This is a genomic window from Stutzerimonas sp. Brlt_14 (genome assembly GCF_051948915.1).
Lineage (GTDB): Bacteria > Pseudomonadota > Gammaproteobacteria > Pseudomonadales > Pseudomonadaceae > Stutzerimonas > Stutzerimonas stutzeri.
Genome location: NZ_JAYJLM010000002.1, coordinates 459,139 through 573,583, shown reverse-complemented (window position 1 = coordinate 573,583; position 114,445 = coordinate 459,139). Strand labels below are relative to the sequence as shown.

The following is a 114,445-nucleotide window of genomic DNA, read 5'->3' as shown; positions in this document are numbered from 1 at the left end:
CGGCGGTCGTCGCCCTGGTTGCCGGTCAGGGCGCGCAGATACCGCCCGGGGTTGCTCAACGCCATCCACTGCATGGCGTCGCGCAGCGTTCGCGCCTGCTGGACTTCCGGCTTCTCGCCCAGGGCGAAGAGGCCGGTGCCGACATGCTCAGGCAAGACCACGACGGTGCGCTCGCTGAGCAATCCTTCATCCGCCGCCTGTTGCAGGTAGGTACGGAACTTCAGCTGCAGCCGCTCGCGGCTCTGGTAGTCGGCCGGTTGCAGTCGCGTCTCGATGCCCAGCAGATTGCCCGCGCCGCCGGCTTGACCGCGGCTTTCGATGGGCAGTGTGCGCAGGTCGGATAGCAGCGGGCCGCTGCGGCGGTCGTGGGTCCAGTCGAAATAGACCGCGAGCGAGACGCCGGCCAGGACCGCCAGCAGTGCGAGATTCAGGTAGGTGCGCATGAAAAGAAGGCCGTGATGAACGCCGTCAGACTAGGTAATGCGGCGTGGCTTGCCAAGCGTTTTGCGCTGAATGATCAGAAAGTTGTCATTTATGATCATTGAGCGTGAGGTTTGGGCTGTTTATCGTCGCTGCATATCCGACCGCAGCCCCAAGAGGCTCGGCACCGACAATGATGAGGACACACCGATGACCGCCTTCCCGCATCTGCTGGCTCCGCTCGATCTGGGCTTCACCACGCTGCGCAACCGCACCCTGATGGGCTCCATGCACACCGGTCTGGAGGAGATGCCCAACGGCTTCGAGCGGATGGCGGCGTTCTTCGCCGAGCGCGCCCGCGGTGGCGTCGGCCTTATCGTCACCGGTGGCGTGGGGCCCAATGAGGAGGGCTCGGTGCGCGCCGGTGCCGCCAAGCTGTCAACGCCGGAAGAGGCCGAAGAGCACAAGATCGTCACCCAGGCCGTGCACGAGGCCGGCGGCAAGATCTGCATGCAGATTCTGCACGCCGGTCGCTATGCCTACAGCCCGCAGCTGGTCGCACCCAGTGCGATCCAGGCGCCGATCAACCCGTTCACCCCGCGGGAGCTGGACGAAGAGGGCATCGAGAAGCAGATTCGCGATTTCGTCAACTGCGCGACCCTGGCCCAGCGCGCCGGCTACGACGGCGTAGAGATCATGGGTTCGGAAGGCTACTTCATCAACCAGTTCCTGGTCGCTCACACCAACCACCGTACCGACCGCTGGGGCGGCAGCTACGAGAACCGCATGCGTCTGCCGGTGGAGATCGTGCGCCGGGTGCGTGAGGCGGTCGGCCCGAACTTCATCATCATCTATCGCCTGTCCATGCTCGACCTGATCGAGGGCGGCAGCATCTGGGAAGAGGTGGTGCAGCTGGCAAAGGCCATCGAGCAGGCCGGCGCCACGCTGATCAACACCGGCATCGGCTGGCACGAGGCGCGGATTCCGACCATCGCCACCAAGGTGCCGCGCGCGGCGTTCACCAAGGTCACCGCCAAGCTGCGCGGCGAGGTGAACGTTCCGCTGATCACCACCAACCGCATCAACACGCCGGAAGTGGCCGAACAGGTGCTGGCGGAGGGTGATGCCGACATGGTGTCCATGGCACGTCCGTTCCTCGCCGATCCGGAGTTCGTCAACAAGGCGGCCGCTGGGCACAGCGAGCGGATCAATACCTGCATCGGCTGCAACCAGGCCTGCCTGGACCATACCTTCAGCGGCAAGCTGACCACCTGCCTGGTCAACCCGCGTGCCTGCTATGAAACAGAGCTCAACTACATTCCCACCACCGCGGTGAAGAAGATCGCGGTGGTCGGCGCCGGTCCGGCTGGCCTCGCCGCAGCGACCGTTGCAGCGGAGCGGGGACATCAGGTGACGCTGTTCGACGCTGCAAGCGAAATCGGTGGGCAGTTCAATGTCGCCAAGCGCGTGCCAGGCAAGGAAGAGTTTTACGAGACCCTGCGCTATTTCCAGAATCGGCTGGAGGAAACCGGGGTCGAGGTGCGCCTGAATACCCGCGCCACGGCAGAGGCGCTGCTGGCAGGCGGTTTCGACGAGATCATCCTAGCCACGGGCATCGTGCCGCGCACCCCGGAGATTCCCGGAATCGACCATCCGAAGGTGATCGGATATCTCGACGCGATTCTCGAACGCAAGCCGGTCGGCCAGCGCGTGGCGGTGATCGGTGCCGGTGGCATCGGCTTCGACGTGTCGGAGTACATCACCCACGATGGACAATCCACCAGCCTGGACCGCGAGGCGTTCTGGAAGGAGTGGGGCATCGATCTCGGTCTTTCCGTGCGCGGCGGCATCGCGGGCATCCAGCCGGCGCCGCATGCACCCAAGCGCCAGGTCTATCTGCTGCAGCGCAAGAAATCCAAGGTCGGCAACGGGCTGGGCAAGACCACCGGCTGGATTCATCGTACGGGACTGAAGAACAAGCACGTCCAGATGCTCAATTCGGTCGAGTATCTGCAGATCGACGACGCCGGGCTGCATATCCGTGTCGGCGAGGGCGAGCCGCAGGTGCTGCCGGTGGATACGGTCATTCTCTGCGCCGGTCAGGAGCCACTGCGTGAGCTTCAGCAGACGCTGGAGGCGGCGGGCGCCCGGGTCCACCTGATCGGCGGTGCCGATGTGGCGGCTGAACTCGATGCCAAGCGCGCCATCAATCAGGGCTGCCGTCTGGCCGCGGCGCTCTGATTCCATTCAGGCTTAACCCACGGAGCACGCGTATGGACATCAAGACAATGCTGCAGCCGCAAGCCGCCGAATGCCTGCAGGCCTGGCACGCGATGATTGCCCAGCGCGATCTGAGCGGCTTGCCGGAACTGCTGCACCCCCAGGCGGTGTTCCGCTCGCCGATGGCTCACAAGCCTTATGAAGGAGCCCGTGCGGTCAACCTGATCCTCAATACCGTGCTGCGGGTGTTCGAAGGCTTCCGCTATCACCGCGAGCTGGCCAGCGCCGAAGGCCGCGATGTCGTGCTCGAGTTCAGTGCCAGGGTGGGTGATCGCGAACTGAAGGGCATCGATCTGATTCGTTTCGACGAAACGGGCCGGATCATCGAGTTCGAGGTGATGGTTCGCCCCATGAGCGGCTTGCAGGCGCTTGGCGACGAGATGAAGCGCCGCCTCGCCGCCTATGGCGGTAGCTGAATTAGCTAAGCTCATCGCAAATCCGCCGGACGGCCCTGGCGGGTCGCGCGATGCGCGGGCTCGCTGCCAACCGAGTCACATTGCACGCTTGATCAATTCCCCTAAACTCGAGCCCCAAAGAGACGCGATCGTGGATGAGCGTTTCAGTATTCGGGCTCGCGGTGACGGGCGATAAGGGAAGTCGAGCATGCAGAACAAACCGCAGATGGTCGAGGCCGTGCTGTTCTACAACGAAGGCACCATCTGCAAGGAAATGCTGTATCCGGAGTTCGAAGCGGTGCTGGACGGGGTGGTTGCGTTGCCCGAGTTCGCTGACCGCCAGATGCATGCCGTCTACGTGATGATCAACCCGCGGCTGCAGGTGCGTGCCGCCGTCTTTTTCTGCCTCGACTTCAATGAAGATGGTTCCGCCGATGACGGCTGGAACATTCCGCTGCGCCAGCTGGCCGAGCGCACCGGCCGCGGGCCGGACATGGGTGCCGGCCCCATTCGCCTGGCCTGTCGCAGCCAGTGCCCCGTCTCCTGGCACCAGATGCATATGTGGGATCCCAAGGTCAGCGCCGAGCGCAACGATCTGGCAGTGCTGCGCGACAACATCAAGCGCAACCAGCTTGGCCTGCTGGTGGAGGACGAGGGCGCGCCTGTCGTGCCTGCCGAACGCCTGCAGATGGTGGCCGAAGACGCCTGGTACGCGGCCGAGGCTGGCAAGGAGGCCACTACCCAGCGATCCGAAAGTCACGAGCGGGAGCAGCGCCAGAAAGCCGCGTTGCTTATCAAGCAGCAGCGTCAGCGCATCGCCAATCTCGAACGTTTGCGGGAAGAGGACGCGCTCAAGAGCGCTGCTGCGGCGGACAAGGAACGCAAGCTTCTGCAGGAAGAGATCCGCTCGCTGCAGCAGCAGCTGCAGCAACAGACCGAACTCAATGCCAGCCTGCATGCGCAGATGACTGCGCAGGCGGAAAGCTTCCAGAAAGCCCGCGAGGAGATGAGCAAGCAGTTGCGGACGCTGGAAGTTAGCGGTCGTGTCGAGATCGGCGCGGCGCGAGAGCAGTTCGAGCATGAGGCCCAGGCGCGCATCGCCGCAGCAGTGGCCGAGTACAAGGAGCAGGTGGCGATCCGCGACGTCGAACTGGCCTATCGTAATGAGCTGGACGCGCAGCAGGAAGAGGAGATCCAGCGGCTGAAGAACGAATGCGAGACGCTGCGGCAGAGCGGTGACCGGGTGCTGGAGGACCTGTCGCGCCAGGGCGTGGTGTTCATGGCCTACCATCCGGGCGCCGGGCATCTGACCATCGCGCTGCAGGACCTTGCTCGCTACCGAGCCAACCCCCTCGCTTATGCCGCTGCCAAGTGCTTCGTCTCCGAGGAACAGTACCGGCAATGGCTCGAGCACTACCAGAAACCCGCCTGTATCGCGACCTTGGCCAGTGGTGAGCGTTGCGCCATGCCGCTGGACAAGGTCGATGCACCGAGTCGTTTCGTGATCGGCGAATCCAACTGCTGTGCCCGGCATCGCAAGGAAGACCGGCAGCGTACCGGTAGCTGAGCCGTTTGTTGATTTCCGAACATTGCGTCGCCTCCGATGCCTCGCTGATTCTGCAACGTCTGCATCTGGACTGGTTGCAGCAGGCCGCTGTCGACGTGGTGGTGTTGCGGCTCGACCTGGTGGACCCGGAGCTGTCCGGAAACAAGTGGTTCAAACTCGTTAACCATCTGGACGCAGCCCGCCGTGCCGGCGCGCCGGGGCTGATCAGCCTTGGTGGTCCGCATTCCAACCATCTGCACGCTCTGGCCGCGGCCGGTCACCGTTTCGGTTTCGCGACGGTCGGCCTGCTGCGCGGACACGAGCAGGACACGCCGACGGTGGCCGATCTGCAAGCCTGGGGCATGCAGATCCACTGGCTGGGCTACGGTGGCTTCCGGGCACGCAACCTGCCCGGTTTCTGGCAGCCATGGCAGCAACGCCATCGCGGTTACTACTGCATTCCCGAGGGCGGAGGCGGGCTGCCTGGCGCCCTGGGTTGCGCCGAACTCGTGCCAAGGCTGCCGTCGGCACTGGCTGCGGTCGGCTGGGACGATTACGACGCTGTCTGGCTTGCCGCCGGAACCGGAACGACCCTGGCCGGACTGGTCATCGGCGAGGCCGGGCGGCATCCGGTAATCGGCGCGCTGGCCGGCCCGCCATCGCATGCTGTCGATGACCATGTGGCGGCGCTGCTCGCGCAGGCGGGCGTTGCCAATGAGGGCTACGAGCTGCTGGATGCCAGCCGCGGCGGTTTCGCCCGGTTCGACAAGGAGCTGGCGAATTTCATGTACACGGCCGAGCGTGACGGCGGGGTGCCGCTTGATCCGATCTATACCGCAAAGACCATGATGGCATTGCGCCTTTATGTCGAGCGCGGTTATGTTGCCGCCGGCACACGCGTGCTTTTCGTCCACACCGGTGGATTGCAGGGGCGCCGTGCTGCTGAGAGTCAGCTGCACAAGCTGATCCATGGCTAGAGGTTGGATTTTCCAGGATGAACAAACCGCTGCACCCTGATCAGCTGCGTGATCTGATCCCGTTGAACGCGCTGTCGCCACGTCAGCTCTGGGAGCTGCGTGCGCGCACCGTGCCGCTTGTGCTCACCGCAGGCGAGGTGCTTGAGCTGGACGAACGGCACGCGACGACACGCTACTACCTGATGGCCGGGAAGCTGCTCGTCAGCGATGTCGAGGGGTAACAGGGGCTGCTCGCGGCGGGGACTCCGGCGGCGCTGCATAGCCTGCTGTCAGAACGGACGCGGGAGGTGCGGGCACTGGAGGATTGCCATCTGCTGAGCGTGGATGCCGTGGAACTCGATCGCCTGCTTTCCTGGCGCCAAGCGCTGCAGGATGTGCTGCTGCAGCTGACCATGGACGGCGAAGAAACGGAGTGGCTGGAACGTCTGCTCGAAAATCCCCTGTTCGCCCAGGTTCCTCCGCAGAACATACGCAGCATGCTGCACCGGCTCGTGTCGGTCGAGGCACCGGCCGGGCAGACGCTATTGCGTGAAGGCGAGGCGGGGGACTGCTGCTATTTCCTCAAGAGTGGTCGCGCGCAGGTGCTCAAGGCCGAGGGCAGTGGCGAACAGCTCTTGGCGGAGCTCGAAACCGGCGCCTGTTTCGGCGAGGAAGCGCTGCTGGAAGATCGTCCGCGCAACGCCAGCGTGGCAATGATCGAGGACGGCAGCGTGCTGCGCCTGGGCCGGGCCGACTTTTTCGAATTGCTCAAGGCGCCGGTGGTGAGCGAGGTCGATCTGGACGAAGTGGCCGATCTGCTCGGCTGCGGCGCTCAGTGGCTGGACGTTCGGCTCGCCGATGACTACGAGCGCGGCCATGCCATGCAGGCGCTGCACATGCCGCTGCACCTGCTGCGGCTGAAAACGCGACTGCTGAATCCCCGCCGCACCTACCTGTGCTATTGCGAAAGTGGCAAGCGCAGCGCGAGTGCGGTCTTCCTGCTGACCCAGCTCGGTTTCACTGCCTATGCGCTGCGGGGCGGGCTCGATGCGCTCGGCAGCGATGATCGCGCGGCGCTGCTGTGGGAGTGCGGCACCGGCTATCTGGCTCGGTCCGATGGACGCATAGAACGCAGCCTCTGAGCGGGTTGGCTCAGGCCGCGCTTCTGCGCAATGCGGCATGGCGGCGGATTTCCCGGCGCGCACTACGTGCCAGCCGCACGCTCAGCAGCAGCGCCGCGCAGCTGAGACCAGCGATCAGGCCCTGCCACAGGCCGCTCGGCCCGCTCGCCGGGCCAAGCTTATCGGTCAGCCCCAGCAGGTAACCCACCGGCAATCCGATGCCCCAGTAGGCGAACAGCGTGTAGACCATGGTCATGCGGGTGTCCTGATAACCGCGCAGCGCGCCCGCCGCGGTGACCTGAACCACGTCCGAGAACTGGAACAGCGCGGCATAGAAGAACAGGCTGGCGGCGACCGCGATCACCGCTGGATCAGGCGTATAGATCCGTGCGATCTGCTCGCTGAACAGCAGCATGACGCTCGCCGAGAAACAGGCATAGACCAGCGCTGCGGCGATCCCGACGCCGGCTACGAAACGGGCATCGCGCGGTGCGCTGCGGCCCAGCTCCTGACCGATGCGCACGGTCACGGCCATCCCCAGGGACAGCGGGATCATGAAGATCAGCGAGGTGAAGTTCAGGGCGATCTGATGCCCGGCCACCACCGTCGCACCGAGCGCACCGATCAGCAGCGCGATCACGGAGAAAATGCTCGCTTCGGCAAACACGGCGATGCCGATGGGCACGCCGACCGACAGCAGGCGACGAAGCAGCGGCCAGCGCGGGCCCTCGAAGTGGGAGAACAGCTGGCTTGCCTGATAGGCCGGCGCACGCTTCACCCAGATGGCCATGGAGGTCAGCATGAACAGCATCACCAGTGCCGTGGATACGCCGCAACCCACACCACCCAGCGCCGGCATACCGAGCTTGCCGTAGATGAACACGTAGTTCAGCGGGATGTTCAGCAGCAGGCCGAGAATGCCGATGACCATGCTCGGCCGTGGGTGACCCAATCCGTCGCTGAAGCAACGCAGTACCTGATACAGCGCCATGGCCGGGAAGCCGCAGGCGACGGCGCGCAGGTATGCCATGGTTGGATCGATCAGGGCGGGTTCGACCTTCATCAGATGCAGCACCGGCTTCGCGTTCCACATCAGCAGTGCACTGCCGATGCCGATGCCAACGCCCATCCACAGGGCCTGGCGCACCAGCGGGCCGATTTCGGCGTGATGCCCGGCGCCGAAGCGCTGGGCGACGTTGGGTGTGGTGGCCAGGGTAATGCCGCTGACCAGCAGGTAGACCGGCACCCAGATCGAGTTGCCCAGCGCGACGGCAGCCAGGTCGTGCGGACTGACGCGGCCGGCCATCACGGTATCGACAAAGCCCATGGCAGTGCTGGCCAGCTGAGCGATCATCATGGGCAGGGCGAGGGCGAAGAGGGTGCGCAGTTCAAGGCGGACCCGTCTGAGTCGAAGCTCAGTGGGCATTGCGAGGCGTTCCAGTTGTATACAAGAAACGCGCTAGTCTACGCCGGGTCGCTGCACGCAGGAAGGCGGCAAAGCGTCGGCGGCCCGTCTAGAATGTGCTTCCCCCAACCGGAGCCACACCATGCACATCCTTGCCGACGAAAACATCCCGCTGGTCGATGAGTTCTTTGCCGGTCTCGGCGAGATCCGTCGCATGCCCGGGCGTCGCATCAATCGGGCGGCGCTGGAGGGCGTGGATGTGCTGCTCGTGCGCTCGGTGACGCGGGTCGATCGCGAATTGCTGCAAGGCACCGCGGTGCGCTTCGTCGGCACCTGCACCATCGGCACCGACCATCTGGACCTCGACTATTTCGAACAGTCCGGCATCGATTGGGCCAGCGCGCCTGGCTGCAACGCGCGGGGGGTGGTCGATTACGTATTGGGTTGCCTGTTGGCCTTAGCCGAAGTCAGGGGCGAAGCCCTGGCGCGACGCCGCTTCGGCGTGGTGGGTGCCGGCGAGGTAGGCGGGCGCCTGGTCGAAGTGCTGCGAGGCCTCGGCTGGGATGTGCGCGTTTGCGACCCGCCGCGCCAGACTCGCGAGGCAGGCGGTTTCGTGACGCTGGATGAAGTGATTGCCGAGTGCGATGTCATCAGTCTGCACACCCCGTTGAGCATGAGCGGCGACTGCCCGACCTTCCATCTGTTCGACCGTCAGCGCCTGAGTGGGCTGCGACCGGGGGCCTGGCTGATCAACGCCAGCAGAGGAGCGGTGGTGGATAACGCGGCGTTGCGCGATCTGCTACTGCAGCGCCCGGATCTCGAGGCGGTGCTGGATGTCTGGGAAGGCGAGCCACAGGTGGACGTCGAACTGGCTGATCTGTGTCGCATCGCCACGCCACACATCGCCGGCTACAGCCTGGACGGCAAGTTGCGTGGCACGGCGCAGATCCATGCGGCCTACTGCGCCGCTCGCGGCCTTGAGCCGACCGTCGAGCTGGCGCAGTTGATGCCTGGCCCTGCGCTTGCCGGGCTCACCTTCGCCGCATCGGCAGAGCCGGCCGAGATGCTGGCAACGCTGTGCAGGGCGGTCTACGACCCGCGTCGCGACGACGCGGATTTCCGCCGCAGTCTCCAGGGCGACGATGCGCAGCGCCGGGCCGCCTTCGATCTGCTGCGCAAGGCCTACCCGGCGCGACGTGAGATCGACGGTCTCGCCGTAAGGATAGAGGGGGACAATCCGGCGTTGACGGCGGTGGTGAGCGCGCTCGGGGCCCGCTTGCTGCGCTAGCCTCGGATCGGACTCAGCTCGGATGCAATTTCCATCCTGCTCCGCTAGCATTACCCGTCCTCTGCCTAGTTCCCCGCGATGGTGTTATGAGTTATCAGGTTCTTGCACGTAAATGGCGTCCGCGCTCGTTCCGCGAAATGGTCGGCCAGACGCATGTGCTCAAGGCCCTGATCAACGCGCTGGACAATCAGCGCCTGCACCATGCCTATCTGTTCACCGGTACCCGCGGCGTCGGCAAGACGACGATCGCGCGGATCATCGCCAAGTGCCTGAACTGCGAGACCGGCGTCAGTTCCACACCCTGCGGGCAGTGTTCGGTCTGCCGGGAGATCGATGAGGGGCGCTTCGTCGACCTGATCGAGGTGGACGCTGCAAGCCGCACCAAGGTCGAGGACACGCGCGAACTGCTGGACAACGTGCAGTACGCGCCGAGTCGTGGACGCTACAAGGTCTACCTGATCGACGAAGTACACATGCTCTCGTCGCACTCTTTCAACGCGCTGCTCAAGACCCTCGAAGAGCCGCCGCCCCACGTCAAGTTCCTGCTCGCGACCACCGATCCGCAGAAGTTGCCAGTGACCATCCTGTCGCGCTGCCTGCAGTTCTCGCTGAAAAACATGCCGCCGGAGCGAGTCGTTGAGCACCTGACCCATGTGCTTGGCGTCGAGAACGTTCCTTTCGAGGAAGATGCGCTGTGGCTGCTCGGTCGCGCCGCGGACGGTTCGATGCGCGATGCCATGAGCCTGACCGACCAGGCGATCGCCTTCGGTGAGGGCAAGGTGCTGGCCGCCGATGTGCGGGCGATGCTCGGCACGCTCGATCACGGTCAGGTCTATGGCGTACTGCAGGCGCTGCTCGAGGGCGACGCCCGGGCACTGCTCGAAGCCGTTCGTCATCTCGCCGAGCAGGGGCCGGATTGGGCCGGCGTACTCGCGGAAATGCTCAATGTGTTGCATCGCGTCGCCATCGCCCAGGCGCTACCGGAAGCGGTGGACAATGGCCAGGGCGATCGCGATCGGGTGCTGGCGCTGGCGCAGGCGCTGCCAGCCGAAGACGTGCAGTTCTACTATCAGATGGGCCTGATCGGGCGGCGCGATCTGCCATTGGCACCCGATCCGCGCAGTGGCTTCGAAATGGTTCTGCTGCGTATGTTGGCGTTCCGCCCGGCGGATACGGGTGACGCGCCACGAACATCGCTAAAGAATTTGGGGATCAGCCCGGCCACAGCTGATTCCAAGCCTGCAGCGGTGGCCGGTACCGCTGCCCCCGGCGTGTCGCCTGTTCCAGCCCCCGCTCCGGTTGGTCCTGCCGCCGCTGTGGCGCCGCCAGCGGCTCCGGTGGTGATAGCCAGTCCGGCTGAGTCGGCGGCCACAGTGGCCCCCGAACTGCCTGCCGTGGCGACGTCGCCGGCAGCGCCTGCGCAAGAGCAGGCCGTGCCGGTGATCGATGTACCCTGGAACGAACCGCCCGAGGTCCCGCCGGTTGCCGTCGAGGCCAATGCAATACTGCCCGAGCCGGCACTGGACGGGCCACCCGATCATGTGGCTGCCGTGGTTCAGGTCGAAGAGCCTGACGATGACGAGCCGCCGCTGACCGACGAAGACTATTTCGAGGTCGAAAATCAGGCCGAGGCTTACTTCGAGGAGCTGCAGCAGGACGAGGCGGACCAGCAGGAGGTCGAGCCGCTCCCGGCAGTTGAGCCTGCCACCGGGCTGGCTGCCGAATGGCTGGAGCTCTATCTCAAGCTCGGCCTGTCCGGCCTGACCGGCAGCATCGCGGCCAACTGCACGTTGATTTCGGTGGAAGGCGATCGCTGGCTGATGCACCTCGACCCGGCCCAGAGTGCCCTGTTCAACCCGACGCAGCAGCGCCGGTTGAACGATGCGTTGAATCAGTACCACGGGCGTACGTTGCAGCTCGATATCGTGCTGCAGAAGCCCGAGCAGGAAACGCCGGCGCAGGCCGCGCAGCGTCGTCGCGCCGAGCGACAGCGCGCCGCTGAACAATCGATTCATGCGGACCCGCTGGTCCAGCAGTTGATGCAGCAGTTCGCCGCGGTGATCCGCGAAGGCACCATCGAACCCGTAGAACACTCAGAACCCTGATCGAATTGAGGTGATACCCATGATGAAAGGTGGCATGGCCGGCCTGATGAAGCAGGCGCAGCAGATGCAGGAAAAGATGCAGAAGATGCAGGAAGAGCTGGCGAACGCCGAAGTCACTGGCCAATCCGGTGCCGGCCTGGTCAGCGTGGTGATGAACGGCCGTCATGACGTCAAGCGCGTCAGCCTCGATGACAGCCTGATGCAGGAAGACAAGGAAATCCTCGAAGACCTGATCGCTGCGGCCGTCAACGATGCGGTACGCAAGATCGAGCAGAACAGCCAGGAAAAGATGGCCGGCATGACCGCTGGCATGCAGCTCCCGCCGGGCTTCAAGATGCCGTTCTGATCCAGCGCGCAGTTCCAGCCGGGCCGCCCCTCTTGCTGTGGGGCGGCCGGTTTTTTCAGTGATTCCATTTCGAGACGTACATGAGCTTCAGCCCGCTGATTCGGCAACTCATCGATGCCCTGCGCATTCTTCCTGGCGTAGGACAGAAGACCGCGCAACGCATGGCGCTGCAGCTGCTCGAGCGTGACCGCAGCGGTGGCCTGCGCCTGGCGCAGGCGTTGACCCGGGCGATGGAAGGTGTCGGCTACTGCAGGCAGTGCCGTACGCTGACCGAAGACGAACTCTGCCCGCAGTGCGCTGATCCGCGGCGCGATGATTCCCTGCTATGCGTGGTGCAGAGCCCGGTCGACGTGTTTGCGGTCGAGCAGACCGGCTTTCGTGGGCGTTACTTCGTGCTCAAGGGACATCTGTCTCCGCTCGATGGCCTGGGGCCGGAGGCCATCGGCATTCCCGAGCTGCTGGGTCGGGTGGCGGATGGCGCATTCAGCGAAGTCATCCTGGCAACAAACCCCACTGTCGAAGGGGAAGCCACCGCGCACTACATCGCACAGATGCTCATTCCCAAAGGCCTGACCATCAGCCGAATTGCCCATGGTGTTCCACTGGGCGGCGAGCTGGACCTGGTCGATGGCGGCACACTGGCTCACGCCCTCGCAGGGCGCAAGCCGATCAGCCTATAACTCGACGCCTTTAGCTTATTGCTACTTGCTAGTGCCGTTCTGCAGATAGTTCGGGTAAAGTTCTAAGCCATAAACGTTAGATAACCAAAACGAATATAGTGCTTTGTTTTGGTTATATACGCTGGCTATCCGAATCGAGGTCGAAATGAAAGCGAAGCTCTGGCTGGTTCCTGCTCTTGTGCTCCTGAGTGCGTTCGCGCAGGCGCAGGAAAAGTTCAAGGTAGGTTACATCCGGGTGATGGACGATGCCCAGGCCATGGTCGCCCACGAGGCAGGGCTGTATAAGAAGCACGGCCTGGACGTCGAACTGATCGAGTTCAGCTCGGGCACCGATCTGATCAAGGCCATCGTCGGCGGCCAGCTGGATACCGGTGTGCTGGGCTTTACCAATGCGGTGGCCTGGGCGTCCAAGGGGGCCGATCTGAAGGTGGTGGGTGGTGCGCAGCAAGGTTATCACTCGATCCTGGTGCGTGAAGATACCGACATCCACGACGTGGCAGGCCTCAAGGACCGCACACTGGCTTCGCAGCGCGAAGGCAGCACGGCCGATGCGGTGCTGCGTGGCGTGACCTTGAAGAATGCCGGCCTCAAGCCGAGCGATGTCAACATCATGGGCGTCAGTCCGGCAGTTGCGGTGCAGTCGCTGGTATCCGGGCGAGTGGATGCCGCCTTCCTGTTCGAGCCCTACGACCGCATCGCTCAGCTGGTGGCGCCGGTTCGCCAGGTCTACGAGATCGGCGAAGTGTGGCCGTTCCCGTGCATGGTGGTGATCACCTCCGGCGACACCCTGGCCAAGCGCAAGGATGCCGTCTGGAAATCCCTGGATGCTCAGCGCGATGCCATCGAACTGCTGGACAAGCAGCCGGCCGAAGCGGCGAAGCTGATCGCCGGCTACTTCATCGCCGAGCCAACCTTGAAAACCCTCAAGCGCGGCGAACTGGCCCGCGAGGTGGTCATCGAGGAAGCCATTGGCACCCAGACCTTCAGTGCCAAGCTTGGCGACGACGATCTGGCCCGTATTCAGGAGCTTGCCGACATTCTGCAGGAGCAGGGCTCGCTGAAGACTCGCGATGGCAAGCCGTTCGATACCCGAGCCATTCTCGATCTGAGCTGGCAGGAAGCACGGGAACTCTGATCGGCGCTGTGCCTTTCGGCAACACAAAGGCCCGACCCTGAGTCGGGCCATTCATTTTGCCCGCATCGCCGGGCCGTTTCGTTTCTGGATTTGCGGATTTTTATGCAGCTCAGGTTTGAAGATGTAGACAAGCGCTTCGGGCAGCTCGAAGTCATCAAGGGGTTCAGCGGCGAGTTCGCCCAGGGCGAGCTGGTCGCCCTGGTCGGGCCTTCGGGCTGCGGCAAGTCGACCTTGTTGCACCTGGTGGCGGGGCTGGAGAAGCCCAGCGCTGGCCGCGTGCTTGCCGATGGCAAGCCGATCACCGAGCCGAGCCCGCGACGTACCTTGGTGTTTCAGGAGCATGCGCTGTATCCCTGGCTGAGCCTGCAAGGCAATGTCGCCATGGCGCTCGAGCTGCAAGGCGTCGCCAAAAGCGAGGCCTTCGAGCAGGCGCGTGTCTGGCTCGAGCGTGTCGGGCTCAACGGCTTCGAGCATTACTATCCCCACCAGGTTTCTGGCGGTATGCGTCAGCGCACCGCCCTGGCCCGAGCCTTTATCGCCAAACCCGAGGTGCTGCTGCTGGATGAACCGTTCGGCGCCCTCGATGCTCTGACCCGCATGGCACTGCAGGACGTGCTGCGCGAGCTGATCGAGGAGCATCAGCCGACCGTGCTGCTGGTCACCCATGATGTGGACGAGGCGCTCTATCTCGCCGATCACGTACTGGTGTTCAGCCCGCGGCCGACTCGAGTGCTCAAGACCTTCAACTTCACCCATTGTGAGAAAAGCCACGACCTGTCGGCGTTTGCTGCCGAGCGTAAGGAGATTCTCAGCCTGCTGGGTATCAAGACGGAGGTAGCGCACCCATGAGTCAGGCTCGTCGTCTAACCGGCCCGAAGAAATACCTGGCCGTCGTTCTGGCCATCCTGTTCATTCTGCTGATCTGGCAGGCGGCGGCCTGGAGTCTGCCGGCATTCCTCATGCCGGGTATCCCGACCGTGGTCGAGCGCCTGATCACCACCATCCAGCAACCCGAGTTCCGCGACGGCCTGTATGGCAGCATGAGCCGCCTGGGCAGTGGCTACGGCTTCGCCTTGCTGTTCGGCATCGGTTTCGGCCTTGTCGGCGGCGTGTTGTTCTTCTTCCGCGAGATCCTGCGCTCGGCCATCGTTATCCTGCAGTCGATTCCGTCGATTGCCTGGGTGCCGCTGTTCCTGATCGTGATGGGGTTCGGCAATCTGCCGATCATCGTCGTGGTGGCGCTGGCAGCGTTCTTCCCGATGGCGCTTTCGGTGATGAACGCCACCGAGAGTGTGCAGCCGGTGCATGTCTCTGCCGCACGGGTGATGGGCGCTTCGCGTTGGCAGCTGCTGCGGCGTGTCTATCTGCCGGCGGTGATGCCCGAGCTGATCACCGGCGCCCAGCTGGCCTTCGGCAACGCCTGGCGTGCACTGATCTCTGCCGAGATGCTGATCGGCTTCGGCCAGGGGCTGGGGCGCTCGCTGGCTTACTCCGGGGAGATCGCCGATATGGTGGGAGTCATGATGAACATTCTGGTGATCGCCATTCTTGCCACCCTGATCGATCAGGTGGTGCTGGAGAAGTTCAAGCAGCGGATGCTGCGCTATCAGTACGTCTGAGGTTTGGCCGGTGCCTGTCTCTTCGCACATCGTTCTCTGGCTCGCCTTGTTCACGCCGGCAGTGGGGCTGGCCGAGTCGCTGCGGATGGAGTTGCCCGAGCATCGCGTGCTGTCGAGCAGCGAGACCGAAAGTTTCGAGGCGGCGCTGGCCGAGCAGCTTGGCGTCGAACTCGGGCGCTCGGTGCAGTTCGGGGTGTCGGACGGGCAGGTCGGCGTGCGCGTGGAGGCCAGCCAGCAACGTGGCGTGACCACTTACTATCGCGCTGTCCCCGCGGCTCTTGTCCCCACCGAGGCAGGGCCCGCCGCCTGGGCTGATCTTCGCGAGCAATCCGTCTGCGTCAGTACCGCAAGCCCCTATGCGCCAGTGCTGCGCGAGCGTTTTGGGGCATCGCCGCGAGAGTATGCCAGCTCGGCGCATGCGCTTATCGGTCTCAAGCTGGGCGAGTGCCAGGCCGTTGTCGAGGATGAAGCCTTGCTGACCGAACTGGCTACGTTGCCGGAGTGGCGCCGCTACAAGCGCCTGCTGCCGCCGCTGGCGGATGCCGAGCGGCAGCTTCGCCTGACCGCGGATCAGGCGGGGTTACAGCAGGAAATCGACGCACTCGTCGCGCAATGGAGTGTGGACGGGCGCCTGGCAAAGCTGACGCAGCAGTGGATCGACGAAGTCGCCTTTCAGGCCTATGTGTTGGCCGACACCCTGGATTGCCACTGACTGCTTGATTGCTTTCGAGCTGCGCGAGTGCGAAGGGCTCGTCAGCGTTCTGTATCAACGATCTGCGGCAACATCCGCCGCAACCCCGCGAGTTGGAGCGGGGCACGGATGTGCCCGCGCAGCGTGCCGTCGGGGCCCACCAGGGCCAGATTGCCGCTATGGCTGACGCTGTAGTCCCCCTGCGTCTCGCTTGCTGGAACGAATGGCAGGCCCAGTGCCCTGGACAGCCGCTGCAGCTGCTCCATATCGCCGGTGAGGCCGTTGAACCCGCCGCGGTAGTAGTCCAGGTACGTCTTCAGCTGCTGAGGCGTGTCACGCGCAGGATCGGCAGTGATCAATACCAGCTGCAGCTGGTCGCGGGTTTCCTTCGGGAGCTGGCTGAACAGCCGGCGCATGTCGCTCAGCGTGGTCGGGCAGATATCCGGGCAGGCGGTGAAGCCGAAGAACAGAATATGCCAGCGTCCCTGTAACGATCGCGTGTCGAACCGCTGGCCATCCTGGTCGACCAGTTCCAGAGGCGGTATCGCGCGCTCCCGGGGCAACAGGAGGATATTGGCCTGATCCAGCAGGACGTCGCGATCCAGCGCCAATGCGGGTGTGGTCCAGGCCAGCACAAGAATCAGCAGGCAGCGCCAGAGTCTCGTTGGCACGGCGTCTCCTCCAGATCGAGCAATCGCGATGGGTTGGTCAGCGGTCGCTCAGCTCGAAGGCGGTCAGCGTGAAGGTTGGGATGCCGATGTCCTGCAGTTTCTGCGACCCGCCGAGTTCGGGCAGGTCGATGATCGCGGCGGCTTCATGGATGCTGGCGCGCATGCGTCGTACCAGTTGGGCGGCGGCGAGGAGGGTGCCACCGGTGGCGATCAGGTCATCGAACAGCAGTACCGAGTCGCCTTCACACAGGCTGTCGGCATGGATTTCCAGGTGCGCTTCGCCATACTCGGTGCAATAGGCCTGCGAAAGCACGTCGGCGGGCAATTTGCCCTGCTTGCGGAACAGCACCAGCGGCTTGTTCAGCTCGTACGCGAGGATCGAGCCGACCAGAAAGCCGCGGGCGTCGAGCGCCCCGATATGGGTGAAATCCGCCTCCACATAACGCTGGATAAAGCTGTCGGCCACCATGCGCAGCGCCTTTGGCGATTGGAACAATGGCGTGATATCGCGAAATATCACGCCGGGCTGCGGAAAGTCCGGAACCGGGCGGATCAAGGTCTTGATGCTGAATTCGTCGAAGATCATCGGGCTACTGCTCCAAACTCGGTGACTCAGACGTCCATGGCGCCGCCGGCGAGGGCGCACAGTCCGATGGAATCCAGGATGCGCACTTCCTTGCCCTCGGCTTCGAGCAGACCGTTCTGCTGGAAGCGGGTAAACACGCGGGATACGGTCTCGACTGCCAGCCCTAGGTAGTTGCCGATCTCGTTGCGCGACATGGGCAGGCGGAACTGATTGGCGGAAAAGCCCCGTGCGCTGAAACGAGCCGACAGGTTGATCAGGAAGGTGGCGATGCGCTCGTCGGCAGTCTTCTTGGACAGCAACAGCATCATCTGCTGATCGTCGCGGATTTCGCGGCTCATGATGCGCATCAGTTGGCGGCGCAGTTGCGGCAGCAGCACGCTCAGCTCGTCGAGACGCTCGAAGGGGATTTCGCAGACCGACGTGGTTTCCAGTGCCTGGGCCGTGACTGGGTAGCTTTCGGTGTCCATGCCGGAAAGGCCAACCAGCTCGCTGGGCAGGTGGAAGCCGGTGATCTGTTCTTCACCGCCATCGGTCACGCTGAATGTTCGAAGCGCACCGGAACGCACGGCGAAGACCGAACTGAAGGTATCGCCCTGGCGGAACAGTGTCTCGCCTTTCTTCAGCGGGCGGCCGCGCTTGACGATATCGTCCAGCGCGTCCATGTCCTGCATGTTCAACGACAGGGGCAGGCAGAGCCCGGAAAGGCTGCAATCCTTGCAATGAGCTTGCCGCTGCGCACGGACCTTGATCGATTCGGACATAGAGGGCTTCCTGGAAACCGGTTTATAGCGCGCAAGGTTAACTCAGTACGAACGCTATGGCCAATTGGCGCAAGGGTCGCAGGTCGGAAGATTGGACGATGGTCTGAGCCGTTAGATGACGCGCGAGAAGCCCTGGTTGCCGTGCTCGGGCAGGTAGTGATCGAAGAGCATGCAGATCGAACGCACCAGCAGGCGTCCGGCCGGCTGAACGATGAGATGGCTCTCGCTGATCTCGATCAGTCCGTCTGCGGCCATCTGTTCCAGCATCGGCCAGGGCTCGGCGAAGTAATGGCGGAATTCGATGGCATGATCGTGTTCGATTCGGGCGAAGCTGAGCTCGAAATCACAGATGAGCGCCTGGATGACGTCGCGGCGGATCAGATCGTCCTGATTGCAGCGCAGCCCCCTGGCGGTGGCGAGCTGACCCTGGTCCAGCTGATGCTGGTACTCCGCGATGTCGCTGTGGTTCTGACAGTACAGGTCGCCGATCTGACTGATGGCCGACATGCCAAGGCCGACCAGATCGCAGTGGCCGTGGGTCGTGTAACCCTGAAAATTGCGTTGCAGGCTGCCGTCTTCCTGAGCCATGGCCAGTTCGTCGTCGGGTAGCGCGAAGTGATCCATGCCGATGTATCGATAGCCGGCATCGGTGAGCAGGTGGATGCTCTGCTCCAGCATTGCCAGTTTCTCTGCAGGCGCCGGCAGATCACTGGCGTTGATCCGTCGCTGCGGTGCGAACCGCTCGGGCAGATGAGCGTAGTTGAACAGTGACAGGCGATCGGGTTGCAGATCGATGATGGCCTCAACCGTCTTGGCGAAGCGTGCCGGGGTCTGCAGCGGCAGACCGTAGATCAGATCGATGTTCAGCGAGCGATACTGCAGTGTACGTGCCGCTTCGATGATGGTGCGGGTCTGCTCCAGTGTCTGCATGCGATTGATGGCGCGCTGAACATCCGGGTCGAGATCCTGCACGCCGATGCTGATGCGATTGAAACCAAGCTCGCGCAACAGGCCGATGGTCGGCCAGTCCGCTTCCCTCGGGTCGACCTCGATACTGAAGTCTCCATGGTCGTCGTCCTGCAGATTAAAATGCTGGCGCAGATTTTTCATCAGGCGGCGCAGCTCGTCATGGCTTAGGAAGGTCGGCGTGCCGCCACCGAAGTGCAGTTGCTCGACCAGCTGGTCCTTGCCCAGGTGGCAGGAGATCAGCTCGATTTCCTTTTCCAGGCGCTCCAGATAAGGCTGCGCCCGGCCGCGGTCCTTGGTGATGATCTTGTTGCAGCCGCAGTAGTAGCAGACGTTGGCGCAGAAGGGCAGATGGACGTACAAAGACAACGGGCGTGACGCCTGGCGGCTGCTGCGCAGGGCGTGGAGCAGATCGAACGAACCGACCTTGTCATTGAACTGGGCCGCGGTCGGGTACGACGTGTAGCGCGGGCCGGCCTGATCGTAACGACGGATCAGGTCGGAATCCCAGCGAATGGAGTCGAGCATGTGGCGTTCCCGGTCATGACGGCGGTCGCTGGATTCTAGGTGCAGGGCCTCGCGACGGACTTGACCTGTATCAAAGTTGATCAGACCCTAGTGCGTTGGGTCCGATCGCTCCCGACATGCGGAAGGATCGCCGTGATTCGTGGTCAGATGGTCACCTTCCTCCGTTTCGAACCAGTAGATCCTAAATGTCGCTAGAGGAGAGTTTCATGCACAGTCGTCAGCAGGAAATCGCAGCCGCGCTCCATGTCTGCGCACCTTTCACCGGGCCGGAGTCCGTACAGACGGAAATCGACCGTCGGATACGCTTCATCCAGTCCTGCCTGCGCGAGTCCGGCATGAAGACACTGGTGTTGGGTATCAGCGGCGGGGTCGACTCGACGACTGCTGGCCTCTTGGCGCAGCGGGCCGTCGAGGGGATGCGCGCCGCTGGCGAGGGAGACCACTACCGTTTCATCGCCGTGCGTCTGCCGTATCAGGTCCAGCATGACGAGCATGAAGCTCAGCTGGCGGTGGATACCATCAAGCCCGATGAATGCCACACGGTGAACATCGGCACCGCGGTACTCGGTCTGGCGGCCGCTACCGAAGCACTCGAGCCGCTGAGCCCTGAACAGCGTGATTTCGTGCTGGGTAACACCAAGGCGCGGATGCGCATGGTTGCTCAATACACCATCGCCAATGCCCGTCAGGGGCTGGTGATCGGAACGGACCATGCGGCGGAGGCGGTGATGGGTTTCTTCACCAAGTTCGGTGACGGTGCGTGCGACCTGACGCCGCTGGCCGGTCTGGTCAAGGATCAGGTTCGGCAGATCGCCGCCGCGCTGGGAGCGCCGGAGCAACTGGTACACAAGGTGCCGACCGCTGACCTCGAAGAGCTGTCACCGGGCAAGCCCGATGAGGCGGCGCACGGCGTCAGCTATCGCAACATCGACGACTTCCTGCAGGGCAAGCCGGTACCGGACGAGGCCGCCCAAATCATCATCGATACCTATGACAAGACCGCACACAAGCGTCAGCTACCGAAGGAGCCTTGAGTTCCGCGCCCAGACTAGTGCGAATGCTCGCCGTGGACTGCTGCATTGCCGTGGCCCATGAGCCATTGCTGATGAGGACCCGGCAGGGTCCACAGGCCGAACAGGATCACCATCAGGCCACCGGCGATGCGTACGCCGCGTTTGCGCAGCAGTCCCGTCAGGCGCTCGGCGGCCAGGCCCGTGGCAAGCAGAACCGGCCATGTGCCGATGCCGAAGGCCAGCATCAGCAGAGCACTGTCCCACGCATCGCCCTGGCTGGCCGACCAGAGCAGGGTGCTATACACCAGACCACATGGCAGCCAGCCCCAGAGCGCCCCGAGAACGAGCGCGCGGGGCAGGCTGGTTACCGGCATCAGCCGGCTGGCGACGGGCTGGATATGGCGCCAGAGACCACGCCCTAGCGCTTCCACGCGGGTCAGGCCGCTCCACCAGCCAGCGAGATAAAGCCCCATGCTGATCAACAGCAACGCGGCAACGACACGCAGTGCCGTCGCCGCCGGGCTATTCGCAATCGCCCAGCCTGCCAGGCCGATCAGAAATCCAGCAACGGCATAGCTGGCCACCCGCCCCAGGTTGTAAGCGAGCAGCAGGCGCAGGCGCTTTGCGCGCTGTTCCGGCGGAATGGCCATGGTCAGCGCGCCCATCAGTCCGCCGCACATCCCCAGGCAATGTCCGCCGCCCAGCAGGCCAAGTACCCAGGCGGAAAGCAGAAGCGGAGCCAGTTCAGTCACCTTTGCGCTGCTCCGGCTGCTGTTTGGCGTCATCCTGTGTGTCCGCGGGACGCTGGGGCTCTTCGTCATCGAACAGAATGCTGTGCGCCGGCCCGTCTAGGTCGTCGAACTGACCGCTGTCCACTGCCCAGAAGAACACCCAGATCGCAACGGCCACCAGGACCACGGCAACAGGGATCAGGATATACAGAGCGGCCATCAGGACCTCCAGAGGCCGAAATCAGCGTTTCGGCTGCGATTAATGGCGTGTCGCCTTGCGCATAGGCGCCAGTGGGGCGGTCCGCTGGCGGATCAGCCGCGGCCCGCTGGATCCGGCTGGCGCGTGAGCCGCAGGGCGTTGAGTACCACCAGCAGCGAGCTGATCGACATCCCGAGCGCCGCCCATAGAGGAGTGACCCAGCCCACTGCAGCGAACGGCAGAATCAGGCCATTGTACAGACTTGCCCAGGCAAGGTTTTCGATGATGATGCGTCGGCTGCGCCGGGCGATATCGAAGGCCTGCGCGAGGCTGCCGAGACGATTGGACAGCAACACGGCATCGGCGCTGGTCTTCGCCAGATCCGTTGCCGAGCCCATGGCGACGCTGATGTCGGCCGCGGCCAGCACCGGGACATCGTTGACGCCATCGCCGAGCATCAGCACGCGATGCCCTTCGGCCTGCAATGCCTGCAGCCTGGCGAGCTTCGCCGCCGGAGTCATGCCACCTTCAGCCTGGTCAATGCCCAGGTCGCTGGCGATCTGCGCCACCATCGGCGAGCTGTCTCCGGAAAGCAGCAGTGTCCGCCAGCCGCGTCGGCGGCAGGCTTCCAGCAGAGCCGGGGCGTCGTCGCGTAGCCGGTCGTCGAGTACCAGCCAGGCCAGCGGGCCTTGCTCGTCGCCCAACAGAAGCCACTGGCCGTGTTCGCCAGGAATGGCCGGCGCGGAACCGGCGAAGCCTTCGGCCACGAAGCCCGGCTGGCCGATGCGCAGGTTGCGGCCTTGAACGCTGCCCTGCAGGCCGAGGCCTGGTACCGTCTCGACGGATTCGGCAGCCAGCGGCGCGCGGCCGAAGGCGCGGGCGATCGGATGCTCGGAGCGGTTCTCCAGCGCCGCGGCCAGCGCGAGACAGCTATCGGCATCGAGCTCACCGAGCGGGTGCACGGCGCTGAGCGTGAGGCGCCCTTCGGTGAGGGTCCCGGTCTTGTCGAAAACAACGGTGTCGATCTGGTTTAGGCCTTCCAGGACATGTCCGCGGGTCAACAGCAGGCCGAGCTTATGCAGGGTGCCGGTGGCCGCCGTCAGCGCAGTGGGGGTCGCCAGCGAAAGGGCGCAGGGGCAGGTCGCGACCAGCAGCGCGAGGACGATCCAGAAGGCGCGTTGCGGGTCGATCTGCCACCAGACCAGGCCGACGATGCTGGCCACCACCAGCACCACCAGCAGAAACCATTGGGCGACTCGGTCAGCCAGTTCGGCGAGCTTGGGTTTGTCGCCCTGGGCGCGTTCCAGCAGGCGGACAATGGCGGACAGCCGGGTGTCGTCGCCCAGTGCCTGGACCTCCACGGTCAGCGGGCCTTCGACATTGAGGGTGCCGGCGGTAACCGAATCGCCGGCACCGCGTGGAAGAGGCAGATATTCCCCCGTTAGAACCGACTCGTCGACGCTGGATTGCCCGCTGAGAATCACGCCGTCAGCCGGGATCAATCCGCCGGGCTGCACCAGTACTTGGTCGCCGAGCTGCAGTTCGCTGAGCAGAATGCGGTGACTGTGACCGTCGGCATCCAGCTTCAGGCAGGACGCCGGCAGCAGGTTGACCAGTTGCGCGGTGGCGGCCGCCGTGCGCTCGCGTGCCCTGCGCTCCAGGTATCGCCCGGCCAGCAGGAAGAGGGCGAACATGCCCACCGCATCGAAATAAAGCTCGCCCTGGCCGGTGATGGTCGACCATATGCCGGCGACATAGGCGCCGCCGATGGCCAGCGATACCGACACGTCCATGGTCAGGTGGCGGGTACGCAGATCCCGTAACGCACCCTTGAAGAAATCGGTACAGCAGTAGAAGACGATGGGCGTGGTCAGCAGCAGCGCGGTCCAGCGGAGGGTGACGAAGAAGCTCTCCGACAGGTCCAGGTTGAACTCCGGCCAGGTCGCCATGGTTGCCATCATGACCTGCATCCAGAGCAGGCCGGTGACACCCAGTTGGCGCAACGAGCGCCGGTTCTCGCTCGCCAGGCGTTCGGCCGCCTGGTCGGCCTGATACGGGTGGGCCGCGTAGCCGATGCGGCGCAGCTCGCCCAACAGCTCGCTGAGCGGTAACTGCGCATCGCTCCAGCGCACGTTCAGGCGATGATTGGACAGGTTGAGGTTGGCCTCGGCCACGCCCTTCAGGTTGCGCAGATGGCGTTCGATCAGCCAGCCGCAGGCCGCGCAGCTGATGCCTTCGATCATCAGGGACGTGCTTGCCAGCTCGCCCTGGTGCTGAACGAAAGGTTGCTGTACGTCCTTGCGGTCGTACAACGCCATTTCCTCGCTGAGCTCCTGTGGGAGCGCCTGGGGATTGATCGCCGTGTCGCTGCGGTGCAGGTAGTAGCTTTCCAGGCCGCCCTTGACGATGGCTTCGGCCACCGCCTGACAGCCCGGGCAACATAAGGCCCGCGTCTCACCCAGCACGCGGGCCTGAAAGGGGCTGCCGGGAGGAACCGGCAGCCCGCAGTGGTAGCAGGGGAGGGGCTTTGCCATCAGCGGCTCAAGGCTTCAGTTCGAGCGCGCGGCCGGCTTCAACCGTCTTTTCACCATACAGGCGCCAGTCCTGGTCGCCTTCTCGGCCGAGGAGCTCGATGAAGCGTCGGCCGGTGATCGACTCCTGCATCTGTCCCTGATAGATGCCGTCGCCCTGCGGTTGCAGGACCACGCGGCGGTCACGCTCCGGCTGGGTCGGGGAGAGCAGATTCAGCACCAGTTGCCGAGGCCGGCTCGCACCGCTCAGCTGCACCTCGGCCAGACCACGCTCGTCATTGAGGACGATACGGGCCTGCATCTCCAGACGCTCCGCCAGCTTTTCTCGCTCGAGGGACTGGTTGATCCCTTTGCCGGCATCGTAGTAGTTGTCCGCCACCAGCGTATCGGCGTTGCGGATGGCAATCGTCAGCAACGACACCCCCAACACCACCGAACTCAGCAGAATCGCGATGACAAACCAGGCCCAGAACTGGGTGTACCAACGTGTTTGTTCGTTATCGGAGCGCATGCATTACCTTTCTAGCGGATGCTTGGGCCGATGAAACGGCTGTCGGCATCGTCGTTGATCGATTCGTCGTCTACCGAACGGACATGGAAGACGATCTCATTGGTGCTCGAGGGCAGCTTCTCCGGTGCGATGGACAGTTCCACCGGCACGGTCACCAGCTCACCCGCTTCGGCCCGTATCTCGCTGCGGCCCTCATAGACCAGGCCGTCGAGACCCGAGGCCTCGATCACGAAGGTCTGCTCGCGCTGAGCCTTGTTCATGACCTTGAGGGTGTACACGTTCTCGATATTGCCTTGCTCGTTCTCGCGATAGAGCACGCGATCCTTGAGCACGTCCAGTTTGACCAGCGGGCGATCATACACGGCATAGGTGAACAGCCCCATCATCGCCAGCAGCGCGACGGCGTAACCGATCAGGCGCGGACGCAGCAGATGGGTCTTCTGGCCGGACAGGTTGTGTTCGGTGGTGTAGCTGATCAGCCCGCGTGGGTAGTTCATCTTGTCCATGATCGCGTCGCACGCATCGATACAGGCCGCGCAGCCGATACATTCGATCTGCAGGCCGTCGCGGATGTCGATACCGGTCGGGCAGACCTGCACGCACATGGTGCAGTCGATGCAATCACCCAGGCCCATGGCCTTGTAATCGGCGTCCTTCTTGCGCGGGCCGCGCTTCTCGCCGCGGCGCGGATCGTAGGAAACGATCAGCGTGTCCTTGTCGAACATCACGCTCTGGAAGCGTGCGTACGGGCACATGTAGATGCAGACCTGCTCGCGCAGATAGCCGGCGTTGCCGTAGGTGGCGAGCGTGAAGAAAGCCACCCAGAACAAGGCCCAGCCGCCAACCTGCAAGGTGAGCAGGTCAGGTACCAGTTCGCGAATGGGGGTGAAGTACCCGACAAAGGTGACCCCCGTCGCGAAGGAGACAAACAGCCAGATGCTGTGCTTGCCCAGCTTGCGGACGAACTTGCTGCCGCTCATGGGAGCCTTGTCCAGCTTCATGCGCTGGTTGCGATCACCCTCGGTGACCTTTTCGGCCCACATGAAAACCCAGGTGAACACGCTTTGTGGGCAGGTGTAGCCGCACCATACGCGGCCGGCGAACACAGTGATGAAGAACAGGCCGAAGGCGCAGATGATCAGCAGCCACGACAACAGCATGAAGTCCTGAGGCCAGAAGGTAGCCCCGAAGACATGGAATTTGCGCTCCGGAAGATCCCACCAGACAGCCTGTCGGCCGTTCCAGTTGATCCATGCTGTGCCGAAATAAAGGATGAAGAGAACCGCTCCGCCGACGCGGCGGACATTGCGAAACAGGCCGGAGAAGGCTCGGGTGTAGATTTTTTCACGCGCGGCATAGAGGTCAGCGGACGCTCCTGCCTTGGACGGAGGGGTTACATCACAAACGGGGATCTGCTCAGTCATCGAGTGCGTACCACGGCGGAAGGTGGGTGTCCCGGCCGATACGTGCCAACCGGGATCATTTTTCTGTCCAGCTGCGAATGGTACGCCCGGAGCGTTGAGGTCGGGTGTGACAGGTCGTCACTCCCGACCCCGGTCGATCACTGCTCCGGTTGCTGCGACAGGCTGTAGACGTAGGCTGCCAGCAGGTGAACCTTGTCATGGCCAAGGATCGCTTCCTGGGCAGGCATGCGGCCATTGCGACCGTAGCGCAGGGTCTGTTGGATCTGAGCGAAGCTCGAACCATACAGCCAGACGTTGTCGGTCAGGTTCGGCGCGCCCATGGCTGTAACGCCCTTGGCTTCCGGTCCATGGCAGACTACACAGTTGGCGGCGAAGATTTTTTGACCCTGCTCAATGTCGACGCTGATACCCTCTGGGGTATCACGGCCGGACAGGCTGCGAACGTAGCCAGCCACGTTGCGAATGCCTTCTTCTCCGATCACGTCCTTCCACGCCGGCATTGCAGCCTGACGGCCATGCAGGATGGTGGTCTTGATCGTCTCGGGCTCGCCGCCCCACAGCCAATCATCGTCGGTCAGGTTGGGGAAGCCATAGGCGCCCTTGGCGTCGGAGCCGTGGCAGACGGAGCAGTTGGAGGCGAACAGACGGCCACCCATCTTCAGCGCCTGCGGGTCCTTGGCCACTTCCTCTACCGGCATGGCGGCGTATTTGGCGTACAGCGGGCCGTACTGCTCGTCGGCCTTGTCCATCTCGCGCTGCCATTCCTTGACCTGAGTCCAGCCGTCCTCATAGCCCGGCAGCAGGCCTTTCCAGTTGCCCAGGCCGGGGTAGAGCGCCAGGTAGCCGAGCGCGAACACCACGGTGCCGACGAACAGCATGAACCACCAGCGCGGCAGCGGGTTGTCGTACTCCTCGATGCCGTCATAGGAGTGGCCAACGGTTTCTTCGGTGCTGTCAGGGCGTTGGCCCTTGCGAGTTGCCAGTAGCAGCCAGACCAGCGCGGCAATGGTGCCGAGGCTCAGCAGGGTGACGTACCAACTCCAAAACGAGGTCATTTATTTCTTACTCCTGGAAGCTTCTTCATCACGCTTCTTGGCGTCGGTCTCGTCGTCCGCGAAGGGCAGATTGGCGGCTTCGTCGAAGCTTTGCTTGCGTTTGCTGCTGTAGGCCCAGAGCACCACGCCAATAAAGGCGACGAATACCAGAATTGTGCCCAGGCCACGAAGAGTCCCGATTTCCATCATGCGTTACCGTTTGTTGGTGAGTGCGGTGCCGAGTACTTGCAGATAGGCCACCATGGCGTCCATCTCGGTCTTGCCACGAACGGCATCCCGGGCGCCGGCGATGTCTTCGTCGGTGTAGGGCACGCCGAGGGTGCGCAGCGCCGACATCTTCTTGGCGGTGTCCTTGCCATCGAGGGTCTTCTCGACCAGCCACGGGTAGGACGGCATCTTCGACTCGGGCACGACGTTGCGCGGGTTGTACAGGTGCGCACGGTGCCAATCATCGGAGTAACGGCCGCCGACACGGGCCAGGTCCGGACCGGTACGCTTGGAGCCCCACAGGAACGGATGGTCGTAGACGCTTTCGCCGGCGACGGAGTAGTGGCCGTAGCGCTCGGTTTCGGCGCGGAACGGGCGCACCATCTGCGAGTGGCAGCCCACGCAGCCTTCGCGGATGTACAGGTCACGGCCTTCGAGCTGCAGCGCGGTGTAGGGCTTCATGCCCTCGACCGGCTCGTTGACGGCGTCCTGGAAGAACAGCGGGACGATCTGGGTCAGACCGCCGATGCTCACCGCCAGGATCATGAACAGGGTCAGCAGACCGATGTTCTTTTCAAGTATTTCGTGGTTCTTCATCTATCCGTTTCCTCAAGCGATCTGCGCGGCAGCGTCGTACTGGGCTGCTTTGGCGACACGCACGGTGCGCCAGGTGTTGTAGGCCATCAGCAGCATGCCGGCGAGGAAGAAGGCGCCGCCGAGCGCACGGACGATGAAGCCTGGGTGGCTGGCTTCCAGCGCTTCGACGAAGGAGTAGGTCAGCGTGCCGTCTTCGTTGATTGCGCGCCACATCAGGCCCTGGGTGATGCCGTTGACCCACATCGAGGCGATGTAGAGCACGGTGCCGATGGTGGCCAGCCAGAAGTGCGCATTGATCAGGCCGATGCTGTGCATCTGCTCGCGACCGAACACTTTCGGGATCAGGTGGTACATGGAGCCGATGGTGATCATCGCTACCCAGCCGAGGGCGCCAGCGTGTACGTGGCCGATGGTCCAGTCGGTGTAGTGGGACAGGGCGTTGACGGTCTTGATGGCCATCATCGGACCTTCGAAGGTCGACATGCCGTAGAACGCCAGCGAAACCACCAGGAAGCGCAGGATCGGATCGGTGCGCAGCTTATGCCAGGCGCCGGACAGGGTCATCATGCCGTTGATCATGCCGCCCCAGCTCGGTGCCAGCAGGATGATCGACATCACCATGCCCAGGCTCTGCGCCCAGTCCGGCAGGGCGGTGTAGTGCAGGTGGTGCGGGCCGGCCCAGATATAAAGGGTGATCAGTGCCCAGAAGTGGACGATCGACAGGCGATAGGAATACACCGGACGCTCGGCCTGCTTCGGCACGAAGTAGTACATCATGCCCAGGAAGCCGGTGGTCAGGAAGAAGCCCACGGCGTTGTGGCCGTACCACCACTGCACCATCGCATCGGTCGCGCCCGAATAGATCGAGTAGGACTTGAACCAGCTCACCGGGATTTCCAGGTTGTTGACGATGTGCAGCATCGCCGTCACCAGGATGAAGGCACCGAAGAACCAGTTACCCACATAGATGTGCTTGGCCTTGCGCTTCATGATGGTGCCGAAGAACACGGCGATGTAGGACACCCATACCAGGGTGATCAGGATGTCGATCGGCCATTCCAGTTCCGCGTATTCCTTGGAGCTGGTGAAGCCTTGCGGCAGCGTGATGACCGCCAGCACGATCACGGCTTGCCAACCCCAGAAGGTGAAGGCAGCGAGACCATCGGAGAACAGTCGCGTCTGGCAGGTGCGCTGAACCACGTAGTAGGACGTGGCGAACAGTGCGCAACCACCGAAGGCGAAGATCACCGCGTTGGTGTGCAAGGGACGCAGACGACCGAAGCTCGTCCACGGCAGGTCGAAATTGAGCGAGGGCCACACCAGCTGCGCGGCGATGAAAACACCCAGGCCCATCCCAATGATTCCCCACACCACCGTCATGATGGCGAATTGGCGAACCACCTTATAGTTATAAGCAGTCTCACTTATTGCTGTGCTCATGCAAGGCTTCCACGCTAATGGCATTTTCGAAGGCAAAAACGGCGGCAAGTATGGAGAAAGCAGGGGGGCAATGCAAACGACGCCCGGGCTCTCTTTGCTGGCCGAAACCCTGATTTAAAGCGTCTTCCGTGTGCTGTGCAGGGACGATTCGCACCAGGCCGGTGCGCGGGATTTATCGAGTTCGCCTTATGGTTCTAGGCGGGGCGGCGAATCGGAAGCAAAGCTTAAAAGTGCAGCTGCGGAGGGGGAAGGTCTTCGGTCGGCTGAGGATGCGACAGATAGTCGCAGCGCCGTGGAAGTTGCCTTGGAACAAGGCGGGAAGGGCGGTACGAGTGTACCGCCCTTTTACGACTCACTGCTTGGCGACTTGTTCCGGGTTTTTCGACAAGCTGTAAACGTAGGCAGCGAGCAGGTGCACCTTGTCGTTACCCAGGTACTGCTGCTGAGCCGGCATCTGGCCGTTGCGGCCGTGACGGATGGTCTGCTGCAGTTGGCCCAGGCTCGAACCGTAGATCCAGCCGGAGGCATGCTGCAGGTTCGGCGCGCCCAGCGCGGCCATGCCTTCGCCACCCTGGCCGTGGCAGACGGCGCAGGTCTGCGCATAGACCTCCTTGCCTTTGCCCAGATCGGCATCGGTGCCTTCCGGCAGCGGCAGACCGGCGAGTTCGTTGCGCACGAAGGCGGCGACGTTCTTCACGCCTTCTTCGCCGATGGCCTGGCCCCAGGCCGGCATGGCAGCGATACGGCCGTTCAGAATGCTGGTCTTGATCGAGGTCGCATCACCGCCCCAGCGCCAGTGCTGGTCGGCCAGGTTCGGGAAGCCCAGGGAGCCCTTGGCGTCGGAGCCATGGCAGATGGCGCAGTAGTTGGCGAACAGGCGGGCGCCCATTTTCACAGCCTGCGGGTCCTGTGCCACCTGTTCCACCGACATGGCAGCGTACTTGGCGAAGATCGGGCCGTACTTCTCGTCGGCTTGCGAAACCTCACGCTCCCACTGCTTCTCCTGGGTCCAGCCACCTTCGTAACCCGGCAGGACGCCCTTCCAGTTGCCCAGGCCCGGGTAGAGCACCAGGTAGAGAATGCCGAACACCAGCGTGCCGATGAACAGCAAGAACCACCAGCGCGGCAGCGGGTTGTCGTATTCCTCGATGCCGTCGAAGGCATGACCCATCGTCTGGTCGGTAGTACCGGCGGACTCGCCCTTGCGGGTGGCGAAGATCAGCCAGAACAGAGCGACGATGGTGCCCAGCGTCAGCAGGGCGATGTATCCACTCCAGAAAGTGCTCATGTGCTACTCCTGGACAGCCCGAGCAACTCTGGCTGTCCGCGATTGAAGTCCCTGACGGCTGGCTTGGCAGTCCGTCATTTTTCTTGGCCGATCGGAATCAGCGCTTGTTGGTCAGAGCCGTGCCGAGTACCTGCAGGTAGGCCACCATCGCGTCCATTTCGGTCTTGCCCTTGACGGAGTCACGGGCGCCGGCGATGTCTTCGTCGGTGTAGGGCACGCCGAGGGTGCGCAACGCCGACATCTTCTTGGCGGTGTCCTTGCCATCAAGGGTCTTCTCGACCAGCCACGGGTAGGACGGCATCTTCGACTCGGGCACGACGTTGCGCGGGTTGTACAGGTGCGCACGGTGCCAATCATCGGAGTAGCGGCCGCCGACACGGGCCAGGTCCGGACCGGTACGCTTGGAGCCCCACAGGAACGGATGGTCGTAGACGCTTTCGCCGGCGACGGAGTAGTGGCCGTAGCGCTCGGTTTCGGCGCGGAACGGGCGCACCATCTGCGAGTGGCAGCCCACGCAGCCTTCGCGGATGTACAGGTCACGGCCTTCCAGTTGCAGCGCGGTGTAGGGCTTCATGCCCTCGACCGGCTCGTTGACGGCGTCCTGGAAGAACAGCGGGACGATCTGGGTCAGACCGCCGATGCTCACCGCCAGGATCATGAACAGGGTCAGCAGACCAACGTTCTTCTCGAGTTTTTCATGCGATTTCATTTACGTCGGCTCCTCAAGCGATCTGCGCGGCGGCGTCATACTCGGCCGGCTTGGCCGCCTGAACGGTGCGCCAAGTGTTGTAGGCCATCACCAGCATGCCGGCGAAGAAGATCGCACCACCGATCATCCGCACCACGAAACCGGGGTGGCTGGCTTCCAGCGCTTCGACGAAGGAGTAGGTCAGGGTGCCGTCGTCGTTGATCGCACGCCACATCAGGCCCTGAGCGATACCGTTGACCCACATCGAGGCGATGTAGAGCACGGTGCCGATGGTGGCCAGCCAGAAGTGGGTGTTGATCAGGCCGATGCTGTGCATCTGCTCGCGACCGAACACTTTCGGGATCAGGTGGTACAGCGCGCCGATGGACACCATGGCAACCCAGCCGAGGGCGCCGGCGTGTACGTGGCCGATGGTCCAGTCGGTGTAGTGGGACAGGGCATTGACGGTCTTGATCGCCATCATCGGGCCTTCGAAAGTGGACATGCCGTAGAACGCCAGCGAGACCACCAGGAAGCGCAGGATCGGGTCGCTACGCAGTTTGTGCCAGGCGCCCGACAGGGTCATCATGCCGTTGATCATGCCACCCCAGCTCGGTGCGAGCAGGATCAGCGACATCACCATGCCCAGGCTCTGCGCCCAGTCCGGCAGGGCGGTGTAGTGCAGGTGGTGCGGGCCGGCCCAGATGTAGACGGTGATCAGTGCCCAGAAGTGAACGATCGACAGGCGATAGGAGTACACCGGACGCTCGGCCTGCTTCGGCACGAAGTAGTACATGATCCCGAGGAAGCCGGCGGTGAGGAAGAAGCCCACGGCGTTGTGGCCGTACCACCACTGCACCATCGCGTCGGTGGCGCCGGAGTACAGCGAGTACGACTTCATCGCGGTGACCGGAATTTCCAGGTTGTTGACGATGTGCAGGATCGCCACGGTCAGGATGAAGGCACCGAAGAACCAGTTACCGACATAGATATGCTTGACCTTGCGCGTCGCCAGCGTGCCGAAGAAGACGATCGCATAGGCCACCCAGACGATGGTGATCAGGATGTCGATCGGCCACTCCAGTTCCGCGTATTCCTTGGAGCTGGTGAAGCCCAGCGGCAGGGAGATCGCGGCGAGCAGGATGACCAGCTGCCAGCCCCAGAAGGTGAACGCGGCCAGCTTAGGCGCGAACAGGGTGGTTTGGCAGGTGCGCTGAACCGAGTAGTAGGAAGTCGCGAACAGAGCACAGCCGCCGAAGGCGAAGATCACCGCGTTGGTGTGCAATGGGCGAAGACGACCGAAACTGGTCCACGGGAGGTCGAAGTTCAGAAATGGCCAGGCCAATTGTGCTGCGATGAAAACGCCGAGCCCCATCCCGACGATTCCCCACACCACCGTCATGATGGCGAATTGGCGGACCACCTTGTAACTGTAGGCGGTACTGGTTGCTGTGTTCATGTATGGGCTTCCATCCACGGGTAATGAGCAGTTTTTTCTTTCTAATAGAAAGCGGGGCAAGAATGGGGAAAGGGCAATCTGCCGGTATTGACGCGGGTCAATACACACAATGTGACAAAGGGCATCTCGTCGGCTGGAACCATCCGCAGGGCGCGGCGTCGGCCAGTCTGATTCTGGCCCACGGCGCCGGTGCGCCGATGGACAGTCCGTTCATGGAGCAAATGGCTGTGCGCCTTGCCGCGCGCGGGGTTGCGGTGTGCCGCTTCGAGTTCGCCTACATGGCGGCGCGACGCCAGGGAATGGGCAGACGCCCGCCCAGTCCGCAGGCTCAGTTGCTCGCACAATGGCGGGAAGTCCATGCGCTGGTGCGACAGCAGGCCACAGGACCGCTGGCCATCGGCGGCAAGTCCATGGGCGGGAGAATGGCGAGCCTGTTAGCCGATGAGCTGGAGGCCGAGGCACTGGTGTGCCTGGGCTATCCGTTCCATCCCGCGGGGAAGCCGGACAAGCCTCGAGTGGCCCATCTGCAAGGGCTGAGGACGCCGACATTGATCGTGCAGGGCGAGCGCGATGCACTCGGTGATCGCGAGCGGGTGGCGCAATACCCGTTGTCGCCTGCGATCGCCCTGCATTGGCTCGCTGCGGCGGACCATGATCTGAAGCCGCTGAAGCGCTCGGGGCTGACCCACGAGCAGCATCTGGACGAAGCGGCGGACGTCATCGCCGCGTTTCTGGGCGGGCTTTCAAGCCCCTGAGAAGTGGCAGCGAGCACCTGCGACGCTCGCTGCACTTGCGCTCAGCGGTTGAAGCGTTCGACCAGTGCGTACTGCCCCTGCGCCGTTGCCGCGAGGTCCTCGCTGAGCAGCGCCGAGCTACGGGCGTCGCCGGCGGTCTGGTCGGCGAGGCGGGCGATGGTGCTGACGTTGTGGCTGATCTCGTCGGCGACGGCGCTCTGCTCTTCGGTGGCCGAGGCGATCTGGGTGGTCATGTCGATGATATTGCCCATGGCCTCGTTGATGCCCGTCAGCGCCTGGTCGGCCTGGAGCACCTGCTCGACGCCGCGGCTGGCATGGACCCGACCGGCCTCGGTGGTCTGCACGGCGTGGCGTGCCTGCTGCTGCAGCTTTTCGATGAGCTGGTGGATCTCGCCGGTGGCCGCCCCGGTACGCTGGGCCAGCTGGCGTACCTCGTCGGCAACCACGGCGAAGCCGCGGCCGCTCTCGCCGGCGCGCGCCGCCTCGATGGCGGCGTTGAGTGCCAGCAGGTTGGTCTGATCGGCGATGCTCTTGATCACGTCGACCACGCTACCGATCGCCTCGCTGTCGCTGGCCAACTGATTGACCGCTTCGCCGGTCTTGGCCACCGAGTCGGACAGTTGCTGGATGGCCTTGCGCGTCTCGGCGGTGACTTCCCGGCCGTGGACAGTGAGGCGGCTGGCTTCACGGGTGGCGTCGGCAGCCAACGCAACGTTGCTGGCCACTTCCTGCGTGGTTGCGGCCATCTCGTTGATGGCCGTGGCCACCTGCTCGGTTTCCTGATGCTGCTGCACCAGGCCGTTGGCACAGTTCTGAGCCAGCGTGTCGGCCTCCTTGGCCTGACCCTGCAGCTGCACGGCGGTGTCCTGCAGGCGTGTGAGGCAGGTCTTCAGGTGGGCCTGCTGGCTGAGCATGGCCATTTCCAGCTGCGCTTCGACGCCGCGGCTATCGGTGTACATGCGCGCGATCAGCGGATCACTGGTGCTCTGCTGCGCCAGCTGCATCAGCCGGCGCAGGCCACGCTGCTGCCAATGCAGGCCGGCAAGGCCGAGCGGAATCGACAGCAGGGCCGCTGCCATGAAGCCCGCGGCATGGTCGAAGAATGCACCGAGCAGAAAGCCGATCTGGCCCACCAGAATGAACGGCAGCCACTTCATCAGTACGGGTAGCCAGACGTCGCTGCGCGGTACGCCGCTCTTGCCCGCATTCAGTCGTGCGTAGAGTGCTTCGGCGCGCTGGATCTGCTCGCGCGTCGGTTTGGTCCGCACCGATTCGTACCCGGTGACCTGCCGCTGCTGATCGAGAATCGGCGTGACGTAGGCATTGACCCAATAGTGGTCACCGTTCTTGCGACGATTCTTGACCACGCCCATCCACGGCTTGCCTTGCTTGAGCGTCGTCCACATATGCTCGAACACCGCGGGAGGCACGTCCGGGTGGCGCACCAGGTTGTGCGGCGCGCGGATCAGCTCGTCGCGAGCGAAGCCACTGACTTCGGCGAAGATGTCGTTGCAGTAGGTGATCTGCCCTTTCAGGTCGGTGGTCGAGATGAGGCGTTGCTGGTCGGGGAAGGCATATTCACGCTGGGATACGGGCTGGTTGTTACGCATCGACTTTTCACGCCTGGCATTGAATGTTCGGAGGAGCGCGCCTGACCTTTGATGTTCTTCTGGGTCCGGGCTGACCTATGGGTCGGCCATGGCATGGCGTTCTTGAGACGGCAAAGCTGATTCGAGGATCAACTTTGGTCGAAAGGCGACTGACGGCAGAATCGGCTTAATGGTTCTGCAATCTTTTTGCGAGAGGGTTAATGCGTGTCCGGACGTTCCGGTCGGCGGGGCGGTGGCGAAGTCAGGGACCGGACAGCGTGCATGGATGTTCAGGCGGCTGGAGATTGGACGCCAGTGGACGGCGAGACGCCGGTGCGAACGGATTCGCACCGGCGTTTTTTCTGCCTGATCAGCTCCCGATCAGCTGGCGCAATACGTAGTGCAGGATGCCGCCGGCCTTGAAGTACTGGACCTCGTTCAGCGTATCGATGCGGCTCAGCACCTGGAACGAATCGCGCGAGCCGTCCTGCCGTTCCACGTCGACGGTGAGCAGCTGGCGTGGCTTGATGTCCCCGCCGAGCCCTCGGATCGACAGCTTCTCCGTGCCGTTCAGACCCAGCGACTGACGCGTCTGCTCGCCGACGAACTGCAGCGCCAGCACGCCCATGCCGATGAGGTTGGATCGGTGGATGCGCTCGAAGCTCTCGGCGATGACCGCCTTCACGCCCAGCAGGTTGGTGCCCTTGGCGGCCCAGTCACGGCTGGAGCCGGTGCCATACTCCTTGCCGGCGATCACCACCAGCGGCACGCCTTCGGCCTGATAGCGCATGGCGGCGTCGTAGATCGACAGCTTTTCACCACTCGGCTGGTAGAGCGTGTTGCCGCCTTCCTCGCCGCCGAGCATCTCGTTCTTGATGCGGATGTTGGCAAAGGTGCCGCGCATCATCACTTCGTGGTTGCCGCGGCGCGAGCCGTAGGAGTTGAAGTCTTCCGGCGCCACCCCCAGCGACTGCAGGTACAGGCCGGCCGGCGAACTCGCCTTGATGTTGCCGGCGGGCGAGATGTGGTCGGTAGTGATGGAGTCGCCGAACACCGCCAGAACCCGGGCATTTTCGACGTCCGTCGGCGGCGCTGATGGCTGGCCGATATCTTCGAAGTAGGGCGGGTTCTGCACGTAGCTGGAGCTGGCATTCCACTGATAAGTGTCGCCGGCGCTGACCGGAATCTTCTGCCAGTGCTCGTCGCCGCTGAATACGTCGGCATAGCGGCTGCGGAACATCTCGCCGTCGATACGCGCCACGGCTTCGGCGATTTCGGCGCTGCTCGGCCAGATATCCTTCAGGTACACCGGCTGATTCTGGTCGTCGTAGCCCAGCGGCTCGCGGTCCATGTTGATGCGCGTGGTGCCGGCCAGGGCGAAGGCGACCACCAGCGGTGGCGAGGCCAGCCAGTTGGCCTTGACCAACGGGTGTACGCGGCCCTCGAAGTTGCGGTTGCCGGACAGCACCGACGATACGATCAGGTCGTTGTCGGTAATCGCCTGGCCGATGGCATCCGGCAACGGCCCGGAGTTGCCGATACAGGTGGTGCAGCCATAGCCCACCAGGTTGAAGCCGAGCTGGTCCAGATAGCGTGTCAGCCCAGCCCGCTCGAGGTAGTCGGTGACCACCTTGGAGCCCGGCGCCAGTGAGGACTTGACCCAGGGCTGACGCTTGAGCCCGCGCTCAACCGCCTTCTTGGCGACCAGACCGGCGGCCATCAGTACATTGGGGTTAGAGGTATTGGTGCAGGAGGTGATTGCCGCGATCACCACCGCGCCGTGCTTGAGGTGGAAGTTCTCGCCCTTGACCTTCACCGAGGTGTCGGCCTGCTGCTTGCGCCCGCCGGTTTCCAGTAGCAGGTCGAAGTTGGCGCCGATATCGCCGAGCGTGACCCGGTCCTGCGGGCGCTTGGGCCCGGCTACGGACGGCTGCACCTGGGCCAGGTCCAGCTCCAGGGTGGCGGTGAACACAGGGTCCGGCGAATCGCTGTCACGCCACATGCCCTGCGCCTTGCTGTAGGCCTCGACCAAGGCAATGCGCTCCTCGTTGCGGCCGGTCAGGCGCAGGTAGTCGATGGTGATCTGGTCGACCGGGAAGAAGCCGCAGGTAGCGCCGTACTCGGGCGCCATGTTGCCGATGGTGGCACGGTCGGCCAGCGGCAGGTGATCCAGCCCCGGGCCGTAGAACTCGACGAATTTGCCGACCACGCCGTGCTTGCGCAGCATCTGCGTCACGGTCAGCACCAGGTCGGTGGCGGTGACGCCCTCGTTGAGCTTGCCGCTGAGGCGGAAACCGATCACCTCAGGAATCAGCATCGATACCGGTTGGCCGAGCATCGCCGCTTCGGCCTCGATGCCGCCGACACCCCAGCCGAGTACGCCGAGGCCATTGATCATGGTGGTGTGCGAATCGGTGCCGACCAGGGTGTCCGGGTAGGCGACGGTTTCGCCGTTCTCTTCGCGGGTCCAGACAACCTGGCCGAGGTATTCCAGGTTGACCTGGTGGCAGATGCCGGTACCCGGCGGCACCACGCTGAAGTTGTCGAAGGCCTGCTGGCCCCAGCGCAGGAACTCGTAGCGTTCGCCGTTGCGCTGCATCTCGATCTCGACGTTCTGCTCGAAAGCCTGGTCGCTGCCGAAGCGGTCGACCATCACCGAGTGGTCGATCACCAGGTCCACCGGCGACAGCGGGTTGATCTTTTGCGGATCACCGCCGGCCCTGGCCACGGCATCGCGCATGGCCGCGAGGTCGACTACCGCCGGGACGCCGGTGAAGTCCTGCATCAGCACCCGGGCGGGGCGGTACTGGATTTCCTGGTCCGAGCTGCGGGTTTGCAGCCAGGTCACCAGCGATCTGAGATCGTCGCTGCGTACGGTCACGTCATCTTCCCAGCGCAGCAGGTTCTCCAGCAGCACCTTGAGGGAGGTGGGCAGTCGGCTGATGTCGCCCAGCTGGGCGGCTGCGTCGGGAAGGCTGTAGTAGTGGTAGGTCTTGCCGGCAACCTCGAGGCTGCGGCGACATTTCAGGCTATCCAGGGAAGGCATTCCTCATCTCCTTGTGCCCACACGGTGAGGGCTGGCTGATGAACGAGCTTTGAAACTAGCCCTTGGGCAGGTGTTTCGCTACTGCACTGGACCGGGCGATGCGGGCGAGGGTTCCCGCGGTCGGCTATGATGCGCGGCTTTGGCGCAGACCCGACCGCTCACAGGATCCGAACATGAATACATTGTTGCTGCATTGCCGCCCCGGGTTCGAAAGCGAGGTCTGTGCCGAAATCAGTGAGCACGCCGCCATCCTCGAAGTCGCCGGCTATGCCAAGGCGCGGCCTGACAGCGCCTGTGCCGAGTTCATCTGCAGCGAGCCCGGCGGCGCCGAAAGGCTGATGCGCCGGCTGCGCTTCGCCGATCTGATTTTTCCGCGGCAATGGGCACGTGGCGACTACCTGCAGCTTCCGGAAACCGATCGCATCAGCGTGCTGCTGGCGCACCTGGCGGACTACCCGGTGTGCAGCAGCCTGTGGCTGGAGGTGCTGGATACCAACGATGGCAAGGAGCTTTCCAACTTCTGCCGCAAGTTCGAGGCGCCGCTGCGCAAGGCGCTGGTCAAGGCCGGGCGCCTCGACGAGCAGGGCAAGGGGCCGCGCCTTCTGCTCACGTTCAAGAGCGGTCGCGACGTATTCGTCGGCATCGCCGAGGCGAACAACAGCGCGCTGTGGCCGATGGGCATCCCGCGCCTGAAGTTTCCGCGCCAGGCACCCAGCCGCTCGACGCTCAAGCTGGAGGAGGCCTGGCACCATTTCATCCCGCGTGAGCAGTGGGATACGCGGCTGGCGGCGGGCATGACCGGAGTCGACCTCGGCGCGGCGCCGGGCGGCTGGACCTGGCAGATGGTCAACCGGCATATCAAGGTCAGCGCGGTGGACAACGGGCCGATGAACGCCGACCTGATGGATTCCGGGCTGGTGGAACATTTTCGCGCCGACGGCTTTACCTTCCGCCCGAAAAGGCCGGTGGACTGGATGGTCTGCGACATCGTCGAGAAGCCGGCGCGCAATGCTGCGCTGCTGGAAACCTGGATCGGCGAGGGCCTGTGCCGCGAGGCGGTGGTGAACCTCAAGTTGCCGATGAAGCAGCGCTACGCCGAGGTCAAGCGCCTGCTCGAACGTATTGCCGACGGGCTGGCCGAACGTGGCGTCAAGGCCAGTATCGGCTGCAAGCAGCTGTATCACGACCGGGAAGAGGTGACCTGTCACCTGCGCCGCCTCTGATCGTTGATCGGCAGCGGATGACCTGTTCTCCCGCTTGCGCCACAATGCACGCCTGTTTTCCGGAGCCCCCTGATGAGCCAATCAGCTGAAATGACTGTCGACGCCGTTCTCGACGCCACCGGCCTGAACTGTCCCGAGCCGGTGATGATGCTGCACAACAAGGTGCGCGACCTGGCTGGCGGGGCCATGCTCAAGGTCATCGCTACCGATCCCTCGACCCAGCGCGACATTCCCAAGTTCTGCGTGTTCCTCGGCCATGATCTGGTCGAACAGCAGGCCGAGGCCGGTACCTATCTGTACTGGATTCGCAAGAAACTCGACTGACCGCGCCTTCCCGCAGGGCTGACGCTCCGCCGTTGCGTGTCAGAGATCCGGCGCGGCGGCTCGCGTATTCTGCCGCCGCCACATGCGGGTCAGCCAGCGCCAGGCGATCCAGCCGCCGCCGATCAGGTAGATCAGCCCCCCCGGCACCCACATGATCAGCCCGGCCAGCTGCTGATCTTCCACTGAGCGGCCTTCACCGTAGAACGACACGCTACCGAAGGTGAGCAGGGCGCCCAGCAGACCGGTGTGCATCAGCGTCAGCAGCACCGCCATCAGTGCCTGTGGAACCTGCTTCGGGTTCGCGCGCAGCACCGACCACCAGAACAGCCAGCCGGTGAACAGGAAGCATGCATGCTCGAAGGCATGCCACCAGAGGTTGTCCAGCGCCAGCACATAGAGCTTCGGTGTGTGCCAGATCCAGATCACCGCGCCATGCAGCAGCGCCAGCAGCGTGGGGTAGCGCCCGGCACGCAGGATCCCGGTCCATAGCGGCTGGGCGAAGCGGCCGGTGACCCCGCGCCATTGCGGCAGCGGTCGCGCCAGCGCCCACAGCGGGGCGATCACGATGATGAACAGCATGTGTTGGGTCATGTGCCAGGCCGTGCTGGTTTCCGCCCAGTCGTCGATGGGGCCGAACACCGAGAACACCACCAGCAGCATTGCTGCGTGAAAGCAGAGGGCTTCATGGCGCCGCGGCGCAACCTTGCGACCGCCGAGCAGGTACAGCAGCCAGGCCGCTGCCACCAGCAAAGCGGTCAGCAGCAGCGGCGCGCGGTCGAGCACATGGGCGTCGAACAGGCCGTGGGCGAAGGCAGGCGTCGATACACTCAGGGCTACCGGCAACGTCAGCAGTCCCGGTGATATTCGCCGTTTGGCTCGGAAGATCACAGGCATGGCGGTATCTGCAACAGCGGAATGCCGACGAACAGCGTGGCCAGGGCCGCGATGAAGTGAATCCCCGCAGCGATCTTGGTGACGAACTGCTGCCGTTCGTTCTGTTCCTCCGGTGCCCGCGACAGACGCCAGAAATAGCGCGCCATCCACAGCAGCAACGCGAGGGTCAGCAGGGTCAGGGCACCCAGGCTGCCGTTCAGCCAGTTCCATACGCCCTGGGCCGGGTCGGGCGGGCTGAGCTTGCAGATCACCGCCTGGCCGCCATACATGGCGATGAACCACAGGCTCCAGATGATCAGGCCGATCGGAATCTGGATCGGATGGTAGGGCGACGTCCGCGCATACCTCATCACGCACCTCCCCAGGTGGCCGGAAACAGCACGATGGCCGCATAGCTGACCCAGAGCACACCCAGGTTGTAGTACCAGAGCTGCTCGACCACGACGGGCTCGTATGGCGCCTTGTCGCCCACGTAACCGAGGGCTACGCGCCATGCCTGCAGACCGGTGAGCACCGCTGCCAGCGTGCAATGGATCAGGCTGTACGCGAGCATCACGAACACCACGGCATCATGTGCGGTTTCGGTAGGTGCCAGCCCCGCGCTCAGCATCAGCCACAGCAGCATCACCGACTGCGCCAGTGCCAGCAGCCCCAGCCACGCCAGCTGCGCCATCAGCCCGTGGTGCGTGCCGGCCCGCAGGCGCTTGATCAGACGGTGCAGCCAGAGCGTGCCCGCACTCAGCAGCACGGCGCTGGCGAACATCAGCCAGCCGTTGAGCTGGCTCTCCGGCACCCGCCATTGCGGCGAAACGGTCCAGAGGTAGAACCAGCCGAACAGCAGCGACAGATACAGCGCGCCGTTGGCCAACAGCGTTACGCCCATGCCCCACAGGCCCGGCCCGTCGAAGGTGCGTGAATGCAGCGGCGGCTCACCGGGCTGGGTATGGGCATCCGGCGCGGCGGCGGGGTGGGCACCGTTCTCCCACGACCAGCGCAGCAGTACCACCACTGTCGCCAGGGTCGCGCCGAGGGCGACCCAGTAGAACTTGTTCAGCAGGCTGAGGCAGAGCACGGCGAGGAACACGGACGCGATGAACGGCAGCCAGCTGTTGCCCGGTAGGTGAATGATCTCGCGCACCTTGCCGGTCAGCGGGTCGCTGCCCCAGGTCTCTCGGCGGCCATGATCGATTACCGTCAGTGCGTGCTCGCCTCGGGCTACGCTGTCTGGCAGGTCCGGGTCCTTCCATAGCGGATGGCGATCGGTTACGTCTGGCAGGCTGACGAAGTTGTAGGCGCTCGGTGGCAGGCACGTGGCCCACTCCAGCGTATCGGCCTGCCAGGGGTTCTTCGGCGCCGGCTTGCCGAAACGGAAGTGCAGTACGATGTCCAGCAGGATGGTCGCGACGCCCACCGCCATGATGAAGCTGCCGATGGAGGACACTAGGTTGGGCATGTCCCAGCCCAGTCCCGTGTCATAGGTGTAGACCCGCCGCGGCATGCCGATCAGCCCGGTCCAGTGCATGATCAGGAAGGTCACGTTGAAGCCGATGAAGAACAGCCAGAAGCCCCAACGGCCGAGCTTGGCCGAGGGCATGCGGCCAGAGAAGTGTGGCAGCCAGTAATACAGCCCGGCCATCAGCGGGAAAACCATGCCGCCCACCAGCACGTAGTGCATATGAGCAACCACGAAGTGGGTGTCGTGCACCTGCCAGTCGAACGGCACCAGTGCCAGCATCACGCCGGTCAGCCCGCCAGCGACGAAGACGATGAGAAAGCCCACCAGCCAGAGCATTGGCACCTTGTATACCGGCTTGCCGAGCCAGAGCGTCGCCAGCCAGGCAAAGATCTGCACACCGGTGGGGATCGCCACCAGCATGCTCGCCGCCGAGAAGAACGCTGTGGCCAGCTGCGGAATGCCGACCGTGAACATGTGGTGCACCCACAGCCCGAAACTGATGAAGCCGGTGGTCAGCACGCCCAGCACCACCCAGCGGTAGCCCACCAGCGGACGCTGGCAGAACACCGGGATCAGCGTCGAGACGATTCCCGCGCCCGGCAGGAAGATGATGTACACCTCGGGGTGGCCGAACAGCCAGAACAGGTGCTGCCAGAGCACCGGGTCACCGCCCCGGGCGACGTCGAAGAATGGCATACCGGCCGCGCGCTCCAGCTCCAGCAGAATGGAGCCGAGTATCAATGGCGGGAAGCCGACCACGATCATCATGGCCATCACCAGGATGTACCAGGCGTACAGCGGCATCTTGTGCAGCGCCATGCCGTTGGTACGGGTGCGCAGGATCGACACCACCAGCTCGACCCCCGCCGACACCGCGGAAATCTCCACGAAGGTGATGCCGAGCAGCCAGAAATCCGAGTTCACCCCCGGCGTATGTGCTGAACTGGACAGCGGCGTGTACATGAACCAGCCGGCCTTCGGCGCGATGTCGAGGAAGATGCTCGACAGCAGGATCAGCCCGCCGAACAGGTAGCAGTAATAGCCCAGCGCGGACAGCCGCGGGAATACCAGGTCGCGGGCGCCGATCATCTTCGGGATCAGGTAGACCGCCAGCCCCTCCATCATCGGCACGGCGAAGAGGAACATCATCACCGTGCCATGCATGGTGAAGACCTGGTTGTAGACGTCCGGCTCCATCAGCTCGTAGCCGGGCAGGGCGAGTTGCGTGCGGATCAGCATCGCCAGCAGGCCGCCGACGAGGAAGAAGAAGGCGCCGGTCACCAGGAATCGAAGGCCGATGCTGGTGTGGTTGACGATGGTCAGCGCGCGCCAGCCGCGCGGGTTGCCCCACACCTCGTTGAACTGGTCGTGCAGCTGGTCAGGGTCGGTGGCGGGGGCGCCAGTGTTACGGGTCGGGGTCATGGAGCGAGCGTCTCCAGCCAGTCGGCAAGCTGGCCGAGGGTTTCTTCGGGAATGTCGTCGTGGCGGGGCATGGCAATGCCGTGCTTGATGCTCTGATGATCGCTGAGCCAGCGGCGCAGGCCTTCGGCGTCGTTGGCAATCACCCCGGCACCCAGCGTCGGGCGGGTCGCCAGGTCGCTCAGATCCGGGGCGCGATTGCCGTCACTGACACCGGCGACGCGGTGGCACTGCCCGCAGCGCTCGTCGAACACCTGGCCGGCGGCGCCGCCCGGCGGCTGGTGCTCACGCCCGGTGCGGGCCTCGATCCAGGTAGCGAACGCATCGGCTTCGAGAGCTTCGACATGCAGGATCATGTGCGCGTGCTGGCTGCCGCAGAACTCCGAACACTGCCCGCGGAAGACGCCAGTCTGGGAGGCCTGCAGACGCAAGGTGTTGGTCCGCCCGGGCACCATGTCCAGTTTGCCGCCCAGTCGCGGCACCCAGAACGAATGGATGACGTCGGCACTGGTCACCTCGACGTCGACCGGTCGATCTATCGGCAGGATGAACTGATTGGCGGTCACCACGCCGCTTTCCGGGTAACGCACCTCCCACCACCATTGATGGCCGATCACCTGGACACGCAGCGGCTGTTCGCCTTCCACCGGCAGCGGCAGCATGCTGCGTCCGGTAGGGATGCCGAAGGCCAGCAGCGCGACGATGCTGACCGTGGGCAGGACGAGGCCGCCACCGATGATCCAGCGCCGGTTGATGCGCTTGGCCTCTTCGGCGCTGTGGGTGCGCGGCTGACGCAGCATCGCGTAGATCCACAGCGCGCTGACCACCGCCAGCACCACCACGGAGAAGCCGAACATCGCCCACCAGACATTGGCCACATCGCGCGCCATGGGTCCGGCCGGCGACAGCGCCGATTGCGGCCCCTCGCAGCCGAGCAGCAAAGGAACTGCCAGCGCCAGCGTGGTCCATTTGAAAGGGTTGCCGCCTCGTCTCGCTGAGCGGGCGGCCTGTTTCAGTTTGGAGCCTGGGAGGGCCGGATGGCCACAGAACGCGAGTCCATCAACAGTAACGCTGCCATTGCGGGCCATCCGCTGCACCCAATGATGATCCATTTCCCGGTCGCTGCCCTGATCGGTTTGGTGCCGGCGGACCTGGCCTACCTCTGGACTCTCGACGAGTTCTGGTGGCGTGCTGCGCTCTGGCTGTCCGGCGTCGGCGCGATCGGCGGCTGGATCGCCAGCATCGCGGGTGTCATCGACCTGGTATCGGTTCAGCAGATCCGCCGCAAGGTCACCGCCTGGTGCCATGCGATCCTGGCGGTGATGATGCTGTCGTTGGCCTCGCTGAACTGGCTGCTGCGCTACCAGGGCATGGACCGCGGCGACGGCGACGCGATGTGGGGGCTGTATCTCTCGCTGCTCACGGCCGTGCTGATTTCCCTGGCCGCTTTCCTTGGCGGGCGGCTGGTCTACGAGCACGCGGTCGGTGTGGATCTGGATGGCGAGCAGGCGCCCTGAGCCGTCGCAACGACGTGCCGGAGACGGCCAGCTCTGGCAGGCGGGATGGGAATGGTCGAGGCGGGCCGGGCGATCGGTCATGCGGGGCGGTCATTCCTTGAGTCAGAAGGGTTTGGCCAGTACCAGCCACAGGGTCAGGGCAATCAGAACCGGCACCAGTACACCCAGTGCCATGCACTGGTATGTGACGCCGCGCTCCGGCTCACGTTCGATACGCAGGACCAGAACGCCACACAGCGCATGACAGAGCGCCATGGCCGTGACAACCGTGAGTTTCATGATCAGCCAGCCGGCGAGGGTGCCGTCACGCAGGAACAATGCCGTGCCGGACCCAATGGCCAGTAGCGCGGCCGGTGTGCTGATGAGGGTGAAGACCATGCGGGTGAGGTGGGCATGGTCGCGGTAGAACAGCTGCTCGCTGCGCTTGGTGCCGGCGGCGATCATCGCCGGAAGATAGAGCAGCGAGCCGCACCAGCAGAGCAGGGCGGCGAAATGCAGCAGTTTGAGCAAGGGCATGCCGGTCTCCATCCTGCCTGACGCGAATCTGAGGATGTGACAGTGGCGCTTCAGGGCAGTTCGTCGCTTTTGCCGGCGAACTGCCTTCCCGGTCGTTCGCGGGTGTCAGCTTTGTGTCTGCTGCTCTCGCGGCTCGAACAGCTGGCTGCCGCAGCGGCTGCAGAATGCTGCGTTGGGTTCGTGGGTGAGCTTGTCGCAGGTGGGGCAGTTGTGGCGCAGGCTGTCCTGGCGCATCGCATTGGCCAGCTCGGCGGTGAAGATGCCGGTCGGCACGGCAATGATCGAGTAACCGGTGATCATCACCACGGTGGCCAGCGCCTTGCCCAGCGGCGTCAGCGGGACGATGTCGCCGAATCCGACGGTGGTCAGGGTGACTACCGCCCAGTAGATGCTCATCGGAATGCTGGTGAAGCCGTTGCTCGGGCCCTCGATGACGTACATCAACGTGCCGTAGACGATGATCAGGGTGGTCACGCTGAGCAGGAAGACAATGATTTTCTGCCGACTGCCCTGCAGCGCCACCAGCAGGAAGTTGGCCTGGCTGAGATAGGGCGCGAGCTTGAGGACGCGGAATATCCGCAGCATCCGGATGACGCGCACCACCAGCAGGTACTGCGCATCCGGGAACAGCAGGGCGATGAAGGCCGGCAGCACCGAGAACAGGTCCACCATGCCGTAGAAGCTGAGGATGTACTTGCGGGGTTCGGGGTGAGTGTAGATGCGCAGCACGTACTCGACGGCGAAGATCGCCGTGAAGCCCCATTCCAGATTGGTCAGCAACTGGCCGTGCCGCTCGTTGAACGAGGCGATGCTGTCGAGCATCACCACCACCAGGCTGGCGAAAATGATCACCAGCAGCCAGGTGTCGAAGCGCTTGCCGGCCGGGGTGTTGGTGAAAAAGATGATGGTGTAAAGGCGCTCACGCCAGCTCATCGCTTTCAGGGAGTCGTTGTCCATTGGCCGTGGTCTCTCGCATGGGTGGCAGATTTCGCGGTCGCCTGCCAAAGCGGCCCATTAAAGCATTGCCCCGGGCCGGCTGCATGCCACTCGGTGGCGTTGGCGGTACGCCATTGGTAACGTCGCTTTGCCTGAATCGTACTTAGCGCATAGTCTGAACACAGGCGCATCCCGCAGTTGGAGAGTTCCATGCCCGATTCCCAGTTGGTCGATCCATTCGGCCGGCGCATCACCTACCTGAGGTTGTCGGTAACCGACCGCTGCGATTTTCGCTGCACCTATTGCATGAGCGAGGACATGGTCTTCGCGCCCCGTGCGCAGATTCTCACGCTCGAAGAGCTCTATGCGGTGGCCGACGCCTTCATCAGCCTGGGCGTCAAACGCATCCGCGTGACCGGTGGCGAACCGCTGGTGCGCAAGGGGCTGACCGGCTTGCTGGCGCGGCTCGGTGCGCGCAACGAACTGGAAGATCTGGCCATCACCACCAACGGCTCGCAGTTGCCGAGCCTGGCTGCATCGCTGCATGAAGCCGGCGTGAGACGGCTCAATATCAGTCTCGACTCGCTCAAACGCGAGCGTTTCGCCGAGCTCACCCGCCGTGATCGGCTCGATCAGGTGCTCGAAGGCATCGAGGCTGCGCGTAGCGCCGGCTTCAAACGCATCAAGCTCAACAGCGTGGTGCAGAAGGGCCGCAACGACGACGAGATTCTCGACCTGGTGGAGTTCGCCATCGAGCGTGGGCTGGATATCAGTTTCATCGAAGAGATGCCGCTGGGCAGCGTGTCCAGCCATCAGCGCCAGATAACCTTCTGCTCCAGCGACGAGGTACGTGAGCGCATCGAGGCACGCCATACGCTGGTGCGCAGCAGCCATGCCACAGGTGGTCCTTCGCGCTACTGGCAGGTGGCCGGCAGCGAGACGCAGATCGGCTTCATCTCGCCGCACAGCAACAACTTCTGCGGCAGCTGCAACCGCGTGCGCGTGACAGCCGAGGGCAAGCTCGTGCTGTGCCTTGGCCACGAGGGCGCGCTGGATCTGAAAAGCCTGATGCGGCGCTATCCGGGCGACAGCGAGCGCCTGCGCAACGCCCTGGTGGATGCGTTGCAGCTCAAGCCGGAAAAGCATCACTTCCGCACCGACGAGCAGGTTCAGGTGGTGCGTTTCATGAGCATGACCGGCGGCTGAGACCGTTTCGTCCTCCATTCACTGAATGGCGCTTCATTTCCGTGATCATCCTGTCGCCATAGAGCATGGCGTGGCCCGCGGCTGCGTTTCTGTGCACCGACGCGCTGCGAGTCAACCGGGGTGCCGTGATAAACTTCGCGGCTTCTTGCCAGCAGCCCAATCGATGCCAGGAATCCCGATGCTCATGGCGACTCCGCTTGTTCGTTCCCCCGTCGACCGCCACGGATAGGCCGCATGCGACTGAAAAGCATCAAACTCGCCGGTTTCAAATCCTTCGTCGATCCCACTACGGTCAGCTTCCCGAGCAACATGGCGGCAGTGGTCGGCCCGAACGGCTGCGGAAAATCCAACATCATCGACGCCGTGCGCTGGGTCATGGGCGAAAGCTCGGCGAAGAACCTGCGCGGCGAGTCGATGACCGATGTCATCTTCAATGGCTCCAATACCCGCAAGCCGGTAACCCAGGCGAGCATCGAGCTGATCTTCGACAACTCCGACGGTACGCTTACCGGCGAGTACGCCGCCTTCGCCGAAATCTCCATCCGCCGTCGCGTCACCCGTGACTCGCAGAACACCTACTTTCTCAACGGGGTGAAATGTCGGCGCCGCGACATCACCGATATCTTCCTCGGCACCGGCCTCGGACCACGCAGCTATTCGATCATCGAACAGGGCATGATCTCCAAGCTGATCGAGGCCAAGCCGGAGGATCTGCGCAACTTCATCGAGGAGGCGGCCGGCATCTCCAAGTACAAGGAGCGCCGGCGCGAAACCGAGAATCGTATCCGTCGCACCCACGAGAACCTGGCGCGCCTGACCGACTTGCGCGAAGAGCTGGAGCGTCAGCTCGAACGCCTGCATCGTCAGGCGCAGTCGGCGGAGAAGTATCAGGAGTACAAGGCCGAGGAGCGCCAGCTCAAGGCACAGCTGTCGGCACTTCGTTGGCAGGCCTTGAACGAGCAGGTGGGCCAGCGCGAGCAGGTCATCGGTGATCAGGAGGTCGCCTTCGAAGCGCTGGTGGCCGAACAGCGCAGCGCTGATGCGAGCATCGAGCGCCTGCGGGACGGTCACCATGAGCTGTCCGAACGGTTCAATCAGGTGCAGGGTCGCTTCTATTCAGTCGGCGGCGACATCGCGCGCGTCGAGCAGAGCATCCAGCATGGGCAGCAGCGCCTGCGTCAGTTGCAGGACGATCTGCGTGAGGCAGAACAGGCGCGCCTTGAGACCGAGTCGCACCTTGGCCACGACCGCACGCTGCTGGCCACGCTCGGCGAGGAGCTGGCGATGCTCGAGCCGGAACAGGAGCTGTCCGGCGCCGCTGCCGAAGAGTCCGCCGCCCAGCTGGAAGAAGCCGAAGCCGCCATGCAGGCCTGGCAGGAACAGTGGGAGCGCTTCAACCAGCACAGCGCCGAGCCGCGCCGCGCCGCGGAAGTGCAGCAATCGCGCATCCAGCAGCTGGAGCAGAGCCTGGAACGCCTGGCCGAGCGTCAACGCCGGCTGGATGACGAGCGCGCGCTGCTGGCGGCCGACCCCGAGGACAGGGCGATGCTCGAGCTCGACGAGCAACTGGCGGCCAGCGAGCTGGATCTCGAGGCGCTCGCCGCGGTGGCCGAGGAGCTCAACGAGCGCCTGGAGCAGCTGCGCGATGAGCTGCAGCAGGCGACTCGGGCTCAGCAGCAGGCGCAAGGCGAGCTGCAGCGACTCAATGGTCGGATCGCGTCCCTCGAAGCCTTGCAGCAGGCGGCGATGGAGCCGGGCAAGGGGGTCGCCGAGTGGTTGCGCGAACAGGGGCTGGAACAGCGCCCACGCCTGGCGGATGGGCTGCGGGTCGAGCCGGGCTGGGAGCTGGCGGTGGAAACCGTGCTGGGCGCAGATCTACAAGCGGTGCTGCTGGACGATTTCGCCGAGGTCGAGCTTGCAGGCTTCCAACAGGGCGCATTGAATCTGGTCAGCGCGCCGCGCGGCGGTGACCGCCGCCCGGGCGCCCTGCTGGAGCGGGTCGAGTCGGCGCTTGATCTTTCGCCATGGCTGGGCCACGTACGACCGGTCGAGTCGCTGGAACACGCATTGGCCGAGCGCCCGTCGCTGGCGGAGGGCGAGAGTCTGGTCAGCCGGGATGGCTATTGGGTCGGCCGGCATTTTCTGCGGGTGCGTCGCGCCAGCGAGGCGGAATCCGGCGTGTTGGCGCGTGGGCAGGAACTGCAGCGCCTGCTGGCCGAGCGTGATGAACGCGAAGCGAGCCTGGCGGCGATGGAGGATCGCGTCACCGCGTTGAGCGGCGAACAGTCCCGACTCGAAGGTGAGCGCGAGCTGCAGCGTCGTCAGCAACAGGAAGAAGCACGCAAGCACAGTGACCTCAAGGCCAGGCTGTCGGCCGGTCATGCGCGGCTGGAACAGCTAGCGCTGCGTCGTCGTCGGCTGGACGAGGAGCTTGCCGAGCAGCAGGAACAGCGCGAGATCGAGACCGAACAGCTGGGTGAAGCGCGCCTGCAGTTGCAGGAAGCGCTGGAGACAATGGCGCAAGACACCGAGCAGCGCGAAACCCTGCTGGCCAGCCGCGATGGCATCCGCGAGCGGCTCGATCGTATCCGCCAGGACGCCCGGCAGCACAAGGATCATGCCCATCAGCTGGCACTGCGGGTCGGGTCGCTCAGGGCGCAGCACGAGTCGACGCGTCAGGCCCTGGAGCGGCTGGAGCAGCAGTTCGAGCGCGCCGTCGAACGCCGCGAGCAGCTGACGCTGAACCTGGAGGAGGGCGAGGCGCCGCTGGAAGAGCTGCGGATGAAGCTCGAAGAGCTGCTGGAGCGCCGCATGGGCGTCGAGGACGAGCTCAAGCACGCGCGACTGGCCCTGGAAGACGCCGACCGCGAGTTGCGTGATGCCGAGAAACGGCGCACGCAGGCCGAGCAGCGGGCACAGCTGTTGCGTGGGCAGCTGGAGCAGCAACGGCTGGATTGGCAAGGGCTGAGCGTCCGGCGCAAGGCGTTGCAGGACCAGCTGCAGGAGGACGGCTACGACCTGCACGGCGTGCTCGGCACACTCCCTGCCGATGCAAGCGAGCCGAGCTGGGAAGCGGAGCTGGAGCGGCTGAGCCAGCGCATTCAGCGTCTGGGGCCGATCAACCTGGCGGCGATCGACGAGTATCAGCAGCAGTCGGAACGCAAGCGCTATCTCGACGCGCAGAACGATGATCTGGTCGAGGCGCTGGACACACTGGAAAACGTCATCCGCAAGATCGACCGGGAAACGCGCAACCGCTTCAAGGAAACCTTCGACCAGATCAACAGCGGTTTGCAGGCGCTCTTTCCGAAAGTGTTCGGCGGCGGTAACGCTTATCTGGAACTTACCGGGGAAGATTTACTCGATACCGGGGTGGCCATCATGGCGCGCCCGCCCGGAAAGAAGAACAGCACCATCCATCTACTGTCCGGCGGCGAGAAAGCACTGACTGCGCTGGCGCTGGTATTTGCGATCTTCCAGCTCAATCCGGCGCCGTTCTGCATGCTCGACGAAGTTGATGCGCCATTGGATGACGCCAACGTCGGTCGCTATGCGCGGTTGGTTAAGGAGATGTCGGAGAAAGTTCAGTTCATCTATATCACCCATAACAAGATCGCCATGGAAATGGCTGATCAACTGATGGGTGTGACCATGCATGAGCCAGGCTGCTCGCGGCTGGTGGCGGTGGACGTCGAGCAGGCCGTTGCGCTTGCCGAAGCCTAGGATTAAGCCGCTTGTTTGAGCGTTTTTGATACAAGGAAGGGCACAAAAAGAGAACTACCGCACGGTGCAAATCTACCGTTCGTCGTGCTAGCTTAGAGCACAATTTTTACGATGCGCTAAAAGCAGTTCCGGCTTGTTGCGTCTTTATCATCGAATTCAGAGGTTAAAGCATTAATGGATATCGGTCTGCGCGAGTGGCTGATCGTCATCGGCATCATTGTCATTGCCGGCATTCTGTTCGACGGCTGGCGTCGCATGCGTGGTGGCAAGGGCAAGCTCAAGTTCAAGCTGGACCGCAGTCTTTCCAACCTGCCCGACGTCGACGACTCCCCCGAGCTGCTCGGGCCGGCGCGTGTCGTGAATCGTGAGCATGAGCCCTCGCTGTCCGAGAATGATCTCCCACCGGTAACTGCGCGCGAATCCAGCAAGAAGCGCCGCCAGGACGAGCCCTACCAGGGCGATCTGCAGCTCAGCACCGAAGAGCCGGTCCCGACGTTGCTCGACCCCGTGGTCGGAGACGATGACGATGTGCAGGAGCGGCCGCAGAAGGAGCAGGCGCCGGTGGAAGAGGTGCTGGTCATCAACGTCATTTCCCGCGACCCGCACGGCTTCCGCGGCCCGGCTCTGCTGCAGAACATTCTGGAAAGCGGTTTGCGATTCGGCGAGATGGATATCTTCCACCGCCATGAAAGCATGGCCGGCAACGGCGAGGTGCTGTTCTCCATGGCCAATGCGGTCAAGCCCGGAACCTTCGACCTGGACGATATCGATCACTTCACCACCCCGGCCGTGAGCTTCTTCCTCGGTCTGCCCGGCCCGCGCCATCCGAAGCAGGCCTTTGATGTCATGGTCGCTGCCGCGCGCAAGCTCTCCCAGGAGCTCAACGGCGAACTGAAGGACGACCAGCGCAGCGTGCTGACCGCCCAGACCATCGAGCATTACCGTCAGCGCATCGTCGAATTCGAACGCCGACAAATGACCATCAAGCAGCGCTGATTCTCTACCGAACCGGGCCTTGTGCCCGGTTTTGCGTTCACTGTGTGCGGCTCCCTTTTTCCGCGCTCTGCAGAGCGCTGTAGGCTGGAGTTCAGCGATTGGTAGGCGTCCAGAACTCCGGTCATTCAGGTCAAAGACTGCCTTCCCGCAACGCTGCTCTGATGCAGCCGATACCCGCCGACCTGCCGTCGCCTTCGCGTTCGGCTAGAATCCGACGCCTTTCCTATCAACCAAGGCGTGCTGATGCGGTCTGAATCAGCACAGCCCCAGTCACGGCTTCGTCCTATGCCTTCTGCCCAAACCGCCGCCGAGCGTATTGCCGAACTACGCAGCGAAATCGACGCCCACAACTACCGCTACTACGTGCTCGACGAACCCAGCGTTCCCGATGCCGAGTACGACCGTCTGTTCAATGAGCTCAAGGCGCTCGAGGCAGAGCACCCGGAGCTGGTGACACCCGAGTCGCCAACCCAGCGGGTGGGAGGGGCTGCACTGGCGGCGTTCGGTCAGGTACGCCATGAAGTGCCGATGCTGAGCCTGGGCAATGCCTTCGAGGAGCAGGACCTGCTCGATTTCGACCGCCGCGTGCGCGAAGGGCTGGATCTGCCGGCGGGCGACCTGTTCGGAGATGGCGCGGTTGTCGAATACAGCTGCGAACCCAAGCTCGACGGTCTGGCGGTCAGTCTGCTCTACGAAAACGGCCATTTGGTGCGCGGTGCTACCCGCGGCGATGGCAGCACTGGCGAGGACATCAGCGCCAATGTGCGCACCGTTCGCAACATCCCACTCAAGCTGCATGGCAGCGGCTGGCCGGCGGTGCTCGAGGTGCGCGGCGAAATCTACATGCCCAAGGCCGGCTTCGAGGCGCTCAATGCGCGACAGCTGGAAAGCGGCGGCAAGCCCTTCGCCAATCCCCGTAATGCCGCAGCCGGCAGCCTGCGCCAGCTGGATTCGAAGATCACCGCCAGCCGGCCGCTGGAACTGTGCGCTTACGGTGTTGGACGCAGTGATGGTGAGCTGCCGAATACGCACATCGGAATTCTCGAAGCGCTGAAAGGCTGGGGTCTGCCGATCAGTCGCGAACTGAAGCTGGCCAAGGGCGTTGCCGAATGCCGTGCCTATTACGACGCCATCGGTGCAAAGCGCGACGCGCTGCCTTACGAAATCGACGGCGTGGTGTTCAAGGTCAATGCCGTCGAGCAGCAGCGCGAACTGGGCTTCCGTGCACGCGAACCGCGCTGGGCCATCGCCCACAAGTTTCCCGCGCGGGAAGAGATCACCGAGCTGCTCGACGTGGAGTTCCAGGTTGGCCGTACTGGTGCCATCACCCCGGTCGCCCGGCTCAAGCCCGTGCAGGTTGCAGGCGTCACGGTGTCCAACGCAACCCTGCACAACATGGATGAAGTGGCGCGGCTTGGCGTGATGATCGGCGATACGGTGATCGTGCGCCGTGCAGGCGATGTGATTCCCCAGATCCTCGGCGTGATCGCCGAGCGCCGCCCGGTCGACGCGCGCGCCGTGCATGTGCCGGAGCAGTGCCCGGTGTGCGGCTCTGCCGTGGAGCGTACCCAGCTGATCAAGCGCAGCAAGGGCCGTGAATCGGTCAGCGAAGGCTCGATCTACCGCTGCGTCGGCCGGCTGGCGTGCCAGGCTCAGCTTAAGCAGGCGATCATCCATTTCGTATCGCGCCGAGCGATGGATATCGACGGCCTGGGCGACAAGATCGTTGAGCAGCTGGTCGACAAGGGGCTGGTCCGTTCTCCGGCGGATCTCTACTGCCTTACCCACGAGCAGGTCATTGAGCTGGAGGGTTTCGCCGAGATATCCACGCGTAACCTGCTCCACGCCATCGATGCCAGTCGCAAACCGAGTCTCGCGCGGTTCGTTTATGCGCTCGGCATCCCGGACGTCGGTGAGGAAACCGCCAAATTGCTGGCACGCGCGCTGGGTTCCCTGGACCGAATCGGCCGGGCACTGCCGGACGTACTCGTCTACCTGCCCGACGTGGGGCTGGAAGTTGCCCACGAAATCCACAGCTTCTTCGAGGACGAACACAACCGCACGGTCATCGCGCTGCTGCGTGAGCGTGGCGTCGAGCCGCAGGAGGAGGGCGACGTGCATCCGGAGTTCGCAGCCTGCGCGACACTGCCCGATCTGCTCGACCGGCTCAACATTCCTCATATCGCCCGCACCGGTGCCCAGCGCCTGGCAGAGCGTTTCGGCTCGCTCGAGGCAATCATCGCCGCCGACTGGCTCGACCTGCGTCAGGTAGAGCGTCTCACCGAAAAGGCCGCGCGCTCACTGCGTGACTATTTCGACAAATCTGGTAACGCCGAGCGCGCTCGTGCTATCGAAGCCCAGCTTCGGGATTTCGGTATGCACTGGGAGAGCGAGCGGAAAGCCGCCGAAGGCCTGCCGCTGGCCGGGCAGACCTGGGTACTGACCGGCACGCTGGAAACCATGAGTCGTGATGAAGGCAAGGCGCGGCTGGAGGCTTTGGGGGCAAAGGTCGCCGGTTCAGTATCCGCCAAAACCAACTGCGTAGTAGCGGGCCCTGGCGCGGGCTCGAAGCTCACCAAAGCCAATGAACTCGGTGTGACGGTGCTGGACGAAGCGCAGTTCCTCGAGCGCCTTGCTCAGCTTGGTTCGGCAAGTACGTAGCGCGTCAGCATCGCCTCATCCCAGCGAACCTCGCTGTCATACCCGCTCCCCAAATGTTTCACCGAACCTGTGGGAGCGGCCCTCACCGCGACTGGTTTAGCAACGCTTGCCAGCAGTGAGCGAGCTCCCTTTGACTCCAGGTCAGGGAAACGGCTTCAGCCATCCCCTAAAGTTTTCCCCGCTTCACCCGAAAAGCTAGTCAAGCAAGTCCGCAGTATGGATGTGCTGGCGTAGCGTTGGAGCGGTACCGGGCTCAGAAAAAGTTCGAATCTGCCCTAAAGCCAACCCAAACGGCGCCGATAAGCTAATCGAATGCGAACTCAATGGGTGCCTGGGCACAAGCCGGCCCGGAGTCGCAAGCTCAGGCAACCGAAGTAACTAGCGCCCTTGGAGGCAAACACCATGGCTCTTACCGTCAATACCAACATTGCGTCGCTCAACACTCAGCGCAATATCAATAATTCATCAAATGCACTGACAACTGAATCGCCCCAGCTTTCCTAGACACTCTCCAAGCTCTGGAAATAGCGCTTTTCAAACTCCACTGGCGATAGCTGCATAGCGCTGCTGTGCCGGCGCTTGGGGTTATAGAACATCTCGATGTAATCGAACACATCACTGCGGGCTTCTTCGCGGGTTCCGTAGGTTTTCCGTCGGATGCGTTCCCGCTTCAGCAACTGGAAAAAGCTTTCCGCGACCGCGTTGTCGTGACAGTTACCGCGTCGACTCATGCTGCTGATCAGGTTGTTGGCCTTGAGGAAACTCTGCCAGTCCGAGCTGCTGAACTGGCTGCCCTGGTCGGAATGGATCATCACTTCCTGCTTGGGCTTGCGCCGCCACACCGCCATCAGCAACGCATCGATGGCCAGATCGCTGCACATCCGAGGCTTCATCGACCAGCCGATCACTTGGCGAGAAAACAGATCCAGCACCACCGCCAAGTACAACCAGCCCTCATACGTGCGGATGTAAGTGATGTCGGTGACCCAGACCTTGTTCGGTTCACTGACATTGAACTGCCGCTCCAGACGGTTGGGCGAGGCCACCGGCGGCTTGCCACCGTAGTACCCGGGGCGCCGGCGATAACCGGTCTGCGAGCGCAGCCCCTCTCTCCTCATCAGGCGAGCCACACGGTGCCGGCCACAGGACTCGCCCAGCTCACGCAGGTCGTCGTGGATCTTGCGGTAGCCGTAGACCCCGCCGCTTTCCAACCAGGCATGCTTGATCAATCCGAGCAGACGCTGATCTTCCTTGGCACGCGCGGATTTCGGCTCGGCCAGCCAGGCGTAGTAACCGCTGGGATGTACCTGGAGGGTCTGGCAGAGACGCCGTACCGGGTACTCCACCGACAGTTTGCTGATAACGGCGTACTTCAGCCGGACTCCTTGGCAAAGTACGCGGCGGCCTTTTTTAGGATGTCTCGCTCTTCGGTCACCCGCTTGAGTTCCGCGCGCAAGCGACGCAGCTCAGCCTGCTGATCATCTACCTGCTGCCGCTGTATTTGGGGTTTGCTGTAGCGCTTTACCCAGGCGTACAGGCTGTGCGCGGACACGCCTAGACGCTCTGCTACATCAGCAACGCGCAAGCCGCGTTCAGTGATGTGCTTGACCGCTTCAATCTTGAATTCTTCGGGGTAACGCTGGTTGCTCATGGCACCTCCTGCTGGGTCTCATTATGAGGCTTGGAGGTGTCTACGAAACTAGGGGCGATTCAAACCTCAATGCAACGGCTTTCAACTGGCAGTCGCATTAATAGCGCCAAAGACGACGCAGCGGGTCTTCAGATTTCTAACCGTTTGACAAGCCAAATTAACGGATTGAATGTCGCTGTGCGCAATGCTAATGATGGTATTTCGATGGCTCAGACCGCGGAAGGTGCATTGCAGCAGTCCACAAACATTCTGCAGCGTATGCGGGAGCTTGTGCTGCAGTCTGGCAACGGAAGTAACAGTGACGAGGATAAGGCCTCTCTTCAATTAGAGGTGGCTGAATTGCAGACTGAGCTCAATCGTATCTCGGGAACCACTTCGTTTGGCACCAAAAAATTGTTCGACGAAAACATTGGCGGGACGGCGAGTACGGAAGTCTCCTTTCAGGTTGGAGCGTATGGAAGTACTGATGACGTAATTAAAGTAGATTTCGGTGGTCCAAGAGATGCCGGGACGCTTGGTGTTGATGTCAGTAAAGTAAATGTGACAAATACTGCCTTGACCACTGAGGATATGTTGGAGTCCATTGATAATGCGATCAAAGACATCGACACCCAGCGCGCAACCTTTGGTGCGGTCCAGAATCGGTTTGATAACACGATCGCCAACCTGCAAAACATTGCCGAAAATGTATCGGCAGCTCGAGGCCGCATTCAAGATACCGATTTCGCGGCGGAAACCGCGAATCTGAGCAAGAATCAGATTCTGCAACAAGCTGGCACTGCGATTCTGGCTCAAGCCAAGCAGCTGCCGCAGGCCGTTCTCAGTCTGCTTCAGTGAGTCAGGCTCAATGGATGGGGTGGGTTTCCGCCCCATCCGTTTATTGAGAGGTGAATCATGGACGTCGCAAGAGCAGCAAGCGCGTCGCTTGCGTCATCCTCACCAAGCAATGCGACGCCCAGCCTCCGTCCGGAGGTTGGGCTTTCGTCGTTGCAGGGTGAGAACGATGTTGAGCGACCCGAGGTGGATGTGACCGAAGCTGTGGAGCGAATTCGCACTCAAGTGCAAGTGCTACAGCGGGATCTAAACTTCAGTGTCGACGACTCTACCGGCCAGGTGGTAATACGTGTGCTCGATGGTGATTCAGGCAAAGTGGTGCGACAGATCCCTTCCGAGGATATCCTTCGCCTGGCGGAGCGCCTAGACGAGATGCGCAGTCTCCTGTTCGAAGGCAGGGCCTAGTTGCGCAGGCTTCTTGTTCATGGGCTGTATCGAAGTTCGCGCGGATTAGGTAACGAGGTGAGACTATGGTGGGAGTAACGGGTATCGGTTCCGGCATTGATATCGACAGTATTGTCAAAAGCATGGTCGCCGCCGAGCGCGCGCCGAAGGAGGCGCAGCTTGCCAACCTGGAAAAGAAGACCACCACTCAGATCACTGCCATTGGCGCACTAAAAAGCGCCATCAGCGAATTCCAGACAGCCCTGCGTGCGCTGAATAAGCCGGAGTTATTCCAGGCTCGTTCGGCTACCTCTAGCAAGACAGACCTGGTTGGAGTTAGCGCCAGCCCCAAGGCGGGTGCGGGTAGTTACCAGGTTGAAGTCAGGTCGCTTGCGACAAGCAGCAAGGTGGCCCTGAAGGCTTTCCCTGATAACGCTGGAGCGCCTGCGACCTTTGCTGGTGGCACCATGACCGTGAAGGTGGGAGAGAAGAGCCTGCCGATTACCATCGACCAGTCCAGCAACACGCTTGCCGGCATTCGCGATGCAATCAATGCGGGCGGGAAGGAGATGGGGCTAACAGCCACTATTGTTACCGATGATGCAGGTGCGCGACTTGTGCTCAGTAGCGCCACCACCGGGGCGGGTGAGGATATTACAGTTGAAGCAAAGAGCACAGATGCCGCGCTGGGAGCTTATTCGCTCGAGGATCTGGGATTCGATGGTTCTACTGTTGAGCCAAAGCCAAACGAGGATGACCCTGAGGCGTATGCAGCTGCAATGACTGCATACCGAAGCGGGCCGATGACCTTGACTCAGGCACAGAGTGCGCAGGTTTCGGTCGATGGGCTGTTGATCACCAGCAAGAGTAATAAAATCGAAGGTGCTATCGAGGGTGTCACGCTCGATCTCAAGGGTAAAACTGCGGCCAATGAGCCTCTCACCATCAGCGTCGCCGAAGACAAGGCGGGAGTTAAAAAACAGATCCAGTCGTTCGTCGACAGTTATAACAAGTTGATCGGCGTGATCAATGCGCAGACCAAGGTCACGCCCGTCGGTAGTGGAGGGGCGCCTTTGGCTGGAGCTTTGGTTGGGGACGCCTCGGCACGGCTGGTGCTAGGAACGATCCGTAGCGAGCTGGTGAATGTTCAGGGTGAAGGAGCTATTCGTGCGCTTTTCGACTTGGGTATCACTACTCAAAAAGATGGAACTCTCAAAACCGACGACACCAAACTTGATGACGCACTGAGCAATAATTTTGCGGATCTTCCAGGTCTGTTCACCGGTAATAATGGTCTTGCTGCTCGACTTGATTCAAAACTGAAGCCCTATACCGAAACTGGCGGCATCCTTGAGCAGCGTAATAAGGTAATGACCGAAACCATTTCGGGTATTGGTAAACAGCGGGAAGATCTCGGTCGTCGGATAACTGCGCTTCAGGATCGACTTTATAAGCAGTTCAATGCAATGGATGCGTTAGTGGGGAGAATGGCAAATACATCTTCCAGTCTGCTGGCTTCACTCGAAAATCTGCCTTGGGCCGCGAGTAACGCTAGGAAATGATCACTTGCAATGAAAAAGGCCGCCTCTCTGGCGGTTTTTTGTTTGTAGCGTTTGCTCAAGTACCGGTATTTTCGACCGATAACCTAAGCATGTGAGATATGGCTTGAGGGCTAATCCAAATGTACGCAATGTCGGCAATGAAGCAGTATCAGCAGGTAGGTGTTCAGGCACAGGTAAACGACGCTGATCCGCACCGTTTGATCCAGATGCTGATGCAGGGCGGGCTGGATCGTATCGCTCAGGCCAAGGGCGCGATGGAGCGCGAGGCCTTCGCAGAGAAGGGCGTACTGATCGGCAAGGCACTGGGCATCGTGGGTGGGCTGCGTGACGCTTTGGACAAAAGCATTGGTGGTGAGCTGGCGGAGAATCTTGATCGTCTGTACGAATACATGACGATGCGTCTTTTCGAGGCGAACAAAGAAAACGACATCGGGAAACTCAACGAAGTTGGCAGGCTGCTCGGTGAGATAAAACTCGCCTGGGATCAGATTGCCCCGAAGGGTTGATCTATCATGTGCCCAGTTCATCATATAGCGCGTTCAGCGACGCTGATCGACCTGGAGAATATATGAGTTCGAAAGCACGCCTTTTCGCCGACTTCACTGAGCGGTTGCGTAATGCGCTAGCAAACGGGGATTGGGAAGGGATCGCCGCTCTGGACGATGACTGCGGCGCTCTGATTGCGACTTTACAGGATGAAGATGCAGCGGACGCTGAGCTGCGTGAAGCGATCGAGGCGATGGCCGAGGTATACGCCAAGCTTCAAGCGGCGGGACGCTCGGAGCGCGAACGGCTAGCACTGGAGCTCACCAAGCTGAGCCAGAGCAAGCAGGTAACGCAGGCCTATACGTCGTTGGGCTGATGCTTGGCTGCGTCGGCTGCTCTGCTTTTCATGATGTCCAGTCGTTGAGCGGGCTGCGACGCTCAGGCCTCAACAGTCCCTTGCGGAAGGTGGATGGCGCAACGTTCATCCACCTGGCCAGCGCGTCAGGCAATGCTCGTTTCGTCTCAGCGATACTCGCAAAGATAAGCCGTATCCACCTTGACCTTCAGCTGAAACTTGCTGTTCGCTGGCACGGTGAACTGGCTGCCGCTTGCGAAGGTTTCCCAGGCACCGGCACCCGGCAGTTTCACGTCCAGGCTGCCTGCTACTACGTGCATGACTTCCAGTTGCGCAGTGCCGAACTCATATTCGCCCGGGGCCATCACGCCGATGGTGGCCGGACCTTCCGTCATTTCGAACGCGATGGATTTGACGGTGCCGTCGAAGTACTCGTTGACCTTGAACATTTGGTTTCCTTTGCGGGTTGGAAAGAGGGGCGCCAGTATGCCCAAGCGTCAGGGTTGGCGTCACCTGGCAGCGCTAGCTACGAAAGATGAAGTAGACGGCGCCGACCAAGCACAATCCCGCCCATAGATAATCGAGCTTCAAGGGCTGCTGCATGTACAGCACGCTGAAGGGAACGAACACCATGAGGGTGATTACTTCCTGCATGATCTTCAGCTGTCCAACTGAGAGTTCCGTATAGCCGATGCGGTTTGCCGGCACCATCAGCATGTACTCGAAGAAGGCGATGCCCCAGCTGATCAGGGCGGCAACGAGCCAGGGCTTGCCGTTCAGGGTCTTCAGGTGGCCATACCAGGCGAAGGTCATGAACAGATTGGAGCAGCAGAGCAGGGCGGCGGTTTGCAACCAAATAGGCATGATGGGGTGGGGCTCGAAATATTGACGCGCTAGCGTATTTCCAGGCGGTGCCGCGTGCAATGGCCATCTGGTGCGCACGCTTCTGTCGGATTATCATCGCGCGCGTTTTTTCACTGAGTGGCAGTTTTATGGATTGTCGCCCCGGTTGTGGTGCCTGCTGCATAGCACCTTCCATCAGTTCTCCTATACCCGGCATGCCGTACGGTAAGCGTGCGGGAGAGCGGTGCGTGCAGTTGACCGCTGATTTTTTTTGTTCGCTGTTTGGAGATCCGCGGCGGCCAGTTGTCTGTTCTGCCTTCGCGGCCGATCCTGCTTGCTGCGGCAATGACAGGGAGGAGGCGATTCGTCTGTTGGGCTGGCTTGAGCAGGCAACAGCGTAGCGGTACGCCAGTTGGGGCTTTCGTTGCTTGTAGCGGCTCTCGCTCGCAGCTACTCGTCTGGCGGGGGGTGATAAACAAAAAAAGGCTGCCCAAGGGCAGCCTTTTTTTGCGCGAGCTTGTCGCTTAACGCGGCAGATCGCGCTTGGCGTGGCCGGTGTACAGCTGACGCGGACGACCAATCTTCTGGCCGGATGCGATCATTTCTTTCCAGTGAGAGATCCAGCCGACAGTACGCGCCAGGGCGAAGATGACGGTGAACATGCTGGTCGGAATGCCGATGGCCTTGAGGATGATGCCCGAGTAGAAGTCCACGTTCGGGTACAGGTTGCGCTCAGCGAAGTAAGGATCGTTGAGGGCAATCTCTTCCAGCTTCATGGCCAGATCCAATTGCGGGTCATTGATGCCCAGCTCGCCCAGAACCTCGTCGCAGGTCTGCTTCATGACCTTGGCGCGCGGGTCGAAGTTCTTGTAGACGCGATGTCCGAAGCCCATAAGCTTGAACGGATCGTTCTTGTCCTTGGCCTTGGCCAGGAACTTCTCGACGTTCGATACGTCGCCAATCTCGTCCAGCATGGTGAGTACGGCTTCGTTCGCGCCGCCGTGAGCCGGTCCCCACAGGGCGGCGATACCGGCGGCGATACAGGCGAACGGGTTGGCGCCGGTGGAGCCTGCCAGACGCACGGTGGAGGTGGAGGCGTTCTGCTCATGGTCGGCGTGCAGGATGAAGATGCGATCCATTGCCTTGGCCAACACCGGGCTGATCGGTTTGATCTCGCACGGGGTGTTGAACATCATGTGCAGGAAGTTTTCCGAGTAGCTCAGGTCGTTGCGCGGGTACATCAGCGGCTGACCGATCGAGTACTTGTAAACCATCGCGGCGATGGTTGGCATCTTGGCGACCAGGCGCACCGCGGAAATCTCGCGGTGGTGCGGGTCGTTGATGTCCAGCGAATCGTGGTAGAAGGCCGAAAGCGCGCCGACAACGCCACACATGATGGCCATGGGGTGGGCGTCACGACGGAAACCATTGAGGAAGGACTTCAGCTGCTCGTGAACCATGGTGTGGTTCTTCACGGTGCTGACGAACTGTGCCTTCTGTTCGGCGGTCGGCAGTTCCCCGTTCAGCAGGAGATAGCAGGTTTCCAGATAGTCGGATTTCTCTGCCAGCTGCTCGATCGGATAGCCGCGATGCAGCAGGATGCCCTTGTCGCCATCGATGTAGGTGATCTTGGACTCGCAAGAGGCGGTCGACATGAAGCCGGGATCGAAGGTGAAGTGACCCGTGGAGGTCAGGCTTCGTACGTCAATTACATCAGGCCCTACGGTACCGGTTAAAACGGGCAGTTCGACGGGGGCAGCGCCCTCGATGATCAACTGCGCTTTCTTGTCAGCCATGTATGGCCTCCTGTTTTGTGCTTGGAATCATCATGGCCCCCCACGCAGGGCCCGCATCACTATAGTGTGATAAACCGCAAAGTCAATTTGCGCGAACCCATGCCGTAGAGGGCTCTGCAGGGGGATGCGTACAGCTTGGGTGCACTGTTTACGGCATTTATATAGAGGTCGCTATCAGCCTTTAGTGGCACTTCACCACATTGTCATTAGTGACCTAACTGTTTATACTCGGAAACCGACCGGCAGGGGCCTTACAGGCAGTATTCTGTAGGTTGTCACTCGTGGGTAGCGGGTACTGCTGCGTACTCTTCCCAACAACTTTGCCCTGCGCTCTGGGGCTCTCAAGTGTGAAAAAAAGCCGTGAAAAGCCAACGACCTGTAAACCTAGATCTTAGGACAATAAAACTCCCCATCACTGCTTACACGTCGATTCTCCACCGTGTATCCGGTGTCATCCTGTTCGTCGGTATCGCCTTGCTGCTGCTCGCGCTCGATACCTCGCTGTCTTCGCCAGAAGGCTTCGAGGAGGTCCGTGCGTACCTGGGTAGCCCTCTGGCAAAGCTGGTGAGCTGGGCGTTGCTGTCCGCACTGCTGTACCACCTTGTGGCGGGTGTTCGTCACCTGATCATGGATTCTGGCCATGGTGAGACGCTGGAAGGCGGCAAGCTGGGCTCGAAAATCGTAATCGCCGTATCGGCGGTGCTGATCGTTCTGGCGGGAGTGTGGATATGGTAACCAATGTCACCAACTTTTCGCGCTCGGGTCTGTACGACTGGATGGCGCAGCGCGTTTCTGCAGTGGTTCTTGCGGCTTATTTTCTGTTCCTGCTTGGGTACCTGATCGCGAACCCGGGGCTGGAGTACACCCAGTGGCACGCGCTGTTCTCGGCCAACTGGATGCGCATCTTCAGCCTGCTGGCTCTGGTCGCCCTGAGTGTGCACGCGTGGGTAGGCATGTGGACGATCTCCACCGACTACCTGACCAATATGGCGATCGGTAAGTGGGCTACCGGCGTTCGTTTCCTGTTCCAGGCGGTGTGTGGCATTGCCATGTTCACCTTCTTCGTCTGGGGCGTGCAGATTCTTTGGGGTATCTGATTCATGGCTAACATTCGTACGCTTTCTTTTGACGCCATCATCGTCGGTGGCGGTGGCGCCGGTATGCGCGCGGCGCTGCAGCTGTCCCAGTCTGGTCACAAGACCGCTGTGGTCACCAAGGTTTTCCCGACTCGTTCGCACACCGTTTCCGCTCAGGGCGGCATCACCTGCGCCATTGCTTCGGCCGACCCGAACGATGACTGGCGCTGGCACATGTACGATACAGTCAAGGGCTCCGACTACATCGGTGACCAGGATGCGATCGAGTACATGTGTTCTGTCGGTCCTGAGGCTGTGTTCGAGCTCGAGCACATGGGCCTGCCGTTCTCCCGTACCGAGCAGGGCCGCATCTATCAGCGTCCGTTCGGCGGTCAGTCGAAGGACTTCGGTAAGGGCGGTCAGGCCGCTCGTACCTGTGCCGCTGCCGACCGTACCGGTCATGCGCTGCTGCACACGCTTTATCAGGGCAACCTGAAGAACGACACCGTTTTCCTCAACGAGTGGTACGCGGTCGATCTGGTGAAGAACCAGGACGGAGCAGTCGTGGGTGTCATCGCCATCTGCATCGAAACCGGCGAAACCGTCTACATCCGTTCCAAGGCTACCGTGCTTGCCACTGGTGGCGCTGGTCGCATCTACGCATCGACCACCAACGCCCTGATCAATACCGGTGACGGTGTAGGTATGGCTCTGCGTGCCGGTGTCCCGGTTCAGGATATCGAGATGTGGCAGTTCCACCCGACCGGTATCGCCGGTGCCGGCGTGCTGGTGACCGAGGGTTGCCGCGGTGAAGGTGGCTACCTGATCAACAAGCATGGCGAGCGCTTCATGGAGCGTTATGCGCCGAACGCGAAGGACCTGGCTGGTCGCGACGTCGTTGCACGTTCGATGGTCAAGGAAATCCTGGCGGGCAACGGCTGCGGTCCGGATGGCGACCACGTGATGCTGAAGCTGGATCACCTGGGTGAGGAAGTGCTGCACAGCCGCCTGCCTGGCATCTGTGAGCTGTCGAAGACCTTCGCTCATGTCGATCCGGTCGTCGCACCGGTGCCGGTCGTACCGACCTGCCATTACATGATGGGTGGTATCGCCACCAACATTCATGGTCAGGCCATCACTCAGGACGCCAACGGCAACGACAAGATCATCGACGGTCTGTTCGCTGTGGGCGAAGTGGCCTGCGTATCCGTACATGGCGCCAACCGTCTGGGCGGTAACTCGCTGCTGGATCTGGTTGTGTTCGGCCGCGCTGCCGGCCTGCACCTGGAAAAGGCGTTGAAGGAAGGTATCGAGCACCGCGGTGCCAGCGAAACCGACCTGGACGTTGCTCTGGCTCGCCTTGCCGGTCTCAACGAACGTACAACCGGTGAAGACGTCGCTCCGCTGCGCAAGGAACTGCAGAACTGCATGCAGAACTACTTCGGCGTGTTCCGCACCGGCGAATACATGCAGAAGGGCATCGCTCAGCTGGTGGATCTGCGTCAGCGTATCGCCAACGTCAAGATCTCGGACAAGAGCCAGGCGTTCAACACCGCGCGCATCGAAGCGCTCGAGCTGCAGAACCTGCTGGAGGTCGCCGAGGCCACTGCAATCGCCGCCGAGACCCGCAAGGAGTCCCGCGGTGCTCACGCTCGCGAAGACTTCGAAGAGCGTGATGACGAGAACTGGCTGTGCCACACCCTGTACTTCCCGGGTGACAAGCGCGTTGCCAAGCGTGCCGTGAACTTCGCTCCGAAGACCGTTCCGGCATTCGAGCCCAAGGTTCGGACTTATTGAGGTCGCCGATATGTTGCAAGTGAGTGTTTATCGCTACAACCCCGATCAGGACGAAAAGCCGTTCATGCAGGATTTCCAGGTCAATACCGATGGTAAAGACCTGATGGTTCTGGACGTCTTGGCTCTGATCAAGGAACAGGACCAGGGTTTCTCCTATCGTCGCTCCTGCCGTGAAGGCGTGTGCGGTTCCGACGGGATGAACATCAATGGCAAGAACGGCCTGGCTTGCATCACCCCGCTGTCCTCCGTGGTCAAGGGCAACAAGCTGGTCATTCGTCCGCTGCCTGGTCTGCCGGTCATTCGTGACTTGGTCGTCGATATGAGCATCTTCTACAAGCAGTACGAGAAAGTGCGTCCGTATCTGATGAACGATACGCCGCCGCCGGCAATCGAACGGCTGCAAAGTCCGGAGGATCGCGAGAAGCTGGACGGTCTGTACGAGTGCATCCTGTGCGCTTGCTGCTCGACCAGCTGCCCGTCGTTCTGGTGGAACCCTGACAAGTTCCTCGGTCCCGCTGCGTCGCTGCAGGCCTACCGTTTCCTGGCCGACAGTCGCGACACCGAAACCGAGAACCGTCTGGCCGGTCTGGACGATCCGTTCAGCGTGTTCCGCTGCCGCGGTATCATGAACTGCGTCGACGTTTGTCCGAAGGGATTGAACCCTACCAAGGCAATCGGTCACATACGCAACATGCTGCTGCAGAGCGGTACCTGATGACACCCCGGTCGCGAAAGGTTATGCGCTAGCCTGGAATGGCCGGATTGCTTTACCCGTAACACCTGCGGCGCCGAAGTCGAAGCTCGGCGCCGTAGTTTTAGTAGGAATCCCAGCTCACAAAGCCGGGATTTCACTCTGAAAATTTGATGACCAGCAGGAGCATCCGGGTTGTGCCCGGGAACTATCTGCGCGGTCCGTAGTGGCTTTACCTGAGTCGCTGCTTCAGAACTTGGGAAGTCATGCTGCGGTTTCCACGCTGGTGGTGTCTCCTTATCGAAGGTGACCAGACATGCAAGAAAGCGTAATGCAGCGCATGTGGGACAGTGCCCACCTATCCGGTGGTAACGCTGCCTATGTGGAAGAGCTTTATGAGCTCTACCTGCACGATCCCAACGCTGTGCCCGAAGAGTGGCGCACTTACTTCCAGAAGTTGCCCTCCGGTGGCAGCGCTTCAGCCGATGTATCGCATTCGACGATCCGCGACCACTTCGTCCTGCTGGCCAAGAACCAGCGCCGTGCTCAGCCTGTATCCGCAGGCGCTGTCAGCAGCGAGCATGAGAAGAAGCAGATTGAAGTCCTGCGCCTGATCCAGGCCTACCGAGTGCGCGGCCATCAGGCAGCACAGCTCGATCCGCTTGGCCTGCAGCAGCGCACCGCACCCGCCGATCTGGCGATCAACAACTACGGTCTGACCGACGCTGATCTCGACACCGTGTTCCGCACCGGTGACCTGGCCATGGTCAACGGCCAGGCCACTCTGCGCGAAATCGTCAACGCTCTGCAAGAAACCTATTGCCGCACCATCGGCGCGGAATACATGCACATCGTCGATTCCGAGCAGCGCAGCTGGTTCGTCCAGCGCTTGGAAAGCGTGCGTGGCCGTCCGGAGTTCTCGCCGGAGATCAAGAGCCATCTGCTCGAGCGTCTTACCGCTGCCGAAGGCCTGGAAAAGTACCTGGGTACCAAGTATCCGGGTACCAAGCGTTTCGGCCTGGAAGGTGGCGAGAGCCTGATTCCGCTGCTCGACGAGATCATCCAGCGCTCCGGCTCCTACGGCACCAAGGAAATCGTCATCGGCATGGCCCACCGCGGCCGTCTGAACGTGCTGGTCAACACCTTCGGCAAGAACCCGCGCGATCTGTTCGACGAGTTCGAAGGCAAGAAGGTCGAAGGCCTGAGCTCCGGTGACGTCAAGTATCACCAGGGTTTCTCTTCCAACGTGATGACCCCGGGCGGCGAGATCCACCTGGCCATGGCGTTCAACCCGTCGCACCTGGAGATCGTTTCTCCGGTGGTCGAGGGTTCCGTACGCGCCCGCCAGGATCGTCGCAACGACCCGGTTGGCGACAAGGTCCTGCCGGTCACCATCCACGGTGACGCAGCCGTCGCCGGTCAGGGTGTCGTGATGGAAACCTTCCAGATGTCGCAGACCCGTGCCTACCGCACTGGCGGCACCATCCGCATCGTGGTCAACAACCAGGTCGGCTTCACCACCAACAAGCAGGAAGATGCTCGCTCCACCGAGTATGCGACCGACGTGGCGAAGATGATCCAGGCGCCGATCTTCCACGTGAACGCTGACGATCCCGAGGCGGTGCTGTTCGTCACCCAGCTTGCCGTCGACTATCGGATGCAGTTCAAGCGCGACATCGTCATCGACCTGATCTGCTACCGCCGTCGCGGCCACAACGAAGCGGACGAGCCAAGCGGTACCCAGCCGCTGATGTATCAGAAGATCGCCAAACAGCGCACCACCCGTGAGCTGTACGCCGACTCGCTGATTCAGTCCAAGGTACTGGACGACGAGCGTGTTCAGGCGAAGATCGACGAGTATCGGACTGCGCTGGACAACGGTCTGCACGTGGTCAAGAGCCTGGTCAAGGAACCGAACAAGGAACTGTTCGTCGACTGGCGCCCCTATCTGGGTCATGCCTGGACCGCGCGTCACGACACTAGCTTCGATTTGAAGACCCTGCAGGACCTGTCCAACAAGCTGCTGCAGACGCCGGAAGGTTTCGTGGTGCAGCGCCAGGTTTCGAAGATCCTCGAGGACCGCCAGAAGATGGGCGCAGGCGCGCTTGCCATCAACTGGGGCTATGCCGAGACCATGGCCTACGCAACGCTGCTGTTCGAAGGCCACCCGGTGCGTATTTCCGGCCAGGACGTGGGTCGCGGTACCTTCTCGCATCGCCACGCAGCGCTGCACAACCAGAAGGATGGCAGCACCTACATCCCGCTGCAGCACCTGTACGAAGGCCAGCCGCGTTTCGATCTGTACGACTCCTTCCTTTCCGAGGAAGCGGTTCTCGCGTTCGAATACGGTTACGCCACTACCACGCCGAACGCGCTGGTGGTGTGGGAAGCGCAGTTCGGCGACTTCGCCAACGGCGCCCAGGTGGTCATCGACCAGTTCATCACCAGCGGTGAGCACAAGTGGGGCCGTCTGTGCGGTCTGACCATGCTGCTGCCGCATGGCTATGAAGGGCAGGGGCCTGAGCACTCGTCCGCGCGTCTGGAGCGTTACCTGCAGCTGTGCGCCGAGCACAACATCCAGGTCTGCGTACCGACCACGCCGGCGCAGGTCTACCACATGCTGCGTCGTCAGGCGATTCGCCCGCTGCGCAAGCCGCTGGTAGCACTGACGCCCAAGTCGCTGTTGCGCCACAAGCTGGCCACCTCGACCCTGGAAGAGCTGACTCAGGGCTCCTTCCAGACGGTGATTCCGGAGATCGATCCGATCGATCCGGCCAAGGTCGAGCGCGTCATCATGTGCAGCGGCAAGGTCTACTATGACCTGCTGGACAAGCGTCGTGCCGAAGGTCGTGACGATATCGCCATCGTCCGTATCGAGCAGCTTTATCCGTTCCCAGAGGAAGACCTCGCCGAGGCGCTCGCGCCGTATCAGAACGTCAAGCACATCATCTGGTGTCAGGAAGAACCGATGAACCAGGGCGCCTGGTACTGCAGCCAGCACCACATGCGCCGTGTTGCGACCGCACACAAGAAGGAACTGTTCCTTCAGTATGCGGGTCGTGATGCATCGGCGGCACCGGCGGTCGGTTACGCCTCGATGCATGCCGAGCAGCAGGAAAAACTGCTGCAGGACGCGTTCACCGTTTAATCCATTCGTGCGAGAGGCCGCGAACGTTCGCGGCCTCGATGTAGAAACCGAATCAATAGGACCCCTGAATAATGGCTATCGAGATCAAAGCCCCTACATTCCCGGAATCGGTCGCCGACGGCACCGTTGCCACCTGGCACAAGCAGCCGGGCGACGCGGTTAAGCGTGATGAACTGATCGTCGACATCGAAACCGACAAGGTGGTCATGGAAGTACTGGCCGAAGCTGACGGCGTGCTGACCGAGATCGTCAAGAACGAAGGCGACACCGTGCTGAGCGGCGAGCTGCTCGGCAAGCTGGAAGCAGGCGCTGCTGCCGCCGCTGCACCCGCTCAAGCTGCCGCCCCGGCCCCGGCCGCTGCTGCTCCGGCAGCCGCTGCCAGCGCGGGTGGCGAAGAGCCGATCCTGGCCCCGGCGGCCCGCAAGCTGGCCGAAGAGAACGGTATTGATCCGAACAGCATCCGCGGTACCGGCAAGGACGGTCGCGTGACCAAGGAAGACGTCGTCGCCGCCGTCGAAGCCAAGAAGTCCGCTCCGGCTGCCGCTGCCAAGCCGGCCGCTCCTGCCGCTGCGGCTCCGATCTTCGCCGAGGGTGATCGCGTCGAGAAGCGCGTGCCGATGACCCGCCTGCGTGCCAAGGTCGCCGAGCGTCTGGTCGAAGCCCAGTCCTCCATGGCTATGCTGACTACGTTCAACGAAGTCAACATGAAGCCGATCATGGAACTGCGCGCCAAGTACAAGGACCTCTTCGAGAAGACCCATAACGGCGTGCGCCTGGGCTTCATGTCCTTCTTCGTCAAGGCTGCGGTGGAAGCGCTCAAGCGCCAGCCGGGCGTCAATGCCTCCATCGACGGCAACGACATCGTCTACCACGGTTATCAGGACATCGGCGTCGCCGTTTCCAGCGACCGCGGTCTGGTGGTGCCGGTCCTGCGTAACGCCGAGCACATGAGCCTGGCGGAGATCGAAGGCGGCATCAACGAGTTCGGCAAGAAGGCCAAGGCCGGCAAGCTGACCATCGAGGAAATGACTGGCGGTACCTTCACCATCTCCAACGGTGGTGTGTTCGGTTCCCTGCTGTCGACCCCGATCGTCAACCCGCCGCAGACTGCCATCCTCGGCATGCACAAGATTCAGGAACGTCCGATGGCCGTCAACGGTCAGGTGGTCATCCTGCCGATGATGTACCTGGCGCTGTCCTATGACCATCGCTTGATCGACGGCAAGGAAGCTGTGACCTTCCTGGTTACCATGAAGGACCTGCTGGAAGACCCGGCCCGTCTGCTGCTGGATATCTGATAGAAACGCCCCGGGCTGCAGTTGGCAGGTCAGGTGAAAGCCGGTCTTGCTGCCTGCAGCCTTTGGCTTTTAGCTGCTTTTGAAGAGGATTCGTAATGAGCCAGAAATTCGACGTCGTCGTCATCGGTGCCGGCCCCGGCGGCTATGTTGCCGCTATTCGCGCAGCCCAGCTGGGTCTGAAGACCGCGTGTATCGAAAAGTACCAGGGCAAGGATGGCAAGACCGCTCTGGGCGGTACCTGCCTGAACGTAGGCTGCATTCCTTCCAAGGCTCTGCTGGACAGCTCCTACAAGTTCCATGAAGCCCACGAGAGCTTCAAGGTGCACGGCATCAGCACTGGCGAAGTGGCCATGGACGTTCCGACCATGGTCGCGCGCAAGGACCAGATCGTTAAGAACCTCACCGGTGGTGTATCGGCCCTGCTGAAAGCCAACGGCGTGACCGTCTTCGAAGGCCACGGCAAGCTGCTGGCCGGCAAGCAGGTCGAAGTTACCGGCCTGGACGGCAACGTACAGACTCTCGCTGCCGAGAACGTGATCCTGGCTTCGGGTTCCACCCCGGTGAACATCCCGCCGGCGCCGGTTGATCAGAAGGTCATCGTCGACTCCACCGGCGCGCTGGACTTCCAGAGCGTGCCGGGCAAGCTGGGCGTCATCGGCGCCGGTGTGATCGGTCTGGAGCTGGGTTCGGTCTGGGCCCGTCTGGGCGCTGAGGTCACCGTCATCGAGGCCATGGACAAGTTCCTGCCGGCCGCTGACGAGCAGATCTCCAAGGAAGCGTTCAAGGTCCTGTCCAAGCAGGGGCTGAAGATTCTGCTGGGCGCGCGCCTGACTGGCTCGGAAGTGAAGGGCGATCAGGTGACTGTCAACTTCACCAGTGCCGAAGGCGAGCAGCAGATGACCTTCGACAAGCTGATCGTTGCGGTCGGCCGTCGTCCGGTCACCACCGATCTTCTGGCGGCCGATGCCGGCGTCGATATGGACGAGCGTGGTTTCATCTTCGTCGACGATTATTGCGCCACCAGCGTTCCGGGCGTATACGCCATCGGTGACGTGGTTCGCGGCGCCATGCTGGCGCACAAAGCGTCGGAAGAGGGCGTGATGGTTGCCGAGCGCATCGCTGGCCACAAGACCCAGATGAACTATGACCTGATTCCGTCGGTCATCTACACTCACCCGGAAATCGCATGGGTCGGCAAGTCCGAGCAGGCGCTCAAGGCCGAAGGCGTTGAAGTCAACGTCGGCACCTTCCCGTTCGCGGCCAGTGGTCGTGCCATGGCTGCCAACGACACCGCCGGCCTGGTCAAGGTCATCGCCGATGCCAAGACCGACCGCGTGTTGGGCGTGCATGTAATGGGCCCAAGCGCCGCCGAGCTGGTTCAGCAGGGCGCCATCGGCATGGAGTTCGGCACCAGTGCCGAAGACCTGGGCATGATGGTGTTCTCGCATCCGACCATGTCCGAAGCGCTGCATGAAGCGGCCCTGGCAGTGAATGGCCACGCCATCCACATCGCCAATCGCAAGAAGCGCTAATCGGTTTAGTGCTGTACCCGGGGCCCGACGTATCCAGCGATACGCCGGGCCTTTTGCAAACTGCAGGTTCGAAAGGATTGCAGGTCGCTGAGAGGTATCGTGAATTCGCAGATAGTTTTCAGCGACTTGTGAGGGAGGCACGACGGTTCGTCGTGCCGTAAATGCGCCAATACCAAAACAGACGGTAGAAAGCATGAATCTTCACGAGTACCAAGGTAAACAACTGTTCGCTGAATACGGTCTGCCCGTGTCCAAAGGCTATGCGGTAGATAGCCCGAAGGAAGCAGCGGAAGCCTGCGACAAGATCGGCGGCACACAATGGGTGGTCAAGGCCCAGGTGCATGCCGGTGGACGTGGCAAGGCGGGTGGCGTAAAGCTGGTTCGCAGCAAGGATGAGGCCCGGGCGTTCGCCCAGCAGTGGCTCGACAAGCGTCTGGTGACCTACCAGACCGATGCCAATGGTCAGCCGGTCAGCAAGATTCTGGTCGAGGCGTGCACCGATATCGACAAGGAGCTCTACCTGGGCGCCGTGGTCGATCGCGCCAGTCGCCGGATCGTCTTCATGGCGTCGACCGAAGGTGGCGTGGACATCGAAAAAGTCGCTCACGACACGCCCGAGAAAATCCTCAAGGCCACCATCGATCCGCTGGTAGGCGCGCAGCCCTTCCAGGCGCGCGAACTGGCGTTCCAGTTGGGCCTCAAGGGTGACCAGGTCAAGCAGTTCGTACACATCTTCGTCGGCCTCGCCCAGCTGTTCCAGGACTATGATTTGGCCCTGCTGGAAGTGAACCCGCTGGTGATCAAGACCGACGGCAATCTGCACTGCCTGGACGCCAAGATCAACATCGATAGCAACGCCATCTATCGCCAGCCGAAGCTGCGCGACATGGCCGACCCGTCACAGGACGATCCGCGCGAGGCGCATGCTGCCAAGTGGGAGCTCAATTACGTGGCGCTCGACGGCAACATCGGTTGCATGGTCAACGGTGCCGGTCTGGCCATGGGCACCATGGACATCGTCAACCTGCACGGCGGCGCGCCGGCGAACTTCCTCGACGTGGGCGGTGGCGCCACCGAGGAGCGCGTGACCGAAGCGTTCAAGATCATTCTCTCCGACAGCAATGTCGCTGCGGTTCTGGTGAACATCTTCGGTGGCATCGTGCGTTGCGACATGATCGCCGAGGGCATCATCGGTGCCGTACGTGAAGTGGGGGTCAAGGTGCCGGTGGTGGTGCGGCTGGAAGGCAACAACGCCGACCTGGGCGCCAAGATGCTGAGTGAGAGCGGTCTGAACATCATCGGTGCGAACAGCCTGACCGATGCGGCCATTCAGGTTGTCAAAGCCGCGGAGGGCAAGTAATGAGCGTACTGATCAACAAGGACACCAAGGTCATCTGTCAGGGCTTCACTGGCTCGCAGGGCACCTTCCATTCCGAGCAGGCGATTGCCTACGGTACCAAGATGGTCGGTGGTGTCACGCCCGGCAAGGGCGGCACGATGCATCTCGGGCTGCCGGTATTCAACACCGTGCGCGAAGCGGTCGAGGCGACGGGCGCCGATGCATCGGTCATCTACGTACCGGCACCGTTCTGCAAGGACTCCATCCTCGAAGCGGCCTTTGGTGGCATCAAGCTGATCGTCTGCATCACCGAGGGCATTCCGACGCTGGACATGCTGGAAGTGAAGATCAAGTGCGACGAGCTCGGTGTGCGCCTGATCGGGCCGAACTGCCCCGGCGTGATCACGCCCGGTGAGTGCAAGATCGGCATCCAGCCGGGGCACATCCATATGCCCGGCAAGGTCGGTATCGTCTCGCGCTCCGGCACGCTGACCTACGAAGCCGTGAAGCAGACCACCGACGCCGGTTTCGGCCAGTCGACCTGCGTCGGCATTGGTGGCGATCCGATTCCGGGCTCGACCTTCATCGATATCCTCAAGCTGTTCCAGGACGATCCGCAGACCGAGGCTATCGTGATGATCGGCGAGATCGGCGGTTCGGCCGAGGAAGAAGCGGCGGCCTTCATCAAGGCCAACGTGACCAAGCCGGTAGTTTCCTATATCGCGGGCGTTACGGCTCCGGCCGGCAAGCGTATGGGCCATGCCGGTGCGATCATCTCCGGCGGCAAGGGCACGGCGGAGGAGAAGTTCGCCGCGCTGCAGGACGCAGGCGTGAAGACCGTGCGCTCGCTTGCCGATATCGGCAAGGCGCTGGCGGAAGTCACAGGCTGGCAAATGAAGGCCTGATGAAAAAAGGCCCGGCGAAAGCCGGGCCTTTTTCGTTGGGCTTACCCAGGCCGCTTGCGCGGCGCACCTTGGGCGCTCTCATGGGTCGGCTGCGACCTTCTGGCCGCCGGCTTCCGCAGCGAATACCGACGTTCTGATCGGCATTCGCGCTGCATCGTGGCATCATTGCCACTCATTCATACGTGTTTCGCTCCACAAGAGCGATGGCGTGCATCGAAGGTTCGGCCCAACCGGCTGAGTGACGTTTCCCCTTATCCCTGAAGGAAACCCGTATCCCATCATCAGGCCTGTGTGATCGCTGAACCGCCGCTTTGGCTGCGCGGGCGTCGCGTCATTTGTGCCGTTATCTCTCTGGTAGTTTTCCCTGCATGAATCGTTTGAAAGGTTTTGACCTGCTTGCCCTCGGCTTCATGACGTTTGCGCTGTTTCTCGGTGCGGGCAATATCATCTTCCCGCCCAGCGCCGGCATGGCGGCGGGCGAGTTCATCTGGCGCGCGGCGCTGGGCTTCCTCCTCACGGGCGTCGGGTTACCGCTGCTGACCGTGGTTGCGCTGGCGCGCGTTGGCGGCGGGATGGATCGACTCACCGCACCTCTGGGCAAATTCGCCGGTACGGTGCTGGCTGTCGCGGTGTACCTGGCGATCGGTCCGCTGTTCGCCACACCGCGCACCGCAGTCGTTTCGTTCGAGATGGGTATCGCGCCGTTCAGTGGCAACTCGGGCATGCCGCTGTTCATCTACACGCTGGTGTTCTTCGCGGCCATGCTGTTTCTGGTGCTGAATCCGGGGCAGTTGGTCAACCGCATCGGCAAGTTCATCACGCCGGTGCTGTTGGCGGCCTTGCTGGTGCTCGGTGGCGCTGCGATCTTCGCTCCGGCGGGCGAGGTGGGAGCGGTCAACGAAAGCTATCGTGGCGCGCCGTTGATCAAGGGCTTCCTCGAGGGATACCTGACCATGGATACGCTGGGTGCTCTGGTGTTCGGTATCGTGATCGCCACGGCCATTCGTGATCGCGGTGTAACCGAGCCTGCGCTGGTGACCCGTTACTCGATGATTGCCGGCGTGATCGCCGCCATCGGCCTGTCGCTGGTCTACCTGGCCCTGTTCTATCTCGGCGCCACCAGCCAGGGTATCGCCGGCGGAGCGGAGAACGGCGTGCAGATCCTGACCACCTATGTGCAGCACACCTTCGGGACGCCGGGCAGCCTGCTGCTGGCTGTGGTCATCACCCTCGCGTGCCTGACCACCGCGGTGGGGCTGACCACCGCCTGTGGCGAGTTCTTCAGCGCGCTGCTGCCGGTCTCCTATCGCAGTGTGGTGATCGTGTTCGCGCTGTTCAGCCTGCTGGTGGCGAACCAGGGGCTGACGCAACTGATCAGCGTGTCGGTGCCGGTGCTGGTCGGTCTGTACCCGCTGGCCATCGTGCTGGTAGCGCTGAGCCTGCTGGATCGCTTCTGGCTGTCGTCGTCGCGTGTCTTCGTGCCCGTGATGGCGGTGACGCTGGTTTTCGGCGTTGTCGATGGCCTCGCCGCGGCCGGTCTCGGCAGCTGGGTGCCGGCGCTGTTCACGCAGCTGCCGCTGGCGGATCAGAGCATGGGCTGGTTGGTTCCGGTACTGGTGATGTTGGTACTGGCGGTCGTCACCGATCGTCTGCTCGGCCGTGCCGAGCGGGTGCAGCACCGCGCGTAAGCTCAAGCAAGGCGCCGCATCGCTCGACGATGCGGCGCTGACCTCGGAAGCGGCTGGCTATAATCTGACGACCTTTCCGAGGACCCGCCATGACGTTATCCGATACACACGTGCCGCATCTGATCGCCGTCCTGTGGTTCATCCTCTGCTGGGTCGGCTATACACGCTATGCGGATTGGCGGGGGCGCGATACCGCCTGCCTGGCGAGTGTCATGCATCTTTATCGGCAAGACTGGATGCAGCGCCTGCTGTTGCGGGAGAACCGCATCGCCGATGCCAATGTCATTGGTAACCTGGAACGCAACGCCTCGTTTTTCGCCTCCAGCACGCTGATCATCCTCGCGGGCATCCTGACTGCGCTGGGCGCGTCCGACCGCGCGGTTTCGCTGCTGGCCGATCTGCCGTTCGCGCAACCTGTCAGCCGCGGGCTTTCGGAGATCAAGCTGCTGTGCCTCGCGGTGGTTTTCGTCTATGCGTTCTTCACCTTCAGCTGGTGCATGCGCCAGTACAACTTCGCCGCCGTGCTGGTGGCCTCCGCTCCGATGGTGGGGGAGCGCAACGTCAGCGATCAGGAGCGCAGAGCTTTCGCCGATCGGGCTGCACGGGTCATCTCCATGGCGGCCAACCAGTTCAACTTCGGCTTGCGCGCCTACTATTTCGGCATGGCGACGCTGGCCTGGTTTATCCATCCGTGGTTCTTCATGCTTGTCACCGCTGGCGTGGTGCTCATCCTCTATCGCCGGGAGTTCCATTCCGACGTGCTTGAGGTGATGGTATTCACGCCAACTTCGCCGACCGAATCGCCCAAGGAATAGGGCGCGCTGCTGGCGAGACGGTATCATGCGCGGCCCGACCCACATCCGAGAGTTCGAATGAGCGATAGCCAGATACTCGAGCGCACGCAGCGCTTTCTGTCTTTTCTGCGGCACTGTCAGGTGCTCGGGCTGAGCGTTGAGCATGCCGATCGCCGGGGGCTGACCTTGCGCCTGCCGTACAGCGAAAAGATAGTCGGCAACCCCGAGACCGGCGGCGTCCACGGCGGCGCCATCACCACGCTGATGGACACCACCTGCGGAATCTCCACGGCCTGTGCATTGCCAGAGCTGGAGGTGTGTCCGACGCTCGATCTGCGCATCGACTACATGCATCCCGCCGAGCCCGGTCACGACATCTTCGGCTTTGCCGAGTGCTACCGCGTCACACCAACGGTAATCTTCACCCGTGGCGTGGCCTATCAGCGAGATATCAACGAGCCGATCGCGCATGCCGTGGGCACCTTCATGCGCATGGGCAAGGCGGCTCAGGGCCCGTTCGGCAAAGGCGGTGCAGCATGAGCGAGCTCAATCTCAACGCGCTGGTGCAGAGCGCTCATGCCAACAACGATTACGATTCGCTGATCAAGCTGGTTCCCTATGCCCGGCTGATCGGGATCGAATGCCTGCGGCTTGGCGACGAGATGGTGTTCCGTCTGCCGCAGAACGAAGACAACATCGGCAACCCGCTGCCGGCCATCCATGGCGGCGTCATCGCGGGCTTTATGGAGCATGCGGCAATGCTGCATCTGCTGATGTTCATGGGCGCGCCACATTTGCCCAAAATCATCGACTTCTCGATAGATTATCTGCGTGCCGGTCACTATCGTGACACCTTCGCTGCCTGCCAGGTCTGGCGCCAGGGCCGCAGGGTCGCCAATGTCGCGATCACCGCCTGGCAGACCCATCAGGCCGAACCCATCGCCACCGCCCGCTGCCACTTCAAGATCGACGAGCCCTGACGCATCGACGGGTAGCGGCGCTGCGGTGTGCGCTGTTACCCCTGCGATTGCGTGAAGGAACTCGAATGGAAGCACTGTTGATACTCGGCGGCCTGTTACTGATGCTCGCCGGTTTCGTCTGGCTGATCAGCCAGGCATTCACGACCAGCCTGCTGTGGGGGCTGGGCAGCTTGCTGCCGCCGATGACGCTGGCTTTCGCGTTCAGCCATTGGCGTGTGGCACGCAAGGCCGTGGTGCTTTCCTGTCTCGGAATCATTCCCCTCGTGGTCGGGCTGTCTTTGCTGGCCAGCCGCGATTCCGAGCGGCTGACTGCCATATTCAGCCTGGGCTGGCTGCCCGCCCAGTCGCAGCCCGAGCTGGAGATGGGCATGCGGGGGCAGTTGAACGGCCGCCGGTTCGTGCCGCAGCAAGGGGAGCTGATCAATGGCGTGCTGAGCTTGCGCGCAGGGCAAGGATTTTTTGCTCGCCAGGAAGTCACCATCCGTCTGCACCAGCCCGTAGACGGGGCGGTGCGTGTAGATGTCCTGCCGGATGACAGCGGCGACCTGCCGGAAGTGGAGATCGCCTGGTTGGGGCAGGATGAGGAGTTGCCCGAGACGCGACGTCTTGATCGCGGCTACACCCTGCATCTTGACCTGCAGCCGGTAGCGCCGAATCGGCTGAAAGGCGATTTCCATCTGGTCTTGCCGCCGCAGTACGACACCAGTCTCACTGGCGTTGTCGAGCTGTATACAGACCGTCTGCGTTATCGCGACGGTCAGGTCGATCGCCGTCACGACTCGCGCGACACCATCGCTTACGTCGTCGAAGACTATCTGCAGCGCCGTCACGCAAGCCGCGATGTCGTGCTGCAGGCCTTGCCTTCGCTGACATTGCCCGCCGATGAGTTGCAGCTGGAGGCGCAGGCGCAGGTGAAGGGGGAGCCGCAGGCGTTTACGCTGCGTCTGGGCAAGAACGAGCAGGGCTGGCATGTGAAGGGGGATGACTATCCGCCTCTGGCGGCGGAGAAGGCAGCCTCCGTGCCGGCAAGCAAGACGGTGGAACCCGTCGGCGCTGTGCCCGCCGCACCGCGCAAGGTCGATGGGCGCCTGTACTTTTCCATGGAGCAGGTGCTGCGCAATCCGGGGCGCTACCAGCACCGGCTGATGCGTGCCCATACCGAGCGTGGCGGCATTGCCGAAGGGCGCTTCGCCGGGCTGGACGGCGATGGCAATCTCGTCATCCGACGGATCATTCGCGGGCCTGGCGAGGCGACCTACAATCTGGCGCCCGGCGAGATCGTCCTGCTGGAGCTGATCGAGCCCTGATGCGGGTCGGCCGGCGCCCTGTCGCGTCGGCCGCCCTTGAAATTCGTCGTCCCGTCCCCATCTGCCAGACATCGCCGCAGCCGCGGTCCGTGCCCTATAGATGACGTGGAGTTCGTAGACGATGAGTGTGGAAACTCAAAAAGAAACCCTGGGCTTCCAGACCGAAGTGAAGCAGCTGCTTCACCTGATGATCCATTCGCTGTATTCGAACAAGGAAATCTTCCTTCGCGAACTGATTTCCAACGCTTCCGACGCCGCCGACAAGCTGCGCTTCGAGGCGCTGGCCAAGCCGGAGCTGCTCGAAGGTGGCGCCGATCTGAAGATTCGCCTGTCCTTCGACAAGGACGCCAAGACTGTAACCCTCGAAGACAACGGCATCGGCATGAGCCGCGAGGACGTGATCGCCCACCTCGGCACCATCGCCAAATCCGGCACCGCGGATTTCCTGAAGAACCTTTCAGGCGACCAGAAAAAGGATTCGCACCTGATCGGCCAGTTCGGCGTGGGCTTCTATTCGGCGTTTATCGTCGCCGACAAGGTCGACGTCTACAGCCGCCGCGCCGGTACCCCGGCCAGCGAAGGCGTGCACTGGTCGTCGAAGGGCGAGGGCGAATTCGAAGTCGCGACCATCGAAAAGGCCGAGCGCGGTACCCGCATCGTCCTGCATCTGAAGAAGGACGAGGAAGAATTCGCCGATGGCTGGCGTCTGCGCAATATCGTCAAGAAGTACTCCGACCACATTGCCCTGCCCATCGAGTTGCCGAAGGAGCACTACGGTGAAGAGAAGGACAAGCCTGCCGAGGTCGAGTGGGAAACCGTCAACCGTGCCAGCGCCCTCTGGACCCGTCCGCGCAGCGAAGTGAAGGACGAGGAATATCAGGAGTTCTACAAGCACGTCGCTCACGACTTCGACAACCCGCTGTCCTGGAGCCACAACAAGGTCGAGGGCAAGCTGGAGTACACCTCGCTGCTCTACGTGCCGGGTCGCGCGCCGTTCGATCTGTACCATCGCGAAGCGCCCAAGGGCCTCAAGCTCTACGTTCAGCGCGTGTTCATCATGGATCAGGCCGACGAGTTCCTGCCGCTGTACCTGCGTTTCATCAAGGGTGTGGTGGACTCCAATGACCTGTCGCTCAACGTTTCGCGCGAGATCCTGCAAAAGGATCCGGTAATCGACTCGATGAAGTCGGCGCTGACCAAGCGCGTGCTGGACATGCTGGAAAAGCTGGCCAAGGACAAGCCGGAGGACTACAAGAAGTTCTGGTCGCAGTTCGGGCAGGTGCTCAAGGAAGGCCCTGCAGAAGACTTCGCCAACAAGGAGAAGATCGCCGGTCTGTTGCGTTTCGCCTCTACCAGCGACACATCGGGCGAGCAGTCCGTGTCGTTGGCCGACTACCTTGGCCGCATGAAGGAAGGTCAGGACAAGATCTACTACCTGACCGGCGAGAGCTATGCACAGGTCAAGAACAGCCCGCACCTGGAGGTCTTCCGCAAGAAGGGCATCGAAGTGCTGCTGCTCACCGACCGCATCGATGAGTGGCTGATGAGCTATCTCACCGAGTTCGATGGCAAGCAGTTCGTTGACGTGGCGCGCGGCGATCTGGATCTGGGCAAGCTGGATTCGGAGGAGGACAAGAAGGCCCAGGAAGAGATCGCCAAGGCCAAGGAAGGGCTGATCGAGCGTCTTAAGGGGGCGTTGGGCGAAGAGGTGGCCGAGGTGCGGGTATCCCACCGCCTCACCGACTCGCCGGCCATTCTTGCCATTGGCGAGCAGGATCTCGGGCTGCAGATGCGCCAGATTCTGGAGGCGAGCGGGCAGAAGGTGCCGGAGTCCAAGCCGATCTTCGAGATCAATCCGCAGCACCCGCTGATCGAGAAGCTTGACGCCGAGCCGGACGAGGATCGCTTTGCCGATCTTTCACACATCCTGTTCGACCAGGCCGCGCTGGCTGCCGGTGACAGTCTCAAGGACCCGGCGGCTTACGTGCAGCGCTTGAACAAGCTGCTGGTCGAGCTCTCGGCCTGATCGGCAGACGCAGTAAACAAAACGGCCCGTCACTGACGGGCCGTTTGCGTTTACGAACCCTTCTCAGAGCAACATGCTGACCAGTCGAGTGCCGTGAGTGAGGTTGTCGGCCACCGGACAGCGTTTTTCGATCAACTCCAGTAACGCCTGCTTGCCGGCGCGGTCGAGGTCAGCATCGATTTCCACCTTCACCCGCAACTCCTGAAAACCGGGGCGCATGCTCGGGTCGCGCCCCAGCAGGCCCGACGGATCGTAGTCGGCCTCGACCTCAAAGCGCATACCACGCAATTCGATTTTTTGCTGGTGCGCGATAAAGCGGCCAATAGTGCCGAAGCATCCTGCTACCGCAGCCAGGATGGCTTCCAGCGGAGTGGGGCCCAGATCCTGACCGGCCGCGTTTCTGGGCTGGTCCATGATCAGGCGGTGGTTGCCGCACTCGACTTCGATCGCCATGCCGGCATTCATCTGTCCACGGGCACTGATGGTTTTCATGGCCATACGCTGAGTTCCTTTGCTGATTCGAACAACGATGCGGCGAATGGCATCGATCTGACCGGATATTAGGAGCGCAGCGGGGAGGCCACGTTGATTCTGGTCAAATACGGTGGGGGGTATGCGGGATGCGGGCTCGTGGCCCCGCAAGCTGAACGCTCATGCGTGCCGGCGGTCTACTCGCTGGCTGTCAGGAGGACCGAGCTTTGTACATCGAGAGAATCTTTTGCGCGCTTTCCATCTGCCTGTTGGCCCCATTCACCGCGGCCGAGGAGCGGGAGTACCGGTATAGCGATGCACACCTGCACTATGTGGACTTCTTCCAGGAAACCGACGGCATGCAGAAGCTGCTCGAGGCAATGGATGCAGGACACATCGATCATGTGATGATCAGCGGCATTCCGGTCGCAAAGAAATGGCACGAGAACGAACCCAAGCGTCCACGCTATTACGCAGGCGATGACGCGCCGGTGTACTGGTACAGCGCCACCGATGTGCTGGTGGCCGCGGCGCTGGAGGAACTCGACGAAGAGCAGCGCAAGCGGTTTCATCCGTTTCTCTCCGGTTTCAATCCCAACGACAAGAACGCCGACGCCCATATCCGTCGCATGCTCGAGTTGCATCCCGGGCTCTGGCAGGGGTTGGGGGAGATCTTCACCCGCCATGACGATGTAACGGCCCTGACCGAAGGCGACACGCCGCGCGCCAACAACGAGGCGCTGGCCCGGGTCTACCACCTGGCTGCCGAGTTCGACCTGCCGGTGATGCTGCACTCGAACATCACATCCAAGCGCGAGCGCAATCCGCTGTATCTGGTCGAGCTGGAGGAGCCGCTGCGCAACCATCCGCACACGCGGTTCATCTGGGCACATGCCGGCACCAGCATGGAGCTGCACCGGCATCAGGAGAAGCTGGAATTTCTCCATGAAACGGTCAGTCGCCTACTGGACGACTACCCCAACCTGTACATCGATCTGTCCTGGACGATGCTCAAGCCTTACCTGCTGGGCGAAGGGGACAAACCTGATCCGAAGTGGGTGGAGCTGGTGACGCGGCATCCGACGCGTTTCGTGATCGGCTCCGACGTAGTGGGCCATTTCGAGAATCTGGCCACAGGCATGAATGCGTTTGCTCCTTTTCTCGATGCCTTGCCCGAGGCGGTGGCGCGGGGTGTGGCACGTGACAACTTCCTCGCGTTGTTGCCGCAAAAACGCCAGGACGAGCTGCGCTGAGCGTCATGAGGCTGTAATCGCGACGTCATAACCTGCCGGCTCCGCACATTGGAAGGAGCAGGTCATGTCGTTCACTCGTTGGTCGTTGGTTGCCACGTTGTTGGTGGTAGGTATTCCTGCGCAGGCGCAGGTTGAAGTGGTGGGGCCGGTGGAGTACGGCATCTTCGAAACGTCCAAGGACGACTTCCAGCCGGGCGAGCGTGTGCTGAGCCGCCGCGACCAGCCGATTCGTCAGACCATTGAGGTGCCAGCCAAGCTCGGCAGCAAGTTCGGGTTGCGCTATCGCCTCTCCGGCAAGCGTGAGGGGGATACACCGCTGACTCTGCTGTACCTGACGCCGGGCGTGGTGACGCCTGATGGCAAGCGTCACGACAAGTTCGAGGTGGTGCAGAGCCTGGTGCCCGATGCCGAAACCGACGTGATGGCCTTCGAGTTTACCGAGGTGCACGAGGTGGTGCCGGGCGAGTGGCGGCTGATGGTCTTTCAGGGTGATCGGAAATTGGCCGAACAGACGTTTCAAGTCCGCTCGAGATGATGGCGATATCGCTTGGACGTAGTGGCCTTCAGGACCGTCAGTCGCCCTAAACCATTAATTTGACGTCAAAAATTCAAGAGTGCGGTTCTGTCTCCGATAAATGAAGCAGGTCACGGTTTGTGACGTCGTTTCAATTCATGGAGAAAGTAGCCCCATGTCCATCCGCAATCTCACAATCGGCAAACGTTCCGCCCTCGGCTTCGGTTTGATCGGATTACTGGTTCTGTTCCTCGGCCTGTTCGCATTGAACCAGATGGCGAATATGCGCAAGGAAAGCAGGGAGGTCGACGAGAACTGGCTGCCGAGCATCATGGCCATCAGCGAGCTCAACATGACGGTGATGCGTATTCGGGCGCTCACCCTGCGCATGACCGTCGCCGAAGACGCGCAGGTCGTGCAGAGCACTGCTCAACGCTTGGCACAGCTGCGCGGGGAGGTAGCGGAGCGCGATGCACAGTACGTCAAGCTGTTGACGACGGCGGAAGAAAAGTCCGCGTATCAGCGGTTCAAGCAGGCCTTCGACCAGTACCTGCCGTTGCAGCAGCGCATCGTCGACCAAGTACAGCGGGGCGAACATGATCAGGCTATCGCGACCATCAACGGCGCGATCAATGAACATGCCGATAACGTCACGGCCGCGTTGAACGAGCTGCAGCGGATAAACAATGAAGAGGCGGGGCAGGCAGCTGAGCGGGCGTCCATTCAGTACGACACCGGTTTCGGTTGGGTTGTGGCCACGCTGATCTTTGCCGCCGTGGTTACGGTCATGCTCGCCTGGATGTTCACCCGTAGCGTCGTGGGCCCGCTGGGACAAGCGGTTTCGGTTGCTGAGCGTATTGCCAATGGCGACCTGACCGGCGATTTCGCGGTGAATGGCAACGATGAGCCAGCTCGTTTGCTGGCATCGCTCAAGACCATGCAAAACAATCTGCGGGGCACCATCCAGGGCATCGCCGAGTCGTCCAATCAGCTCGCTTCGGCGGCTGAGGAGCTCAACGCCGTTACCGAAGATTCGACGCGTGGCCTGCATCAGCAGAACCATGAAATCGAACAGGCCGCAGCAGCTGTCAATCAGATGACCGCGGCAGTGGATGAAGTGGCGCGTAACGCGGTGGCTACCTCCGAAGCCTCGCAGGAGTCGAACGACACGGCGCAGCGCGGGCGCAAGCAGGTTCTGCAGACGGTGGAATCGATCAACCTGCTGGCCAGCGACGTGACCAACACCGCTGGCGAAGTGGAGCATCTCGCCGGACAGGTGCGCGACATCAGCAAGGTGCTGGAGGTGATTCGTTCCATTGCCGAACAAACCAATCTGCTGGCATTGAATGCGGCGATCGAGGCCGCGCGCGCCGGCGACGCCGGGCGTGGTTTTGCGGTGGTCGCGGACGAAGTGCGCGCCCTGGCGCATCGCACTCAGCAGTCCACAGCCGAAATCGAACAGATGATCGGCGGCGTGCACCAGGGTACCGACAAGGCGGTAAGTGCCATGCATGTCAGTAATGAGCGGGCCCGTACCACGCTGGAAATGGCACGCGCCGCAGGTGAAGCGCTGGACGGCATCACAGCCGCGATCAGTCAGATCAGCGAGCGCAACCTGGTTATTGCCAGTGCGTCGGAAGAGCAGGCTCAGGTTGCCCGCGAGGTGGATCGCAATCTGGTCAACATCCGTGACCTGTCGCTGCAATCGTCGGCGGGCGCCAACCAGACCAGCGCAGCGAGTCAGGAACTGGCGAGGTTGGCGATTGGGCTGAATGAGGTGGTGCAGCGTTTTCAGGTTTAAGCGAACCTAAAGGAGTTCGATTCTCAGTTCCGAAAACATATTTTTATGCCGGTTGTCAAGTAACGATAGACCTTATCCGATATACGGTTATATCCCGTAGTCACGTGAGGTCGTCGTTATGTTCAGACAAATGAAAATAGCCCTGAGGGCTGGATTGGGCTTCGGCTTTGTGGCGTTGATAGTCTTCGCGCTTGGCGTTTTCGCGTTGACGCGCATCTCGGCTATGGAAAGCGAGGCGGAGGAAATTGACCAGCGTCTCTTGCCGACAATTCAGTTACTGGGACAGGCGAACCAAGAGTTCCTTCGGATCCGTGCCGGAACCCTGCGTCTGCTTATCAGTGACCAGCAGGAGCAGCGCAGTGGTGTCGACGGCTTGAGTAAACTGCGCCAAACGTTGGCGCAAGAGCGGCAGGACTTGGACCGGCTGATTCATGACTCTGAAGGAAAAGCGCTGCTCGCAACTTTCGATCAGTCACTTGCTCGCTATGAAACCTTTCAGCGGCAGATCATAGATCTCGCCCTCCAAGGGCGTACGGACGAAGCGATTGCACTCACCCGTGGTGAGCTCAACGAGCACGCGCGCGTAACATCCGACACTTTACGCGACCTTATAGATCTCAAGCGCAAGGCCGCGGACTCCGCCAGCGACCGCTCTATCGAGGTGGCGGCTAGCGCATTTCAGGGCGTGGTGGTCGCCATGGTGCTTGCCGTCATCGCAACCATCGTTCTAGCTATGCTCCTTACTCGCAGCATCGTGCAGCCGTTGGCTGAGGCCGTAGGTGTCGCCGAGGTGATTGCCGGCGGAGATCTGACCCGCAGCATAAAAGTTGTCGGCAATGACGAGCCGGCACGCCTCCTGATTGCGCTTCAGGCCATGCAGCGCAGTCTGCGGGACACCATTCAGGGCATCTCGCATTCGTCCAATCAGCTGGCTTCGGCGGCGGAAGAGCTCAATGTCGTCACCGAAGATTCCACTCGCGGCCTCCACCAGCAGAATCATGAGATCGAGCAGGCTGCGACGGCGGTCAACGAGATGACCACTGCGGTGGACGAAGTGGCGCGCAACGCCGTGGCGACATCCGAAGCGTCGCGCGAGTCCGATGAGACGGCACAGCATGGCCGCCAGCAGGTCATCCGTACGGTAGAGTCGATCAGTCTGCTGGCGAACGACGTCACGCAAACGGCTACCGAGGTGGAGCGTCTGGCGGGTCAGGTGCGTGACATCAGCAAGGTGCTGGATGTGATTCGCTCGATCGCCGAGCAGACCAATCTGCTGGCGCTCAACGCGGCCATCGAGGCGGCACGGGCAGGGGATGCGGGCCGTGGTTTCGCCGTAGTGGCCGACGAGGTGCGTGCACTGGCCCATCGCACCCAGCAGTCGACCCAGGAGATCGAACAGATGATCGGTGATGTGCACCAGGGAACCGACAAAGCGGTGCACGCCATGCAGTTGAGCAACGAGCGCGCCAGAACCACGCTGGATCTGGCGCGCGCCGCCGGGGAAGCGCTCGATGGCATCGCCAGTGCGATCAGCCAGATCAGCGAGCGCAACCTGGTGATTGCCAGTGCTTCGGAAGAACAGGCCCAGGTGGCGCGCGAGGTCGACCGAAATCTGGTCAACATTCGTGACCTGTCGCTGCAGTCTTCCGCCGGCGCCAACCAGACCAGCGCTGCCAGCCAGGAGCTGGCGCGCCTGGCGATCGACCTGAACAACCTGGTGGCGCGCTTCCAGGTCTGAGCCATGGGCGAGGCTTCGTCAGACGCCTCACCCAACGACAGCTAATATGGGCATTTTTCGCCTTCCCGTGACAGCACAACGCTGGGCACGGGCAGGCGAGCGGCGTACTATCCCGCGTTTTTCCACAGCAGGAACGGGCTGAGTCGGGGCCGTTCTTCCCAGCTGCGAGATGTGCCCATGTCCGATCTGCCTCGAATCTTCCGCTTCATCAATCGCACCAGCCTGGTCGCTCAGATCGTGGTTGGCCTGCTGGCCGGCGCGCTGCTGGCGCTGTTCCTGCCTGGGGCTGCCAAGTCGGTGGCGCTGCTGGGGGACCTGTTCGTGCAAGCCCTCAAGGCGGTTGCGCCGGTTCTGGTATTCGTGCTGGTGACGTCATCGCTGGCCAACCACAAGCGCGGGCAACCCACGCATATTCGGCCGATCATTCTGCTTTACGCGGTGGGCACCTTGAGCGCCGCGGCCGTCGCTGTGCTGGCGAGCTTCATGTTCCCCACATCGCTGACGCTGGTGAGCGGGGCGGCCGATGTAACGCCGCCGTCCGGTGTCGGGGCGGTACTGCAGACGCTGCTGTTCAACATCGCCGACAACCCGGTGCGTGCGCTGCTCAATGGCAACTTCATCGGCATCCTGGCATGGGCAATCGGTCTCGGCTTCGCCTTCCGCCATGCACAGGACAGCACACGCCGGCTGATCGGCGACCTGTCCGATGGCGTCACGCTGATCGTCAAGGTGGTGATCCGCTTCGCGCCGCTCGGCGTGTTCGGTCTGGTGGCCGGCACCCTGGCCGATTCCGGTTTCGATGTACTGCTCGGCTATGCGCGGCTGCTGCTGGTACTGGTGGGCGCCATGCTGTTCATGGCGCTGGTGATGAACCCGCTGATCGTGTTCTGGCAGATTCGCCGCAATCCCTATCCGCTGGTGTTCACCTGCTTGCGCGAGAGCGGCATAACGGCCTTCTTCACCCGCAGTTCGGCCGCCAACATTCCGGTGAACATGCAGCTGTGTCAGCGTCTCGGGCTGCACAAGGACACCTACTCGGTTTCCATCCCGCTGGGCGCGACCATCAACATGGGCGGTGCGGCGATCACCATCACGGTGCTGACCCTGGCTGCGGTCAATACGCTTGGCATCCAGGTGGATGTGGCCACTGCGGTGTTGCTGAGCCTGCTGGCGGCGGTCTGCGCTTGCGGTGCCTCGGGTGTGGCCGGTGGCTCGTTACTGCTGATTCCGCTGGCCTGCAGTCTGTTTGGCATCTCCAACGACCTGGCGATGCAGGTGGTGGCGGTCGGCTTCATCATCGGCGTGGTGCAGGACTCGGCCGAGACGGCGCTGAATTCCTCGACTGACGTGCTCTTCACCGCAGCGTCCTGTATCGCTCATGGCGATATCGACGAGGGCGCCGAGCGGCGCGTTTGAATCAACCGATAACGGAAACAAGAACGGCGCCCTAGGGCGCCGTTCTCGTGTGTCGCTTGCTGGATCAGGCCTTGTAGCGGCGCAGTACCAGCGTGGCGTTGGTGCCGCCGAAGCCGAAGCTGTTGCTCATGATCGTGTCGATCTGAGCGTTCTCGCGGGTTTCCCGCAGGATCGGCATGTCCGCGACTTCCGGGTCCAGCTCGTCGATGTTGGCCGAGGCTGCGATGAAGTTGCCTTCCATCATCAGCATCGAGTAGATCGCCTCGTGGACACCGGCAGCGCCCAGCGAATGGCCGGACAGGCTCTTGGTGGAGCTGATGGTCGGGATCTTGTCGCCGAACATGTTGCGCACGGCCTTGATCTCGGCCACGTCGCCCACCGGGGTGGACGTGCCATGGGTGTTCAGGTAGTCGATCGAGCCTTCGACGGTGGACATCGCCTGCTGCATGCAGCGCAGGGCGCCTTCGCCGCTCGGGGCGACCATGTCGTAGCCATCGGATGTAGCGCCATAACCGACGATTTCCGCGTAGATCTTGGCGCCGCGCTTGAGGGCGTGCTCCAGCTCTTCGACCACCACCATGCCGCCGCCGCCGGCGATGACGAATCCGTCACGCTTGGCATCGTAGGCGCGCGAGGCCTTTTCCGGGGTTTCGTTGTACTGGCTGGACAGGGCGCCCATGGCGTCGAACAGGCAGCTCTGGCTCCAGTGCTCCTCTTCACCACCACCGGCGAAGACGACGTCCTGCTTGCCCATCTGGATCTGCTCCATGGCATGGCCGATGCAATGCGCGCTGGTGGCGCAGGCCGAAGCGATGGAGTAGTTGATGCCCTTGATGCGGAACGGGGTGGCGAGACAGGCCGAGACGGTGCTGCTCATGGTGCGCGGCACGCGGTATGGGCCGATGCGCTTGACGCCCTTGTCGCGCAGGATGTCGATGGCTTCCATCTGGTTGATGGTGGAGGCGCCACCCGAGCCGGCCACCAGACCGATGCGCGGGTTGGAAATGTCATCCAGACTGAAGCCGGCGTCCTTCACGGCCTGCTCCATCGCCAGGTAGGCGTAGGCGGCGGCGTCACCCATGAAGCGCAGGACCTTGCGGTCGATCAGCTCTTCGAGGTTCAGGTTGACGGAGCCGGAAACCTGACTGCGCAGCCCCATGTCCGCGTAGGACTGGTTGAAGCGAATGCCGGGGCGGCCGGCGCGCAGGTTGCCGGAGACGGTCTCTTTGTCATTGCCCAGGCAGGAAACGATACCCAGGCCAGTGATCACGACGCGACGCATGCGGATGTCCTTCAAAAGCTGTCGGTAGAGGTGAACAGGCCGACGCGCAAGCTTTCGGCACTGTAGATCTCGCGGCCATCAACGCTAACGGTGCCGTCGGCGATACCGAGAATCAGCGAGCGGTTGATGGTGCGCTTGATGTGGATGTTGTAGGTGACCTTCTTGGCGGTCGGCAGCACCTGACCGAAGAACTTCACTTCGCCCGAGCCGAGGGCGCGGCCGCGGCCAGGATTGCCTTGCCAGCCGAGGTAGAAGCCGACCAGCTGCCACATGGCGTCGAGACCCAGGCAGCCGGGCATGACCGGATCGCCTTCGAAGTGGCAGGCGAAGAACCAGAGATCAGGGTTGATATCCAGCTCGGCGACCAGCTCGCCCTTGCCATACTTGCCGCCCACTTCGCTGATGTGAACGATACGGTCGACCATCAGCATGTTCGGCGCAGGCAGTTGCGCATTACCGGGACCGAAGAGTTCGCCGCGGCTGCAACGAAGCAGGTCTTCCCGAGTAAAGGCGTGTTGTTTGGTCATGCGTATTCCTCAATGGGCCCCGTACAGAGGGCTTTGCTGCTTACATACCGGGCCCAGAATTCGAAGGCCTGATCATCAAGACTAGTCATAGACTGCCGTGTTGTGGCTAAAGTCACAGCCTGGCAACAGCGACGCCATTCATGCCATATCTGTGGCCGAAGGGCGCAAAGACAGAATTGGGCGGCTACTTTAACACTCCTGAGCTGCTGACGAGGACCTTGCGACAGCGTGTCCTCTATAGACAATCGTTGCAGTGACGGTTGCCTATTGCTCGCAATGCGTATCTCAGCGGTGCAGACGCGGCGCTAAGTCGATGATTTGGCGGGGTTTGGCTTTGCGCTGGTGGCCGCCCGCATGAAACGTATAATGCCCGTCACTGCCATCGCGAATGGCTCATAACGGAAACCACATGACACAACAGCAATCCATCGCGGTACTCGGCGGCGGCAGTTTCGGTACCGCGATCGCCAACCTGCTGGCCGAGAACGGGCATCACGTCCTGCTCTGGATGCGCGACGCACAGCAGGCCGAGTGCATCCGTACGCAGCGGCAGAACCCGCGGTACCTGAAGGGCGTCGAGGTTCTGCCGCAGGTGGAGCCGACCACGGATCTGGCGTCGACCCTCGAGGCTTGCGAGCTGGTTTTCGTCGCGCTGCCCTCCAGCGCCCTGCGCCAGGCGTTGCAGCCGTTCGCCGCGCAGCTGGGCGGCAAGATGCTGATCAGCACCACCAAGGGCATCGAGGCGGACGGTTTCACGCTGATGAGCCAGATTCTCGAGCAGATTGCGCCGCAGGCACGTATCGGCGTGCTGTCTGGACCGAACCTGGCTCGTGAAGTGGCCGAACACGCGCTGACCGCTACCGTCGTGGCGAGTCAGGACGAGGCGTTGTGTCGCAGCGTACAGCAGGTCCTGCATGGTCGTACCTTCCGCGTCTACGCCAGTTCCGATCGCTTCGGTGTCGAGTTGGGCGGGGCGCTGAAGAACGTCTACGCGATCATGGCCGGCATGGCAGCCGCGCTGGGCATGGGCGAAAACACGCGCAGCATGCTGATCACCCGGGCCCTGGCGGAAATGACACGCTTCGCGGTAAAGCTGGGGGCCAACCCCATGACCTTTCTCGGCCTGGCCGGTGTCGGCGACCTGATCGTCACCTGTACTTCACCCAAGAGCCGCAACTTCCAGGTGGGCTATGCGCTTGGCGAAGGGCTAAGCCTGGACGAGGCGGTTTCCCGCCTGGGCGAGGTCGCCGAAGGCGTGAACACCATCAAGGTGCTCAAATGCAAGGCCGAGGAACTGCAGGTCTATATGCCACTGGTCGCCGGCCTGCATGCCATCCTGTTCGAGGGGCGTACGCTCGATCAGATCATTGGCGTGCTGATGCGTGGCGAACCCAAGACCGATGTGGATTTCATTTCAACCGACGGATTCTGAGCCGAGGCTATGTCCATGAACCAATCGAATCAGGCTACGGAGCGCGAATCGCTGATTCTGCGGGCCGTCTGGATGCTGATCTTCTTCTTCGTCTGGCAACTGGCCGAGTTGGCGCTGCTGGTGGTCGTGGTGCTGCAGCTGGTGATGCGCCTGGTCAAGGGGAACGCCGACTCCAGCCTGCAGGGCTTCGGCGACAGCCTGAGCCAGTACATTGCGCAGATCGGTCGTTTCGCCACCTTCAATACCGAGCGCAAGCCCTGGCCATTGTCGGATTGGCCCACACCACGCCCAGCGGATGTGGAACTGGTCACACCGGTGCCGCCGGCTGCGCCCAGTGAATCGAATGACTCTCAACAAGGCCCTACGGCATGAGGCTCTGGTTGCTGCGTCATGGCGAGGCCGAACCACGCGCACGTACGGATGCCGAGCGCAACCTGACCGAGGGAGGCCGGCGTGACGTGCGCCGCAGTGCCACTTTTCTACGCGGCAAGCCGCTGCAGGTAGTGCTGGTCAGCCCCTACCAGCGTGCACAGCAGACCGCGGATGAGGTCTGCAAGGCACTGGGTTTCAGCGGCCGGCGGGAAACCGTGGACTGGGCCACGCCGGAGTCGGATCTCGAAGAGGCCCTGCGAGCGCTCGATCTGCGCGGCGAGAGCGATCTGCTCCTGGTCACGCACCAGCCCTTCGTCGGCAACCTGGCCGGTTGGCTGGTCAACGGCAGTCATTCCGAGCCGCTGCCGATGGCGACGGCGTCGCTCGCCGAACTCGAAGGGGAAGCCATCGCGGGCGGGCTGATGCAGCTGGCGTCCTTGCACCATGTTGGTTAGGGTTGGTCGGGTCCGCTTGGTCATGCGTGGTCACAGCGGCATCCCAGAACAACAATAGCCCTCAGGAGTATGCGCCTTGAGCATCTGGCACCGTCAGCCCGACCTGGAAGAGCTTCACAGCACTCGCAAGAACACCATCACCGATCTGCTGGATATCCGCTTCGAGTCCTTCGATGACTCGTCCATCACCGCAAGCATGCCGGTCGATGCTCGCACCCATCAGCCGTATGGCCTGCTGCATGGCGGCGCCTCCGTGGTGCTGGCCGAGACCCTGGGTTCCATGGCCAGCTATCACTGCATCGACACCAGCAAGTTCTATTGCGTGGGGCTCGAGGTCAATGCCAATCACCTGCGTGGCCTGCGCAGTGGACGGGTGACCGGGGTATGCCGGCCGGTGCATCTGGGGCGTTCGACCCATGTATGGGACATTCGCCTGAGCGGCGAGGACAGCAAGCCGAGCTGCATTTCCCGGCTGACCGTTGCTATCGTGCCGCTGGACAAGGGCGGCTTGCCGAGCTGATCGCCGGCGGGCCGGACAATGCGGCCTGCTGATTGGCCTGAATGCCCTTCATTCGGCAGGGCTATGGCGATTGCCGCCTGCCGAGGGCTGCCAGACAATGAGGGCTCAGTCTGTCCGGCACCTTCAGTTCATGTCGCAACCTATCTTTTTCGCTCATGCCAACGGCTTCCCCTCGGCGACCTATCGCAAGCTGTTCGAGGCCCTTGCGCCGGAATACCGGGTCGCGCACATGGATCGGCACGGACATGATCCGCGTTTCCCGGTGGACGATAACTGGAACAACCTGCTCGACGAGCTGTTCGAGCAGCTCGAAGGCCTGCGCGAACCGGTGTGGGGTGTCGGGCATTCGTTCGGCGGCATGCTGCACTACCGCGCCGCGCTGCTGCGGCCCGAGCTCTACCACGGCGTGGTCATGCTCGATTCACCGTTGCCGACCTGGTTCGACCAGACCGTCATCTGGGCTGCCAAGCGGCTGGGCTTCATCGACCGACTGACCCCGGCCGGCCGCACGCTCGGACGCCGCGAACAGTTCTCCAGCGCCGAGGAAGCGCGCGCCTATTTCGCCGGCAAGGCGCTGTTCAGCAGCTTCGATCCCGAATGCCTGGAGGCCTACATCGAACACGGGCTGGAGCCGGCGGGGCAGGGGCTGCGCCTGCGCTTCGATCCGCAGACCGAAATCAGCATCTACCGCAGCGTGCCGCACCTCACGCCCGGCTGGCCGCCCGCGCTGAAGATTCCGTTGGCCATGGTGCGCGGCCGCGAGAGTCGTGTGGTACTGCCGCACCATGCCTACCTGCTGCGGCTGATGGCCCGTGGCGAAGCGCATACGCTGTCCGGTGGCCACATGTTTCCGTTCGAGCGACCTCAGCAGACGGCCGAGAAGCTGCGCGAGCTGCTGGGGCGCTGGGATGCAGGTCGCGAGTTGTCCCGGGGGGCGGCATGAGTATGTTGTTCGAAGAGGTCCGGCTGAGCCTGCCTCATCTGGAGGTGGCGGCGCACCTGTACGGACCTGAAGACGGCAAGCCGGTCATCGCGCTGCACGGCTGGCTGGACAACGCCGCCACCTTCAGTCGGCTGGCCCCGCGCCTGCAAGGGCTACGCATCGTCGCGCTCGACCTGCCGGGGCATGGCCATTCGGACCACCGCCCGGCCGGCGCGGGGTACAACATCTGGGACTATGCCCACGATGTGCTGCAGGTCGCCGAGCAGTTCGGCTGGCAGCGATTTTCCCTGCTCGGGCACTCCATGGGCGCGATCGTCTCGGTGCTGCTCGCCGGTGCCTTGCCAGCGCGCATCGAGCGCCTGGCATTGATCGACGGCGCCATCCCCTATACCGGCGAGGCGGACGGCGCGCCGCAGAAACTCGGTGCCGCGCTCGAGGCATTGCTGGCCGTGGACGACAAGCGCAAGCCCGTCTATTCCACGTTCGACAAAGCCGTGCAGGCGCGCATGAAAGGCGTCGGCGCGGTCAGTCGCGAGGCGGCCGAGCGTTTGGCGCAGCGCGGACTGATGCCGGTGCCCGGCGGTTACACCTGGCGAACCGACGCGCGTCTGATGCTGCCTTCAGCCATGCGGCTGACCCGTGCCCACGCGCTGGCATTCGTCCGCCAGGTCGCCTGCCCCAGCAGTCTGGTGCTGGCGGAGCAGGGGCTGATGATCCAGCCGGAGCTGCGAGAACTGGTCGACGGGCTGCCCTTCGCGGTGCAGCGCCTGCCCGGTGGCCATCATCTGCATCTGGATGACGAGCCGGGCGCCGAAGCGGTTGCTGCAGTGTTCAACGCCTTCTTCCACGGCTGAGAGCATCCAAGCGTTTGCAATACTCTCTCGCAAAGCCTTGCTTGACTTGCTTTTGCCAACTGGCGAGGCTGGACGGCAACGTTCCCAGCCGAGTCAGCGCAATGATCGAATGCTCCACCGTCGCAACGCTCGCTGGCCAAGCCCTTGCGCTTGACCTGGGCTTGCCGCAGCCGCCGAGTTCAGGCGAACAGTCGAAGGTGATCCGTTGAGGAGTTTTATGCGACGTGCATGGATGGCCGCACCGGCTTTGTTTCTGTCCGCTGCTGCAATCGCGGCCGATGTGGCCGGCAGTGCTGATCTCGAGCGTGTGCCGCGCTTCGCCCAAGCGCAGATCATCGACTACCGGCAGTCCACCGTTCAGGAACGCATCTACCCGCAAGACTCCATACGTCGCATCAGTGGCAACCTGCGCATGGCCGCTCAGGTGGTCGCCTCTGGTCGACTGACCGCCGTGACTTACCAGCTGCCGGCTTCGCACACTGGCATCGAGGCCTTCACCCAGGCCCGCGGCGACCTGCTGGAGCAGGGTGCCGAACTGTTGTTCTGGTGCGAAGGGCGCGAATGCGGCTCCAGCAGCCTGTGGGCCAACGCCATCTTCGGCAAATCCATGCTCTACGGGCCGGAAGCGCAGCAGGCCTATCTACTGGCTCGCCTGCCAGAAGGGGAAACCGAGGGACAGGACGACCTGATCGCGCTATACGGCGTGACCCGCGGCAATGGTCGGCCCTACCTGCATGTCGAGCAGCTGCAACCCGACGAGCCGCTGGCCCAGGTGCTGCCCACCGCGGCGACCCTGCTGCGTCAGCTGCGCAGCACCGGCGAGCTGCGCCTGCCACGCCTGGCTGATCAGCCGACTGCCGAGTGGGGCGAGCTGCTGGCCAATGTCCTTCGGCTGGACAGCACGACGCGCATCAGTCTCGCGGGGCAGGGCGCCGCAGCATGGCGAGAGGCGCTGATCGCCGAGCGCATCCGCGGCGGGCGACTGGAAGTCGACGAGTCGCAGGAGTCGGGACTGCTGATCCGCCTATTGCGCTGACACGGCATTGCGGCTGCAATAGCCGACTCTGTCGACGCACCCAATGCATAGGGTGCGTCGGTATCTTTGCGTAGAGTAATTTCCCATGCTCAACAATGATCGCCTGCTTGCGCAGATCCTGCTGCTCGGCTTGCTGGCAGCCTGTCTCTGGGTGTTGGCGCCTTTTGCGTCGGCCTTGTTCTGGGCCGCCGTGCTGGCATTCGCCAGCTGGCCGGTGATGCGCCTGCTGACCCGCTGGCTGAACGGCAACGCCACGCTCGCGGCGGGGCTGCTCACCTTCAGCTGGATGGTGCTGGTGGCCGTGCCACTGGTATGGCTGGGGTTCAACATCGCCGATCAGATTCGCGACGCCAACGCGCTGCTGCACGATCTGCAGGTCGAAGGGTTGCCGCCTGCGCCTGAATGGCTCGGTGAGCTGCCGTTGATCGGTGATTCGCTGGTGAACTTCTGGAATACGGTGGACGAGCAGGGCACTGCTCTGATCGCCAGCATCAGGCCTTATATCGGCCAGGTCGCCAACTGGCTGCTGGTGCGCAGTGCGCGGATCGGCGGCGGCATGCTCGAATTGGCACTGAGCCTGGTGCTGGTGTTCTTCTTCTATCGTGACGGGCCACGGCTGTCGGCCTTCGTGCACAGTCTGCTGCACCGGCTGATCGGTGATCGAGCCGACCATTACCTCGAACTCGTGGCCGGAACGGTGCAGCGAGTCGTCAACGGGGTGATCGGGACCGCCGCGGCACAGGCGATTCTGGCCTACATCGGTTTCCTCATCGCCGGCATTCCGGGCGCGCTGGTGCTGGGTCTACTGACCTTCGCCTGCAGTTTCATCATGGTACCCCCGCTGATCTGGGGGCCGGCAGTCGCCTGGCTGGCCTGGCAGGGCGACTACGGCATGGCGGTGTTCCTCGGCATCTGGGGCATGTTCGTCATCAGCGGCGTGGACAACGTGCTCAAGCCCTATCTCATCAGCCGGGGCGGCAACCTGCCGCTGGTGGTGGTGCTGCTCGGGGTATTCGGCGGCATCCTGGCCTTCGGCTTCATGGGACTGTTCCTCGGTCCGACGCTACTCGCGGTCGCCTACAGTCTGCTCGGCGACTGGCTGATCAAGGAGGTGCCGCAGATGCCGACCCATGAGTCGACACAGCTTCCAGGCGAGTCGCGCGAGTCGGTCGGCCCGTAGCGTCAGGCTGCGCTCACTGCTCCTCTTCGTAACGCACCAGCGCGTCATGGGCGACGATGCGCCCGAGGGCGATCAGCTCGGGCGCCTTGTAGAACTCGTAGAAGCGACAGGCGCGCTTGGGGATGTTGACCAGCACGTTGGGCGGGTAGCCGGCGATCTTGTACTGCGCCAGCGATGACTGCATGACGTCGAAACTCTGGTTGATCAGCTCCAGCAGCGAGGCCGGCCCGGTCACGTCGACCACCGTTGCACCTTCAGCGGATTTCGGTGCACTGCGGCTGGTTGGCGCCGCCGGTGGCTGGTCACCGCGCAGTAACTCGCCGGCGCGGATGTCGTCGAGTTCGGCCAGGGCGGTCTCCTCCTTGCGCCAGAAGGGCAGGTGCGAACTGATCGAACTCATGATCGTGTCGAAGCGTCCGGGGCGCTCGATCTCCGGCAGCGGGTACTGCTTGTGGTTGTTGGCGTTGAGGTTGACCGCGATGATCATGTCGCAGTGCGCCGACACCACCGGGACGATGGGCAGAGGATTGAGCAGGCCGCCGTCGACCAGCATGCGGTTACCCTGCATCACCGGGGTGAACAGGCTGGGAATGGCGGCGGAGGCGCGCATCGCCAGCTCCAGGCTGCCTTCCTGGAACCAGATTTCCTGCTGGTTGGTGAGGTCGGTGGCAACGGCGGTGAAGGGGATCGGCAGGTCCTCGATGCAGATCTTGCCGACCATGTCGCGGATCCGACCGAACACCTTTTCGCCGCGGATCGCCCCCAGGCTGAAGCTGGGATCGACCAGGCGCAGCAGATCCAGATAGTCCAGGCTCTCGATCCAGGCGCGATATTCGTCGAGCTTGCCCGCCGCGTAGATGCCGCCCACCACGGCGCCCATGGAGCAGCCGGCGATGCAGGCGATCTCGTAGCCACGTGCTTCCAGCTCCTCGATCACGCCGATGTGCGCATAGCCCCGCGCACCGCCGGATCCCAATACCAGTGCAACTCTCTTGCTCATGCGGTTCTCCCTGTGGCATTGGCGATAGCTTCATGCCTGGCCGGCGAGCCTGCAAGGGCGAATGCGTGGCCGCCTTTGCTACAATCGCCGCCCGTTTGTGCACGTGTCACGAGAGAGTCCGATGAGCGAACCGATCCGCCTCACCCAGTACAGTCACGGCGCCGGCTGCGGCTGCAAGATATCGCCCAAGGTGCTGGACGTGATTCTTGCCGGCAGCGGTGCGCAGAATCTCGATCCGCGTCTGTGGGTCGGCAACGCCTCGCGCGATGACGCGGCGGTCTATGGCATCGACGAGGAGCGCGGTGTGGTATCGACCACCGACTTCTTCATGCCCATCGTCGATGATCCCTTCGACTTCGGCCGCATCGCCGCGACCAACGCCATCAGCGACATCTATGCCATGGGCGGCGACCCGCTGATGGCCATCGCGATCCTCGGTTGGCCGGTCAACGTGCTGCCGCCGGAAGTCGCCCGCGAAGTGATTGCCGGCGGCCGTGCCGTCTGCGATGCCGCCGGCATTCCGCTGGCCGGCGGGCATTCGATCGATGCGCCCGAGCCGATCTTCGGGCTGGCCGTCACCGGCCTGGTGAACAAGCGCCAGATGAAGCGTAACGACACCGCTACCGCCGGCTGCAAGCTGTACCTGACCAAGCCGCTGGGCATCGGTATCCTCACCACCGCCGAGAAGAAGGCCAAGCTGCGCGTCGAGGACGTCGGCTTGGCCCGCGACTGGATGTGCACGCTGAACACCGCCGGCAGCCGCTTCGGCAAGCTTGAAGGCGTTCGTGCCATGACTGACGTGACCGGTTTCGGCCTGCTCGGCCATCTGGTGGAGATGGCCGATGGCAGCGGCCTGACCGCGGAGATCGAATACGCCCGCGTACCGCGCCTGCCTGGCATCGAATACTACCTGGAGCAGGGCTGCGTACCGGGTGGCACCCAGCGCAATTTCGACAGCTACGGGGAGCGCATCGCCACGCTCGACGAGCGCCACAAACCTCTGCTTTGCGATCCGCAGACCAGTGGCGGGCTGTTGGTCGCCGTGGCGCCGGAGGGCGAGGCGGAGTTCCTCGCGGCCTGTGCCGAGCTCGGCCTTGCGCTGGAACCGATCGGCCAGCTGGTCGCCGCGCGTAGCCATGCGGTCGAGGTACGTTGATGCGCGGCGACACGGAGAATTATCGCGAGCTGTTCCTCAACGACGTTCCCATGATGGATGCCCGTGCGCCGGTGGAGTTCGGCAAGGGGGCCTTTCCCGGCGTGGTCAATCTGCCGCTGATGAATGATGTGGAGCGGCAGAAGGTCGGCACCTGCTACAAGCAGCACGGCCAGAAAGCCGCCATCGAGATGGGCCATCAGCTGGTCTCCGGCAAGACCAAGGCCGAGCGGCTGCAGGCCTGGGCCGATTTCGCCCGCGCCCACCCGGACGGTTACCTGTACTGCTTCCGTGGTGGTTTGCGTTCGAAGATCGTCCAGCAATGGTTGAAGGACGAGATGGGCATCGACTACCCGCGCGTGGTCGGCGGTTACAAGGCGATGCGTCACTTCCTGCTCGACACCATCGAGCAGGCGGTGGAGCAGTGCGAGTTCATACTGGTGGGCGGCATGACCGGGACCGGCAAGACCGAGGTGCTGGCCCAGCTGGGCAACAGCCTGGATCTCGAAGGGTTGGCCAACCACCGCGGCTCCAGCTTCGGCAAGCGCGCCACGCCGCAGCCCTCGCAGATCGATTTCGAGAACGCGCTGGCGATCCGCCTGCTGAAGATGCGCGCGGCAGGGATCGAAAGCTTCGTGATCGAGGACGAGGCGCGCCTGGTCGGGCGCTGCTCCATCCCGCTGCCGCTGTTCCAGGGCATGCAGCAGTTTCCGTTGATCTGGCTGGAGGACAGTCTGCAAGGCCGGGTCGAGCGCATCCTCAAGGACTATGTGATCGACCTGTGCGCCGAGTTCATCAGCGAACAGGGTGAGAACGGTTTCGCTGCATTCGCTGAGCGTCTTCAGCAAAGTCTGGTCAATATCAACAAGCGGCTCGGCGGCGAGCGTTACCAGCGCCTGTCCCTGCTGATGGATCAGGCCCTGGCGGAGCAGGCGCGCAGCGGTGCGGTCGATCTGCATCGCGCCTGGATCGAAGCGTTGTTGGGCGAATATTACGACCCGATGTACGCCTACCAACGCGAGAGCAAGGCCGAGCGGATCGAGTTCGCCGGCGACCAGCCGTCCGTGGTCGAGTATCTGCGTAACCGTAAGGCGCGCAACGCGCCGTAACCCTGAATGGCACATGAGGGATGATGCGATGAAAACCTGGCTGACTTTGCCTTTGCTGGTTGTGCTGCTGGCCGGCTGTGCCGGCAAGACCGCGTACCGTGACAGCTGTGCCGCGGAGCTGGACGCGGCATGGAAGGAGCAGAGCCTGGCGGAAGCCGAGGGCTTTGCCGGTACCGTGAGCTATTCCAAGGCCATGGCGTTGCTGACCGGCGCCAAGACCCAGCAGCAGTTCGAAGCCTTCCGCGGTTGCACGCAGAAGGCACAGAAGGCGCGCTTCTACCTCCGTGAATCCCGGGCCGGACGTTAAACCGGCTATCACCGCTGCTCGGCCGTGCATTGAGTGCGGCCTGGGCAGCTGTTGGCGAGCGGTTTGGCTGGTTCGGTCAGCTTCCTGTCATTGGGCGTGAGCACTGCGCTTCGCGCCAGCATCCCCAACGTCTTTAGCGCGCACGCTCGCCTGGCGCGCGGTCAAGCGGCCGGCTGCCAGAGCGGGCGCAAATCACAAAGTCGTCACCGGGCGTTTCCATTGCTTTGCCTGGCCGCGGCCGACCAGTAGCATCGGGACGACGAACGAAGGAGATTTCGATGCGCACCCGATTGGACGCCTGCCTGCGAGCAGTCAATGAAGTATTGCTCGGCAAGGAGGCGCAGGTCCGGTTGGCCATGGCCTGCCTGCTGGCCCGCGGTCACCTGCTGGTGGAAGACATGCCCGGGATGGGCAAGACCACCCTGAGTCATGCCCTGGCCAAGGTGCTGGGCCTGGACTTCCAGCGCATCCAGTTCACGTCCGACCTGCTGCCTGGCGACATTCTCGGCACCTCGGTATTCGACAAGGACAGCGGGCAGTTCGTCTTCCACCCCGGGCCGATCTTCGCCGAGCTGGTGCTCGCCGACGAGATCAACCGCGCCACGCCGAAAAGCCAGAGCGCGCTGCTCGAAGCCATGGAGGAGGGGCAGGTCACCATCGAAGGGGCGACACGCCCCTTGCCCGAGCCGTTCTTCGTCATCGCCACGCAGAACCCGGTGAGCTCTGGCGGCACCTTCGCGTTGCCGGAGTCGCAGCTGGACCGCTTTCTTATGCGCGTCTCCCTGGGCTACCCCGCCAAGGCGGCGGAAAAATCGCTGCTGCTGGGTGAGTCGCGGCGCGATCTGCTGACCCGACTCGAACCGTTGCTGCAGCACGACGAACTGCGGGCAATCCAGGATGCAGTCGGCCATGTGCGGGTCAGCGATGCCCTTGTCGATTACGTGCTGCGTCTGGTGGAGGCCACGCGCACTCAGCCGCAGTTCGCCTGGGGGCTGTCGCCGCGCGGCAGCCTGGCGTTGCTGGCGGCTGCCCGCGCCTGGGCATTCCTCGACGGACGCGACTACGTGATTCCGGAGGATGTGCAGGCCGTGTTGCCCACCGTGGTCGGCCACCGTCTGCGCGAGCGCGCGGATGCCACCGGTCACGGGGGCGGTGCGCTGGTGCACTGGCTGCTGCGCGAGGTGCCGGCGCTGTGAGGCAGCTGTCCGCCCCCTACTGCGGGCGTCCGGCGTGAGGTTGCTGCCGCGCTTTCGTGACCGCTGGTTGCTGCGGCGCATTCCGCCGGCTTCCAGCGTGCGGCTGAACCAGCGGCGAATCTTCATCATGCCGACGGCGGTGGGGCTGACGTTCATGGCTGCGCTGTTGCTGATGCTGCTTACCGCGATCAACTATCAGAACAGCCTGGCCTATGGGCTGACCTTTCTGCTTGGCTCCCTCTATCTGGTCACCATCCTGCACACCTGGCGCAACCTGGCCGGGCTGGTGCTGCAGGCCGGCGGCACCACCGCGGCGTTCGTCGGTGAGCAGGCCTTGCTGCGCGTCCGCCTGGAGAGCCAGGGACGCGCCTATCAAGCCGTTGCGCTGGGCTGGCCGGCGAGCGGGCTGCGCCTGGTCGACGTTCCGGCCGGAGGCACCGTGGAAGTCGAACTGAGCCTGCCGACCCGCCGCCGCGGTTGGTTGCGACCGGGCCGGGTGCGGGTGGAGAGCCGTTTCCCGCTGGGGCTGCTGGTGGCCTGGAGCTGGATCGACCTGGAGCTGGCCGCGCTGGTCTACCCGCAGCCGTCGGCAGCCGAGCGTCCCCAGGGCGGCAGCGCGCCGGAGACCGAGGATGAAGGCGTGCTGACCCGCGGCTCGGGCGTCGACGACTATCAGGGCTTGCGGGCCTGGCAGCCGGGCGATCCGCGTCGACGCCTGCACTGGAAGGCCTATTCGCGCGGCCAGGGCCTGCTGGTCAAGGATTTCGCCAGCCTGCTCGGTAACGATCCGCTGCTGGATTTCGACGCGCTTACCGGCGATACCGAGCAACGACTGTCGGTGCTCTGCCACTGGGTCATCGACCTCAGCGAAAAGCAGCAGCCGTTCGCGCTGCGGCTGCCGGCCGGCTTGTACGGCCCGGACAGCGGCCAGGCGCATCGAGATGCCTGCCTGCGTGCGTTGGCGCTGCACGGCCTGGCCGATGGGGGCGATGCATGAGTGCGAAGCCGGGTATTCCGCGCAACAGCCTGATCTGGCTGCTGGTGGCGCAGGTGCTGGTGATCCTGCCGCATCTCACCCATCTGCCGCTGTGGATCATCGGCCTGTGGCTGGGCTGCGCGGGCTGGCGAATCCAGATCTTCCGCATGCGCGCTCGTTACCCGCGCAGCTGGACCAAGGCGCTGCTGATGATCGCGGCGGGATTCGGGGTGTACTTTTCCCGCGGCAGCCTGGTCGGGCTCGAGGCCGGTGTGGTGCTGCTGATTGCCGCATTCATCCTCAAGCTGGTGGAGATGAGTACCCGCCGCGATGCGCTGGTGCTGATCTTTCTCGGCTTCTTCGCGGTGGTGACCAGCTACCTGTTCGAGGACAGCCTGCTCGCCGGGCTCTACAGCCTCCTTCCGGTCACCGCATTGCTCGCCGCGATGATCGGCCTGCAGCAGAGCAGCCTGGTGACGCGGCCGTGGCCGACCGTGCGGCTGGCCGGCGCGCTGCTGTTGCAGGCGGTACCACTGATGCTGGTGCTGTTCCTGTTCTTTCCCCGCCTGCCACCGCTGTGGGCGCTGCCGCAGGCCGGCGACAGGGGTACGACCGGTCTGGCCGACCACATGGCGCCTGGCGATATCGCGCGGTTGGGGCGCTCGGCGGAGCTGGCGTTTCGTGTCAGCTTCGACGGCGAGATTCCCCCTCGCGACCAGCTCTACTGGCGCGCGGTGACCTTAGAGCGTTTCGATGGCCGGCGCTGGTCGCAGTCTTACGCATCCAACGTGCCCCAAGCACCGGAGTGGCAGGCGCTGGGCGAGCCGCTCAGCTACAGCGTGGTCATGCAGCCCAGCGGCCAGCCCTGGCTGTTCGCCCTGGACGTTGCTCAGGTTGCGTCGGGCGGGGCACAACTGATGACCGATTTCCATCTGCAGCGCCGCCAGCCGGTGACCAAGCCGCTGATGTACCGGGTGACATCCTGGCTGGACGCCCGACGCGAAGCCATCGGTGCGCCGGAAAGCCTTGCCCGGGCGCTGCAGTTGCCGGAGCAGGGCAACCCGCGCAGCCGCACCTGGGCTGCCGAGCTGCGGCGCAGCGCACAGGAGCCACAGGCAGTGGTGGATGCACTGCTGCGGCATTTCAACCGCGAGCCGTATCACTACACGTTGGAACCACCGCCGGTGGGCAGCGATATCGTCGACGACTTCCTGTTCCAGACCCGCAGCGGCTTCTGTGCCCACTACGCCGGCGCCATGACCTTCGTGCTGCGCGCGGCGGGCATTCCGGCGCGCGTGGTGGCCGGCTACCAGGGCGGCGAGGTCAATCCTGCGGGCAACTACCTTTCGGTGCATCAGTTCGATGCCCATGCCTGGGTCGAATACTGGGTCGCCGAGCGCGGCTGGGTCAGTGTCGACCCGACTTTCCAGGTCGCGCCCGAGCGCGTCGAGCAGGGACTGGAACAAGCCTTGGCGCGGGAGCGGAGCTTTCTCGCCGACGAGCCGCTGTCACTGCTGCGGTTCCGCGACGTCGGCTGGATGAACACGTTGCGGCTGCGCTGGGACAGCCTCAACTATGGCTGGCAGCGCTGGGTTCTCAATTATCAGGATGAGCAGCAGTCGCAGATGCTGCAGCGCTGGTTTGGCAAGCTCGACGGCCAGGCGCTCGGTCTGGGCCTGGTCGCCGTGCTCGGGCTGCTGACCGGAATACTGGCGCTCGTGCTGTTCAAACCCTGGCGGCGGGAAAAAGATGTTCAGCAGCGCCAGTTCGATCGCTTCGAGCGCCTGCTGGCACGCCAGGGTATCCGCCGCCACAAAGGCGAGGGGGCACGTAGCTTCGCCGAGCGGGCCGCTATCGAAATGCCCGATCAGGCGCCAGCAATCCGTGCATTCGTCCGGCTGTACGAGGCGCAGCGTTACGCGCAGCTGCCCGGGCCGGGAGAGGAGCTGTCGCGCGCCCTGACCAACGTTCGACGCGCTATGCCCTGGCGGATCGCTGCCCCGCGGCGGCATTCCTGACATCCATTGCCAACATGGATGATTCGGCATTTCATCCGGCCGCTTCTGCCAGACAGGGTCGCGCCGCCTCCCACGCACCTTTAACATCGCCGGCATAACGAACGATAACGAGGTGCATATGGAGCTTTGCGAGCTGCTGCAAGCGGTGCGTGACAATCCCGAAAGCGTGGTCGTGCCGGCCAGCTGGGGGCAGGGGCGTGCGGGTTTCGGCGGCCTGGTCGCAGCGCTGGTATTCGAGAACATGCGCGCCAAGGTGCCTGAAGGACGCCCGCTGCGCTCGCTGGCGATCACCTTCGTTGGTCCGCTGGCGGTGGACAAACCAGCCAGGTACGAGGCCGAAGTGCTGCGCGAAGGCAAGGCGGTGAGCCAGATGCTGGGCCGGGTGGTGCAGGATGGCCAGGTGGTCACCATCGTTCAGGGCAGTTTTGGCGCGCCGCGCAGTTCGGTGATCGATGTGCCGGCCGAGCCCGGTCCGTCCATGCCGCCAGTGGAAGCCTGCCAGGAGCTGCCCTACGTATCGGGCGTGACGCCGGAGTTCACCCGCTACCTGGCGATGCGCTGGGGTGTCGGCGGCCTGCCGTTCAGCGGCAACAGCTCCCGCCAGATGGGCGGCTGGGTTCGTCAGCGTGGCGACGTTCCGCGCGAACCGATGACCGAGGCGCACCTGCTGGCGCTGGTGGACGCCTGGCCGCCCGCTGTGCTGCCGCATCTCAAGAGCTTCGCGCCGGGCAGTTCGCTGACCTGGACCATCGAGTTCATCCAGCCGATGCCCGTGCTCGACAGCCATGAATGGTGCATGTACCGCGCCGAGATCGAGCATGCCCGCGACGGCTACGGACATTGCGCTGCGGCGCTGTGGTCGCCATCTGGCGAGCTGATCGCGCTGAGCAGGCAGACCGTGACGGTGTTCGGCTGAGGCCGCACGTCGCGCCGGCCTGACGTATTCCTCTGGATGGTCTGAGCGCTCGGCGCCCTGCCTCGCTCGTGACGACCCGCTCAGCAATGATCTGTAGCAAGGTTGCGCGCCATGGCGGGTCGCGCGCAGGCAGGCTGAGCTAGTCTCTTAACCAGGGTCATGGCAAAGAGCCTGAGCCGTGGACAGACTCGAGCGACAGCAGGCGGATCGGCGCCGTGCTGTTTGCCGCCACACAGGGGAGATTTGGCGATGAAGATCGAGCGATTCGAAGACCTGATCGACTGGACACGCGACACCCATGCCATGCTGGCCCGCTGCATGGCACGTTGTTCCGACAAGCACGACGAGACTCGCGCCAAGTGGCTGCTGGTCTACATCGCCGATCACGAGCGAGCGCTGGCCGAAACGGTCGAAAAGATCGAGAGGCACGCCGATCCGAAAGCACTGCACACCTGGATCTACGATTACCTGACGCGCAATCCGGTACTGCGCAACCAGGCCTGCAAGGCCTACGACACCATGAGCGTGGAGGAGATATCGCTGGATATCTTCACCATCCACAACCAGGTCATCGACCTCTACCGTTCCCTGGCGCGTCGGGCCGAGATCGACGGTGCGCGCAACCTGGCCGAGGACCTGCTGCATCTCGAGGAGCACGAGACGATGCGCCTGGCGCGCCAGGTCAGCCGCATTCACGAGATGTAAGCGCAGACGCGTTTCGAGCATACTGCCGCACCACTCAGAGACTGCTTCACGGGACGGTGGATGTTCGAGCTTTCCGGCTATCTCGGCCTGTTCCTGGCAGCCTTCGGCGCTGCGACCCTGCTGCCCATGCAGTCTGAAGCCGTGCTGGCCGGGCTGCTGCTGACCGAACGCTATGCAGCATGGGAGCTGGTGGCGCTGGCGAGTCTGGGCAACGTGCTGGGCTCGCTGGTGAACTGGCTGCTGGGCCGTTATGTCGAGCACTTTCGTCACAAGCGCTGGTTCCCGGTCAACGAGCGTCAGCTGGCGAGGGCGCAAGCCAGCTATCACCGCTACGGCCGCTGGACCCTGCTGCTCAGTTGGGTGCCGATCATCGGCGATCCGCTGACCCTGGTGGCCGGGGTGATGCGCGAGCCGCTGTGGAGCTTCCTGCTGATCGTCAGCCTGGCCAAGACCGGTCGTTATCTGATGGTAATGGCGCTCACGCTCGGCTGGATGTGAGGCGAGGGCTGACAGACGCGGCGGCCTGGCCGATCATGGCGGGCATCGATGGAGGAACCCGAGCCGCATGATCACCGAGGCGCAATTGAAGGCTGACAAGGCGGTCACCGCTAGCCGCGACAGTATCAGCGTGCGGCTGGTGGTCGAGGCGCTGCGCGGCTTCCTGCAACCGGGGCTGACCGCCGAGCAGCTGCTGGAACAGATCGGTCTCGAACCCGGCTGCCTGCGAAACCCCGATGGGCGCATGGACGTGCGCGACTACTCGCAACTCTGGCTGCGCCTGGCGCGGCGCTTCGACGACGAATTCTTCGGCATGGACCCGCGACGCCTGCGCTCGGGCAGCTTCGTCTTCCTCAGCCGCAGTTGCATGCAGCAGCCGACGCTGGAGAAGGCTCTGGTGCATGCGCTGGAATTTCTCGGCCTGGGTCTGGAAAACCTGCGCGGCAAGCTGATCCGTAGCCAGAGTCTTGCCGAAGTGGTGTTGCGCGAGCGCAAAGCCGAGCCGGCCCGGGCGTTCTGCTACTTCACCTACTGGATGTTGCTGCACGGGCTGGCCTGCTGGCTCGTGGGACGGCGCATTCCCTTGCTGGCGGTGGAGCTGCGCTGCGCCGAGCCGGAGTACACCGACGACTACCGGGTCATGTTCTCCGACAACCTGCGCTTCGCGCGACCCTCGACGCGCATCATCTTCGCTGCCGAGGTGCTCGATCTGCCGATCCGTCGCAGCGAGGCGGAACTGCGCAGTTTCCTTGCCGAGGCGCCGGCCAACATTCTGGTGCGCTACCGGGACCATTCCAGCCTGGCCAGTCGCATCAAGCAGCACCTGCGAAGCCTCCCCGCCGAGCGCTGGCCGGACAGCGAGACACTGGCGCAGGCACTGTGCATGTCGGCCTCGACGCTGCGTCGCCGTCTGGCAGAAGCGGGGCAGCCTTACCAGGCCATCAAGGACGGCCTGCGTCAGGAAATGGCCACCGAGTGGCTGGCCGACGCCAGCGTCAGCTATGGCGAGATCGCCGAGCGACTGGGGTTTGCCGACGTCAGCTCGTTCTACAAGGCCTTTCGCAAGTGGACCGGCATCAATCCGGGCCACTACCGCAACCTCATTCTCGCGCCGGCTCGAGGCTGAGCGCGGAGCTGCTGGGCTCCACCCCCAGCGCTTTTGCCCACGCTCTATGGGCAGACCTGTAATCGCTTTTTGCCATTGGCCAAAACGGTCAGGCAGGTTGAATAGATCGACCATTGCCGCCCGCCCGTCGCTGTCCAAAGATGATCCCGGCTTCGAACCCCATAACAACAAGCACGGGAGAACGCCATGCGGATTCAGGACAACGTATTCCTTATCACCGGCGGCGCGTCCGGCCTCGGCGCCGCAGCGGCGCAGGCGCTGGTCGAGGCCGGCGGCAAGGTGGTTCTGGTCGATCTCGACGAGACGGCCGCACAGGCCACTGCCCACGCACTGGGCGCGAACGCGTTCAGTGTGGTCGCCGACATCCGCGACGAGACGGCCGCCCGCCATGCCGTCAGCGCTGCTCGCGAACGCTTCGGTGCGCTGCACGGATTGGTCAACTGCGCCGGCGTCGCCGGCGGCGAAAAGGTCCTCGGCCGCAACGGGCCGCACAGTCTGGACAGCTTCAGCCGCATCGTCGGCATCAACCTGATCGGCAGCTTCAACATGCTGCGCCTGGCCGCCGAGGCGATGGCCGAGAACGCGCCGGACGAAGGCGGCGAGCGCGGCGCGATCATCAATACGGCCTCGATCGCCGCCTTCGATGGGCAGATCGGCCAGACCGCCTATGCCGCGTCCAAGGGCGGTGTGGTCAGCCTGACATTGCCGGCCGCCCGCGAGCTGGCGCGCTTCGGCATCCGGGTAATGACTATCGCCCCCGGCGTATTCGAGACGCCGATGATGGCCGGCATGACCCAGGAAATCCGCGACTCGCTGGCTGCCGGCGTGCCATTCCCGCCACGTCTGGGGTATCCGGCCGAATACGCCGCGCTGGTGCGGCACATCTTCGAGAACAGCATGCTCAACGGCGAGGTGATCCGCCTCGACGGTGCCTTGCGCATGGCCGCCAAATGAAGGAAGCAGAGATGAAAGATGATCCGATCGTAATCGTCAGCAGCGCACGCACGCCCATGGGCGGCTTTCAGGGCGACCTGCAGGGCATGACCGCCTGGCAACTCGGCGCTGCCGCCATCCGCGCCACCGTGGAACGCAGCGGGCTGCCGGCCGAGAACGTGCAGGACGTGCTGATGGGCTGCGTGTTGCCCGCTGGTCAGGGCCAGGCACCGGCGCGCCAGGCCGCTCTCGGCGCCGGGCTGACCCGTGCCACCACCTGCACGACGGTCAACAAGATGTGCGGTTCGGGCATGCAGACTGTGATCGTGGCGCATGACCAGCTGCTGGCGGGCAGCGCGGAGATCGTCGTCGCCGGCGGCATGGAAAGCATGTCCAACGCGCCGTATCTGCTCGACCGCGCCCGCGGCGGCTACCGCATGGGGCACGGTCGGGTACTGGACCACATGTTTCTAGACGGCTTGGAAGATGCCTACGACAAGGGACGCCTGATGGGCACCTTCGCCGAGGAATGTGCCGATACGTTCGGCTTCACGCGTGAAGAGCAGGACGCGTTCGCGCTGGAATCGCTACGTCGGGCGCAGGTGGCGATCAGCGAAGGGCGCTTCGCCGATGAGATCGTCGCGCTGGAGGTTACCCAGGGCAAACAGCAGCGCCAGATCCGCGATGACGAGCAGCCGCCCAAGGCGATGCTGGAAAAGATCCCCACCCTGAGACCGGCGTTCCGCGAGGGCGGCACGGTGACTGCGGCCAACGCCAGCTCGATTTCCGACGGCGCCGCCGCGCTGCTGCTGATGCGTCGCTCCGAAGCCGAGCGCTGGGGTCTGCAGCCGCAGGCGGTGATCCACGGTCACGCGGCCTATGCCGATGCACCGAACCTGTTCACCACGGCGCCAATCGGGGCGATCCACAAGCTGATGGAGCGCACCGGTTGGGCCGTCGAGGAGGTCGATCTGTTCGAGATCAACGAGGCCTTCGCCGTGGTTGCCATGGCCGCCATGCGCGAGCTGGGCCTGGACCACGCCAAGGTCAACGTCAACGGTGGCGCCTGTGCGCTCGGGCATCCCATCGGTGCTTCGGGCGCGCGAATCCTGGTGACGCTGCTTTCGGCTTTGCGCGCCCGTGGCCTGCGCCGCGGCGTGGCGGCGATCTGCATCGGCGGCGGCGAAGCCACCGCCATGGCCGTCGAACTGGTCTGAGGAGGCGCCCATGTTGCCCAATGAGGATCAATGCGCGATCGCCGAGATGGCCCGGCAGTTCGCCCGGGAGCGCTTGAAGCCCTTCGCCGAACAGTGGAGCCGCGAGCACCGTTACCCGGCCGAGGCGATCGGCGAGATGGCTGCGCTCGGTTTCTTCGGCATGCTGGTGCCGGAGCAGTGGGGCGGCAGCGACACCGGCTACCTGGCCTATGCCATGGCGCTGGAGGAGATCGCCGCCGGTGACGGCGCCTGCTCGACCATCATGAGCGTGCACAACTCGGTGGGTTGCGTGCCCATCCTGCGTTTCGGCAACGACCAGCAGAAGCGCGATTTCCTTGCCCCGCTGGCGCGCGGCGAGCAGATCGGTGCCTTTGCCCTCACCGAACCTCAGGCCGGCTCCGATGCCAGCAGCCTGCGCACCCGCGCCCGGCGCGACGGCGATCACTACGTGCTCAATGGTGCCAAGCAGTTCATCACGTCGGGCAAGCATGCAGGCACGGTGATCGTTTTCGCCGTCACCGATCCGGACGCCGGCAAGCGCGGTATCAGTGCCTTTATTGTGCCGACCGACAGCCCGGGTTATCAGGTGGTACGGGTCGAGGACAAGCTCGGCCAGCACGCCTCGGACACCTGCCAGATCGCCTTCGAGGATCTGCGCGTGCCGGTGGCCAACCGGCTGGGCGAGGAGGGCGAGGGCTACCGCATCGCCCTGGCCAACCTGGAGGGCGGCCGCATCGGCATCGCCGCCCAGGCGGTGGGTATGGCCCGCGCCGCCTTCGAAGCGGCGCGCGACTACGCCAGAGAGCGCGAAACCTTTGGCAAGCCGATCATCGAGCACCAGGCGGTGGCCTTCCGCTTGGCCGACATGGCCACGCAGATCGCCGTGGCACGGCAGATGGTCCATCACGCTGCGGCGCTGCGCGAGGCCGGTCGGCCGGCATTGGTGGAGGCCTCGATGGGCAAGCTGTTCGCCTCGGAGATGGCGGAAAGGGTCTGCTCGGCAGCGATCCAGACCCTGGGTGGCTACGGCTACCTGTCCGACTTCCCGGTGGAGCGCATCTACCGCGACGTACGGGTTTGCCAGATCTACGAAGGCACCAGCGACATCCAGCGCCTGGTCATCTCCCGCAACCTCGGAGGATCTGACTGAGCACCGCTGCGCCGCCCGCGTGCCTGAGGCGGCCAAACGAAGAACCATGCCGGTAGAACGCCGTTTCCTCGACCGGCACGTCGACAATAAAAACAAGATAGAGGTAGGAAACATGCAACCAGGTTTGATGCAGAACGCCCCCCTGCTGATCAGCGGCATCCTCACCCACGCCGCCCGTGCCCATGGCGACCGCGAAATCGTCTCGCGGCTGGTCGATGAACCCCTCTGGCGCTACGACTACTCCGGCCTTGCGAACCGCGCCGCGCAGGCAGCCAGTATGCTGCGTGCGCTGGGCATCGGCCCCGGCGACTGCGTGTCGTCGCTGGCCTGGAACACCCATCGTCATTACGAACTGTTCTTCGCCGTACCCGGCATCGGCGCGGTGCTGCACACCGCCAATCCGCGGCTGTCGGATGAGCAGATCGTGTACACCATCAACCATGCCGGCAGCCAGGTGCTGCTGTTCGACAGCAGCTTCGCCGCCTGCGTCGCTCGTCTGCGGCCGCGGCTGAGCAATATCCGGCATTTCATCGAACTGGCCGCGCAGCCTTCGTCCGGCCTCGAAGGGGTGATGGGCTACGAGCAGCTGATCGCCGTCGAACAGCCGCTCGCCTGGCCGCAGTTCGACGAGAACGCTGGTGCGGTGCTCTGCTACACCTCCGGCACCACCGGCGACCCCAAGGGCGTGCTCTACAGCCACCGCTCGGTGGTGCTGCACGCCATGGCGGCGGGGCTCTCCGGTGCGTTCGGTCTGTCCGCCTTCGACTGCATCATGCCCTGTTCGTCGCTCTATCACGGCACCGCCTGGGGGCTGCCGTTCGCTGCGGCGATCAATGGCTGCAAGTTCGTCCTGCCGTGCGACAAGATGGACGGCGCCAGCCTGCAGGAGCTGATCAAGAGCGAGGGCGTTACCCTGTCCGGCGGCGTGCCGACCATCTGGACCATGTACCTCGCGCATCTGGAGCGCAGCGGCGAGGATTCGGGCAGCCTGGCACGGCTGGTGATCGGCGGTTCCGCCGTACCGCGGGCCATGGCCGAGACGTTCCAGACCAAGTATGGCGTGGCGGTCTGCCAGCTGTGGGGCATGACCGAGACCAGCCCCCTGGGCGTGGTGGCGACGCCGACGCCCAAGCTGGCCGAACGCGGCCAGCAGGCCACCAACGACACCATCTGGTCGCGCCAGGGGCGGTTGCAGTTCGGCATTGAGCTGAAAGTAGTGGACGAGCAGGGCAACGAGCTGCCCTGTGATGGTGTCAGCTCCGGCAGCCTCAAGGTACGCGGGCCATGGACGGTGGAACGCTACTACCGCAGCGAGAAAAGCGCGCTGGATGCCGAAGGATGGTTCGACACCGGGGACATCGCCACGCTGGACGCCGATGGCTTCATGCGCATCACCGATCGCAGCAAGGATGTGATCAAGTCCGGTGGCGAATGGGTCAGCTCCATCGATATCGAGAACGTGGCCGCGGCCTGCCCGGGCGTGAAGGTGGCGGCAGTGGTAGGGGTGTTCCACCCGAAATGGGAGGAGCGCCCTCTGCTGGTGGTCGAGCCGCACAGCGATGCCGAGATCACGGTGGAGCAAATCCTCGCCCACCTGGAGCCGAACATCGTCAAGTGGTGGATGCCTGACGCGGTGATCTTCGACGCGGTGCCGCTCACCGCCACCGGCAAGATCGACAAGAAGGTCCTGCGCGAGCGTTATCGCAATCATCTGGTCGAGAACCAGCCCAGCGTCGTCAACCAGTAACGCCTGTCAACGGACGCGCTCTGCGCTTCGGCGCGGGGCGCGTCCGCGCGCGTGTGCATTGAGGAGATCGACCCATGAACGAACATGACGATACCCGTAGCGGACCGCTGTGCGGGCTGCGCGTGCTGGAATTCGCCGGCATCGGCCCCGGTCCGCATTGCGCCATGCTGTTGGCCGACATGGGCGCCGAGGTGCTGCGTATCGAGCGCGAAGGTGGCAATGGCTGGCCGAACCCGGTGGTCGATCGCGGGCGCAAGACGCTGACCCTCGACATCCGCAGCGTGGCGGGACGAGAGCGAAGCCTGGCGCTGGCCATGGACGCCGACGTGCTGATCGAAGGCTTCCGCCCCGGGGTGATGGAGCGGTTGGGGCTGGGGCCGGACGAGCTGCTGGAACGCAATCCGCGGCTGATCTACGGGCGCATGACCGGTTGGGGGCAGAGCGGCCCGTTGGCGAAGGCCGCTGGGCACGATATCAACTACATCGCGCTGACCGGCGCGCTGGCGGCGATCCGTGGCGACAGCGGGCCGGCCATCCCTCCGTTGAATCTGGTAGGTGATTTCGGTGGTGGCTCGCTCTACCTCGCCGTCGGCATTCTCGCCGCATTGTGGGAGCGCGAGCGCTCAGGGCAGGGGCAAGTGATCGATGCGGCCATCGTCGACGGGGTATCGTCGCTGATGACGTTCTTCGCCGGCTTGCTGCCGAGTGGGCGGATCGACCTGCAGCGTGATCGCAATCCGCTGGCTGGGGCGGCGCCGAACTATCGCTGCTACCGCTGCGCGGACGGCCGCGAAATCGCCATCGGCCCGCTGGAACCGCAGTTCTGGGGCGAGCTGCTGGAGCGCATGGACGCACCGGAAGCGCTGTGGGCGGGCTGTGCCGATCCGGCCGAGTGGCCTGCGCAGGGCGAGTTGCTGGAGCGGCTGTTCGCGACCCGCACCCAAGCCGAGTGGTGTGCCTTGCTGGAGGGCAGCGACGCCTGTTTCGCGCCCGTGCTGGAACTGGCCGATGCGCCGCAGCATCCCCATCTGCGCCAGCGCGGGGTCTATCAGGAACTCGACGGGATGATGCAGGCGGCGCCGGCGCCGCGGTTTTCGCGCACACCGGGCAAGGCGCGGCGAACGCTGCGGTGCAGTACGAACGAAGGGTGGGACTGAGCGCGCGGCGGGGTGAAATGGCGAAGAAGCCTGTGGGCTTTTTTCAAT

104 protein-coding genes and 2 pseudogenes (1 of these 106 cut by a window edge) are annotated in these 114,445 nt (G+C 63.1%); 72 read left to right on the top strand and 34 right to left on the bottom strand.

Features of this window, described 5'->3' with window-relative positions; translation table 11 throughout:
- On the bottom strand, positions 1 to 443 hold the beginning of the coding sequence (locus tag VF716_RS06500) for a carbon-nitrogen hydrolase (protein WP_013982551.1). The gene continues 571 nt to the left of window position 1, outside the view; 443 of the gene's 1,014 nt are visible here — the first part of the coding sequence; it begins with the start codon at positions 441 to 443; the stop codon falls past the left edge of the window.
- A 187-nt stretch (positions 444 to 630) separates the two neighbouring features.
- Here VF716_RS06500 and VF716_RS06495 point away from each other — a divergent pair, with 187 nt between their 5' ends.
- From VF716_RS06495 to VF716_RS06475, 5 genes and pseudogenes are all read left to right on the top strand, one after another.
- On the top strand, positions 631 to 2,661 hold the full coding sequence (locus VF716_RS06495) for an NADPH-dependent 2,4-dienoyl-CoA reductase (RefSeq protein WP_017245326.1): 2,031 nt from the start codon (positions 631 to 633) through the stop codon (positions 2,659 to 2,661).
- 32 nt (positions 2,662 to 2,693) lie between these two features.
- Positions 2,694 to 3,116, top strand: a complete 423-nt coding sequence (locus VF716_RS06490; protein WP_440552300.1) for a nuclear transport factor 2 family protein — start codon at positions 2,694 to 2,696, stop codon at positions 3,114 to 3,116.
- 187 nt (positions 3,117 to 3,303) lie between these two features.
- Complete coding sequence (locus tag VF716_RS06485; RefSeq protein ID WP_440552297.1) at positions 3,304 to 4,662, top strand: chromosome partitioning protein ParA; 1,359 nt, start codon at positions 3,304 to 3,306, stop codon at positions 4,660 to 4,662.
- 8 nt (positions 4,663 to 4,670) lie between these two features.
- On the top strand, positions 4,671 to 5,618 hold the full coding sequence (locus VF716_RS06480; RefSeq protein ID WP_440552377.1) for a 1-aminocyclopropane-1-carboxylate deaminase/D-cysteine desulfhydrase: 948 nt from the start codon (positions 4,671 to 4,673) through the stop codon (positions 5,616 to 5,618).
- Between the two features lie 17 nt (positions 5,619 to 5,635).
- A pseudogene (locus tag VF716_RS06475) lies at positions 5,636 to 6,739 on the top strand (cyclic nucleotide-binding domain-containing protein).
- 10 nt (positions 6,740 to 6,749) lie between these two features.
- Here VF716_RS06475 and VF716_RS06470 read toward each other — a convergent pair.
- On the bottom strand, positions 6,750 to 8,144 hold the full coding sequence (locus VF716_RS06470; protein ID WP_011912968.1) for an MATE family efflux transporter: 1,395 nt from the start codon (positions 8,142 to 8,144) through the stop codon (positions 6,750 to 6,752).
- 121 nt (positions 8,145 to 8,265) lie between these two features.
- Between VF716_RS06470 and pdxB the strand changes: the two genes are divergently transcribed.
- From pdxB to VF716_RS06430, 8 genes are all read left to right on the top strand, one after another.
- Complete coding sequence (gene pdxB / locus VF716_RS06465) at positions 8,266 to 9,411, top strand: 4-phosphoerythronate dehydrogenase PdxB (RefSeq protein WP_011912969.1); 1,146 nt, start codon at positions 8,266 to 8,268, stop codon at positions 9,409 to 9,411.
- A gap of 86 nt (positions 9,412 to 9,497) precedes the next feature.
- Positions 9,498 to 11,516, top strand: a complete 2,019-nt coding sequence (gene dnaX / locus VF716_RS06460; RefSeq protein WP_440552292.1) for a DNA polymerase III subunit gamma/tau — start codon at positions 9,498 to 9,500, stop codon at positions 11,514 to 11,516.
- Between the two features lie 19 nt (positions 11,517 to 11,535).
- A complete protein-coding gene (locus VF716_RS06455) occupies positions 11,536 to 11,862 on the top strand; it encodes a YbaB/EbfC family nucleoid-associated protein (protein WP_008567825.1) in 327 nt (108 codons plus the stop codon).
- A gap of 80 nt (positions 11,863 to 11,942) precedes the next feature.
- Positions 11,943 to 12,542 (top strand): recombination mediator RecR, encoded by a 600-nt coding sequence (gene recR, locus VF716_RS06450; RefSeq protein ID WP_011912973.1) that lies wholly within the window; start codon positions 11,943 to 11,945, stop codon positions 12,540 to 12,542.
- A gap of 145 nt (positions 12,543 to 12,687) precedes the next feature.
- On the top strand, positions 12,688 to 13,677 hold the full coding sequence (locus VF716_RS06445) for an ABC transporter substrate-binding protein (RefSeq protein WP_049340030.1): 990 nt from the start codon (positions 12,688 to 12,690) through the stop codon (positions 13,675 to 13,677).
- A gap of 102 nt (positions 13,678 to 13,779) precedes the next feature.
- Entirely contained in the window at positions 13,780 to 14,526 is a 747-nt protein-coding gene (locus tag VF716_RS06440; protein WP_013982563.1) for an ABC transporter ATP-binding protein, read from the top strand.
- Complete coding sequence (locus tag VF716_RS06435) at positions 14,523 to 15,296, top strand: ABC transporter permease (RefSeq protein ID WP_011912976.1); 774 nt, start codon at positions 14,523 to 14,525, stop codon at positions 15,294 to 15,296. Before VF716_RS06440 ends, VF716_RS06435 begins: the two co-directional genes overlap by 4 nt.
- Before the next feature lie 10 nt (positions 15,297 to 15,306).
- Positions 15,307 to 16,008: a transporter substrate-binding domain-containing protein gene (locus tag VF716_RS06430; protein ID WP_125871720.1), complete on the top strand. Its 702-nt coding sequence runs from the start codon at positions 15,307 to 15,309 to the stop codon at positions 16,006 to 16,008.
- Positions 16,009 to 16,049: 41 nt separating this feature from the next.
- Here VF716_RS06430 and VF716_RS06425 read toward each other — a convergent pair whose 3' ends face one another.
- The 4 genes from VF716_RS06425 to hemN form a co-directional block, all read right to left on the bottom strand.
- On the bottom strand, positions 16,050 to 16,658 hold the full coding sequence (locus VF716_RS06425) for an SCO family protein (RefSeq protein WP_125870740.1): 609 nt from the start codon (positions 16,656 to 16,658) through the stop codon (positions 16,050 to 16,052).
- A 37-nt stretch (positions 16,659 to 16,695) separates the two neighbouring features.
- Positions 16,696 to 17,244: an adenine phosphoribosyltransferase gene (locus tag VF716_RS06420; protein ID WP_125871719.1), complete on the bottom strand. Its 549-nt coding sequence runs from the start codon at positions 17,242 to 17,244 to the stop codon at positions 16,696 to 16,698.
- 26 nt (positions 17,245 to 17,270) lie between these two features.
- A complete protein-coding gene (gene fnr, locus VF716_RS06415; protein WP_011912980.1) occupies positions 17,271 to 18,005 on the bottom strand; it encodes a fumarate/nitrate reduction transcriptional regulator Fnr in 735 nt (244 codons plus the stop codon).
- A gap of 111 nt (positions 18,006 to 18,116) precedes the next feature.
- Complete coding sequence (gene hemN / locus VF716_RS06410) at positions 18,117 to 19,499, bottom strand: oxygen-independent coproporphyrinogen III oxidase (protein WP_125856527.1); 1,383 nt, start codon at positions 19,497 to 19,499, stop codon at positions 18,117 to 18,119.
- 206 nt (positions 19,500 to 19,705) lie between these two features.
- Here hemN and nadE point away from each other — a divergent pair, with 206 nt between their 5' ends.
- Positions 19,706 to 20,533 carry an ammonia-dependent NAD(+) synthetase gene (nadE, locus tag VF716_RS06405; protein ID WP_440552281.1) on the top strand — a complete coding sequence of 276 codons (828 nt, stop codon included), beginning with the start codon at positions 19,706 to 19,708 and terminating at the stop codon, positions 20,531 to 20,533.
- A 14-nt stretch (positions 20,534 to 20,547) separates the two neighbouring features.
- On the opposite strand, the gene VF716_RS06400 is transcribed toward nadE, so the two are convergent.
- From VF716_RS06400 to ccoN (VF716_RS06345), 12 genes are all read right to left on the bottom strand, one after another.
- Entirely contained in the window at positions 20,548 to 21,264 is a 717-nt protein-coding gene (locus VF716_RS06400) for a sulfite exporter TauE/SafE family protein (protein ID WP_013982568.1), read from the bottom strand.
- The gene (ccoS, locus tag VF716_RS06395; protein ID WP_020306146.1) at positions 21,257 to 21,463 is read right to left on the bottom strand and encodes a cbb3-type cytochrome oxidase assembly protein CcoS; all 207 of its coding nucleotides are present in this window, start codon (positions 21,461 to 21,463) and stop codon (positions 21,257 to 21,259) included. The genes VF716_RS06400 and ccoS overlap by 8 nt, the downstream gene beginning before the upstream one ends.
- Positions 21,464 to 21,555: 92 nt before the next feature.
- Entirely contained in the window at positions 21,556 to 23,976 is a 2,421-nt protein-coding gene (locus VF716_RS06390; RefSeq protein WP_079328604.1) for a heavy metal translocating P-type ATPase, read from the bottom strand.
- A gap of 7 nt (positions 23,977 to 23,983) precedes the next feature.
- Positions 23,984 to 24,484 carry a FixH family protein gene (locus VF716_RS06385; RefSeq protein WP_106443369.1) on the bottom strand — a complete coding sequence of 167 codons (501 nt, stop codon included), beginning with the start codon at positions 24,482 to 24,484 and terminating at the stop codon, positions 23,984 to 23,986.
- An 11-nt stretch (positions 24,485 to 24,495) separates the two neighbouring features.
- On the bottom strand, positions 24,496 to 25,908 hold the full coding sequence (gene ccoG, locus VF716_RS06380; protein ID WP_440552276.1) for a cytochrome c oxidase accessory protein CcoG: 1,413 nt from the start codon (positions 25,906 to 25,908) through the stop codon (positions 24,496 to 24,498).
- A 137-nt stretch (positions 25,909 to 26,045) separates the two neighbouring features.
- A complete protein-coding gene (gene ccoP, locus VF716_RS06375; RefSeq protein WP_011912988.1) occupies positions 26,046 to 26,963 on the bottom strand; it encodes a cytochrome-c oxidase, cbb3-type subunit III in 918 nt (305 codons plus the stop codon).
- On the bottom strand, positions 26,964 to 27,149 hold the full coding sequence (locus VF716_RS06370; protein ID WP_003294837.1) for a CcoQ/FixQ family Cbb3-type cytochrome c oxidase assembly chaperone: 186 nt from the start codon (positions 27,147 to 27,149) through the stop codon (positions 26,964 to 26,966).
- A gap of 6 nt (positions 27,150 to 27,155) precedes the next feature.
- Positions 27,156 to 27,767 carry a cytochrome-c oxidase, cbb3-type subunit II gene (gene ccoO, locus VF716_RS06365; RefSeq protein ID WP_011912990.1) on the bottom strand — a complete coding sequence of 204 codons (612 nt, stop codon included), beginning with the start codon at positions 27,765 to 27,767 and terminating at the stop codon, positions 27,156 to 27,158.
- A gap of 12 nt (positions 27,768 to 27,779) precedes the next feature.
- Positions 27,780 to 29,207 carry a cytochrome-c oxidase, cbb3-type subunit I gene (ccoN, locus tag VF716_RS06360; protein WP_011912991.1) on the bottom strand — a complete coding sequence of 476 codons (1,428 nt, stop codon included), beginning with the start codon at positions 29,205 to 29,207 and terminating at the stop codon, positions 27,780 to 27,782.
- Between the two features lie 352 nt (positions 29,208 to 29,559).
- Entirely contained in the window at positions 29,560 to 30,495 is a 936-nt protein-coding gene (gene ccoP / locus VF716_RS06355; RefSeq protein ID WP_011912992.1) for a cytochrome-c oxidase, cbb3-type subunit III, read from the bottom strand.
- Between the two features lie 97 nt (positions 30,496 to 30,592).
- Positions 30,593 to 31,204: a cytochrome-c oxidase, cbb3-type subunit II gene (ccoO, locus tag VF716_RS06350; protein WP_011912993.1), complete on the bottom strand. Its 612-nt coding sequence runs from the start codon at positions 31,202 to 31,204 to the stop codon at positions 30,593 to 30,595.
- A gap of 13 nt (positions 31,205 to 31,217) precedes the next feature.
- Positions 31,218 to 32,642, bottom strand: coding sequence for a cytochrome-c oxidase, cbb3-type subunit I (ccoN, locus tag VF716_RS06345; RefSeq protein WP_011912994.1), 1,425 nt, complete (start codon positions 32,640 to 32,642; stop codon positions 31,218 to 31,220).
- Positions 32,643 to 32,704: 62 nt separating this feature from the next.
- On the opposite strand from ccoN (VF716_RS06345), the gene VF716_RS06340 reads away from it, so the two are divergent.
- Positions 32,705 to 33,397 carry an alpha/beta fold hydrolase gene (locus tag VF716_RS06340; RefSeq protein WP_049339618.1) on the top strand — a complete coding sequence of 231 codons (693 nt, stop codon included), beginning with the start codon at positions 32,705 to 32,707 and terminating at the stop codon, positions 33,395 to 33,397.
- Positions 33,398 to 33,438: 41 nt separating this feature from the next.
- Here the strand turns inward: VF716_RS06340 and VF716_RS06335 are convergent, their stop codons facing one another.
- Positions 33,439 to 35,007: a methyl-accepting chemotaxis protein gene (locus VF716_RS06335; protein ID WP_013982577.1), complete on the bottom strand. Its 1,569-nt coding sequence runs from the start codon at positions 35,005 to 35,007 to the stop codon at positions 33,439 to 33,441.
- Positions 35,008 to 35,356: 349 nt separating this feature from the next.
- Entirely contained in the window at positions 35,357 to 38,032 is a 2,676-nt protein-coding gene (acnA, locus tag VF716_RS06330; protein WP_440552268.1) for an aconitate hydratase AcnA, read from the bottom strand.
- 173 nt (positions 38,033 to 38,205) lie between these two features.
- On the opposite strand from acnA, the gene rlmM reads away from it, so the two are divergent.
- The gene (rlmM, locus tag VF716_RS06325; RefSeq protein ID WP_440552265.1) at positions 38,206 to 39,255 is read left to right on the top strand and encodes a 23S rRNA (cytidine(2498)-2'-O)-methyltransferase RlmM; all 1,050 of its coding nucleotides are present in this window, start codon (positions 38,206 to 38,208) and stop codon (positions 39,253 to 39,255) included.
- 72 nt (positions 39,256 to 39,327) lie between these two features.
- Positions 39,328 to 39,579, top strand: coding sequence for a sulfurtransferase TusA (tusA, locus tag VF716_RS06320; protein ID WP_011912999.1), 252 nt, complete (start codon positions 39,328 to 39,330; stop codon positions 39,577 to 39,579).
- Positions 39,580 to 39,618: 39 nt separating this feature from the next.
- Here tusA and VF716_RS06315 read toward each other — a convergent pair whose 3' ends face one another.
- From VF716_RS06315 to coxB, 4 genes are read right to left on the bottom strand one after another with little or no spacing between them, the layout of a single operon-like run.
- Positions 39,619 to 40,473, bottom strand: coding sequence for a cytochrome c oxidase assembly protein (locus VF716_RS06315; protein WP_037004416.1), 855 nt, complete (start codon positions 40,471 to 40,473; stop codon positions 39,619 to 39,621).
- Entirely contained in the window at positions 40,464 to 40,823 is a 360-nt protein-coding gene (locus tag VF716_RS06310; protein ID WP_020306155.1) for a hypothetical protein, read from the bottom strand. The genes VF716_RS06315 and VF716_RS06310 overlap by 10 nt, the downstream gene beginning before the upstream one ends.
- Entirely contained in the window at positions 40,823 to 43,351 is a 2,529-nt protein-coding gene (gene ctaD, locus VF716_RS06305; RefSeq protein WP_011913001.1) for a cytochrome c oxidase subunit I, read from the bottom strand. The genes VF716_RS06310 and ctaD overlap by 1 nt, the downstream gene beginning before the upstream one ends.
- Positions 43,348 to 44,238, bottom strand: a complete 891-nt coding sequence (gene coxB, locus VF716_RS06300) for a cytochrome c oxidase subunit II (RefSeq protein ID WP_041755899.1) — start codon at positions 44,236 to 44,238, stop codon at positions 43,348 to 43,350. The genes ctaD and coxB overlap by 4 nt, the downstream gene beginning before the upstream one ends.
- Positions 44,239 to 44,385: 147 nt before the next feature.
- Here coxB and VF716_RS06295 point away from each other — a divergent pair, with 147 nt between their 5' ends.
- On the top strand, positions 44,386 to 44,865 hold the full coding sequence (locus VF716_RS06295) for a DUF2231 domain-containing protein (protein ID WP_013982584.1): 480 nt from the start codon (positions 44,386 to 44,388) through the stop codon (positions 44,863 to 44,865).
- A 102-nt stretch (positions 44,866 to 44,967) separates the two neighbouring features.
- Here VF716_RS06295 and VF716_RS06290 read toward each other — a convergent pair whose 3' ends face one another.
- Positions 44,968 to 45,381 (bottom strand): CopD family protein, encoded by a 414-nt coding sequence (locus VF716_RS06290; RefSeq protein ID WP_011913003.1) that lies wholly within the window; start codon positions 45,379 to 45,381, stop codon positions 44,968 to 44,970.
- A 105-nt stretch (positions 45,382 to 45,486) separates the two neighbouring features.
- Positions 45,487 to 46,338, bottom strand: a complete 852-nt coding sequence (locus tag VF716_RS06285) for an ion transporter (RefSeq protein ID WP_011913004.1) — start codon at positions 46,336 to 46,338, stop codon at positions 45,487 to 45,489.
- 189 nt (positions 46,339 to 46,527) lie between these two features.
- Here VF716_RS06285 and moaA point away from each other — a divergent pair, with 189 nt between their 5' ends.
- The 5 genes and pseudogenes from moaA to VF716_RS06260 all read left to right on the top strand — a co-directional run.
- Positions 46,528 to 47,523, top strand: a complete 996-nt coding sequence (gene moaA / locus VF716_RS06280; protein WP_011913005.1) for a GTP 3',8-cyclase MoaA — start codon at positions 46,528 to 46,530, stop codon at positions 47,521 to 47,523.
- Between the two features lie 234 nt (positions 47,524 to 47,757).
- Positions 47,758 to 51,246, top strand: a complete 3,489-nt coding sequence (gene smc, locus VF716_RS06275; RefSeq protein WP_125865343.1) for a chromosome segregation protein SMC — start codon at positions 47,758 to 47,760, stop codon at positions 51,244 to 51,246.
- A 174-nt stretch (positions 51,247 to 51,420) separates the two neighbouring features.
- The gene (zipA, locus tag VF716_RS06270; protein ID WP_014596513.1) at positions 51,421 to 52,242 is read left to right on the top strand and encodes a cell division protein ZipA; all 822 of its coding nucleotides are present in this window, start codon (positions 51,421 to 51,423) and stop codon (positions 52,240 to 52,242) included.
- A gap of 285 nt (positions 52,243 to 52,527) precedes the next feature.
- Entirely contained in the window at positions 52,528 to 54,903 is a 2,376-nt protein-coding gene (gene ligA, locus VF716_RS06265) for an NAD-dependent DNA ligase LigA (protein ID WP_125870734.1), read from the top strand.
- Positions 54,904 to 55,305: 402 nt separating this feature from the next.
- A pseudogene (locus VF716_RS06260) lies at positions 55,306 to 55,404 on the top strand (flagellin); the annotation flags it as partial.
- Here the strand turns inward: VF716_RS06260 and VF716_RS06255 are convergent.
- A protein-coding gene (locus VF716_RS06255) for an IS3 family transposase (RefSeq protein WP_085988587.1) occupies positions 55,404 to 56,554 on the bottom strand; the annotation gives its coding sequence in 2 pieces (ribosomal slippage) (positions 55,404 to 56,317 and positions 56,317 to 56,554; 1,152 coding nt in all). The pseudogene VF716_RS06260 and the gene VF716_RS06255 sit on opposite strands and share 1 nt — an antisense overlap.
- A gap of 30 nt (positions 56,555 to 56,584) precedes the next feature.
- Between VF716_RS06255 and VF716_RS06250 the strand changes: the two genes are divergently transcribed.
- From VF716_RS06250 to VF716_RS06230, 5 genes are all read left to right on the top strand, one after another.
- Positions 56,585 to 57,391: a flagellin N-terminal helical domain-containing protein gene (locus VF716_RS06250; protein WP_049326285.1), complete on the top strand. Its 807-nt coding sequence runs from the start codon at positions 56,585 to 56,587 to the stop codon at positions 57,389 to 57,391.
- 57 nt (positions 57,392 to 57,448) lie between these two features.
- Positions 57,449 to 57,793, top strand: coding sequence for a flagellar protein FlaG (locus tag VF716_RS06245; protein WP_011913011.1), 345 nt, complete (start codon positions 57,449 to 57,451; stop codon positions 57,791 to 57,793).
- 65 nt (positions 57,794 to 57,858) lie between these two features.
- The gene (gene fliD / locus VF716_RS06240; RefSeq protein ID WP_020306170.1) at positions 57,859 to 59,334 is read left to right on the top strand and encodes a flagellar filament capping protein FliD; all 1,476 of its coding nucleotides are present in this window, start codon (positions 57,859 to 57,861) and stop codon (positions 59,332 to 59,334) included.
- A 119-nt stretch (positions 59,335 to 59,453) separates the two neighbouring features.
- Entirely contained in the window at positions 59,454 to 59,840 is a 387-nt protein-coding gene (gene fliS / locus VF716_RS06235) for a flagellar export chaperone FliS (protein ID WP_011913014.1), read from the top strand.
- Between the two features lie 62 nt (positions 59,841 to 59,902).
- Positions 59,903 to 60,196 carry a flagellar protein FliT gene (locus VF716_RS06230; RefSeq protein ID WP_020306173.1) on the top strand — a complete coding sequence of 98 codons (294 nt, stop codon included), beginning with the start codon at positions 59,903 to 59,905 and terminating at the stop codon, positions 60,194 to 60,196.
- 146 nt (positions 60,197 to 60,342) lie between these two features.
- Here the strand turns inward: VF716_RS06230 and VF716_RS06225 are convergent, their stop codons facing one another.
- Entirely contained in the window at positions 60,343 to 60,624 is a 282-nt protein-coding gene (locus VF716_RS06225) for a pyrimidine/purine nucleoside phosphorylase (RefSeq protein WP_019407617.1), read from the bottom strand.
- Between the two features lie 73 nt (positions 60,625 to 60,697).
- Entirely contained in the window at positions 60,698 to 61,039 is a 342-nt protein-coding gene (locus tag VF716_RS06220; protein ID WP_019407616.1) for a DMT family protein, read from the bottom strand.
- A gap of 128 nt (positions 61,040 to 61,167) precedes the next feature.
- On the opposite strand from VF716_RS06220, the gene VF716_RS06215 reads away from it, so the two are divergent.
- Positions 61,168 to 61,419: a YkgJ family cysteine cluster protein gene (locus VF716_RS06215; protein ID WP_080505071.1), complete on the top strand. Its 252-nt coding sequence runs from the start codon at positions 61,168 to 61,170 to the stop codon at positions 61,417 to 61,419.
- A gap of 123 nt (positions 61,420 to 61,542) precedes the next feature.
- Here the strand turns inward: VF716_RS06215 and gltA are convergent, their stop codons facing one another.
- Entirely contained in the window at positions 61,543 to 62,814 is a 1,272-nt protein-coding gene (gltA, locus tag VF716_RS06210) for a citrate synthase (RefSeq protein WP_003302389.1), read from the bottom strand.
- Between the two features lie 360 nt (positions 62,815 to 63,174).
- Between gltA and sdhC the strand changes: the two genes are divergently transcribed.
- From sdhC to htpG, 15 genes are all read left to right on the top strand, one after another.
- Entirely contained in the window at positions 63,175 to 63,549 is a 375-nt protein-coding gene (gene sdhC, locus VF716_RS06205; RefSeq protein ID WP_003302391.1) for a succinate dehydrogenase, cytochrome b556 subunit, read from the top strand.
- Complete coding sequence (gene sdhD, locus VF716_RS06200) at positions 63,543 to 63,911, top strand: succinate dehydrogenase, hydrophobic membrane anchor protein (protein WP_011913018.1); 369 nt, start codon at positions 63,543 to 63,545, stop codon at positions 63,909 to 63,911. Before sdhC ends, sdhD begins: the two co-directional genes overlap by 7 nt.
- Before the next feature lie 3 nt (positions 63,912 to 63,914).
- Positions 63,915 to 65,687 carry a succinate dehydrogenase flavoprotein subunit gene (sdhA, locus tag VF716_RS06195; RefSeq protein WP_011913019.1) on the top strand — a complete coding sequence of 591 codons (1,773 nt, stop codon included), beginning with the start codon at positions 63,915 to 63,917 and terminating at the stop codon, positions 65,685 to 65,687.
- Positions 65,688 to 65,697: 10 nt separating this feature from the next.
- Positions 65,698 to 66,402 carry a succinate dehydrogenase iron-sulfur subunit gene (locus VF716_RS06190; RefSeq protein ID WP_003294789.1) on the top strand — a complete coding sequence of 235 codons (705 nt, stop codon included), beginning with the start codon at positions 65,698 to 65,700 and terminating at the stop codon, positions 66,400 to 66,402.
- A gap of 292 nt (positions 66,403 to 66,694) precedes the next feature.
- Positions 66,695 to 69,526, top strand: coding sequence for a 2-oxoglutarate dehydrogenase E1 component (locus tag VF716_RS06185; RefSeq protein WP_019407614.1), 2,832 nt, complete (start codon positions 66,695 to 66,697; stop codon positions 69,524 to 69,526).
- Positions 69,527 to 69,597: 71 nt separating this feature from the next.
- Entirely contained in the window at positions 69,598 to 70,824 is a 1,227-nt protein-coding gene (gene odhB / locus VF716_RS06180) for a 2-oxoglutarate dehydrogenase complex dihydrolipoyllysine-residue succinyltransferase (protein WP_003285440.1), read from the top strand.
- A gap of 95 nt (positions 70,825 to 70,919) precedes the next feature.
- Positions 70,920 to 72,356, top strand: a complete 1,437-nt coding sequence (lpdA, locus tag VF716_RS06175) for a dihydrolipoyl dehydrogenase (protein WP_011913021.1) — start codon at positions 70,920 to 70,922, stop codon at positions 72,354 to 72,356.
- Positions 72,357 to 72,549: 193 nt separating this feature from the next.
- The gene (gene sucC / locus VF716_RS06170) at positions 72,550 to 73,716 is read left to right on the top strand and encodes an ADP-forming succinate--CoA ligase subunit beta (RefSeq protein ID WP_011913022.1); all 1,167 of its coding nucleotides are present in this window, start codon (positions 72,550 to 72,552) and stop codon (positions 73,714 to 73,716) included.
- Positions 73,716 to 74,600, top strand: a complete 885-nt coding sequence (sucD, locus tag VF716_RS06165) for a succinate--CoA ligase subunit alpha (protein ID WP_011913023.1) — start codon at positions 73,716 to 73,718, stop codon at positions 74,598 to 74,600. Before sucC ends, sucD begins: the two co-directional genes overlap by 1 nt.
- Before the next feature lie 368 nt (positions 74,601 to 74,968).
- Positions 74,969 to 76,288: a branched-chain amino acid transport system II carrier protein gene (gene brnQ / locus VF716_RS06160; protein WP_014596526.1), complete on the top strand. Its 1,320-nt coding sequence runs from the start codon at positions 74,969 to 74,971 to the stop codon at positions 76,286 to 76,288.
- A gap of 89 nt (positions 76,289 to 76,377) precedes the next feature.
- A complete protein-coding gene (locus VF716_RS06155) occupies positions 76,378 to 77,103 on the top strand; it encodes a DUF599 domain-containing protein (protein ID WP_013982601.1) in 726 nt (241 codons plus the stop codon).
- Positions 77,104 to 77,160: 57 nt separating this feature from the next.
- On the top strand, positions 77,161 to 77,622 hold the full coding sequence (locus tag VF716_RS06150; RefSeq protein WP_011913026.1) for a PaaI family thioesterase: 462 nt from the start codon (positions 77,161 to 77,163) through the stop codon (positions 77,620 to 77,622).
- Entirely contained in the window at positions 77,619 to 78,062 is a 444-nt protein-coding gene (locus tag VF716_RS06145; protein WP_011913027.1) for a PaaI family thioesterase, read from the top strand. The genes VF716_RS06150 and VF716_RS06145 overlap by 4 nt, the downstream gene beginning before the upstream one ends.
- Positions 78,063 to 78,127: 65 nt before the next feature.
- A complete protein-coding gene (locus VF716_RS06140; RefSeq protein ID WP_125866130.1) occupies positions 78,128 to 79,369 on the top strand; it encodes an MFS transporter in 1,242 nt (413 codons plus the stop codon).
- Positions 79,370 to 79,490: 121 nt separating this feature from the next.
- Positions 79,491 to 81,395, top strand: coding sequence for a molecular chaperone HtpG (gene htpG, locus VF716_RS06135; protein WP_011913029.1), 1,905 nt, complete (start codon positions 79,491 to 79,493; stop codon positions 81,393 to 81,395).
- A gap of 63 nt (positions 81,396 to 81,458) precedes the next feature.
- Here the strand turns inward: htpG and VF716_RS06130 are convergent, their stop codons facing one another.
- The gene (locus VF716_RS06130; RefSeq protein WP_041755464.1) at positions 81,459 to 81,893 is read right to left on the bottom strand and encodes an OsmC family protein; all 435 of its coding nucleotides are present in this window, start codon (positions 81,891 to 81,893) and stop codon (positions 81,459 to 81,461) included.
- A gap of 200 nt (positions 81,894 to 82,093) precedes the next feature.
- Here VF716_RS06130 and VF716_RS06125 point away from each other — a divergent pair, with 200 nt between their 5' ends.
- From VF716_RS06125 to sstT, 5 genes are all read left to right on the top strand, one after another.
- Entirely contained in the window at positions 82,094 to 83,119 is a 1,026-nt protein-coding gene (locus VF716_RS06125) for an amidohydrolase family protein (protein WP_041755465.1), read from the top strand.
- A gap of 64 nt (positions 83,120 to 83,183) precedes the next feature.
- Complete coding sequence (locus tag VF716_RS06120; protein WP_017245270.1) at positions 83,184 to 83,654, top strand: DUF3859 domain-containing protein; 471 nt, start codon at positions 83,184 to 83,186, stop codon at positions 83,652 to 83,654.
- Positions 83,655 to 83,808: 154 nt separating this feature from the next.
- Positions 83,809 to 85,434: a methyl-accepting chemotaxis protein gene (locus VF716_RS06115; RefSeq protein ID WP_020306182.1), complete on the top strand. Its 1,626-nt coding sequence runs from the start codon at positions 83,809 to 83,811 to the stop codon at positions 85,432 to 85,434.
- A gap of 130 nt (positions 85,435 to 85,564) precedes the next feature.
- Positions 85,565 to 87,172: a methyl-accepting chemotaxis protein gene (locus VF716_RS06110; protein ID WP_037004420.1), complete on the top strand. Its 1,608-nt coding sequence runs from the start codon at positions 85,565 to 85,567 to the stop codon at positions 87,170 to 87,172.
- Positions 87,173 to 87,349: 177 nt separating this feature from the next.
- The gene (sstT, locus tag VF716_RS06105; RefSeq protein WP_020306184.1) at positions 87,350 to 88,588 is read left to right on the top strand and encodes a serine/threonine transporter SstT; all 1,239 of its coding nucleotides are present in this window, start codon (positions 87,350 to 87,352) and stop codon (positions 88,586 to 88,588) included.
- 64 nt (positions 88,589 to 88,652) lie between these two features.
- Here sstT and fabB read toward each other — a convergent pair whose 3' ends face one another.
- The gene (fabB, locus tag VF716_RS06100) at positions 88,653 to 89,870 is read right to left on the bottom strand and encodes a beta-ketoacyl-ACP synthase I (RefSeq protein ID WP_013982608.1); all 1,218 of its coding nucleotides are present in this window, start codon (positions 89,868 to 89,870) and stop codon (positions 88,653 to 88,655) included.
- 11 nt (positions 89,871 to 89,881) lie between these two features.
- On the bottom strand, positions 89,882 to 90,397 hold the full coding sequence (gene fabA / locus VF716_RS06095; RefSeq protein ID WP_011913037.1) for a 3-hydroxyacyl-[acyl-carrier-protein] dehydratase FabA: 516 nt from the start codon (positions 90,395 to 90,397) through the stop codon (positions 89,882 to 89,884).
- A 409-nt stretch (positions 90,398 to 90,806) separates the two neighbouring features.
- Between fabA and VF716_RS06090 the strand changes: the two genes are divergently transcribed.
- The 8 genes from VF716_RS06090 to VF716_RS06055 all read left to right on the top strand — a co-directional run bounded on the left by VF716_RS06090 (position 90,807) and on the right by VF716_RS06055 (position 97,189).
- A complete protein-coding gene (locus tag VF716_RS06090) occupies positions 90,807 to 91,829 on the top strand; it encodes an NAD(P)H-dependent glycerol-3-phosphate dehydrogenase (RefSeq protein ID WP_125850697.1) in 1,023 nt (340 codons plus the stop codon).
- A gap of 15 nt (positions 91,830 to 91,844) precedes the next feature.
- Positions 91,845 to 92,201 (top strand): DUF4389 domain-containing protein, encoded by a 357-nt coding sequence (locus tag VF716_RS06085; protein WP_013982611.1) that lies wholly within the window; start codon positions 91,845 to 91,847, stop codon positions 92,199 to 92,201.
- Entirely contained in the window at positions 92,198 to 92,656 is a 459-nt protein-coding gene (gene sixA, locus VF716_RS06080) for a phosphohistidine phosphatase SixA (RefSeq protein ID WP_013982612.1), read from the top strand. The genes VF716_RS06085 and sixA overlap by 4 nt, the downstream gene beginning before the upstream one ends.
- A gap of 76 nt (positions 92,657 to 92,732) precedes the next feature.
- Positions 92,733 to 93,176, top strand: a complete 444-nt coding sequence (locus VF716_RS06075; RefSeq protein ID WP_014596537.1) for a hotdog fold thioesterase — start codon at positions 92,733 to 92,735, stop codon at positions 93,174 to 93,176.
- A gap of 130 nt (positions 93,177 to 93,306) precedes the next feature.
- Entirely contained in the window at positions 93,307 to 94,119 is an 813-nt protein-coding gene (locus VF716_RS06070; protein WP_014596538.1) for an alpha/beta fold hydrolase, read from the top strand.
- Entirely contained in the window at positions 94,116 to 94,973 is an 858-nt protein-coding gene (locus VF716_RS06065; protein ID WP_011913043.1) for an alpha/beta hydrolase, read from the top strand. The genes VF716_RS06070 and VF716_RS06065 overlap by 4 nt, the downstream gene beginning before the upstream one ends.
- A gap of 217 nt (positions 94,974 to 95,190) precedes the next feature.
- Positions 95,191 to 96,009 (top strand): DUF4892 domain-containing protein, encoded by an 819-nt coding sequence (locus VF716_RS06060; protein WP_011913044.1) that lies wholly within the window; start codon positions 95,191 to 95,193, stop codon positions 96,007 to 96,009.
- 85 nt (positions 96,010 to 96,094) lie between these two features.
- The gene (locus VF716_RS06055) at positions 96,095 to 97,189 is read left to right on the top strand and encodes an AI-2E family transporter (RefSeq protein WP_011913045.1); all 1,095 of its coding nucleotides are present in this window, start codon (positions 96,095 to 96,097) and stop codon (positions 97,187 to 97,189) included.
- 13 nt (positions 97,190 to 97,202) lie between these two features.
- Here the strand turns inward: VF716_RS06055 and VF716_RS06050 are convergent, their stop codons facing one another.
- Positions 97,203 to 98,189, bottom strand: coding sequence for a patatin-like phospholipase family protein (locus tag VF716_RS06050; RefSeq protein WP_011913046.1), 987 nt, complete (start codon positions 98,187 to 98,189; stop codon positions 97,203 to 97,205).
- Between the two features lie 121 nt (positions 98,190 to 98,310).
- Here VF716_RS06050 and selD point away from each other — a divergent pair, with 121 nt between their 5' ends.
- From selD to VF716_RS05975, 15 genes are all read left to right on the top strand, one after another.
- Complete coding sequence (selD, locus tag VF716_RS06045) at positions 98,311 to 99,345, top strand: selenide, water dikinase SelD (protein ID WP_013982616.1); 1,035 nt, start codon at positions 98,311 to 98,313, stop codon at positions 99,343 to 99,345.
- Positions 99,345 to 100,451, top strand: a complete 1,107-nt coding sequence (mnmH, locus tag VF716_RS06040; protein WP_440552238.1) for a tRNA 2-selenouridine(34) synthase MnmH — start codon at positions 99,345 to 99,347, stop codon at positions 100,449 to 100,451. The genes selD and mnmH overlap by 1 nt, the downstream gene beginning before the upstream one ends.
- 28 nt (positions 100,452 to 100,479) lie before the next feature.
- Positions 100,480 to 100,758, top strand: a complete 279-nt coding sequence (locus VF716_RS06035) for a hypothetical protein (RefSeq protein ID WP_011913049.1) — start codon at positions 100,480 to 100,482, stop codon at positions 100,756 to 100,758.
- Between the two features lie 278 nt (positions 100,759 to 101,036).
- Entirely contained in the window at positions 101,037 to 101,954 is a 918-nt protein-coding gene (locus VF716_RS06030; protein WP_095460037.1) for an AAA family ATPase, read from the top strand.
- 34 nt (positions 101,955 to 101,988) lie between these two features.
- Positions 101,989 to 102,951, top strand: coding sequence for a DUF58 domain-containing protein (locus VF716_RS06025; RefSeq protein ID WP_440552234.1), 963 nt, complete (start codon positions 101,989 to 101,991; stop codon positions 102,949 to 102,951).
- The gene (locus tag VF716_RS06020; protein WP_440552232.1) at positions 102,948 to 104,948 is read left to right on the top strand and encodes a transglutaminase TgpA family protein; all 2,001 of its coding nucleotides are present in this window, start codon (positions 102,948 to 102,950) and stop codon (positions 104,946 to 104,948) included. Before VF716_RS06025 ends, VF716_RS06020 begins: the two co-directional genes overlap by 4 nt.
- Before the next feature lie 118 nt (positions 104,949 to 105,066).
- Positions 105,067 to 105,864 carry an acyl-CoA thioesterase gene (locus VF716_RS06015; RefSeq protein WP_014596545.1) on the top strand — a complete coding sequence of 266 codons (798 nt, stop codon included), beginning with the start codon at positions 105,067 to 105,069 and terminating at the stop codon, positions 105,862 to 105,864.
- Between the two features lie 249 nt (positions 105,865 to 106,113).
- Positions 106,114 to 106,569 (top strand): hypothetical protein, encoded by a 456-nt coding sequence (locus VF716_RS06010; RefSeq protein WP_014596546.1) that lies wholly within the window; start codon positions 106,114 to 106,116, stop codon positions 106,567 to 106,569.
- 60 nt (positions 106,570 to 106,629) lie between these two features.
- Positions 106,630 to 107,067, top strand: coding sequence for a YqaA family protein (locus VF716_RS06005; protein ID WP_011913057.1), 438 nt, complete (start codon positions 106,630 to 106,632; stop codon positions 107,065 to 107,067).
- A 67-nt stretch (positions 107,068 to 107,134) separates the two neighbouring features.
- Entirely contained in the window at positions 107,135 to 108,193 is a 1,059-nt protein-coding gene (locus VF716_RS06000) for an AraC family transcriptional regulator (protein ID WP_125460053.1), read from the top strand.
- A 186-nt stretch (positions 108,194 to 108,379) separates the two neighbouring features.
- A complete protein-coding gene (locus VF716_RS05995) occupies positions 108,380 to 109,147 on the top strand; it encodes an SDR family NAD(P)-dependent oxidoreductase (RefSeq protein WP_125460052.1) in 768 nt (255 codons plus the stop codon).
- Positions 109,148 to 109,158: 11 nt separating this feature from the next.
- The gene (locus VF716_RS05990) at positions 109,159 to 110,343 is read left to right on the top strand and encodes an acetyl-CoA C-acyltransferase (protein WP_108241807.1); all 1,185 of its coding nucleotides are present in this window, start codon (positions 109,159 to 109,161) and stop codon (positions 110,341 to 110,343) included.
- Positions 110,344 to 110,353: 10 nt separating this feature from the next.
- Complete coding sequence (locus tag VF716_RS05985) at positions 110,354 to 111,493, top strand: acyl-CoA dehydrogenase (RefSeq protein ID WP_440552226.1); 1,140 nt, start codon at positions 110,354 to 110,356, stop codon at positions 111,491 to 111,493.
- A 127-nt stretch (positions 111,494 to 111,620) separates the two neighbouring features.
- On the top strand, positions 111,621 to 113,240 hold the full coding sequence (locus tag VF716_RS05980; RefSeq protein WP_053527079.1) for a long-chain fatty acid--CoA ligase: 1,620 nt from the start codon (positions 111,621 to 111,623) through the stop codon (positions 113,238 to 113,240).
- Between the two features lie 74 nt (positions 113,241 to 113,314).
- Positions 113,315 to 114,397, top strand: a complete 1,083-nt coding sequence (locus VF716_RS05975) for a CaiB/BaiF CoA transferase family protein (RefSeq protein WP_053527078.1) — start codon at positions 113,315 to 113,317, stop codon at positions 114,395 to 114,397.
- Positions 114,398 to 114,445 lie beyond the last annotated feature (48 nt).

Bases quoted from the DNA above. Each gene is read 5' to 3' on its own strand.
- VF716_RS06420 (WP_125871719.1), bottom strand. From the start codon at position 17,244: ATGATCTTCGACGAATTCAGCATCAAGACCTTGATCCGCCCGGTTCCG.
- fliS (WP_011913014.1), top strand. From the start codon at position 59,454: ATGTACGCAATGTCGGCAATGAAGCAGTATCAGCAGGTAGGTGTTCAG.
- VF716_RS06245 (WP_011913011.1), top strand. From the start codon at position 57,449: ATGGACGTCGCAAGAGCAGCAAGCGCGTCGCTTGCGTCATCCTCACCA.
- odhB (WP_003285440.1), top strand. From the start codon at position 69,598: ATGGCTATCGAGATCAAAGCCCCTACATTCCCGGAATCGGTCGCCGAC.
- VF716_RS06225 (WP_019407617.1), bottom strand. From the start codon at position 60,624: ATGTTCAAGGTCAACGAGTACTTCGACGGCACCGTCAAATCCATCGCG.
- VF716_RS06470 (WP_011912968.1), bottom strand. From the start codon at position 8,144: ATGCCCACTGAGCTTCGACTCAGACGGGTCCGCCTTGAACTGCGCACC.
- VF716_RS06000 (WP_125460053.1), top strand. From the start codon at position 107,135: ATGATCACCGAGGCGCAATTGAAGGCTGACAAGGCGGTCACCGCTAGC.
- VF716_RS06440 (WP_013982563.1), top strand. From the start codon at position 13,780: ATGCAGCTCAGGTTTGAAGATGTAGACAAGCGCTTCGGGCAGCTCGAA.
- VF716_RS06220 (WP_019407616.1), bottom strand. From the start codon at position 61,039: ATGCCTATTTGGTTGCAAACCGCCGCCCTGCTCTGCTGCTCCAATCTG.
- htpG (WP_011913029.1), top strand. From the start codon at position 79,491: ATGAGTGTGGAAACTCAAAAAGAAACCCTGGGCTTCCAGACCGAAGTG.
- VF716_RS05975 (WP_053527078.1), top strand. From the start codon at position 113,315: ATGAACGAACATGACGATACCCGTAGCGGACCGCTGTGCGGGCTGCGC.
- VF716_RS06020 (WP_440552232.1), top strand. From the start codon at position 102,948: ATGAGTGCGAAGCCGGGTATTCCGCGCAACAGCCTGATCTGGCTGCTG.
- fabB (WP_013982608.1), bottom strand. From the start codon at position 89,870: ATGCGTCGCGTCGTGATCACTGGCCTGGGTATCGTTTCCTGCCTGGGC.
- VF716_RS06015 (WP_014596545.1), top strand. From the start codon at position 105,067: ATGGAGCTTTGCGAGCTGCTGCAAGCGGTGCGTGACAATCCCGAAAGC.
- sucD (WP_011913023.1), top strand. From the start codon at position 73,716: ATGAGCGTACTGATCAACAAGGACACCAAGGTCATCTGTCAGGGCTTC.
- VF716_RS06285 (WP_011913004.1), bottom strand. From the start codon at position 46,338: ATGGACAACGACTCCCTGAAAGCGATGAGCTGGCGTGAGCGCCTTTAC.
- fnr (WP_011912980.1), bottom strand. From the start codon at position 18,005: ATGTCCGAATCGATCAAGGTCCGTGCGCAGCGGCAAGCTCATTGCAAG.
- VF716_RS06370 (WP_003294837.1), bottom strand. From the start codon at position 27,149: ATGGAAATCGGGACTCTTCGTGGCCTGGGCACAATTCTGGTATTCGTC.
- ccoN (WP_011912991.1), bottom strand. From the start codon at position 29,207: ATGAGCACAGCAATAAGTGAGACTGCTTATAACTATAAGGTGGTTCGC.
- recR (WP_011912973.1), top strand. From the start codon at position 11,943: ATGAGCTTCAGCCCGCTGATTCGGCAACTCATCGATGCCCTGCGCATT.
- VF716_RS06495 (WP_017245326.1), top strand. From the start codon at position 631: ATGACCGCCTTCCCGCATCTGCTGGCTCCGCTCGATCTGGGCTTCACC.
- VF716_RS06060 (WP_011913044.1), top strand. From the start codon at position 95,191: ATGCGACGTGCATGGATGGCCGCACCGGCTTTGTTTCTGTCCGCTGCT.
- ccoS (WP_020306146.1), bottom strand. From the start codon at position 21,463: ATGGCCGCTCTGTATATCCTGATCCCTGTTGCCGTGGTCCTGGTGGCC.
- VF716_RS05990 (WP_108241807.1), top strand. From the start codon at position 109,159: ATGAAAGATGATCCGATCGTAATCGTCAGCAGCGCACGCACGCCCATG.
- VF716_RS06055 (WP_011913045.1), top strand. From the start codon at position 96,095: ATGCTCAACAATGATCGCCTGCTTGCGCAGATCCTGCTGCTCGGCTTG.
- VF716_RS06185 (WP_019407614.1), top strand. From the start codon at position 66,695: ATGCAAGAAAGCGTAATGCAGCGCATGTGGGACAGTGCCCACCTATCC.
- VF716_RS06005 (WP_011913057.1), top strand. From the start codon at position 106,630: ATGTTCGAGCTTTCCGGCTATCTCGGCCTGTTCCTGGCAGCCTTCGGC.
- VF716_RS06070 (WP_014596538.1), top strand. From the start codon at position 93,307: ATGTCGCAACCTATCTTTTTCGCTCATGCCAACGGCTTCCCCTCGGCG.
- selD (WP_013982616.1), top strand. From the start codon at position 98,311: ATGAGCGAACCGATCCGCCTCACCCAGTACAGTCACGGCGCCGGCTGC.
- VF716_RS05985 (WP_440552226.1), top strand. From the start codon at position 110,354: ATGTTGCCCAATGAGGATCAATGCGCGATCGCCGAGATGGCCCGGCAG.
- VF716_RS06050 (WP_011913046.1), bottom strand. From the start codon at position 98,189: ATGAGCAAGAGAGTTGCACTGGTATTGGGATCCGGCGGTGCGCGGGGC.
- VF716_RS06010 (WP_014596546.1), top strand. From the start codon at position 106,114: ATGAAGATCGAGCGATTCGAAGACCTGATCGACTGGACACGCGACACC.
- sixA (WP_013982612.1), top strand. From the start codon at position 92,198: ATGAGGCTCTGGTTGCTGCGTCATGGCGAGGCCGAACCACGCGCACGT.
- VF716_RS06065 (WP_011913043.1), top strand. From the start codon at position 94,116: ATGAGTATGTTGTTCGAAGAGGTCCGGCTGAGCCTGCCTCATCTGGAG.
- hemN (WP_125856527.1), bottom strand. From the start codon at position 19,499: ATGCTCGACTCCATTCGCTGGGATTCCGACCTGATCCGTCGTTACGAT.
- moaA (WP_011913005.1), top strand. From the start codon at position 46,528: ATGCCCGATTCCCAGTTGGTCGATCCATTCGGCCGGCGCATCACCTAC.
- ccoO (WP_011912993.1), bottom strand. From the start codon at position 31,204: ATGAAATCGCATGAAAAACTCGAGAAGAACGTTGGTCTGCTGACCCTG.
- nadE (WP_440552281.1), top strand. From the start codon at position 19,706: ATGCACAGTCGTCAGCAGGAAATCGCAGCCGCGCTCCATGTCTGCGCA.
- mnmH (WP_440552238.1), top strand. From the start codon at position 99,345: ATGCGCGGCGACACGGAGAATTATCGCGAGCTGTTCCTCAACGACGTT.
- VF716_RS06110 (WP_037004420.1), top strand. From the start codon at position 85,565: ATGAAAATAGCCCTGAGGGCTGGATTGGGCTTCGGCTTTGTGGCGTTG.
- sucC (WP_011913022.1), top strand. From the start codon at position 72,550: ATGAATCTTCACGAGTACCAAGGTAAACAACTGTTCGCTGAATACGGT.
- VF716_RS06115 (WP_020306182.1), top strand. From the start codon at position 83,809: ATGTCCATCCGCAATCTCACAATCGGCAAACGTTCCGCCCTCGGCTTC.
- VF716_RS06455 (WP_008567825.1), top strand. From the start codon at position 11,536: ATGATGAAAGGTGGCATGGCCGGCCTGATGAAGCAGGCGCAGCAGATG.
- VF716_RS06230 (WP_020306173.1), top strand. From the start codon at position 59,903: ATGAGTTCGAAAGCACGCCTTTTCGCCGACTTCACTGAGCGGTTGCGT.
- gltA (WP_003302389.1), bottom strand. From the start codon at position 62,814: ATGGCTGACAAGAAAGCGCAGTTGATCATCGAGGGCGCTGCCCCCGTC.
- ccoP (WP_011912992.1), bottom strand. From the start codon at position 30,495: ATGAGCACTTTCTGGAGTGGATACATCGCCCTGCTGACGCTGGGCACC.
- VF716_RS06490 (WP_440552300.1), top strand. From the start codon at position 2,694: ATGGACATCAAGACAATGCTGCAGCCGCAAGCCGCCGAATGCCTGCAG.
- VF716_RS06155 (WP_013982601.1), top strand. From the start codon at position 76,378: ATGACGTTATCCGATACACACGTGCCGCATCTGATCGCCGTCCTGTGG.
- smc (WP_125865343.1), top strand. From the start codon at position 47,758: ATGCGACTGAAAAGCATCAAACTCGCCGGTTTCAAATCCTTCGTCGAT.
- lpdA (WP_011913021.1), top strand. From the start codon at position 70,920: ATGAGCCAGAAATTCGACGTCGTCGTCATCGGTGCCGGCCCCGGCGGC.
- ccoP (WP_011912988.1), bottom strand. From the start codon at position 26,963: ATGACCTCGTTTTGGAGTTGGTACGTCACCCTGCTGAGCCTCGGCACC.
- VF716_RS06150 (WP_011913026.1), top strand. From the start codon at position 77,161: ATGAGCGATAGCCAGATACTCGAGCGCACGCAGCGCTTTCTGTCTTTT.
- VF716_RS06485 (WP_440552297.1), top strand. From the start codon at position 3,304: ATGCAGAACAAACCGCAGATGGTCGAGGCCGTGCTGTTCTACAACGAA.
- VF716_RS05995 (WP_125460052.1), top strand. From the start codon at position 108,380: ATGCGGATTCAGGACAACGTATTCCTTATCACCGGCGGCGCGTCCGGC.
- dnaX (WP_440552292.1), top strand. From the start codon at position 9,498: ATGAGTTATCAGGTTCTTGCACGTAAATGGCGTCCGCGCTCGTTCCGC.
- VF716_RS06290 (WP_011913003.1), bottom strand. From the start codon at position 45,381: ATGCCCTTGCTCAAACTGCTGCATTTCGCCGCCCTGCTCTGCTGGTGC.
- rlmM (WP_440552265.1), top strand. From the start codon at position 38,206: ATGAATACATTGTTGCTGCATTGCCGCCCCGGGTTCGAAAGCGAGGTC.
- ctaD (WP_011913001.1), bottom strand. From the start codon at position 43,351: ATGACCCCGACCCGTAACACTGGCGCCCCCGCCACCGACCCTGACCAG.
- ccoN (WP_011912994.1), bottom strand. From the start codon at position 32,642: ATGAACACAGCAACCAGTACCGCCTACAGTTACAAGGTGGTCCGCCAA.
- VF716_RS06295 (WP_013982584.1), top strand. From the start codon at position 44,386: ATGGCCACAGAACGCGAGTCCATCAACAGTAACGCTGCCATTGCGGGC.
- zipA (WP_014596513.1), top strand. From the start codon at position 51,421: ATGGATATCGGTCTGCGCGAGTGGCTGATCGTCATCGGCATCATTGTC.
- tusA (WP_011912999.1), top strand. From the start codon at position 39,328: ATGAGCCAATCAGCTGAAATGACTGTCGACGCCGTTCTCGACGCCACC.
- ligA (WP_125870734.1), top strand. From the start codon at position 52,528: ATGCCTTCTGCCCAAACCGCCGCCGAGCGTATTGCCGAACTACGCAGC.
- VF716_RS06120 (WP_017245270.1), top strand. From the start codon at position 83,184: ATGTCGTTCACTCGTTGGTCGTTGGTTGCCACGTTGTTGGTGGTAGGT.
- VF716_RS06445 (WP_049340030.1), top strand. From the start codon at position 12,688: ATGAAAGCGAAGCTCTGGCTGGTTCCTGCTCTTGTGCTCCTGAGTGCG.
- VF716_RS06145 (WP_011913027.1), top strand. From the start codon at position 77,619: ATGAGCGAGCTCAATCTCAACGCGCTGGTGCAGAGCGCTCATGCCAAC.
- VF716_RS05980 (WP_053527079.1), top strand. From the start codon at position 111,621: ATGCAGAACGCCCCCCTGCTGATCAGCGGCATCCTCACCCACGCCGCC.
- VF716_RS06030 (WP_095460037.1), top strand. From the start codon at position 101,037: ATGCGCACCCGATTGGACGCCTGCCTGCGAGCAGTCAATGAAGTATTG.
- sdhD (WP_011913018.1), top strand. From the start codon at position 63,543: ATGGTAACCAATGTCACCAACTTTTCGCGCTCGGGTCTGTACGACTGG.
- ccoG (WP_440552276.1), bottom strand. From the start codon at position 25,908: ATGACTGAGCAGATCCCCGTTTGTGATGTAACCCCTCCGTCCAAGGCA.
- VF716_RS06190 (WP_003294789.1), top strand. From the start codon at position 65,698: ATGTTGCAAGTGAGTGTTTATCGCTACAACCCCGATCAGGACGAAAAG.
- fliD (WP_020306170.1), top strand. From the start codon at position 57,859: ATGGTGGGAGTAACGGGTATCGGTTCCGGCATTGATATCGACAGTATT.
- VF716_RS06340 (WP_049339618.1), top strand. From the start codon at position 32,705: ATGGGGAAAGGGCAATCTGCCGGTATTGACGCGGGTCAATACACACAA.
- VF716_RS06130 (WP_041755464.1), bottom strand. From the start codon at position 81,893: ATGGCCATGAAAACCATCAGTGCCCGTGGACAGATGAATGCCGGCATG.
- VF716_RS06035 (WP_011913049.1), top strand. From the start codon at position 100,480: ATGAAAACCTGGCTGACTTTGCCTTTGCTGGTTGTGCTGCTGGCCGGC.
- VF716_RS06310 (WP_020306155.1), bottom strand. From the start codon at position 40,823: ATGAGGTATGCGCGGACGTCGCCCTACCATCCGATCCAGATTCCGATC.
- VF716_RS06140 (WP_125866130.1), top strand. From the start codon at position 78,128: ATGGAAGCACTGTTGATACTCGGCGGCCTGTTACTGATGCTCGCCGGT.
- fabA (WP_011913037.1), bottom strand. From the start codon at position 90,397: ATGACCAAACAACACGCCTTTACTCGGGAAGACCTGCTTCGTTGCAGC.
- sstT (WP_020306184.1), top strand. From the start codon at position 87,350: ATGTCCGATCTGCCTCGAATCTTCCGCTTCATCAATCGCACCAGCCTG.
- sdhA (WP_011913019.1), top strand. From the start codon at position 63,915: ATGGCTAACATTCGTACGCTTTCTTTTGACGCCATCATCGTCGGTGGC.
- coxB (WP_041755899.1), bottom strand. From the start codon at position 44,238: ATGGCGCGCGATGTGGCCAATGTCTGGTGGGCGATGTTCGGCTTCTCC.
- VF716_RS06335 (WP_013982577.1), bottom strand. From the start codon at position 35,007: ATGCGTAACAACCAGCCCGTATCCCAGCGTGAATATGCCTTCCCCGAC.
- acnA (WP_440552268.1), bottom strand. From the start codon at position 38,032: ATGCCTTCCCTGGATAGCCTGAAATGTCGCCGCAGCCTCGAGGTTGCC.
- pdxB (WP_011912969.1), top strand. From the start codon at position 8,266: ATGCACATCCTTGCCGACGAAAACATCCCGCTGGTCGATGAGTTCTTT.
- VF716_RS06085 (WP_013982611.1), top strand. From the start codon at position 91,845: ATGAACCAATCGAATCAGGCTACGGAGCGCGAATCGCTGATTCTGCGG.
- VF716_RS06215 (WP_080505071.1), top strand. From the start codon at position 61,168: ATGGATTGTCGCCCCGGTTGTGGTGCCTGCTGCATAGCACCTTCCATC.
- VF716_RS06315 (WP_037004416.1), bottom strand. From the start codon at position 40,473: ATGCCTGTGATCTTCCGAGCCAAACGGCGAATATCACCGGGACTGCTG.
- VF716_RS06385 (WP_106443369.1), bottom strand. From the start codon at position 24,484: ATGCGCTCCGATAACGAACAAACACGTTGGTACACCCAGTTCTGGGCC.
- VF716_RS06435 (WP_011912976.1), top strand. From the start codon at position 14,523: ATGAGTCAGGCTCGTCGTCTAACCGGCCCGAAGAAATACCTGGCCGTC.
- brnQ (WP_014596526.1), top strand. From the start codon at position 74,969: ATGAATCGTTTGAAAGGTTTTGACCTGCTTGCCCTCGGCTTCATGACG.
- ccoO (WP_011912990.1), bottom strand. From the start codon at position 27,767: ATGAAGAACCACGAAATACTTGAAAAGAACATCGGTCTGCTGACCCTG.
- VF716_RS06090 (WP_125850697.1), top strand. From the start codon at position 90,807: ATGACACAACAGCAATCCATCGCGGTACTCGGCGGCGGCAGTTTCGGT.
- VF716_RS06390 (WP_079328604.1), bottom strand. From the start codon at position 23,976: ATGGCAAAGCCCCTCCCCTGCTACCACTGCGGGCTGCCGGTTCCTCCC.